General features: G+C 70.1%; 95 protein-coding genes, 1 tRNA gene and 2 pseudogenes (1 of these 98 running past the window's edge). 59 read left to right on the top strand and 39 right to left on the bottom strand.

The window, feature by feature from the left end:
* A protein-coding gene (locus AB0D57_RS13085; protein WP_362071012.1) for a caspase family protein crosses the window boundary here: on the top strand, positions 1–4918 show its 3' portion. 452 nt of this gene lie to the left of the window's left edge; the window shows 4918 of its 5370 coding nt (coding positions 453–5370); the start codon falls outside the window, past its left edge; it ends in the stop codon at positions 4916–4918.
* Complete coding sequence (locus AB0D57_RS13080; RefSeq protein WP_362071010.1) at positions 4915–5802, top strand: hypothetical protein; 888 nt, start codon at positions 4915–4917, stop codon at positions 5800–5802. The genes AB0D57_RS13085 and AB0D57_RS13080 overlap by 4 nt, the downstream gene beginning before the upstream one ends.
* A gap of 35 nt (positions 5803–5837) precedes the next feature.
* Here AB0D57_RS13080 and AB0D57_RS13075 read toward each other — a convergent pair.
* Positions 5838–5925, bottom strand: a tRNA-Leu gene (locus AB0D57_RS13075).
* 188 nt (positions 5926–6113) lie between these two features.
* Between AB0D57_RS13075 and AB0D57_RS13070 the strand changes: the two genes are divergently transcribed.
* The 3 genes from AB0D57_RS13070 to AB0D57_RS13060 all read left to right on the top strand — a co-directional run bounded on the left by AB0D57_RS13070 (position 6114) and on the right by AB0D57_RS13060 (position 8812).
* A complete protein-coding gene (locus AB0D57_RS13070) occupies positions 6114–7439 on the top strand; it encodes a M20/M25/M40 family metallo-hydrolase (RefSeq protein WP_362071008.1) in 1326 nt (441 codons plus the stop codon).
* A 146-nt stretch (positions 7440–7585) separates the two neighbouring features.
* Entirely contained in the window at positions 7586–7819 is a 234-nt protein-coding gene (gene chpH / locus AB0D57_RS13065; protein WP_362071006.1) for a chaplin ChpH, read from the top strand.
* 159 nt (positions 7820–7978) lie between these two features.
* Positions 7979–8812, top strand: coding sequence for a chaplin family protein (locus AB0D57_RS13060; protein WP_362071004.1), 834 nt, complete (start codon positions 7979–7981; stop codon positions 8810–8812).
* An 83-nt stretch (positions 8813–8895) separates the two neighbouring features.
* On the opposite strand, the gene AB0D57_RS13055 is transcribed toward AB0D57_RS13060, so the two are convergent.
* On the bottom strand, positions 8896–9084 hold the full coding sequence (locus AB0D57_RS13055) for a DUF5703 family protein (protein ID WP_362071002.1): 189 nt from the start codon (positions 9082–9084) through the stop codon (positions 8896–8898).
* Positions 9085–9131: 47 nt separating this feature from the next.
* Here AB0D57_RS13055 and AB0D57_RS13050 point away from each other — a divergent pair, with 47 nt between their 5' ends.
* Complete coding sequence (locus tag AB0D57_RS13050) at positions 9132–9851, top strand: hypothetical protein (RefSeq protein WP_362071000.1); 720 nt, start codon at positions 9132–9134, stop codon at positions 9849–9851.
* A gap of 72 nt (positions 9852–9923) precedes the next feature.
* On the opposite strand, the gene AB0D57_RS13045 is transcribed toward AB0D57_RS13050, so the two are convergent.
* Together AB0D57_RS13045 and AB0D57_RS13040 are read right to left on the bottom strand one after the other, a co-directional pair.
* Positions 9924–12278: a helix-hairpin-helix domain-containing protein gene (locus AB0D57_RS13045; RefSeq protein WP_362070998.1), complete on the bottom strand. Its 2355-nt coding sequence runs from the start codon at positions 12276–12278 to the stop codon at positions 9924–9926.
* Entirely contained in the window at positions 12275–13258 is a 984-nt protein-coding gene (locus AB0D57_RS13040) for an aldo/keto reductase (protein WP_362070996.1), read from the bottom strand. Before AB0D57_RS13040 ends, AB0D57_RS13045 begins: the two co-directional genes overlap by 4 nt.
* A gap of 151 nt (positions 13259–13409) precedes the next feature.
* Here AB0D57_RS13040 and AB0D57_RS13035 point away from each other — a divergent pair, with 151 nt between their 5' ends.
* Both AB0D57_RS13035 and AB0D57_RS13030 read left to right on the top strand, forming a co-directional pair.
* Entirely contained in the window at positions 13410–14465 is a 1056-nt protein-coding gene (locus AB0D57_RS13035; protein ID WP_362070994.1) for an LLM class F420-dependent oxidoreductase, read from the top strand.
* Between the two features lie 227 nt (positions 14466–14692).
* Entirely contained in the window at positions 14693–15481 is a 789-nt protein-coding gene (locus AB0D57_RS13030; RefSeq protein ID WP_362070992.1) for a ferritin-like domain-containing protein, read from the top strand.
* 44 nt (positions 15482–15525) lie between these two features.
* On the opposite strand, the gene corA is transcribed toward AB0D57_RS13030, so the two are convergent.
* Positions 15526–16524 carry a magnesium/cobalt transporter CorA gene (corA, locus tag AB0D57_RS13025; RefSeq protein ID WP_362070990.1) on the bottom strand — a complete coding sequence of 333 codons (999 nt, stop codon included), beginning with the start codon at positions 16522–16524 and terminating at the stop codon, positions 15526–15528.
* A 98-nt stretch (positions 16525–16622) separates the two neighbouring features.
* Here corA and AB0D57_RS13020 point away from each other — a divergent pair, with 98 nt between their 5' ends.
* The 4 genes from AB0D57_RS13020 (at position 16623) to mshC (ending at position 20194) form a co-directional block, all read left to right on the top strand.
* Positions 16623–17309 carry a histidine phosphatase family protein gene (locus AB0D57_RS13020; protein WP_362070988.1) on the top strand — a complete coding sequence of 229 codons (687 nt, stop codon included), beginning with the start codon at positions 16623–16625 and terminating at the stop codon, positions 17307–17309.
* A gap of 121 nt (positions 17310–17430) precedes the next feature.
* A complete protein-coding gene (locus tag AB0D57_RS13015; RefSeq protein ID WP_362070986.1) occupies positions 17431–18021 on the top strand; it encodes a DUF3090 domain-containing protein in 591 nt (196 codons plus the stop codon).
* Positions 17985–18803, top strand: a complete 819-nt coding sequence (locus AB0D57_RS13010; RefSeq protein ID WP_362070984.1) for an SCO1664 family protein — start codon at positions 17985–17987, stop codon at positions 18801–18803. Before AB0D57_RS13015 ends, AB0D57_RS13010 begins: the two co-directional genes overlap by 37 nt.
* Before the next feature lie 161 nt (positions 18804–18964).
* Positions 18965–20194 carry a cysteine--1-D-myo-inosityl 2-amino-2-deoxy-alpha-D-glucopyranoside ligase gene (gene mshC / locus AB0D57_RS13005; RefSeq protein WP_362070982.1) on the top strand — a complete coding sequence of 410 codons (1230 nt, stop codon included), beginning with the start codon at positions 18965–18967 and terminating at the stop codon, positions 20192–20194.
* A gap of 248 nt (positions 20195–20442) precedes the next feature.
* On the opposite strand, the gene AB0D57_RS13000 is transcribed toward mshC, so the two are convergent.
* The 8 genes from AB0D57_RS13000 to AB0D57_RS12965 form a co-directional block, all read right to left on the bottom strand.
* Positions 20443–21561, bottom strand: a complete 1119-nt coding sequence (locus AB0D57_RS13000) for a PAC2 family protein (RefSeq protein ID WP_362070979.1) — start codon at positions 21559–21561, stop codon at positions 20443–20445.
* A 158-nt stretch (positions 21562–21719) separates the two neighbouring features.
* The gene (locus tag AB0D57_RS12995) at positions 21720–22391 is read right to left on the bottom strand and encodes a FadR/GntR family transcriptional regulator (protein ID WP_362070977.1); all 672 of its coding nucleotides are present in this window, start codon (positions 22389–22391) and stop codon (positions 21720–21722) included.
* Positions 22392–22491: 100 nt separating this feature from the next.
* Entirely contained in the window at positions 22492–23793 is a 1302-nt protein-coding gene (locus AB0D57_RS12990; RefSeq protein WP_362070975.1) for an amidohydrolase, read from the bottom strand.
* Positions 23790–24551 carry a nucleoside phosphorylase gene (locus AB0D57_RS12985; RefSeq protein WP_362070973.1) on the bottom strand — a complete coding sequence of 254 codons (762 nt, stop codon included), beginning with the start codon at positions 24549–24551 and terminating at the stop codon, positions 23790–23792. Before AB0D57_RS12985 ends, AB0D57_RS12990 begins: the two co-directional genes overlap by 4 nt.
* Positions 24548–25414 carry an ABC transporter permease gene (locus tag AB0D57_RS12980; RefSeq protein WP_362071037.1) on the bottom strand — a complete coding sequence of 289 codons (867 nt, stop codon included), beginning with the start codon at positions 25412–25414 and terminating at the stop codon, positions 24548–24550. The genes AB0D57_RS12985 and AB0D57_RS12980 overlap by 4 nt, the downstream gene beginning before the upstream one ends.
* A complete protein-coding gene (locus AB0D57_RS12975; protein ID WP_362070971.1) occupies positions 25414–26499 on the bottom strand; it encodes an ABC transporter permease in 1086 nt (361 codons plus the stop codon). The genes AB0D57_RS12980 and AB0D57_RS12975 overlap by 1 nt, the downstream gene beginning before the upstream one ends.
* A gap of 1 nt (position 26500) precedes the next feature.
* A complete protein-coding gene (locus tag AB0D57_RS12970) occupies positions 26501–28093 on the bottom strand; it encodes an ABC transporter ATP-binding protein (RefSeq protein WP_362070969.1) in 1593 nt (530 codons plus the stop codon).
* The gene (locus AB0D57_RS12965) at positions 28074–29123 is read right to left on the bottom strand and encodes a BMP family ABC transporter substrate-binding protein (RefSeq protein ID WP_362070967.1); all 1050 of its coding nucleotides are present in this window, start codon (positions 29121–29123) and stop codon (positions 28074–28076) included. The genes AB0D57_RS12970 and AB0D57_RS12965 overlap by 20 nt, the downstream gene beginning before the upstream one ends.
* A gap of 289 nt (positions 29124–29412) precedes the next feature.
* On the opposite strand from AB0D57_RS12965, the gene mtnA reads away from it, so the two are divergent.
* A complete protein-coding gene (gene mtnA / locus AB0D57_RS12960) occupies positions 29413–30459 on the top strand; it encodes an S-methyl-5-thioribose-1-phosphate isomerase (RefSeq protein WP_362070965.1) in 1047 nt (348 codons plus the stop codon).
* Between the two features lie 113 nt (positions 30460–30572).
* Here mtnA and mtnB read toward each other — a convergent pair whose 3' ends face one another.
* From mtnB to AB0D57_RS12945, 3 genes are read right to left on the bottom strand one after another with little or no spacing between them, the layout of a single operon-like run.
* Positions 30573–31181 (bottom strand): methylthioribulose 1-phosphate dehydratase, encoded by a 609-nt coding sequence (mtnB, locus tag AB0D57_RS12955; RefSeq protein ID WP_362070963.1) that lies wholly within the window; start codon positions 31179–31181, stop codon positions 30573–30575.
* A complete protein-coding gene (gene mtnC, locus AB0D57_RS12950; protein WP_362070961.1) occupies positions 31178–31897 on the bottom strand; it encodes an acireductone synthase in 720 nt (239 codons plus the stop codon). Before mtnC ends, mtnB begins: the two co-directional genes overlap by 4 nt.
* Complete coding sequence (locus AB0D57_RS12945) at positions 31894–32499, bottom strand: cupin (RefSeq protein WP_362070959.1); 606 nt, start codon at positions 32497–32499, stop codon at positions 31894–31896. The genes mtnC and AB0D57_RS12945 overlap by 4 nt, the downstream gene beginning before the upstream one ends.
* 629 nt (positions 32500–33128) lie before the next feature.
* On the opposite strand from AB0D57_RS12945, the gene AB0D57_RS12940 reads away from it, so the two are divergent.
* The 4 genes from AB0D57_RS12940 (at position 33129) to mtnK (ending at position 38089) form a co-directional block, all read left to right on the top strand.
* Entirely contained in the window at positions 33129–34226 is a 1098-nt protein-coding gene (locus AB0D57_RS12940; protein ID WP_362070957.1) for a substrate-binding domain-containing protein, read from the top strand.
* On the top strand, positions 34213–35784 hold the full coding sequence (locus AB0D57_RS12935) for a sugar ABC transporter ATP-binding protein (RefSeq protein WP_362070955.1): 1572 nt from the start codon (positions 34213–34215) through the stop codon (positions 35782–35784). Before AB0D57_RS12940 ends, AB0D57_RS12935 begins: the two co-directional genes overlap by 14 nt.
* A 79-nt stretch (positions 35785–35863) precedes the next feature.
* A complete protein-coding gene (locus AB0D57_RS12930; protein ID WP_362070953.1) occupies positions 35864–36904 on the top strand; it encodes an ABC transporter permease in 1041 nt (346 codons plus the stop codon).
* A 15-nt stretch (positions 36905–36919) separates the two neighbouring features.
* A complete protein-coding gene (gene mtnK / locus AB0D57_RS12925) occupies positions 36920–38089 on the top strand; it encodes an S-methyl-5-thioribose kinase (protein ID WP_362070951.1) in 1170 nt (389 codons plus the stop codon).
* Between the two features lie 114 nt (positions 38090–38203).
* On the opposite strand, the gene AB0D57_RS12920 is transcribed toward mtnK, so the two are convergent.
* From AB0D57_RS12920 to AB0D57_RS12905, 4 genes are all read right to left on the bottom strand, one after another.
* Complete coding sequence (locus tag AB0D57_RS12920; protein ID WP_362070949.1) at positions 38204–39838, bottom strand: glycerol-3-phosphate dehydrogenase/oxidase; 1635 nt, start codon at positions 39836–39838, stop codon at positions 38204–38206.
* Positions 39839–39846: 8 nt separating this feature from the next.
* The gene (glpK, locus tag AB0D57_RS12915) at positions 39847–41385 is read right to left on the bottom strand and encodes a glycerol kinase GlpK (RefSeq protein WP_362070947.1); all 1539 of its coding nucleotides are present in this window, start codon (positions 41383–41385) and stop codon (positions 39847–39849) included.
* Positions 41386–41540: 155 nt separating this feature from the next.
* Entirely contained in the window at positions 41541–42329 is a 789-nt protein-coding gene (locus AB0D57_RS12910) for an MIP/aquaporin family protein (protein WP_362070945.1), read from the bottom strand.
* Between the two features lie 327 nt (positions 42330–42656).
* On the bottom strand, positions 42657–43421 hold the full coding sequence (locus tag AB0D57_RS12905; protein WP_362070943.1) for an IclR family transcriptional regulator: 765 nt from the start codon (positions 43419–43421) through the stop codon (positions 42657–42659).
* Between the two features lie 269 nt (positions 43422–43690).
* Here AB0D57_RS12905 and metH point away from each other — a divergent pair, with 269 nt between their 5' ends.
* The 4 genes from metH (at position 43691) to AB0D57_RS12885 (ending at position 51828) form a co-directional block, all read left to right on the top strand.
* Positions 43691–47218 carry a methionine synthase gene (gene metH, locus AB0D57_RS12900; RefSeq protein WP_362070941.1) on the top strand — a complete coding sequence of 1176 codons (3528 nt, stop codon included), beginning with the start codon at positions 43691–43693 and terminating at the stop codon, positions 47216–47218.
* 149 nt (positions 47219–47367) lie between these two features.
* Entirely contained in the window at positions 47368–48069 is a 702-nt protein-coding gene (locus AB0D57_RS12895; protein ID WP_362070939.1) for an HAD family phosphatase, read from the top strand.
* Positions 48070–48536: 467 nt separating this feature from the next.
* On the top strand, positions 48537–50141 hold the full coding sequence (locus tag AB0D57_RS12890) for an ABC transporter substrate-binding protein (protein ID WP_362070937.1): 1605 nt from the start codon (positions 48537–48539) through the stop codon (positions 50139–50141).
* Between the two features lie 103 nt (positions 50142–50244).
* Entirely contained in the window at positions 50245–51828 is a 1584-nt protein-coding gene (locus tag AB0D57_RS12885) for an ABC transporter substrate-binding protein (protein WP_362070935.1), read from the top strand.
* 101 nt (positions 51829–51929) lie between these two features.
* On the opposite strand, the gene AB0D57_RS12880 is transcribed toward AB0D57_RS12885, so the two are convergent.
* Positions 51930–52601, bottom strand: coding sequence for a response regulator transcription factor (locus AB0D57_RS12880; protein ID WP_362070933.1), 672 nt, complete (start codon positions 52599–52601; stop codon positions 51930–51932).
* A 71-nt stretch (positions 52602–52672) separates the two neighbouring features.
* Complete coding sequence (locus tag AB0D57_RS12875; RefSeq protein WP_362070931.1) at positions 52673–53680, bottom strand: PD-(D/E)XK nuclease family protein; 1008 nt, start codon at positions 53678–53680, stop codon at positions 52673–52675.
* 232 nt (positions 53681–53912) lie between these two features.
* On the opposite strand from AB0D57_RS12875, the gene AB0D57_RS12870 reads away from it, so the two are divergent.
* The 3 genes from AB0D57_RS12870 (at position 53913) to AB0D57_RS12860 (ending at position 57377) form a co-directional block, all read left to right on the top strand.
* On the top strand, positions 53913–55481 hold the full coding sequence (locus AB0D57_RS12870; RefSeq protein WP_362070929.1) for a site-2 protease family protein: 1569 nt from the start codon (positions 53913–53915) through the stop codon (positions 55479–55481).
* A 217-nt stretch (positions 55482–55698) separates the two neighbouring features.
* Positions 55699–56601: a tRNA (adenine-N1)-methyltransferase gene (locus AB0D57_RS12865; protein ID WP_362070927.1), complete on the top strand. Its 903-nt coding sequence runs from the start codon at positions 55699–55701 to the stop codon at positions 56599–56601.
* Between the two features lie 200 nt (positions 56602–56801).
* Positions 56802–57377 carry a hypothetical protein gene (locus tag AB0D57_RS12860; protein ID WP_362070925.1) on the top strand — a complete coding sequence of 192 codons (576 nt, stop codon included), beginning with the start codon at positions 56802–56804 and terminating at the stop codon, positions 57375–57377.
* A 48-nt stretch (positions 57378–57425) separates the two neighbouring features.
* On the opposite strand, the gene AB0D57_RS12855 is transcribed toward AB0D57_RS12860, so the two are convergent.
* A complete protein-coding gene (locus AB0D57_RS12855; protein WP_362070923.1) occupies positions 57426–57731 on the bottom strand; it encodes a ferredoxin in 306 nt (101 codons plus the stop codon).
* A gap of 253 nt (positions 57732–57984) precedes the next feature.
* Between AB0D57_RS12855 and arc the strand changes: the two genes are divergently transcribed.
* The 6 genes from arc (at position 57985) to prcA (ending at position 63986) form a co-directional block, all read left to right on the top strand.
* Positions 57985–59751 (top strand): proteasome ATPase, encoded by a 1767-nt coding sequence (arc, locus tag AB0D57_RS12850; protein ID WP_362070921.1) that lies wholly within the window; start codon positions 57985–57987, stop codon positions 59749–59751.
* A gap of 234 nt (positions 59752–59985) precedes the next feature.
* The gene (gene dop, locus AB0D57_RS12845; RefSeq protein WP_362070919.1) at positions 59986–61497 is read left to right on the top strand and encodes a depupylase/deamidase Dop; all 1512 of its coding nucleotides are present in this window, start codon (positions 59986–59988) and stop codon (positions 61495–61497) included.
* A 155-nt stretch (positions 61498–61652) separates the two neighbouring features.
* Entirely contained in the window at positions 61653–61871 is a 219-nt protein-coding gene (locus tag AB0D57_RS12840) for a ubiquitin-like protein Pup (protein WP_016325855.1), read from the top strand.
* A 256-nt stretch (positions 61872–62127) separates the two neighbouring features.
* Positions 62128–62385 carry an endonuclease VII domain-containing protein gene (locus tag AB0D57_RS12835; protein WP_362070916.1) on the top strand — a complete coding sequence of 86 codons (258 nt, stop codon included), beginning with the start codon at positions 62128–62130 and terminating at the stop codon, positions 62383–62385.
* The gene (gene prcB / locus AB0D57_RS12830; protein ID WP_362070914.1) at positions 62337–63182 is read left to right on the top strand and encodes a proteasome subunit beta; all 846 of its coding nucleotides are present in this window, start codon (positions 62337–62339) and stop codon (positions 63180–63182) included. Before AB0D57_RS12835 ends, prcB begins: the two co-directional genes overlap by 49 nt.
* 57 nt (positions 63183–63239) lie before the next feature.
* Positions 63240–63986: a proteasome subunit alpha gene (gene prcA / locus AB0D57_RS12825; protein ID WP_362070912.1), complete on the top strand. Its 747-nt coding sequence runs from the start codon at positions 63240–63242 to the stop codon at positions 63984–63986.
* A 94-nt stretch (positions 63987–64080) separates the two neighbouring features.
* On the opposite strand, the gene AB0D57_RS12820 is transcribed toward prcA, so the two are convergent.
* A complete protein-coding gene (locus AB0D57_RS12820) occupies positions 64081–65097 on the bottom strand; it encodes a LacI family DNA-binding transcriptional regulator (RefSeq protein WP_362070910.1) in 1017 nt (338 codons plus the stop codon).
* Between the two features lie 119 nt (positions 65098–65216).
* Here AB0D57_RS12820 and AB0D57_RS12815 point away from each other — a divergent pair, with 119 nt between their 5' ends.
* The 10 genes from AB0D57_RS12815 (at position 65217) to tatC (ending at position 73719) form a co-directional block, all read left to right on the top strand.
* Positions 65217–66476: an MFS transporter gene (locus tag AB0D57_RS12815; RefSeq protein WP_362070908.1), complete on the top strand. Its 1260-nt coding sequence runs from the start codon at positions 65217–65219 to the stop codon at positions 66474–66476.
* A 9-nt stretch (positions 66477–66485) separates the two neighbouring features.
* On the top strand, positions 66486–67847 hold the full coding sequence (gene pafA, locus AB0D57_RS12810) for a Pup--protein ligase (protein ID WP_059196529.1): 1362 nt from the start codon (positions 66486–66488) through the stop codon (positions 67845–67847).
* A 127-nt stretch (positions 67848–67974) separates the two neighbouring features.
* Positions 67975–68979 carry an FKBP-type peptidyl-prolyl cis-trans isomerase gene (locus tag AB0D57_RS12805; protein ID WP_362070905.1) on the top strand — a complete coding sequence of 335 codons (1005 nt, stop codon included), beginning with the start codon at positions 67975–67977 and terminating at the stop codon, positions 68977–68979.
* A gap of 69 nt (positions 68980–69048) precedes the next feature.
* Positions 69049–69420, top strand: coding sequence for an FKBP-type peptidyl-prolyl cis-trans isomerase (locus AB0D57_RS12800; protein ID WP_362070903.1), 372 nt, complete (start codon positions 69049–69051; stop codon positions 69418–69420).
* A gap of 192 nt (positions 69421–69612) precedes the next feature.
* A complete protein-coding gene (locus AB0D57_RS12795; protein ID WP_362070901.1) occupies positions 69613–70566 on the top strand; it encodes a WYL domain-containing protein in 954 nt (317 codons plus the stop codon).
* Positions 70567–70581: 15 nt separating this feature from the next.
* Positions 70582–71634, top strand: coding sequence for a WYL domain-containing protein (locus AB0D57_RS12790; protein WP_362070899.1), 1053 nt, complete (start codon positions 70582–70584; stop codon positions 71632–71634).
* A gap of 77 nt (positions 71635–71711) precedes the next feature.
* The gene (locus AB0D57_RS12785; RefSeq protein WP_362071036.1) at positions 71712–71972 is read left to right on the top strand and encodes a hypothetical protein; all 261 of its coding nucleotides are present in this window, start codon (positions 71712–71714) and stop codon (positions 71970–71972) included.
* Between the two features lie 10 nt (positions 71973–71982).
* On the top strand, positions 71983–72177 hold the full coding sequence (locus tag AB0D57_RS12780) for a hypothetical protein (RefSeq protein WP_362070897.1): 195 nt from the start codon (positions 71983–71985) through the stop codon (positions 72175–72177).
* Positions 72178–72436: 259 nt separating this feature from the next.
* Positions 72437–72721 carry a Sec-independent protein translocase subunit TatA gene (gene tatA / locus AB0D57_RS12775; protein ID WP_362070895.1) on the top strand — a complete coding sequence of 95 codons (285 nt, stop codon included), beginning with the start codon at positions 72437–72439 and terminating at the stop codon, positions 72719–72721.
* A gap of 47 nt (positions 72722–72768) precedes the next feature.
* Entirely contained in the window at positions 72769–73719 is a 951-nt protein-coding gene (gene tatC, locus AB0D57_RS12770) for a twin-arginine translocase subunit TatC (RefSeq protein WP_362070893.1), read from the top strand.
* A gap of 71 nt (positions 73720–73790) precedes the next feature.
* On the opposite strand, the gene AB0D57_RS12765 is transcribed toward tatC, so the two are convergent.
* Positions 73791–74282, bottom strand: a complete 492-nt coding sequence (locus AB0D57_RS12765) for a hypothetical protein (RefSeq protein WP_362070891.1) — start codon at positions 74280–74282, stop codon at positions 73791–73793.
* 195 nt (positions 74283–74477) lie between these two features.
* Here AB0D57_RS12765 and AB0D57_RS12760 point away from each other — a divergent pair, with 195 nt between their 5' ends.
* Complete coding sequence (locus AB0D57_RS12760) at positions 74478–77339, top strand: DEAD/DEAH box helicase (RefSeq protein ID WP_362070889.1); 2862 nt, start codon at positions 74478–74480, stop codon at positions 77337–77339.
* A 213-nt stretch (positions 77340–77552) separates the two neighbouring features.
* Here the strand turns inward: AB0D57_RS12760 and atzF are convergent, their stop codons facing one another.
* The 4 genes from atzF to AB0D57_RS12740 all read right to left on the bottom strand — a co-directional run bounded on the left by atzF (position 77553) and on the right by AB0D57_RS12740 (position 84270).
* Entirely contained in the window at positions 77553–79214 is a 1662-nt protein-coding gene (gene atzF, locus AB0D57_RS12755; protein ID WP_362070887.1) for an allophanate hydrolase, read from the bottom strand.
* 108 nt (positions 79215–79322) lie between these two features.
* On the bottom strand, positions 79323–82838 hold the full coding sequence (locus tag AB0D57_RS12750) for a 5-oxoprolinase/urea amidolyase family protein (RefSeq protein WP_362070885.1): 3516 nt from the start codon (positions 82836–82838) through the stop codon (positions 79323–79325).
* Positions 82835–83449, bottom strand: coding sequence for an urea amidolyase associated protein UAAP2 (locus tag AB0D57_RS12745; RefSeq protein ID WP_362070883.1), 615 nt, complete (start codon positions 83447–83449; stop codon positions 82835–82837). Before AB0D57_RS12745 ends, AB0D57_RS12750 begins: the two co-directional genes overlap by 4 nt.
* Positions 83446–84270: an urea amidolyase associated protein UAAP1 gene (locus AB0D57_RS12740; protein ID WP_362070881.1), complete on the bottom strand. Its 825-nt coding sequence runs from the start codon at positions 84268–84270 to the stop codon at positions 83446–83448. Before AB0D57_RS12740 ends, AB0D57_RS12745 begins: the two co-directional genes overlap by 4 nt.
* 242 nt (positions 84271–84512) lie before the next feature.
* On the opposite strand from AB0D57_RS12740, the gene AB0D57_RS12735 reads away from it, so the two are divergent.
* The 6 genes from AB0D57_RS12735 (at position 84513) to AB0D57_RS12710 (ending at position 90012) form a co-directional block, all read left to right on the top strand.
* Complete coding sequence (locus tag AB0D57_RS12735; protein WP_362070879.1) at positions 84513–85142, top strand: TetR/AcrR family transcriptional regulator; 630 nt, start codon at positions 84513–84515, stop codon at positions 85140–85142.
* Between the two features lie 293 nt (positions 85143–85435).
* A complete protein-coding gene (locus tag AB0D57_RS12730; protein ID WP_362070877.1) occupies positions 85436–87025 on the top strand; it encodes an ATP-binding protein in 1590 nt (529 codons plus the stop codon).
* Positions 87022–87429 carry a roadblock/LC7 domain-containing protein gene (locus tag AB0D57_RS12725; protein ID WP_362070875.1) on the top strand — a complete coding sequence of 136 codons (408 nt, stop codon included), beginning with the start codon at positions 87022–87024 and terminating at the stop codon, positions 87427–87429. The genes AB0D57_RS12730 and AB0D57_RS12725 overlap by 4 nt, the downstream gene beginning before the upstream one ends.
* On the top strand, positions 87426–87854 hold the full coding sequence (locus AB0D57_RS12720) for a DUF742 domain-containing protein (protein ID WP_362070873.1): 429 nt from the start codon (positions 87426–87428) through the stop codon (positions 87852–87854). The genes AB0D57_RS12725 and AB0D57_RS12720 overlap by 4 nt, the downstream gene beginning before the upstream one ends.
* Positions 87835–88455, top strand: a complete 621-nt coding sequence (locus tag AB0D57_RS12715; protein ID WP_362070871.1) for an ATP/GTP-binding protein — start codon at positions 87835–87837, stop codon at positions 88453–88455. The genes AB0D57_RS12720 and AB0D57_RS12715 overlap by 20 nt, the downstream gene beginning before the upstream one ends.
* A gap of 111 nt (positions 88456–88566) precedes the next feature.
* Positions 88567–90012 carry a cytochrome P450 gene (locus AB0D57_RS12710; RefSeq protein WP_362071035.1) on the top strand — a complete coding sequence of 482 codons (1446 nt, stop codon included), beginning with the start codon at positions 88567–88569 and terminating at the stop codon, positions 90010–90012.
* On the opposite strand, the gene AB0D57_RS12705 is transcribed toward AB0D57_RS12710, so the two are convergent.
* Both AB0D57_RS12705 and AB0D57_RS12700 read right to left on the bottom strand, forming a co-directional pair.
* Positions 90006–90947 (bottom strand): RluA family pseudouridine synthase, encoded by a 942-nt coding sequence (locus AB0D57_RS12705; RefSeq protein WP_362070869.1) that lies wholly within the window; start codon positions 90945–90947, stop codon positions 90006–90008. The genes AB0D57_RS12710 and AB0D57_RS12705 overlap by 7 nt on opposite strands.
* A 5-nt stretch (positions 90948–90952) precedes the next feature.
* Positions 90953–92494, bottom strand: a complete 1542-nt coding sequence (locus AB0D57_RS12700; RefSeq protein WP_362070867.1) for an amino acid permease — start codon at positions 92492–92494, stop codon at positions 90953–90955.
* Positions 92495–92810: 316 nt separating this feature from the next.
* On the opposite strand from AB0D57_RS12700, the pseudogene AB0D57_RS12695 reads away from it, so the two are divergent.
* Positions 92811–92987, top strand: a pseudogene (locus tag AB0D57_RS12695) (ABC transporter permease); the annotation flags it as partial.
* 204 nt (positions 92988–93191) lie between these two features.
* Here AB0D57_RS12695 and AB0D57_RS12690 read toward each other — a convergent pair.
* Positions 93192–94040, bottom strand: coding sequence for a siderophore-interacting protein (locus AB0D57_RS12690; protein WP_362070865.1), 849 nt, complete (start codon positions 94038–94040; stop codon positions 93192–93194).
* Positions 94041–94208: 168 nt separating this feature from the next.
* On the bottom strand, positions 94209–95141 hold the full coding sequence (locus AB0D57_RS12685) for a 5'-3' exonuclease (RefSeq protein ID WP_362071034.1): 933 nt from the start codon (positions 95139–95141) through the stop codon (positions 94209–94211).
* Between the two features lie 162 nt (positions 95142–95303).
* On the opposite strand from AB0D57_RS12685, the gene AB0D57_RS12680 reads away from it, so the two are divergent.
* The 5 genes from AB0D57_RS12680 to AB0D57_RS12660 all read left to right on the top strand — a co-directional run bounded on the left by AB0D57_RS12680 (position 95304) and on the right by AB0D57_RS12660 (position 101766).
* A complete protein-coding gene (locus AB0D57_RS12680) occupies positions 95304–96380 on the top strand; it encodes a glycine betaine/L-proline ABC transporter ATP-binding protein (RefSeq protein ID WP_362070863.1) in 1077 nt (358 codons plus the stop codon).
* Positions 96373–98982: an ABC transporter permease/substrate binding protein gene (locus tag AB0D57_RS12675; RefSeq protein ID WP_362070861.1), complete on the top strand. Its 2610-nt coding sequence runs from the start codon at positions 96373–96375 to the stop codon at positions 98980–98982. The genes AB0D57_RS12680 and AB0D57_RS12675 overlap by 8 nt, the downstream gene beginning before the upstream one ends.
* A gap of 179 nt (positions 98983–99161) precedes the next feature.
* Positions 99162–100136: a hypothetical protein gene (locus AB0D57_RS12670; RefSeq protein WP_362070859.1), complete on the top strand. Its 975-nt coding sequence runs from the start codon at positions 99162–99164 to the stop codon at positions 100134–100136.
* Positions 100137–100336: 200 nt separating this feature from the next.
* On the top strand, positions 100337–100918 hold the full coding sequence (locus AB0D57_RS12665) for an XRE family transcriptional regulator (protein WP_362070857.1): 582 nt from the start codon (positions 100337–100339) through the stop codon (positions 100916–100918).
* A gap of 122 nt (positions 100919–101040) precedes the next feature.
* Positions 101041–101766: a helical backbone metal receptor gene (locus tag AB0D57_RS12660; protein ID WP_362071032.1), complete on the top strand. Its 726-nt coding sequence runs from the start codon at positions 101041–101043 to the stop codon at positions 101764–101766.
* A 73-nt stretch (positions 101767–101839) separates the two neighbouring features.
* Here the strand turns inward: AB0D57_RS12660 and AB0D57_RS12655 are convergent.
* Positions 101840–102145, bottom strand: a pseudogene (locus AB0D57_RS12655) (aldo/keto reductase); the annotation flags it as partial.
* Between the two features lie 162 nt (positions 102146–102307).
* Positions 102308–103438: a TDT family transporter gene (locus tag AB0D57_RS12650; protein ID WP_362070855.1), complete on the bottom strand. Its 1131-nt coding sequence runs from the start codon at positions 103436–103438 to the stop codon at positions 102308–102310.
* A 127-nt stretch (positions 103439–103565) separates the two neighbouring features.
* Between AB0D57_RS12650 and AB0D57_RS12645 the strand changes: the two genes are divergently transcribed.
* Positions 103566–104594: a LysR family transcriptional regulator gene (locus tag AB0D57_RS12645; protein WP_362071030.1), complete on the top strand. Its 1029-nt coding sequence runs from the start codon at positions 103566–103568 to the stop codon at positions 104592–104594.
* A 190-nt stretch (positions 104595–104784) separates the two neighbouring features.
* Here AB0D57_RS12645 and AB0D57_RS12640 read toward each other — a convergent pair whose 3' ends face one another.
* On the bottom strand, positions 104785–105465 hold the full coding sequence (locus AB0D57_RS12640; RefSeq protein WP_362070853.1) for a gamma-glutamyl-gamma-aminobutyrate hydrolase family protein: 681 nt from the start codon (positions 105463–105465) through the stop codon (positions 104785–104787).
* A gap of 49 nt (positions 105466–105514) precedes the next feature.
* On the bottom strand, positions 105515–106273 hold the full coding sequence (locus AB0D57_RS12635; RefSeq protein ID WP_362070851.1) for an FCD domain-containing protein: 759 nt from the start codon (positions 106271–106273) through the stop codon (positions 105515–105517).
* Positions 106274–106350: 77 nt separating this feature from the next.
* On the opposite strand from AB0D57_RS12635, the gene AB0D57_RS12630 reads away from it, so the two are divergent.
* From AB0D57_RS12630 to AB0D57_RS12620, 3 genes are read left to right on the top strand one after another with little or no spacing between them, the layout of a single operon-like run.
* A complete protein-coding gene (locus tag AB0D57_RS12630; protein WP_362070849.1) occupies positions 106351–107712 on the top strand; it encodes a glutamine synthetase family protein in 1362 nt (453 codons plus the stop codon).
* 8 nt (positions 107713–107720) lie between these two features.
* On the top strand, positions 107721–109154 hold the full coding sequence (locus AB0D57_RS12625) for an aldehyde dehydrogenase family protein (protein ID WP_362070847.1): 1434 nt from the start codon (positions 107721–107723) through the stop codon (positions 109152–109154).
* Complete coding sequence (locus AB0D57_RS12620) at positions 109151–109951, top strand: 3-oxoacyl-ACP reductase (RefSeq protein ID WP_362070845.1); 801 nt, start codon at positions 109151–109153, stop codon at positions 109949–109951. Before AB0D57_RS12625 ends, AB0D57_RS12620 begins: the two co-directional genes overlap by 4 nt.
* A 99-nt stretch (positions 109952–110050) precedes the next feature.
* On the opposite strand, the gene AB0D57_RS12615 is transcribed toward AB0D57_RS12620, so the two are convergent.
* Together AB0D57_RS12615 and AB0D57_RS12610 are read right to left on the bottom strand one after the other, a co-directional pair.
* On the bottom strand, positions 110051–111253 hold the full coding sequence (locus tag AB0D57_RS12615; RefSeq protein ID WP_362070843.1) for an amino acid deaminase/aldolase: 1203 nt from the start codon (positions 111251–111253) through the stop codon (positions 110051–110053).
* Between the two features lie 830 nt (positions 111254–112083).
* Positions 112084–112812 carry a hypothetical protein gene (locus AB0D57_RS12610; protein ID WP_362070841.1) on the bottom strand — a complete coding sequence of 243 codons (729 nt, stop codon included), beginning with the start codon at positions 112810–112812 and terminating at the stop codon, positions 112084–112086.
* Here AB0D57_RS12610 and AB0D57_RS12605 point away from each other — a divergent pair.
* Together AB0D57_RS12605 and mycP are read left to right on the top strand one after the other, a co-directional pair.
* Entirely contained in the window at positions 112811–113773 is a 963-nt protein-coding gene (locus AB0D57_RS12605; protein WP_362070839.1) for a hypothetical protein, read from the top strand. The two genes, AB0D57_RS12610 and AB0D57_RS12605, sit on opposite strands and share 2 nt — an antisense overlap.
* The gene (gene mycP, locus AB0D57_RS12600; protein ID WP_362070837.1) at positions 113770–115047 is read left to right on the top strand and encodes a type VII secretion-associated serine protease mycosin; all 1278 of its coding nucleotides are present in this window, start codon (positions 113770–113772) and stop codon (positions 115045–115047) included. Before AB0D57_RS12605 ends, mycP begins: the two co-directional genes overlap by 4 nt.
* Positions 115048–115343: the final 296 nt, after the last annotated feature.

Genomic DNA, 115343 nt, shown 5'->3' with positions numbered 1-115343 from the left:
CGCGGGCCACGGCATGGTGGAAGGCCGTGACCGGCACTACCTGTTCTGCTGGGACAGCGATGAACGCGACCCGGCGGCCACCGCGCTGGCCAGCGAGGACGTCGTACGTGTCCTGGCCGCCGCGGGCTGCCGGAACCTCTTGCTGATCCTCGACGCGTGCTACGGAGGCGTGGGCACCGCCGATGCCGCCCGGTACGCGCTTCGGGCCGTCGCCCATCGTCTGGGCGACGGTTCGACGAGCGGCGGCATGTGGTTCCTGTCGTCGGCCCGAGCCAAGGACGAGGCCGAGGACGGCGCCTTCGTGGACGCTCTCGTATCGGCCGTCGAGACGGTGACCGCGCGCACCGGCCAGCGTCAGCGGTACCTGGACCTCACCGAACTGGTGGAACAGGTCAACACCACCCTCGCGCACACCGGTGCCGGAGGCCAGCGCGCCGAACTCGCCGCCGGACTGAGTACCGGCCTCGCGCCCTTCTTCGCCAACCACGGCTACCAACAGGACCTTCCGGCCGTCGGAACGGACCTCGAGACCCAACGGCTCGTCACCAAACGGGACCTCTACGACCACTTCGGACCCCGCTCCCGAGGTGTGGAGTTCGAGTCCGAGCAGGGCCTGTACTTCAGCGGACGTGACCGGCTGTTGCGGGAGCTCGTCGGCTGGCTCACGGCGGGGAGGGACGACGGGAAGGGACGGATCGTCACCGGCAGCCCCGGCTGCGGAAAGTCCGCTGTGCTCGGGCGGGTGGTGACCCTGTCCGACTCCGAGTACCGGCGCCATCTGGGAGTTGACGCCCTCGCCACGGACATGGTCGTGCCCGAGAACTGTGTCGACGCCGCCGTGCATGCCCGGCACAAGAGGCTCGAAGAGGTCGTCCAGCAGATAGCGAGTGTCCTCGGCCACGACGTCGAGGGGCCCGGCGACCTCTTGCGCGAGGTGAGCCGCCGTACCGCGGACGGTGAATCGGTCGTGATCGTGGTGGACGCGCTGGACGAGGCGGGCTCCGGTACGGCCGCGGACACCGGTGGCCGCGGCGAGCCCCGGCGCATCGCCCGGGAACTGCTGCGCCCGCTCTCCGACATCCCCGGTGTCCGTCTGCTCGTCGGCACCCGAAGAGAGCTGGTGAGCAGTCTGGGCAACGGAACCATGAAGGTCTTCGACCTGGACCGGGAAGAGTATCTGGGAAGCGACGACGTCGCCGGTTACGTCCGCAAGGTGCTGCTGGCGAAGAACGAACCGCATGTCCAGACCCCTTACCGGGCCCTGCCCGAGCTCGCCGAGGAAGTCGCCCGCGCGGTGGCGGCCCGCGCGGACCGGGTGTTCCTCGTGGCCCGGATGACCGCGCGGAGCCTGCGCGGGATGGAAACCCCCATCGATACCGGCGTCCCGGGTTGGCAGAACGGCCTGCCCAGCGAGATCGGTGAGGCTTTCGACGACTATCTGGCCCGCTTCGAGGCCGACGAGCCGCGGGTACGCAGACTGCTCGTCCCGCTGGCCTTCGCCGAGGGGCAGGGGCTGCCGCGCGGGTCCTTGTGGAGCCGCCTGGTGACAGCGATCTCCGGCGTCTCCTGCACCCAGGAGGACATCGACTGGCTGCTGTCGAAGGCGAGCGCCTATGTCGCCGAGGTGGTGGAGGACGACCGCTCCGTCTACCGCCTCTACCATCAGGCCCTCGCGGAGCATCTACGAGCCGACCCAGGGCTCTTTGCTCGCGACACCCAGCGCCGGATCGTCGACGCTCTGCGCGGCGCGGTCTCCTCCGCGTCGTCCTCCGCCGGGCCCGACTGGTTCGCCGCCCACTCCTACGTGAGGGCCCACCTGGCCACCCACGCGGCGGCGGCGGGGGTACTGAGCGAGCTCGTCCGTGATCCGGGGTTCCTGCTGGCGGCCGAACAGCTCGCCCTGCTGCAAGCGTTCTCCAACGCCCCGACGGGTACCACCGGAAGCATTCGCACCGCTTACGAACAGGTGGCCCACCTGCTGACCACGAGCAGACCGCTGGGAGAGCGTGCCGCCTACCTCCAACTCTCGGCCCGCCGATGCCAGTGCGGTGACCTGGCCACCCGAATCGACGAACTCGATCTGCTCCTGCCCTGGTCGGCACGCTGGGCCGTCTGGTCGCCCACCGGTGCGCACCGCCAGCTCATCGGCCACGAATCGGCGGTCACCGCCATTGCCGCGGGAGCACTGGACGGCCGGCCGATCGCCGTGACGGGGAGCTCCGACGGCACCGCCCGGGTCTGGGACCTCATCACTCATCGCCAGATCGGTCAGCCGCTGGAGGCCGGGCGAGAGGTCAAGTGCGTTGCCATGTGCGACCTCGGGGAGTACAGCCTCGCTCTGACCGGCGGTGACGACGGTTCCGTCTCGCTCTGGGACCTGTCGACGGGACGTCAGACGCGCCCGCCCCTGAGGGGACACACCAACGTCGTCCAGGCGGTGACCACATACGAACTCTCCGGCGAGATGCTCGCCGCCACGGCCAGCGCGGACGGCACCGTCAGGGTGTGGGAGCTGGCGTCAGGCCGTCAGCGGGGAGACACGATCACAGGGCACGGCGGTGGCGTCACCGGCGTCGTCTGCGCCGAACTCGGCGACCGTCCCGTGCTGATCACAGCCGGCGACGACAGCCGGGCCCGGATATGGGACCTGAGGACGTATGAGCCCGTGGGCGAGCTGATCGGCCACACCGGCGCAGTCACCGGGGTCGCGGTGGGCGAGGTCGGGGGGCGGGTGGTCGTGGCGACGGTGAGCCAGGACAGCACCGCCGGGCTGTGGGATCTGGCGACACGGCAGCAGATCGGCGAGCCCCTGCGGCTGGACGTGTACGGCGGCGGTGGCGGCGTGGCTCTGGGCCGGGTCGACGCGAACCCGGTCCTGGTCGTGAGCAAGGGTCCGGTGGCCGAGCTGTGGAATCCCGAGAGCCGGCGGCCCGTCGGTCAACCTCTGACCGGACACACCAACTGGGTTCTGGCGGTGGCGACGACCAGTGTGAACGGCCGACCCGTGGTCATCACCGGAGGAGCGGACGGTACCGCGCGCATCTGGGACCTGACCTCCGAACAGCCCCTCGCCGCACACAGCGGGACCGTGCGGACCGTGGCTCTGTCCGACTTGGGCGGCCGCACGGTGGCGGTGACCGGCAGCGACGATACGACCGCCCGGATCTGGGATCTGGATGCGGGGAGACAGGACGGATCGCCACTCGTGGGCCATCAAGGGCCTGTCTCAGCGGTGGCTTTCGTGAAGCTCCGTACGGGACCGGCGATCATCACGGCCGGGAACGACACCACGATCAGGGTGTGGGACTCCGTGACACGCCGACAACTCGGCGCCGTTCTGTCGGGCCACACCAACAGGGTGTCGACTCTCGCGCTGTGGTCCCATGAGGGGCGGGACGTACTCGTCACAGGGAGCCACGACGGCACCGTACGGCTGTGGGACCTGGATTCCCGGGAACAGGTCGGAGAGCCCTTGGTCGGGTACTACGGAGACATCCAGGGGCTGGCGACCGGACGCTGGGGCACCCGGCAGGTCGTCATCGCCACCGGCAGGCAGGGGGCTCACGCCTGGGATCTGGCGGAAAGGACGTCGGTCGCCGCGCTCGACCTGCATGACGAGGCGCTGCGCCCGGTTGCCGTGGGATGCGTGGGAGAGTCCGCGCTCGCACTCCTCGTACGCGGTGACGGCGCACTGCTCCTGCACGACCTCGGCTCCGCGGAACTGCCCGCGACCCCTTTCGCGGAGCCGAGGCACAGGGTGGTGTCTGCCACGTTCGGGCAGGTCCGGGGGCGGACCGTCGTCCTTGCGGCGGACACCAGAGGCGATGTGTTCCTGTTGTCCGTACCCGATGGCGAGAAGCTGGGACGGACCTTGCGGGGGCACAACGGCGCACCGCAGTGCCTGGCCGTGGGGGAGATCAATGGCGCGCCGACCGCTGTGACGTGCCGGGGGACGGAAGTGCGGCACTGGGATCTGACGACGGGTGAACAGGTGGGCGAGCCGCTGAGTGGGCACACCGTCTCCGTCAACGCGGCCGCGATCGCGCGTGTGGGTGGGCGGCCGACCGTGGCACTCGTGGGTGCCGACAACACCATCCGCATGCGCGACCTGGAAAGCGGGGACCCGGTCGGCTCGCATGTGACGGGTCACATGGGGGAGGTGCGGGACATCGCGTTGCTCGTCAAGGACGACCATCTGCTCGCGGTGACCGGGGGCGTCGATTACAGCGCCCGTCTCCATGACCTGACGACGGGCAGCGAGACGGCACGGCTGGTCGGTCACATGGACTGGGTACGCGGTGTGTGCACCGGCACGGTGCACGGGCGCAGTGTGGTGCTCTCCGCCAGTGACGACGAAATGGTCTATGTCTGGGACGTCGTCACTCGACAGCGTGTCGCGGAACTCAGCGGGCACAAGGGATACGTCTACTCGGCCGTGGTCGGTGACATCGACGGGCATCCCGTTGTTGTCACTGGGGGTGACGACGGCGCCCGGCTGTGGGACCTGGCCGCGGCAGAACAGCTCGGCCGCCCCATCGGACCGCTCGGCGGGTCCGTCAGCGCTGTGGCGCTCGGCGTCATGGGCGGCCGGACCGTCGTGCTCACCGGCGACTCGGACGGCGTGGTGGACATCTGGGATGCCTTGACCCACGAAAGAGTCGAGATGTCGGCCGCGATGTCGCACACCGCCCCGATCAGCAAGCTGGCCCTGGAACACCAGGTGGATGCCACCAGGCTGGTGGTGGGCAGCGAGGACGGCGCCGTACGGATGTGGAACCTGGACGCCGGAACACTCGTCGGAGAACTCCAGCTGGGGGCCGGCGTGAATGACGTGGCCCTTGGGCCGGACAGCTTCCTGTGCGTGGCCACCGACATGGGCGTCGTCGCCTTCACGCACGGCTGGGGCGGTGTCCTGTGAGTGCCATCGTCTTCGTCCATGGCATTGCCCAGCAGCTCCACGGGCCTGAGACCCTGCGGGCGGCATGGGCCCCGGCGCTGCGGGACGGCCTCCTGATCGCGGGCGCAAAGTCGGACGAGGCGGCGACGGCCTCCTCGGTCGCCTTCTACGGCGATCTGTTCCGCCGTCGCGGAGCACGCTCGCTCGGCGAACCGCCGCTGGACGCCGCCGACGTCGACGAGGGCCTCGAACGGGAACTGCTGCTGGCCTGGTGGGAGGAGGCGGCACGGACGGAGAGCGCGGTTCTGGGGCCCGACGAGCTCACGAGGCTGCGCACGCCTTCCGTCGTCCAGCGGGCGCTGCACGCGCTCAGCCATTCCGCCTTCTTCGCGGGGCTGGCCGAGAACATGCTGATCGGGGCTCTGCGGCAGGTGCGGCTGTACCTGACCGACGACGGCGTCCGGGCGGCCGTACGGGCGCGGGTGGAGAGCGCGGTGACCGACCGCACAAGGGTGGTCGTCGCCCACTCCCTGGGCTCCGTGGTCGCCTATGAAGCGCTGTGCGCACACCCGGAATGGCCGGTACACACCTTCGTCACCCTGGGATCACCGCTCGGCATCCCGAATCTGGTCTTCGACCGGCTGCTGCCCACGCCGACGAGTGACCGGGCCCACTGGCCGGGAGCCGTACGGAGCTGGTCGAACATCGCCGACCGAGGGGACGTGGTCGCCCTGGTCAAGCACCTGGCGCCGCGGTTCGGCGAGAGGCTGGTGGACCTGACGGTGCACAACGGGACCAAGGCGCATGATGTGCGCCCCTACCTGACGGCTGTGGAAACCGGGCAGGCGGTGCTCATGGGACTTCGGGGTGACCACGGGCCGCACGAACCTCCCGGTCGTCCTTGAAAAGCAGAAAACCCCACGAGAAGTGGGGTCTCAGCTGGTGTCCGAGGGGGGACTTGAACCCCCACGCCCGATAAAGGGCACTAGCACCTCAAGCTAGCGCGTCTGCCATTCCGCCACCCGGACAAGGTGTATGTCGTGCGGGGTTTCCCTCGCGGCGACAGAGGAAACATTACCAGGCTTTCGAGGGCCTCTGATCACACCCCGTCGCCGCGTGAACGGCGTGTGACGGGCCGGGTCCGGTCTTGGGGTGGGGCGGGGTCAGAGGGAGGATGAGGAAGGAACCACCAGCAGTGACAGTGGGAGGAAGCAGCGTGAGCGAATCGAACACGGCCAGGAGCGTCTCTGGCGAGGACGAGGTCGTGGACCTCTGTCGCGAGCTGATCCAGATCGACACCAGCAACTACGGGGACCACTCCGGGCCGGGTGAGCGCAAGGCTGCGGAGTACGTGGCCGAGAAGCTCGCCGAGGTGGGGCTCGAACCGCAGATCTTCGAGTCGCACCGTGGCCGAGCCTCCACGGTGGCCCGTATCGAGGGCGTGGACCGCTCGCGGCCCGCGCTGCTCATCCACGGCCACACGGACGTCGTACCGGCGAACGCGGCCGACTGGACCCACCACCCCTTCTCCGGCGAGATCGCGGACGGGATGGTGTGGGGCCGCGGCGCGGTCGACATGAAGGACATGGACGCCATGACGCTGGCGGTCGTACGGGACCGGCTGCGCAGCGGGCGCAAGCCGCCCCGTGACATCGTCCTCGCCTTCCTCGCGGACGAGGAGGCGGGCGGTACGTGGGGGGCGCGGCACCTGGTCGACAAGCACCCGGACCTCTTCGAGGGCGTCACGGAGGCGATCGGCGAGGTCGGCGGGTTCTCCTTCACGGTCAACGAGAAGCTGCGGCTGTATCTCGTCGAGACCGCCCAGAAGGGCATGCACTGGATGAAGCTGACCGTGGACGGCACCGCCGGTCACGGTTCGATGATCCACAAGGACAACGCGATCACCGAGCTGTCCGAGGCCGTCGGGCGGCTCGGGCGGCACAAGTTCCCGGTGCGTGTGACCAAGACGCTGCGGCACTTCCTCGACGAGCTGGGCGACGCCCTCGGCACCGAGCTCGACCCGGAGAACATGGACGAGACGCTCGCCAAGCTCGGCGGCATCGCCAAGCTCATCGGTGCCTCCCTGCAGAACACCGCCAATCCGACCCAGTTGGGCGCGGGTTACAAGGTCAATGTCATTCCGGGCCAGGCGACGGCGCATGTCGACGGCCGTTATCTGCCGGGGTACGAGGAGGAGTTCCTCGCCGACCTGGACCGGATTCTCGGCCCGAAGGTGAAGCGCGAGGACGTGCACGCCGACAAGGCGCTGGAGACCACCTTCGACGGCGCCCTCGTCGACGCCATGCAGACCGCGCTGTCCGCCGAGGATCCGATCGCCCGCGCCGTGCCGTACATGCTCTCGGCCGGCACCGACGCCAAGTCCTTCGCCGACCTCGGCATCCGCTGCTTCGGCTTCGCCCCGCTGAAGCTGCCGCCGGAGCTGGACTTCGCGGGCATGTTCCACGGCGTCGACGAGCGGGTGCCGGTCGATGCCCTGAAATTCGGCGTACGGGTTCTCGACCGTTTCATCGAGGCGTCATGACGTGTTGACGTCGGTATTCGCCCGCGCGTACGGAGATCACCCGGGAAGGGTGAATGCGACCATAAGCTCGTAGCTCTAACAGTTCCTCCTCGTTACAGCTGATGTGATCCGCTACTTGGGATCGCATTTGCCAACTAGGAGGAATAATGATCAAGAAGATCGTCGCTGCCGCTGCCGCCACTGGTGGTCTGGTTCTCGCGGGTGCGGGCCTGGCGGTCGCCGACTCGGGTGCCCAGGGTGCCGCGGTGCACTCCCCGGGCGTCGTCTCCGGCAACGTCGTCCAGGTGCCTGTTCACGTCCCGGTGAACGTCTGCGGCAACACGATCTCGGTGATCGGGCTGCTGAACCCCGCCTTCGGTAACACCTGCATCAACGACTGATGTTGTGCCTCACCCCATGAGGGTCTGAGTCGGTCGGCCCCGGAGTGCACGCCATGCGCTCCGGGGCCGACCGACTTTCGGCGCACGCGCCAGTCGGGTGCGTGCGCTTTCCGGACAGTCCAAGCCCAGGATTTCAGGGCTCAAGGCAGGGATACAGCTATGCGACAGGTCACCCGCAAGGGCCTGATGACCGTGGCGGCCGCGACCGGCGTACTCGCCGCGACCGGGGGCTACGCACACGCCGACTCGGGTGCGAACGGCTTCAGTTCGGACTCGCCCGGCGTGCTGTCGGGCAACACGGTGCAGGCGCCGGTGAACGCGCCGGTGAACGTCTGCGGCAACACCGTGAACGTCATCGGGGCGCTCAACCCGGCGATCGGCAACAAGTGCGTCAACCATGGCGGCGGCCGCTCCTCCGGGGGCGGATACGGCGGCGGACACGCCGGGGGTTCGCCGGGCGTCGGCTCCGGAAACCACGTACAGGTCCCGGTCGACGTGCCGGTCAACGTCTGCGGCAACAGCGTCAACGTGGCCGGGATCGGCAATCCGGCGACGGGCAACTCGTGCGGGAACGGTGCCGGTGGGTCGGGTGGGTCCGATGGGTCCGGTGGTGGTCACCCCGCCACTCCGCCCGGCGGCGGCCACCAGACGCCCCCTCCGGGCGGGCCGGGCAACCCCGGCCACCCCGGGCAGCCGGGCACCCCGGGTCACCCCGGGCAGCCGGGCAACCCGGGTACGCCGGGCAACGCTGGGCACCCGGGCAACCCCGGTACGCCGGGCAACCTCGGTACGCCGGGCAGCCTCGGCAACCCGGGCACGTTGCCCGCCTCGCGCGTCGACCACCCTGGGACGCAGTCCGTCAGCCAGCCCGTGAGTGCCGCGCAGCTCGCCGCCACCGGCAGTGAGCTGCCGCTCGGCCTGGTGATCCCGGCGGGCGCGGGCGCGCTGCTCGCGGGCGCCGTGCTCTACCGCCGGGCGCGGGCGGCGGCGTAAGCACGAGGCGTAAACGGGTACGGCAAGAGCGAACGGAGCGGGCCCCGCACTGGCGGGGCCCGCTCCGTTTCAGCCGCTTTCGCTCACCACGTGGCGCGCACCTGGCGGATGATCCGTCGGCGCAACCGCACCCTGCGGCTGCCGTCGGGGTGCAGGCTCAGGCGGTCCAACTCCCAGTGTCCGTACTCCGCATGGTCCGTCAGCAGGCGTGTCGTGTCCTTGCGGGAGACCCCGCGTGGCACGTACACGTCGACAAATTCGTATTCCGGCATCGCATCTATTGTGCGGGCACAGGCCCGGTACGGATAGCGTCTGCACTATGTCTGATGCTGTGCAGCCCACCGCTGCCGAGGTACGCGCCGCCGCCGAGGCTGTAAAGACCGCACTCGATCGCCACCTGGCCGCGGTCGAGCGCAGGTCGGGCGACGACGACCCGGCCGTCTACGAGGCGTTCAACGAGCTGGCCGCCGCGGCCGAGGAGTACGACGAGCTGCTCTACGACCGCTACGACGAGGTCACCCCCTTCGAGATCCCCGGTACCGACGACACCCTGCTGCCGTACACGGGCCCCGAGGAGCCGAACGCGCTGAGCGTGCTGATCCGCCGGGACTACGCGGTGGTGGAGCCGCAGCGACTGCTGGCGCAGGCCCAGCGGGTGGAGGCCGTGGAGGAGGACGGGGCCACCGCGGCCGCCGGCTTCGACGCGGCGGCCGGTACCGTCCACGGCGCGCTCGGCGTCCTGTTCGGCGAGTTCGAACCCGACGAGATCGCCTCCCGGCACAAGGAGTTCGGCCTGGAGGAAGGGGACTCCACGCTCTGGGTCACGGCCGCGGACGAACCGGCCGACCCCGGTGAGTGGCTGGAGAGCCCCTTCGAATCGATCGACCCGCAGCGCGTCGTCTGTCGTTTCGACGTGAGCGCGGTCTTCGACGAGGAGTCGGACGACGACGAGATCGAGGACGAGACCGAGGACGACCTCGGCCCGGACGGCGAACTGGACGAAGACGGCGATCTGGAGCCGTTGGACGCCGATCGCTGAGCGTGCGCTGCAGGGGGTGGCGGTCACCGGGGGTTCGGTGGCCGCCACCTCCGTGTGTACGGCGGTGGGGGATCAGCCCGCTGCCGGGACCTGCGCCTTGAGAAGGGCGGGCAGGCGCGTGGTGCGCGGCTTCTGGGGGACCTCGGCCACCGCCCGCTGCAGGGCCTGCTCCACCCCGTGCACCACGGACAGATGGCGCTCGGCGCGGCCGAAGGCCGTGTAGACCCATGGCCTGGTCAGGGCCCCCGCGGCGTCGCCGGGGAGCACCACGACCGCGGCGGGCCAGCGCAGCCCGACCGCCTGGTGCGCCGTGAGCGCCCAGCCGTGCCGCACGGACTGCTCCACCCGCTCCTTCGGTACGACCACGGCGGCGCCGGAGCACTCCAGGTGCAACCCGTCCGCGTCGGCCTTCACCACGTGGCCCGGCACCGTACGACCCGGCACGGGGCAGTACGCGATCCGGTCGCCGGGGTCGAAGCCGCCGAAGCGGCCGGGGCCGGGGTTGAGCCGCTCCTTGAGCGCGGTGTTCAGCGCGCGCGTGCCGACAGCGCCACCGTGCCCAGGAGTGATCACCTGTGTCTGCTCGGCCGGGATGCCGATCGCCCGCGGCACCGAGTCCACGACCAGCTGCACGGTGCGGTGCACCGCCTCACCGGCATCGCGCACCGGGACGATCACGACCTCCTTGCCGGGCGCCTCGACCTGCTGAAGCTCACCGATGCCGACCCCGGAGACCAGCTCGCCGATGGGCCCGGGGTCCGGCGTCCGCGAGGCCACCTGCGGGCAGACCCGCGCCGCGAGCAGATCCGCGAACACGCGTCCCGGGCCGGCCGACCACAGCACCCCGGGATCCCCGCTCAGCACCAGCCGCGAGCCGTCCGGGAGCGATTCGGCGAGCACGGCAGCCGTCTCGACGTCCAGCTGCGGCGCGTCCAGGACGACGAGGAGGTCCAGGTCGAGGGCGCCGTCCGGGTCCCGGCCAGGGCCCTCCGCGCCGGACAGGAGCCCCGCCACGGTGCAGACACCGGTGCCCGCCCCCTCTTCGGTGCGGTCCGGCAGGTCGTACCGGGCCATCTGCACCGTGAAGCGGTCGCGGCCGCCCGGAGTGTGCGCGGAGGCCCAGCCACGCAGGCCGAGACCGCGAGCGGCGTACAGCAGTGCCGCCGCTTCGGCCTGGGACGCGTCTCCGCCGGTGTGCAGGACCAGGCCCTGGCCCGCGACCGCGCGGATCAGCTCCGCCGCGGAGCGCGCGGCCGATGCGGCGGCCCGCTCCCAGTCGGCGGCCGAACCGTCATCCTTCGGCACGGAGTTCATCATCCGGGCCAGTCCGTCGGCGAGGCTCTCCTCGGCCAGGGCGTACCGCTCCAGGCCGACGAGGATGCGGACCGGGCGCTCCTCCTCGCCCTCCTCGGCGCTGTCCTGCGCGGGGGCCGCCGGGTCGAGCGCGTCCTGGAAGACCAGGGCCTCGCCCTCCGCGAGGGTGCTCTGCACGGCCGCGTCCGGGTCCGGCACCGCGCGCTGGGAGAGCGCGGCGGTGAGCGCCGGGGCGTCGAGGGCGGTGTGTCCGGCGACGGCCGCCTGCTCGAGGAGCCACACGGTCAGCGCCCGGCCGCGCCGCTCGTCGTCCGGGCCGCACTCCGCGCCGAGCAGCGCCCGGGCGAACCCGTCGGCCTGCTCGGGCCGCACCCCGGCGACCCGCAGCAACTGCCAAGGGTCCTCGCGCAGTTGCTCACCGGCGCCCTCGCCCAGGGCCGCGACGACCTGCGGCGCGAGCGCGTCGGGCGCGCCGCCCTCGGTCAGCACGCCGCGTACGCCCTCGACGGCTTCCGCCGCGACGGCCGACCCCGCGCCGCTCGACGCGGCTCCGCCCGGGACGGCGCCGCTCGACGCCGCTTCGCCCGGGACCGCCGGCATGGGCTGCGCGCGCCGCGCACGCTCCGGAGCTGCCGCGCGCGGCGCCGCCTCGGGCTCGCGGAATGCGCCGGCCACAGGTGCCACGGGCTTCTCGCCGCTCTCCACGGCCCGCACCGCCGCGAGCAGATCCGCGGCCTTCCCGCTGAGCTTGGCCCCGGCCGCGACCGGCCCCTGCTTCTCGGCCTTCCGCCGCTCGATCCGCTCCCGCTCCAGGCGCTGGGCCGCCAGTTCGGCCTCGGCCTCCGACAACTGAGCGGCGCCTGCCGTGCCGGCGTCGTCAGCCGTGCCGGCCGAGGCGGTGGTGTCCGTGTCGCCCTCGACCGTGGCTCCCTCGGCGTCCGCGGCCTCTCCGGTCGAGGCCATGGCCGATCCCTGGGGCCCCTCGGATCCCGCGGTCTCGGGCTTCGCCGCCGCGCCGCCCTCGGAGTCGCCCGCGTCGGCAACCTGCGGGACTCCGGCCGCGCCCGGCACCCCCGGCTCCGCTTCCTCCGTGGTCTCGGGCTCCGTGCTCACAGCGTGCTCCAGTCGTGATCGGGATAGTGGTGCACCGGTGCCGACACATCGTCGAGCGCCCGGCAGATCTCGTCAGGAAGACTAAGGGTCTCCACTGACAACGCGGCCGTGAGCTGCTGCGCGTTGCGCGCGCCGACGATCGGGGCGGCCACACCGGGCCGGTCGCGAACCCAGGCCAGCGCGACCTGCAGCGGCGTGACCGCGAGGCCGTCCGCCGCGGTCGTCACCGCGTCCACGATGCCGCTCGCCGCGTCGTCCAGGTACGGCGCGACGAAGGGCGCGAGGTGCTCCGAGCCGCCCCGGGAGTCGGACGGCGTCCCGCCGCGGTACTTGCCGGTGAGCACGCCCCGCCCGAGCGGGGAGGAGGGCAGCAGGCCGACACCCAGGTCGAGGGCGGCGGGGAGCACCTCCCGCTCCACACCGCGCTGGAGCAGGGAGTACTCCATCTGCGTACTGGCGAGCCGGGTCCGTGCCCCGGGCGCCGCGAGCTGCCAGGTCGCCGCCTTGGCGAGCTGCCAGCCGCAGAAGTTGGAGACCCCGGCATATCGCGCGCGACCGCTGCTGACCGCGAGGTCGAGCGCCTGGAGGGTCTCGTCCAGCGGGGTGGCCGGATCGAAGGCGTGGATGTGCCACAGGTCCACGTAGTCCGTGCCGAGGCGCTGGAGCGAGGCGTCGAGCGCCGACAGGAGGTGCCCGCGCGAGCCGTCGAACCGTCGGTCCGGGTCGGGCACGCTGCCCGCCTTGGTGGAGATGACCAGGTCGCGGCGCGGCACGAGCCCCTCTATGAGCTGACCGAGCAGATACTCGGCCTCCCCGTCCCCGTACACATCCGCGGTGTCGACGAGGTTCCCGCCCGCTTCCCAGAACACCTTCAACAGGTCCGCGGCGTCATGTTCGTCGGTATCCCGCCCCCACGTGAGGGTGCCGAGTCCGATCCGGGACACACGCAGGCCGGTACGGCCGAGATGCCTCTGCTCCATGGACGCCGAGATTACTGGCCAGAACTCGCCTCGTGGGGGCCCTGTGGACAACCGGGATCAGCCGAGGCCGAACCGGTCCCTGCCATGGCGCCCACCAGCGCGCTAGGGTTCCGGCACAAGGGACGTTACTGATCGGTAAGGGGAATCGGCCATGCAGCTCGGGATCAACCTCGGCTACTGGGGCGCGGGAATGGACGCGGACAATCTCGCCGTCGCCAAGGAGGCCGACCGACTGGGATACGCCGTCTGCTGGGCCGCCGAGGCCTACGGCTCCGACGCGGCCACCGTGCTCACCTGGGTTGCCGCCCAGACCGAGCGTATCGACGTCGGCTCGGCCATCTTCCAGATCCCGGCGCGCCAGCCCGCGATGACCGCGATGACCGCCGCGACCTTGGACTCGCTGTCGGGCGGCCGCTTCCGCCTCGGACTCGGTGTCTCCGGGCCGCAGGTCTCCGAGGGCTGGTACGGCGTCAAGTTCGACAAGCCGCTGGCCCGCACCCGCGAGTACGTCGAGATCGTACGGAAGGCCATGACGCGGGAGCGCCTCTCGTACGAGGGTGAGCACTGGACGCTGCCGCTGCCGGGCGGCCCGGGCAAGCCGCTGAAGCTGACCGTGCACCCGGAGCGTGAGCACATTCCGCTGTATGTCGCCGCGATCGGCCCCAAGAACCTGGAGCAGACCGGCGAGATCGCCGACGGCGCGCTGCTGATCTTCCCGTCGGCCGACCACATCGAGGACACCGCGATCAAGTACCTGCGCGCGGGCCGCGAGAAGGCGGGCAAGACGATGGAGGGCTTCGACGTGTGCCCGACGCTGCCGCTCGCCCTCGGCGACGACAAGGACGTGCCGGCGCTGGCCGACATGTTCCGGCCGTACACCGCGCTGTATGTCGGCGGCATGGGCAGCCGCAAGCAGAACTTCTACAACCAGCTCGCCCAGCGCATGGGATACGAGAAGGAGGCCGCCGAGATCCAGGACAAGTACCTGTCCGGTGACAAGGAGGGCGCGGCCGCCGCGATTCCGCACGCGCTGATCGACCAGACCACGCTGCTCGGCTCCGTGGACCGTATCGCCGACCGCATGAAGGCGTACGCGGCGGCCGGGGTCAACACACTCACGCTGGCGCCCGCGGGCTTCACGCTGGACGACCGGATCGCCTCGCTCCGGGCCGGTTGCGACGCGCTGGAGCGTGCTGGTTTGGCGTAACCGCGGCGGATCGCTTCGCGGAAGAATTCTGCGGCCGTGGTGGGGGCTCGGGGGGTCTTCCCCGCCACGGCCGTCACGGGGAACAACGCGCAAAAGCCCCCTCGGTTACGCGCTTGGACCTCCCTCGTCGTCGTTCGTTTGGCGGATTTGTCCGACACATCGGTTGCCGTGCTCCTGGCATCCCATTTGACTCGTTTTCTGCTGAACCCTGCAGAGAGGTGCGAGTGATGCTTTCGGCCAAGAGTCTGTTTCAGGAGATCCTCGACAACGACGAGTCGTTCCGGCTCTTCTGCTCCATCGCCGCCAGTGGGGAATCGCAGGGGGGCTGGGAGAACGCGCGCATCGCCGCACTCGTCCCACAGAGCGAACGCGAGCTGGCGCCGAAGATCGTCCGGCACGGCGCCGACGAGGACAAACACGGGCGGATCTTCAACGCCCTCATGAAGAAGCGCGGACTGCGCCCCGTCGAGGTCCCGGCCGACACCGACTACACGATGCTCCTGGAACGGCACGGCATCGGCCTCGCGCACGAGAAGCTCAAGGGCGACCAGCCGCTCACCGTGCAGGACATCGTCACGTATCTCGCCCACAGCAGGGTCACCGAACAGCGCGCCTCCGAGCAGATGGAGCTGCTGCGCAAGCACTTCGCCGACCACCCCGACCTCGGCCGCGCGGTGAAGATGATCTCCGAGGACGAGGGCAACCACCTCGCCTACTGCCACGAGGAACTGCTGCGCTTCGCGCGCGCCGGACACGGCCGTGCCATCCAGCGGACGCTGCGCGAGTGCGCACACGCCGAGATCCGCATCTACCGTGACGTCAGTCTCGCCGTGATGGCCCACATGGGACGCATCCTCGGCTGGCCGAGGACCAAGGCGGCCACGCTCGCCGCGGGCATCCACCTTGTCCACGCCTACGAGCGGGCGGTGGGCTGGCGCCGGATGGTCTCGCTGACGATGCCCGAGCGGCGCGACGCGCTGGGCGGGCCCGCGACGTCGGCGCCAGAGTTCGCGTGATCCGCGGCCGGGAGCCTCGGTGGCCACGCGCGCGTGCGGCGTGATTACAGCCAGCCGCGTCGCTTGAAGAGCCGGTACAGCAGGATCTCCAGCACGACCATCCCCAGCAGCACCGTCGGATACGACCACACCCAGTGCAGCTCCGGCATGTGGTCGAAGTTCATGCCGTAGATCCCCGCGATCAACGTGGGGACCGCGGCCATGGCCGCCCACGCGGAGATCTTCCGCATGTCGTCGTTCTGCCGCACGCTCATCTGTGCGAGATGCGCCGAGAGGATGTCCGAGACGAGGCGGTCCAGGCCCTCCACCGCCTCGTTCACGCGCGTCAGATGGTCATTGACGTCGCGGAAGAAGGGCTGCGCCTTCTCGGTCACGAACGGCACCCCTGCGCCGGCGCCACCCGGGTCCGAGAGCCGGCTCAACGGAACGGCCAGTGGAACCGTCGCCCGGCGGAACTCCAGGATCTGCCGCTTGAACGTGTAGATCCTGGACGCGGTGTGCCGCGTACCCCCGACGGTCGGTGAGAAGACCTCCGCCTCCAGCACCTCCAGGTCGGTCGCCAGCTCGGTGGCCACTTCCAGGTACTGGTCGACCGTGGCGTCGGCGATCGAGTAGAGGACCGTCGTCGGCCCGTGCCGGAGCTTCTCGGGATCGGCCTCCAGGCGGTGTCGCACGGGCGCGAGCGGCGAGCCCTGCCCGTGCCGGACGGTCACCACGAAGGCGTCGCCGATGAAGATCATGACCTCGCCGGTGGAGACCATGTCGCTGTCGGGCTCGTAGAAGACCGGTTTGAGGACCAGGAACAGCGAGTCGTCGAACACCTCCAGCTTGGGCCGCTGATGCGCCTTGAGGGCGTCCTCGACCGCGAGCGGGTGCAGCCCGAACTCCGCCGTGACCAGGTCGAACTCCTGCTCCGTCGGCTCGTGCAGCCCGATCCACACGAACGCGTCTCCCTCGGCGCGTGCCGTGTCCAGGGCGTCGGAGAGGTCCTCGGGACCCTCCGTCCGGCTCCCGTGGCGGTAGATGGCGCAGTCGACGATCACGGAGAGTATTCTCCCGCCGCCCGGCCCGTGCCGCACTCCGGCCGCCGTTGTCCACAGGCCCGGCCTGCTCCGCGCGGCGTCCCTTTACGCTGGGCCGCATGCCCACCCTGATTCTCGTACGACACGGACGTTCGACCGCCAACACCGCTGGGCTGCTCGCCGGCTGGACGCCCGGTGTCGCCCTCGACGAGCGCGGCGCCCAGCAGGCCGCGGCCCTGCCCGAGCGACTCGCCGCGCTGCCGATCTCCGAGGTCGTCACCAGCCCCCTGCAGCGCTGTCAGGAGACCGTGCAGCCGCTGCTCGACGCACGGCCCGAGCTGCGGGTGCACACCGACGAGCGCATCGGGGAGGCCCACTACGGCGACTGGTCGGGGCGCAAACTCGCCGAGCTGACGGACGAGCCGCTCATGGAGGTCGTACAGGCGCATCCCTCCACGGCCGCTTTCCCCGGCGGCGAGTCGATGCGGGCCATGCAGACACGGGCCGCCGAGGCGGTGCGCGAGTGGAACGCGCGCGTGGAGCGCGATCACGGCGGTGACGCCGTGTACCTCATGTGCTCGCACGGCGACATCATCAAGTCCCTCGTCGCGGACGCACTCGGACTTCACCTCGACCTCTTCCAGCGGATCTCTGTTGAACCGTGTTCGATCACCGCGATCCGTTACACACGACTGCGCCCCTTCCTCGTGCGCCTCGGGGACACCGGCGACTTCGCCTCCCTGGCGCCGCGCGAGGAGCCCCCGAGCGGCGACGCCCCGGTCGGGGGTGGTGCGGGCGCACCGTGATCGTCGGCCGCAGTAGGGTGAAGCGGTCGAAGCAGCACAGCAGTTGTCAGCAAGTTCTCAGCAGCCGATGCGGGCCGACGCGGTCAGCCGGTCCACATGCCGATTCCAATGGAGACAGGACGTGTCCCGTCAGGTGTTCCTCTACGACCCCCCGGACCGTTTCGTGGCCGGTACGGTCGGGTTGCCCGGGCGCCGTACCTTCTTCCTGCAGGCCTCCTCAGGCCCCCGGGTGACCAGCGTCGTCCTGGAGAAGACCCAGGTCGCCGCCCTCGCCGAGCGCATGGACGAGCTTCTCGACGAGGTCGTACGGCGGACCGGCGGCAATGCCCCCGTCCCTGCCATGGCCCCGACGGAGGTGTCCGACAACGCGCCCCTCGAGTCCCCCGTCGAGGAGGAGTTCCGGGTCGGCACCATGGCGCTGGCCTGGGACGGTGACGAACAGCGCATGATCGTCGAGGCGCAGGCCCTCGTGGAGCTCGACGCCGACTCCGAGGAGGACCTCGCGGAGGCCGAGGAAAGGTTGCTTCAGGACGAGGAGAACGGTCCGCCGATGCTCCGCGTCCGGCTCACCGGCGCGCAGGCCCGGGCCTTCGCCAAGCGCGCCCTCGACGTCGTCAACGCGGGCCGGCCGCCCTGCCCGCTGTGCAGCCTCCCGCTCGACCCGGAAGGACACGTATGCCCGCGCCAGAACGGATACCGCCGCGGAGCGTGACCACGGCCGAGCTGCTCGCCAAGGGCGAGCTGAAGGTGCGCGGACGGATCCGCGAAGCCTCGAACGCGGTGCTGTACTGCTCCGTGTCCTACGAGGGCCGGGACGCGTTCTGCGTCTACAAGCCGATCGCCGGTGAGCGGCCGCTGTGGGATTTCCCCGACGGCACCCTGGCGCAGCGCGAGGTCGCCGCGTACGCGGTCTCCGAGGCGACCGGATGGGGGCTCGTGCCGGCCACCGTGCTGCGGGACGGACCGTACGGCGAGGGCATGTGCCAACTCTGGATCGAGGCCTCCCCGGAGGCCGAGCTGCTCGCCCTGGTGGACCGCGAGGAGCCGGAGGAGGGCTGGAAGGCCATCGGCTTCGCGGAGGTCGGCGAGGGCGAGACGGCGCTGCTCGTGCACGCCGACGACGTCCGGCTGCGGCGGCTCGCGGTGCTCGACGCCGTGATCAACAACGCCGACCGCAAGGGCGGGCATCTGCTGCCCGCCGGTGAGGGACAGCTGTACGGGATCGACCACGGGGTCACCTTCAACGCCGAGAACAAGCTGCGCACGCTGTTGTGGGGCTGGGCGGGAGAGTCGCTGCCCCCGGAGGCGGTCGAGGTGCTCGCGTCCCTGCGGGACGGCCTGGCGCCGGGTGCGCCGCTCGCCACCCGCCTGGCCGAACTCATCACCGCCGCCGAGATCGACGCGACGCGCGCGCGTGTCGACGCGATGCTCACCTCGGGGAAGCATCCGGAGCCGAGCGGCGAGTGGCCGGCGATTCCCTGGCCGCCGGTGTGAGCAACGTCGCAGGCGGCACGCGCGCCCGCGGCCGCGGTCGCGTCCCTGGGCGCGCCCAGGACGGTGGATGCACACCGCATCGCGTGGCGCAAGAGCGCCTTCCCGGACATCTGGCCTGGTCCGGTTCGGATACGGAACTTCCCTCCGGTTAGGCTCATGACATGCATGCCTGGCCCGCTTCTGAGGTCCCCGCCCTGCCTGGTGAGGGCCGCGACCTCCGGATCCACGACACCGCGACCGGCGGCCTCGTCACACTCGACCCCGGTCCCGTCGCCCGTATCTACGTCTGCGGCATCACGCCGTACGACGCGACCCATATGGGTCACGCGGCGACCTACAACGCGTTCGACCTCGTTCAGCGCGTGTGGCTCGACACCAAGCGGCAGGTTCACTACGTCCAGAACGTGACCGACGTCGACGACCCGCTCCTGGAGCGGGCGGAGCGCGACGGCGTCGACTGGGTGGGACTCGCCGAGAAGGAGACCGCCCTCTTCCGTGAGGACATGACCGCGCTGCGGATGCTCCCGCCGCGGCACTACATAGGCGCCGTCGAGGCGATACCCGGGATCGTCCCGCTCGTCGAGCGGCTGCGGGACGCCGGGGCCGCGTACGAGCTCGAAGGGGATGTCTACTTCTCCGTCGAGGCCGACCCCAACTTCGGCAAGGTGTCCAACCTGGACGCCGCCGCGATGCGTCTGCTGTCCGCCGAGCGGGGCGGCGACCCGGACCGCCAGGGCAAGAAGAACCCGCTCGACCCGATGCTCTGGATGGCCGCCCGCGACGGTGAGCCGAGCTGGGACGGCGGTTCCCTGGGCCGCGGCCGACCCGGCTGGCACATCGAGTGCGTGGCCATCGCCCTCGACCACCTCGGGATGGGCTTCGACGTCCAGGGCGGCGGCTCCGACCTCGCCTTCCCGCACCACGAGATGGGCGCCTCCCACGCCCAGGTGCTGACCGGCGAGTTCCCGATGGCCAAGGCCTATGTGCACGCCGGCATGGTCGCGCTGCACGGCGAGAAGATGTCGAAGTCCAAGGGCAATCTCGTCTTCGTGTCCAAGCTCCGGCGCGACGGGGTCGACCCGGCCGCCATCCGGCTCGCGCTCCTCGCGCACCACTACCGGGCCGACTGGGAGTGGACGGACACCGTCCTCGAAGAGGCCCTCGCGCGACTGGAGAACTGGCGCTCGGCCGTGTCGCGGCCCGACGGCCCGTCCGCCGACGGGCTCGTCCAGGAGATCCGCGACGCCCTCGCGAACGACCTGGACGCGCCGACGGCGCTTGCCGCGGTCGACCGCTGGGCGGCGCTCGCACACGAGCGGGGCGGCACGGACGAGGGCGCCCCCGGCGTCGTGTCGCGCGCCGTGGACGCCCTGCTGGGTGTTGCCCTGTAGTAGTCGAACGTAGGTCCTTCGCAGGCCTTCCTAGGCCTTGGCAGGCCTTCATGGGCCCTTCGTACGCAAGGGGCGCCGCGCGGTCCCACCGCCCGGCGCCTCTTCGTTCGGAGCGTCGCTTGTTCACGACATCGCGAGCAGCTCCCTTCGGCGGGTGGGCATCTGACAGGGTCACAGCGACGGCTGAGGGGCGGTGCGCGTCGTGCGCACCGCCCCTCGATCGTCGTCAGTCTTCACCCGTCGGCGGCTCAGTCCTCCGAGGAGTCCTCGGGACCGCTGTCCTCGGCGTCGGTGTCCGGCTTGGCATCCGGCGCCGCGTCCGCACCGGTGTCCGGCGCCGCGTCCGCACCGGTGTCCGGTGCCGCATCCGGTCCGGTGTCCGGTGCCGTGCCCGTCTCGGGCCGCTGCGGCTTCGGCGGCCGGGTGCGACCGCCGGAGCCGCCGGGACCGCCCGGACCGTCGCGGAGGTACGAGGCGGAGTCCCCGCTCTCCGTGGCGTGGCCCCCGGCCTGCGTCGTCGGACCGCTGCCGTCCCGCCGCCGCAGATACCGCTCGAACTCGCGCGCGATCGCCTCGCCCGATGCCTCCGGCAGCTCCGCGGTGTCCCGGGCCTCCTCCAGCGACTGCACGTACTCGGCGACCTCGCTGTCCTCGGCGGCCAGCTGGTCCACGCCCAACTGCCAGGCCCGCGCGTCCTCGGGCAGCTCGCCCAGCGGAATGCGCAGGTCGATCAGGTCCTCCAGGCGGTTGAGGAGGGCCAGCGTCGCCTTCGGGTTCGGTGGCTGCGAGACATAGTGCGGTACGGCCGCCCACAGCGACACCGCCGGTACGCCGGCGTGCGTGCACGCCTCCTGGAGGATGCCGACGATGCCCGTGGGACCTTCGTACTTGGTCTCCTCCAGGTCCATGGTGCGGGCCAGGTCCGGATCGGACGTGACCCCGCTGACCGGCACCGGACGGGTGTGCGGGGTGTCACCGAGCAGCGCGCCCAGAATCACCACCAGCTCGACGCCCAGTTCGTGCGCGAAGCCGAGCAGCTCGTTGCAGAACGAGCGCCATCGCATCGACGGCTCGATCCCCCGGACCAGCACCAGGTCACGCGGCTTCTCGCCGCCGACCCGGACCACCGACAACCTTGTCGTCGGCCATGTGATCTTGCGGACACCGCCGTCCATCCACACGGTGGGGCGGTTCACCTGGAAGTCGTAGTAGTCCTCGGCGTCCAGCGCCGCGAACACCTCGCCCTTCCACTCCCTGTCCAAGTGCGCGACCGCGGTGGAGGCGGCGTCGCCGGCGTCGTTCCAGCCCTCGAACGCGGCCACCATGACCGGGTCGATCAGCTCGGGAACCCCCTCGAGCTCGATCACCCAGCGCCTCCTTCCGACGTGCCCCTTACGTACGCCCCAACCTTACGGCGTGCCGAGGGGGCCTCCGCAGCCCCCTTGCACGGGGGAGTGAACGGATCACTGCCCCGTTCGCCACCCCGAAACACCCCCCGGTCGTCCGAGCTGTCCTGGTCAATCGGTCACAAGGTGCTGCGCAGCCACTGCTCCACGCTCGCGATGTGGACGGTCGCCCACGAACGGGCCGCCTCCGCGTCCCGGTCCCGCAGGGCGGACAGGATCGCCCGGTGCTCGTGCAGGGTGCGGCTGACCGCGTCCTCCTGGGTCAGGCCGCGCCAGATGCGGGCCCGGGTCGTGGGTCCGGAGAGGCCGTCGAGCAGCGAGCACAGCACCGAGTTCCCGGAGCTCTGCACGATCCCGCGGTGGAACTCCAGGTCACAGGCGACGAGTTCCTCCACCGAGGGGGCGGAGCCCAGCGCGTCCAGCTGGGTGGTCAGTGCGTCGAGTCGCTGTTCGCTGATGCTCGCGGCGGCCATCGCCGTCGCCGCGGGTTCCAGGATCCGGCGCACCGCGAGGAATTCGAGCACGGTGTCGTCGCGGTGGAAGTCGACGACGAAGCTCAGTGCCTCCAGGAGGAGTTGGGGGTCCAGGCTGGTGACGTACGTGCCGTCGCCCTGCCGCACGTCCAGGATGCGGATCAGGGAGAGGGCACGTACCGCCTCCCGCAGGGAGTTGCGCGACAGCCCCAGATCGGCGGCGAGCTCGCTCTCCTTGGGAAGCCGGTCGCCGGGCCGCAGCGCGCCGGAGACGATCATGCCCTTGATCTTCTCGATCGCCTCGTCGGTAACTGCCATGGCGTACCTCCCTGTTCACCCCGAATGCCGCCCAGACATCCGATGTATCGGCCCATTATGTGGGGTGGGCGGACTGACGCATCCCCTGTCCACGGCCGGATCAGGCGAGAGCCTCCAGATCGGCGAGGGCGGCGGCCTCGTCGAGCGTCGTGAGCGTCCGGTCCCGCATCAGGATCCTGCCGTCGACGACCGTGTCCCGTACGTCCGCCGAGTGCGCGGCGTACGCGAGCGTGGACCACGGGTCGTGCACCGGCCGCAGATGCGGCGCGTTCAGGTCCAGCACGATCAGGTCGGCGCGCTTGCCCGGTTCCAGGGAGCCCAGGTGGTCTCCGAGGCCCAGCGCGCGGGCGCCCTCGACGGTGGCCATCCGGACGGCCTGTTCGGCGCCGACCGCGGTCGGGTCGCCGTCCGCCTTGTGGACCAGGGCCGCCTGCCGCACCGCCCCCAGCATGTCCAGCGTGTTGGAGCTGACCGCGCCGTCCGTGCCGAGCCCCACCGTCACGCCCGCGCTGAGCAGCCGCGGAACCGGCGCGATGCCGCAGCCGAGCTTCAGATTGGAGACCGGACAGTGCGCGACCGACGTCCCGGTGCGCGCCAGGGCCGCGATCTCGGGACCCGTCAGATCCACGGCGTGCGCGAGCAGCAGATCGGGGCCGAGCAGTCCGAGCGAGTCGAGCAGTTCCACCGGCCGCTTGCCGTGGCGGACCTCCACGGTGGCGACCTCGGTCGCGTTCTCCGCGGCGTGGATGTGCAGCAGTGCGCCGAACTCCCGTGCCAGCGCGGCGATTTCGAGGAGCTGCTGGGGTGCGAGCGTGTAGGTCGAGTGGGCGAAGAGAACGGGACGGGTGCCGGGCCGCGCCGACACACGATCGGCCAGGTCGCGGCGGGCCCACGCCATCCGGTCCTCGTAGGCGATGCCGTCCGCCGGGTCCGGTACGTCCATGAAGGTCGGCCCCGTGTGCAGCCGCCAGCCCGCCTCGCGCGCGACCCGCTCGGCCGCCTCGTGGTACCAGTACATGTCCAGCGCCGAGGTCACCCCCGCCCGTACGCTCTCGGCGATCGCGACCCGCATCCCCGCGGCGACGTTCTTCGGGGACAGCAGTTCGGCCTCCCAGCGCAGCACCCGCTCCAGGAAGCCCTGCAGCGTGACGTCGTCGGCGCGGCCGCGCAGCAAGGTCATCGCCAGGTGGGTGTGGGTGTTGACGAGGCCGGGCAGGACCAGACAGCCCGTCGCGTCGAGGGTCTCGGCGGCGTCGTACCGGGTGCGCAGCTCCTCGGCGGGCCCGACGTCCCGGATCGCGCCGTCGCGGACGGCGACCGCGCCGGACCGTACGAAGGTGCCCGCCTCGTCGACGGTGAGGACGTCTCCGCCGTGAACCAGCAGATCGGCGTGCTCAGTCACGAGACATCCTCCGCGTACTCCTCGGCCAGAATGCGCAGCGCCTCCAGCGACACCACCGCGCCGCGCTCCACACCCGCCGCGACGACCTCGCGGTGCGGGTCGTAGCCGCCGGTGCTCTCCTCGTCGACCAGCTCGTCCGCGTTCGCGCCGTCGATCACGAGCACGCCGCCCGCGACGAGGCCCCGCAGCGAGGCGGTGACCAGCAGAGCGGACAGCTCCATCTCGATCGCCGCGAGACCCGCGCCGTCGTAGGAGGTGAGCGCAATCAGTCCCGGCTGGAAGGCCGCCCGGGTCCAGACCAGTCCCCGGTGGTGCGGGGCGCCCGCAGCGCGGGCCGCGCGCTGGAGGGCGAACACGGCCTCGGGGGAGGAGACAGCCGGATACTCCGGCGGCAGCAGCTGCTGGGTCACGCCGTCGTCCCGTACGGCCGCCTCCGCGATGACGAGATCGCCGTCCCCGATGCCGGGGCGCATCGCGCCGGCCGTACCGAACCGCAGGAAGGCCGTGACGCCCGCGTCGGCCAGCTCCTGGAAGAGCAGGATCGCGCCCGGCGCGCCGACCCCGTGCGAGGCGACGGTGACCGGCAGGCCTTTCCAACTTCCGCTGAACACCCGGTATTCGCGGTGGTACGACACCTCCTCGGCGCCGTCGAGCAGCGCGGCGACGGCCGCGGCGCGCGCCGGGTCGCCGACCACCACGGCGGACGGCGGCAGGCCGGTGCGGGGTATTCGGGTGATGGGCAGCAGGTCCTGTGTCATGAGGTGACTCCAGCGGGGCGGGTACGGCGACGGCGGCGGGCCGTCGTCAGGAACAGGGCGCCGAGCGTGACGACGTACGGCGCGGCGTCGGTCGCCTGCTGCGGCAGGCCGAGGCCCTGCAGCCGGAAGCCCGCGGCCTCGGCGAGGCCGAAGAGCAGCGCGGCGAGCAGCACGCCGAGGGGCAGGGCACGGCCGAGCATCACGGCGACGACGGCGATCCAGCCACGGCCCGCCGTCATGTTCTCCGAGAACAACGTGACGTTACCGAGGGCGAGTTGGGCGCCGGCGAGTCCGCACAGCACACCCGAGACGAGCACGGCCGCGTACTGGTACTTGGCCGGGCTGACGCCGAGCGTGGCCGCGGCCCGGGGTGCCTCGCCGACCCCGCGCAGCCGCAGTCCCCACACGTGCCGCGAGAGCAGCAGCGCGGCGACGCCGACCGCAGCCCAGGCCAGATAGGCGAGCGGCGAGAAGCCGCCGACCAACGGCAGTCCGGCCAGTGACGGATCGTCAAAAGTGCCCTGCACGCCGAAGATCGTACGCAGCAGGAAGCTGGTCAGGCCCACGGCGAGGAGGTTCATCGCGATACCCAGAACCACCGCGTCCCCGCGCAGGGTGATGGCGCCGACGGCGAGGACGAGCGAGTACGCGGCGGCGGCGAGCGCGGCCGCGAGGACGCCGAGCCAGGGGCTGCCGGTGAACCAGCTCGTGGTCACGGCCGTGAAGCAGCCCATCAGCATCATGCCTTCGAGGCCGATGTTGAAGACGCCCGCGCGCTCGCACAGCGCGCCGCCGAGCGCGGCCAGCAGGATGGGAGTGAGCGCGCGCAGCGCGGACATGAGGAGATCGGAGTCGAAGAACATCAGACGGCCGCCGCCTTCTTCCTGAACCATCTGTGGGGAAAGCGCAGTCGGGCCGCGAGGAATACGATGACGATGGCCTGGAGCACCTGCGTCAGCTCGCGCGGCACCTCGGTCGTGCGCTCCATGGACAGCCCGCCGACCTGGAGCACGGCGAAGAAGAACGACGCCAGCACCGTGCCCAGCGGGGCCGCGGCCGCGAGCAGCGCGGCGGTCAACCCCGTCCAGGTGTAGCCGGGCGCGGTCAGCGCGCCGTCCACGAAGCGGTACGGAAAGCTCAGCACGCCGATCGCGCCGACGAGCCCGGCGAGCGCGCCCGAGGTCGCCATGAGCCGCAGCGTCAGCCCCTTGCGCTCGACGCCCGCGTACGCGGCGAAACGGGAGTTGAGGCCGGTCATCCGGATCTCGTACCCGATCGCCGTGCGCCGGTCGGTGAACCAGTACGCGGCCGCCGCGAGCGCGACCAGCAGCAGCCCGACCGTCACGGTCGAGGAGCCGAAGGCCGGCAGCGCGACCCCGTCCGGCAGTTGCCGTGTCTGGGGGAGGCTGGAGCCCGGCTCCTTGAGCGGATAGCGGGCCAGGTAGGAGGCGAGCGAGGACGCCGGATAGCTGAGGAGCAGGCTGCTCACCAGCAGCGGAACCCCGAAGTGGTTCTCGCACAGCGCGGCCAGGGCGGCGTACCCGGCGCCCGCCGCCATGCCCGCGAGCAGCGCGAGGACGACGGTGAGCGGTGCGGGACCCGGCGCGTACAGGCCGGTGACCACGGCGGCCATCCCGCCGAGCACCATCTGCCCGTCCCCGCCGAGGTTGATGAGCCCGGCCCGCAGGGGAATGGCCAGCGCGAGGGCGAGGCCCAGCACGCTGGTCGTGGTGGTCAGGGTCGAGCCGATGCCGTCGGCGCCGAGCGAGCCGCTGAGGACGGCGCCGTACGCGGTGACCGGATCGGCGCCCGTGCCGACCAGGAAGAGCGCGCCGATCAGGACCCCGGCGAGGACGGAGAAGGCGACGGGGGAGCGGAGGGCTCCGGTTGTTCGGACGAGCACAGTTGCTCGGGCCGTGGCAGGGCCCTTGATGTCTGTCTCGGGCATGTCAGTCTCCGACCTCCACCGACTCGTCCGACGTGTCCGCCGCGTCCGACGTGTCCGCCGCGTCCGACGTGTCCGGGGCCTCTTCGGGAGCCGAACCGCCCGCCATCGCGAGCCCCAACGCCTGTTCGTCGGCCTCGTCCTTCGTGTACGTGGCCGTGACCCGGCCCTCGTACATCACCAGCACCCGGTCCGCGAGCCCACGGATCTCGCTGAGTTCGGCCGAGACGAGCAGAACGGCGTGGCCCGCGTCGCGGTAGGCGACGAGCTCGTCATGGATCGTCTGGATCGCACCGATGTCGACACCGCGCGTCGGCTGCTCCACCAGCAACAAGGGTGCCTCGTGCGCGAGTTCACGGCCGATCAGCAGTTTCTGCAGATTGCCGCCGGAGAGCGCGGAGGCGGGCACCTCGGGCGTGGCCGCCTTGATGCCGAAGCGCTCGACGAGCCGCCGGGCGTGGGCGCGTACGGCCGCCGGTGGCAACAGCCCCCGGGCCGAGAGGGACGTACGGTGATGCCCCATCGCCAGGTTGTCCGCCACGGACGCGGCGGGCGCGGTGCCGACCGCGTGCCGGTCCTCGGGGACGTACGCGAGGCCCTGCGCGCGCCGTTCGGTCGCCGAGGCGTGCGTGATGTCGTGGCCGCGCAGCGCGACCCGCCCGGCCGTGACCGGCCGCAGCCCGGCCAGTGCCTCGATCAACTCGCTCTGGCCGTTGCCCGCGACGCCCGCGATGCCGACGATCTCGCCCGCGCGGACGGTGAGCCGGACATCCCGTACGGCGTCCGTGTCGAGGTCCGTCACATCCAGCACCACGTCACCGGGGGTGCCCGGGGCGTGTACGCGGTCCAGTTCGACCGCGCGGCCCGTCATCGCGGCGGCGATCTCGTCGGCGGTCGTGTCGGCGGTGCGCAGCCGGGCCACGACGCGTCCGTCCCGCAGCACCGTCACGTTGTCGCTGCCTTCGAGGACCTCGCGCAGCTTGTGCGTGACGAGGATCACCGTACGGCCCTGCGCGGTCAGCGACTTGAGCACCGCGAACAGGGCGTCGGCCTCGGCGGGCGTGAGCACCGCGGTCGGCTCGTCGAGGATGAGCGTACGGGCGCCGCGATGCAGCAGCTTCAGGATCTCCACCCGCTGGCGCAACCCGACCGGCAGGTCGCCGACCCGTGCGTCCGGGTCGACGGCGAGACCGTGCTCCACGGCGAGTTCGCGCACGCGGCGCCGGGCCGCCGCCCGGTCGACCAGACCGAAGCGGCGGGGTTCCGCGGCGTACACGACATTCTCGGCGACCGTCAGCGAGTCGAACAGCTTGAAACTCTGGTGCACCATGCCGAGCCCGGCGGCCATGGCGTCACCGGGGTCGCCGAAGGACACCTCGCGCCCGTCCACCCGGACGGTGCCGGAGTCGGGGCGCTCCATCCCGTACAGGACGGACATCAAGGTGGACTTTCCCGCGCCGTTCTCGCCCATGAGGGCGTGGATCTCGCCGCGGTGGACGGTCAGGTCGACGGCGTCGTTGGCGAGCGTGCCGGGGAATCGCTTGGTGATTCCCCGCAGCTCGACCGCGACGCCGGGATCAGCCGGCTGCGGGGTCATCGACCTTCAGCTCTCCGGACACGATCTGGTCGCGCAGCGCCTCGACCTTCTCCAGGACGTCCTTGTGGTCCGCGATGACGCACTTGGAGGTGTCGACGCCCGCCTCAAGGCCGGTCAGGCTGATGCCGCCCTCCTTCAGGCCGTACGAGACGGTCGTGCCCGCCTTGCCGTCGAGGACCTGCTTGATGCCCTCCTTCACGGCGACGTCCGTCCTCTTGATCACGTTGTCGACGACCGTGCCGGGCGCCGAGACGCACTGGTTGACGTCGACGCCGTAGGCGTACGCGCCCTTGGCCTTGGCCGCCTCGAAGACGCCGTAGTTGCCGGCCGCGGCCGCCGCCATGATCTGGTCGTAGCCCTTGGAGAGGAGCGAGTTCGCCTGCTCCTTGGCGCGGGCCGAGTCGTCGAACGGGGACTGGCCGCCGACGAAACGGGTGGAGGTCTCCGTCTTGGCGGCGACCTTCTTGGCGCCGGCCGCGAACGGGTCGCTGTAGCGCCGGAACTGGGGCGTGTCGAGGACGTCCACCGCGCCGACCTTGCCGCTCTCGCTGAGCAGCCCGGCCTCGGCGCCCGCGAGGAACACGCCCTCGTGCTCGCGGAAGACCGCGCAACTGACGTTCTTGTACGTCTTCGTCGTGCACGCGTCGATCATCAGGAACTGCTGGCCGGTGTGTGCCTCGGCCTGCTGCGCGACCAGGTCGGCGAACTCGAAGCCGACCAGCACGATGACATCCGGCTCGGCGTCCACCGCGGCCTGCACGTTCTGCTGCATGGAGGCGGTGTCCGAGGACTCGTAGACCTTCTGCGTTCCGTCGTGCGACGTGGCCGCGGCCTTCACCCCGTCGACCGCGAGCTTCAGGAACTCGTTCTGACCCACGGCGTCCGGCGTGACGAGGGTGAAGGACTCGCCACTGTCCTTGGCGCTGTCGGAAGTGTCGTTCTTCGCGGCGGCGTTGCAGCCGGTGACCGCGGTGACGAGTAGCGCGGTGGCCGCGGCGAACTGCAGGGTACGGCGGTGTCTGCGGTGCATCGGGGGACCTTCCGGATACGGCAAGGCGCGCTCCGACGGGAGCACGTGAGGGTGAGTGGTGGGCGCTGAGGGGGACGGGTCAGCGTCGACAGCCGTCGCTTGCGCACCGGCCGTGGTCGAGGAAGCGGCGTTTCGTGAGCAGCACACGTCCTCCTTCGCGTAGGCCTGGGGGCTGCGGGTGCTGGACTGTAACACCGGTTTCCGGACAGGTGTACGGCTGTCTCGAACTGTGGTTCCCACAGGTCATGTACGGTGTCGGACACCTTCGGAACATCAGGAGTGTCCCGCTATGTCCCAGGAACTGCGCGCCGTCGACTGGACCGGAAACAGCCTCGCGCTCATCGACCAGACCGTGCTTCCGCACCGCACCGAGACATGTGAAATCCGTGACGTGGACGCTCTGGTGGACGCGATCCAGCGGCTCGTGGTGCGCGGCGCTCCGGCGATCGGGGCGGCCGGGGCGTACGGCGTCGCGCTCGCGCTGCTGCAGGGCGAGCGGGAGGGCTGGGACCGCTCGGAGGTGCGCGCCGCGGTCGCCCGCATCCGCTCGGCACGCCCCACCGCGGTGAATCTCATGGTGTGCGTGGACCGGGTGATGACCCGCTTCGACGAGGGCCTCGACGCGGTCCTCGCCGAGGCCGCGGCTGTCCAGCGCGAGGACGTCGAGGCGAACCGCGCGATGGGGGTGTACGGCGCGGACTGGCTGCTCAAGCGCGTCGACGCCGGCCGGCCGCTGCGCATCCTGACGCACTGCAACACCGGCGCGCTCGCCACCGCGGGCTGGGGCACCGCGCTCGGCGTCATCCGCGAACTGCACGCGCGCGGCCTCGTGGAGGTCGTGTACGCCGACGAGACGCGCCCCCTGCTCCAGGGCTCCCGGCTCACCGCCTGGGAACTCGTCCAGGAGGGCATCGCGCACTACGTCCAGGCCGACGGGGCCGCCGCCGGCACCATCCTGCGCGGCGAGGTCGACGCGGCGATCGTCGGCGCCGACCGCATCGCCGCGAACGGTGACACGGCCAACAAGGTCGGCACCGTGGGCGTCGCGCTGGCCTGCGCGGACGCGGGTATCCCGTTCCTGGTGGCCGCCCCCACGACCACGGTCGATCTGTCGACGGCTTCGGGCGCCGACATCCACATCGAACTCCGGGGCGAGGACGAGGTGTTGGAGTGGTCAGGCGTACGGACGGCTCCGGCGGAGTCCCGGGGGCACAATCCGGCGTTCGATGTCACGCCGGGGCGGCTGGTGACGGGGTTGGTCACGGAGCGCGGGGTACTGGAGGTGTCGGCCGGGGAGTTGCCGGGGGAGCACCTGAGCCGACAGAAGAGCGCTTGAGCTGAGGGCGGAGCGCTTGAGCTGACGGCGGAGCGCCTGGGCTGACGGCACGCGAAAGCCGCGGTCCCGAATCGTCATCGGGCCGCGGCTTTTCGCTGTGCTGAGCGCCCGGTTCAGCGTTGCGTCAGTTCCAACTCCAGCAGCCACTCCACCACTTCGGTGTGATGCCGCGCCTGGCGGGGATCCGCGCCCCACACATACAGCCCGTGCCCGGCGACCACCACGGCCGGCATCCGCGGATCGCGGGCCGCCTCGAGGCGGTCACCCAGCACCTTCATGTCCTGGCTGTTGGTGATGACGGGGAGGGTGACCTCGACGTCGTGGGCGGGCTGGCCGACGCCCTTGAGCATCTCCAGGTCCCTGAAGACGATGCCGCCGGGCTCGCGGCGGCCCATGGCCACGGAAGCGACGGTGTGGACGTGGACGACCGCGCCCGCACCCGTGAGCGCGGCCACACGCGCGTGCAACTCGGCCTCCGCGGACGGCTTGCCGCCCGACACCGCGGCGCCCGAGCCGTCCACCAACACCACATCGGCGGGTGTCAGTTCACCCTTGTCGTGGCCGCTCGCGGTGACCGCGAGGCGGAGCGGCTCACGGGACACCACCACCGACAGGTTTCCCGACGTGCCGCGCATCCAGCCGAAGGAGGCGAAGCGGGCCGACTCGGCGGCCAGGACCGCGCCCGCCTCCTCCAGGTCCAGTGCTGAGGTCTCGACGGTCATGCGGTGCTCCTTGCGATGGTGATCTCGTCGAACGTCCCCGCCTGCGGGTGATCGCCGACGCCCTGCTCGTAGTACGGCTCCCCGGGGCGACGTACGCCCACGGCCTGCCAGCCCGCCGCGCGCGCGGCGTCCAGCTCGCCCGGCCGGTCGGAGAGGAAGAGGATGCGGCCGGGGGCGACGCCCAGGGCGGCCGCGATGGTCGCGTACGACTGAGGCTCCTGCTTGGGGCCCGCGTTCTCCGTGTCGTACAACCCCTCGATGAGCGCCAGCAGATCGCCCTCGGGGCTGGACCGGAACCACGCGCGCTGCGCGGCCACCGAGCCGGACGAGTACACGTGCAGGCGGACGCCTGCCGCGTGCCAGCGGCGCAGCGCCGGGAGCACGTCGTCGTAGAAGTGCGAGACGAGGTCGCCGCGTGCGAAGCCCTCGGACCAGATGAGGCCCTGGAGGGTCTTGAGGGGGGTCGCCTTGCGGTCTTCGTCGAGCCACTCGCCCAGGGCCTTCTCGACGCGTACGGCGTCGGCGTCCGGCTCCCCGATCAGCTCGCGCACCTGCGCGACGGCCCGCGCCACCTCCGGATCACCGCTCCGCTCGGAGAGCAGTGCTCCGAAACGAGAGCGGGAGTACGGGTAGAGCACGTCCACGACGAACCCCGTGGCGCTCGTGGTGCCCTCGATGTCCAGCACCACGGAGTCGATGTCGAAGACGGAACTCATGCTTCGGAACCCGCCCGGTCCGCCGCGTACCCCGCGTCGATCGTGTCGAAGTCCGGGAACCGGTCCGCGATCCGGTCACCGGTGAAGCTCCCGATCCAGCCGTCCTCCTCGTGGAAGAACCGGATCGCGGTGAACGACGGCGCCGTGCCCATGTCGAACCAGTGCGTGGTGCCGCGCGGCACGCCCAGCAGGTCGCCCTTCTCGCACAGCACGGCGTGCACCTCGCCGCCCACGTGGAGGTAGAAGATCCCGGAGCCGGAGACGAAGAAGCGGACCTCGTCATCGTCGTCGTGGGTGTGCTCCTGGAGGAACTTCTGCCGCGCGGCCTTCGCCTTCACCGGGTACTCGGGGTCGTCGCTCGGGTGCAGCCCGAGGACGTCGACCGTGGTGAAGCCCTCCTCGGCGTTCAGCTTGTCGATCTCAGGGCCGTACGCGGCGAACACCGTGTCGCTGTCGGCGTCCGCGGGCACGTCCTCGCGAATCGGCCACTGCTCGTAGCGCACACCGATCGGCGCCAGCGCGGCGGCGATCTCGGCGGGGTCGGAGGTGCGGCGCACCACAGTCAGGGGGCCGGACTCGGGCCAGGTCGTCAGCAGGGTCATGGGAGCAACTCCAGGAACTGGAAGGGATGTCCGGATGCTGGACGGGCGCCCGGACGGGGAGTGGGGAGGGACGGAGGCGGGAACGAGGACGGCGGGCGCGGCATGCCCGGGCGCGGCGCGCGAGGGGCAAAAGCCGACGGGGGTACGGGGATCCGGCCGGATTCCGGTGGGAAACCCCTGGTCAGCCGCGACACCCCGCGCCGGTACAGCGTCGCCTCGCTGTCGCGCACGGTGTCGTCATCAGAGCCTCACTGTCCCGGGTCGGGTGCCGGTTCCGAGATGGTAACTCCCGGCGGACGGTCGGCCGAGTGTGACGTAGTTGTTGTCTCAAGTGCTGAGAAAGTGGGTCCTACGCTTTGACGCATGGCTGGAAACGTTCAGATCATCTGCCTATGAAGACGCTGCTGCTCGTGCGGCGGCTGTACGTGGACTTGCTCCGGTCGACCACAGCCCGCTGTCGCTGACCTGCCCCCGGAGTGCCGAGTCGACCGAGCCCGAAGCGGCACGTCGGCCCAGCCAGAGGGGCTCCCGCCCGCTGTGCGGTGGTGGCGCGTCTGTCTGCCCTGCTCCGGGTCAAGCATTCCCTTTCCTTCATCCCCTGCGTACCGCCCTGCATTTGGAGCCCCGTCATGTCCCGTAGCCGTCTGCCTCTTGCCGCGTTGTCGCTGGCCTCCGTCTCCGCCCTCTTCCTCGCGGGCTGCTCGCAGTCCTCGAACGCCTCGGAGAGCACAGGTGACCAGGCCGCGTCGGCGTCCGCCGCCACCGGCAAGAAGCCCGCGCCGTTCAGCAAGGGCACGGTCAAGGTGGCCCTGGTGCGGCAGAGCGGCGCCGGTGACTACTTCGAGCAGTGGGGCAACGGCGCCAAGGCGCAGGCCAAGGCCCTCGGTATCGACCTGACGGTGTACGACGCCCAGGCTGACAACGCCAAGCAGGCCACCGACCTGTCCTCGGCGATCAACTCCGGCACACAGGCGATCATTGTCGACCACGGCTTTCCGGCCACCATCCAGCCGGAGATCGACAAAGCGGTGAAGAAGGGCATCAAGGTCGTCGTCTACGACGTCGAGCAGACCAACAAGTCGGCCGTCAGCACCAAGCAGGACGACGCCAGCATGGCCCAGGCCGTCCTCGACGTGATGGCGAAGGAGCTCGGCAAGAACGCCAAGGTCGGCTACGTCAACGTGGCCGGCTACGCCGCCCTCGACAAGCGGGACTCGGTCTGGAAGTCCACGGTCGAAGCCAACGGCTGGAAGCAGCAGTTCAAGGTCGGCAAGGTGACCGACTCGACGGCCACCGACAACGTTCCCCTGGTCTCCGCCGCGCTCACCCAGAACTCCGACGTGACCGGCGTCTTCGCCCCCTACGACGAACTGGCCAAGGGCACCGTCCTCGCCGTCCAGAACAAGAAGCTCCAGGACAAGGTGAAGGTCTTCGGCGCGGACGTCTCCAACGCCGACATCCAGAACATGACCGCCACCGGCAGCCCTTGGGTCGCCACGGCGGGCACCGACCCGTCCGCGGTCGGCGCCGCCGTGGTCCGCACCGCCGCCCTGGAGTTGGCCGGTCAGCTGAACAAGACCTCGGTCGAGTTCCCCGCCGTCGCCATCACCCAGGACTTCCTGCGCGAGAAGAAGATCGAGAACATGGACCAGCTGCGCGAGGCGCTCCCCGCGCTGAACCTGTCCAAGGTGAGCACCGCGGACTGGATCCCCAATGTCGCCCACTGATCCGATCTCGCCCAGCGAACCGATCTCGCCCACCGAACCGGTGTCGGCCACCGAACCGGCAGTGCGCCTCCGCGAGGTCAGCATGGCCTTCGGCGGCAAGACCGTCCTGGAGTCCGTCTCCCTGGACATCGCCCCGGGCAGCGTCGTCGCGCTGCTCGGAGCGAACGGCGCCGGCAAGTCCACGCTGATCAAGATCCTGTCGGGTGTCCACACGGATCACGGCGGGGAAGTGAGCGTGAACGGCGCCCCCGCCGCGCTCCACTCTCCGCTCGCCGCCCGCCAGTTGGGCATCCAGACCGTGCACCAGCGCATCGGCGAGGGCATCGTCCCCGGCCTCACGGTCGCCGAGAACCTGGTCTTCGAGGAGCTGGCGCAGACCCGCGGCAACCCGTTCCTCAGCGGGCGTCGACAGTTGGCCCGCGCCCGCGAGATCCAGTCCGCCCTGGACCTCGGCTGGAGCGACACCGTGCTCAAGCGCGACGTCACCGAACTCGGCATCTCCGACCGGCAGCTGCTGATCCTGGCCCGCGCCCTCGCGACCCGCCCCCGCCTGCTCATCCTCGACGAGCCGACCTCCGCGCTCTCCGCCGCCGAGGCGGAGCGCCTCTTCGCGCTCGTCGAGCGGATGCGGTCCGAGGGCATCGCCGTGCTGTACGTCTCCCACCGCCTCGGCGAGATCGACGCGCTCGCCGACCGGCTGGTCGTCCTGCGAGACGGCCGTCTCACCGGGGACCAGACCAAGCCCTTCGACTGGGACAGCGCCCTGCGCGCCATGCTCGCCCAGGCGCAGGAGGCGACCACCGCGCGCCCCCAGCGGGCCGCCGACCAGGGCGAGATCGTCCTCTCCCTGCGCGGTGTCCCCCTCCTCGACGGCCACACCCCGCAGAACCTCGACCTCCGTACGGGCGAGGTCACCGGTGTCGTGGGCCTGCTCGGCGCGGGCAAGACCGAGCTGGCCCGCGGCCTCTTCGGCGCCGAACCCTTCACCGGGGGAGCCGTCGAGCTGGACGGCAAGCCGTACCAGCCCCGCCGCCCCGCCGACGCGATCCGTCGCGGCGTCCACCTCGTCCCCGAGGACCGGCACGCGGACGCCCTGGTCCCCGGCTGGTCGGTGGCCCAGAACATCTCGCTGCCGTTCCTGAAATCGCTGTCCACGGCGGGACTGGTGAACCGGACCAAGGAGGAAGCCCTCGGCCGCGACACCATCGAGCAGCTCGGTGTCGTCGCCCGCGACGAGCGCAGCACCGTCGAGGAGCTGTCCGGCGGCAACCAGCAAAAAGTCGTCGTCGGCCGCTGGCTCGCCGAGAACCCGCGCGTCCTCATCCTGGACGAGCCGTTCCGAGGCGTGGACATCGGCGCCCGCCGCGACATCGGCCGCCGCGCCCGCGCACTGGCCGCCGACGGATCCGCCGTCCTCGTCCTGTCCGCCGACGTCGACGAGATCCTGGAGATCGCCGACCGGGTCGTCGTCCTGGCCGCGGGCGAGATCCGCCTCGACGCGTACGGGGAAGACGCCGAGCGCGACCGCGTCATCCAGACCATCTCGGCGTCCGTCTGATGCCGTACCCGTCCGTCGGCCTGATGCCGCACCTACCCGGCGGCGCACACCCGATGCCGGTCACACCAGGAAGTACGCCATGACCACCACCCAGAGCACGCCCGTGAAGGCGGCGACCCCGTCCTCGCCCGCCCTCGGCCCGCGCGTGCAGAACGCCGTCATCAAGTACGGCTTCATCTTCGTCACCGTCACGCTCTTCGCGTACTTCGGAATCAGCGAGCCGTCCTTCCGCGACTCGGCGACGCTCCTCGACACCCTCCGCTACGTCTCCGTCGCCGCCATCCTCGGCCTCGGCGTCACGCTCACCATGGCCGTCGGCGGCATGGACATGTCTGTCGGCGCGGTCGCCGGCCTCGGCGTCACGGTCGCCGCGAAGACGATGGTCACGTACAACCAGGTCGGCACGGTCGCGATCCTCGCCGTCATCGCGGCGGGCGCGCTCGTGGGCCTTCTCAACGCCCTCCTGATCGTCGTCCTCAAGATCCCGGACATGCTGGCCACGCTCGGCACCCTGTTCGTGATCCAGGGCACCAAACTGGTCCTGGTCGACGGGCAGTCCATCACCCCCGGCATGACCCAGTCCGACGGCACCACCGCGCCCGGCAAGTTCACCGACGGCTTCCTGCGCATCGACCGCGGCACCGTCCTCGGCATCCCCATCTCGGTCCTGATCTTCGGCGCGCTGACGGTGATCGCCTGGGTGTTCCTGGCCCGCACCCGCTGGGGCCGTGTGCTGTACGCGATCGGCGCCAACCCGGAGGCCGCACGCCTGGCCGGCATCCGCGTCGGCGCGTACCGGGCCCTCGCGTACGTCCTGTCCGGCGTCCTCGCCTCCATCGGCGGCCTGATCCTCGCCTCCCGCATCGGCCAGGGAGACGTATCCGCCGGTACCTCCCAGCTCCTCGAGGCCGTCGCGGTGGCGCTGGTCGGCACCTCGGTCCTCGGCCGGGGCCGCCCGAACGTCTGGGGCACGGCCCTGGGCGCCGTCCTGATCGGCATCATCACCACCGGCCTGACCATCAAGGGCCTGCCCTACTACACCCAGGACGTCGTCGAGGGCGCGGTCCTCATCCTCGCCCTGGTCTTCAGCTTCACCCTGTCCAAGCGCCGCACCGCATAAGGGAGTACCGACCCGATGGGCTACCGCATCCTGGAGACCGAGGACATCGCCGGCTACCTGCGCGAGCGCGGCCACTGGGGCGCCGACGAACCCCACGTCCGCGAGGTCTCCGACGGCAACATGAACCGCGTCTTCCTCGCCACCTCCACCGACGGCACCCGGGGCCTCGCCGTCAAACAGGCCCTGCCCTGGGTGCGCGTCGCGGGCCCCTCCTGGCCGATGAGCCCCGAGCGCGCCGACGCGGAGGCCCGCGCCTACGAGCAGGTCACCAAGGTCGCCCCCGACAAGATCCCGGCGATCCACGGCTACGACTCGGACAACTACGCCCTCGTCATGGAGGACATGTCCGACCTTCAGGTGCTGCGCACGGTCCTCAACGACGGCGCCGCGTACGGCCCGGACACCTCCCGCCGCATCGGTGAGTTCGTCGCCCAGCTCTCCTTCGCCACCAGCGACTTCGGCATGCCGTCCGCCGACCGCAAGGCGTTGATCGCGGCCTCCGTCAGCCCCGAGTTGTGCAAGATCACCGAAGACGTCGTCCTCTCCGAGCCGTACCTCGCGCACGAGCACAACCACTGGCACCCGGGCCTCGACGACCTCGCCGCGGCCTTCCGCTCCGACCCGCGGCTGCGCACCGAGGTCGCCGAGCTGCGTCACCTCTTCATGACCAGTGCGCAAGCCCTCCTGCACGGCGATCTGCACACCGGCAGTGTCATGGTGGGCGCCCGCGAAGGCGCCCCGGTGGTACGGGTTTTCGACCCCGAGTTCTCGTTCGTCGGCCCGATCGGCTTCGACCTCGGCCTGTACTGGGCCAACACCCTCGTCTCTCAGGCCCGCGCGAGCGCCCTCGGCGCCGAGGGCGACCACGGCGACCAACTCCGGCTGTCCTGGGACGCGTTCAGGGCGGAGTTCCGCCGCCTGTGGCCGACCCGGGTCGACGCCTTCTTCGACGACGCCTACCTCGACCGCTTCCTGGACCGCGTCTGGACCGAGTCCCTGGGCTTCGCCGGCGCGGAGATCGTCCGCCGCGTCATCGGCTTCGCCCACCTCACCGACCTGACCACCCTGCCCGACCCGGTCCCAGCCTCCCGCCGCGCCCTGCTGCTCGGGCGTGAACTCATCATCAGGCGTGCCGAGTTCACCGGCCCCGAGGACGTCCGCGCCGCGGTCCGGTCCCTGGCCTGACAGAACCCCGGCGGCGTACGGGATCCGAGGCCCGTACGCCGCCGGTCCCGGCGTACAAAGGCAAGAGGGGCGGCTCCTCCCGTGGGAGCCGCCCCTCAAGCCCGCTCGGACCGCCTACTTCTCGTCGAGCAGGTCCTGCACCTTGGCGCGTATCTCGTCCGTGGCCAGGCCGCGGATCGTCAGCGTCGTACGGCGGCGCAGCACGTCGTCCGCGGTCTCGGCCCACTCGTTGTCGCGGGCGTAGACGACCTGCGCCCAGATCTCCGGGGCGTCCGGATGGACGCGCTCGGCGAGTTCCGGGTTGTCGTTGGCCAGGCGCGCGACGTCGAAGGCCAGCGAACCGTAGTGCGTCGCCAGGTGCTTGGCGGTGTCGGCGCCCATGCGCGGACCGGGCGCCGGACCGTCGACAAGGAGGCGGTGCGCGACGGCGCGCGGGTTGGCCACACCCGGCAGCGGCAGCTTCTTCGGCAGCTCCGAGATCGGCTCGAAGTCCTCGCCCAGCGGGTGGCCAGGCAGCGACTCCAGCTTCTTCATGACCGTACGGCCGATGTGCCGGAAGGTGGTCCACTTGCCGCCCGAGACCGACAGCATCCCGCCGCGGCCTTCCGTGACGACCGTCTCGCGCTTGGCCTTCGCGGTGTCACCCGGGCCACCGGGCAGCACGCGAAGACCGGCGAAGGAGTACGTGATCAGGTCACGGGACAGCTGCTGGTCGCGGATGGAGAACGCGGCCTCGTCCAGGATCTGGGATATGTCCTTCTCGTTGACCGCGACGTCCGCCGGGTCGCCCTCGTACTCCTCGTCGGTCGTGCCGAGCAGCAGCATGTCCTCCCAGGGGAGGGCGAAGGTGATCCGGTACTTGTCGATCGGGGTCGCGAGCGCGGCCTTCCAGGGGGAGGTGCGCTTGAGGACCAGGTGCGCGCCCTTGGACAGACGGATGGACGGCGCCGCGTTCGGGTCCTCCAGCTTGCGCAGGTGGTCGACCCACGGGCCGGTGGCGTTGAGGACGAGGCGCGCGTCGACGCCGAACTCCGCGCCGTTCGTCCGGTCCCTGAGGTCGGCTCCGGTGACCCGGCCCCTGGTGAAGCGCAGGCCCGTCACCTCGGCGTGGTTGAGGACGACGGCACCCGACTCGACGGCCGCGCGGACCGTCATCAGCGCCATCCGCGCGTCGTTCATCTGGTCGTCGCCGTACACGGCCACGGCCTTGAGGTTCTCGGTGCGCAGCTCGGGGACGTCCCGCGCCGCCTTCGACGGCGAGAGCAGGTGGCCGACGCCGTCGCCGAACGCCGACAGCGCGGAGTAGGCGAAGACGCCCGCCCCGAGCTTTGCCGCGCCGTGCGGCCCGCCCTTGTACACGGGGAGGTAGAAGGTGAGCGGGTTCGCCAGGTGGGGGGCCACCTGACGGGAGACCGCACGGCGCTCGAAGTGGTTCTCCGCCACCAGCTTCACCGCGCCGGTCTGCAGATAGCGCAGACCGCCGTGGAGCAGCTTGGAGGAGGCGGAGGAGGTGGCGCCGGCGAAGTCGCCGGCGTCGACCAGGGCCACCCTGAGGCCGGACTGCGCGGCGTGCCAGGCGGTGGAGATGCCCAGGATGCCGCCGCCGATCACGAGAAGGTCGTACGTCGCCTTGGAAAGCTGCTCCCGGGTCTCGGCGCGGCTCACTGCCTTGAAATTGAACGCAGCGGAGCCGGAGGCCGGGTGCGTACCGAGGGCAGGCACGGTCTGCAGGGTGGACTCACTGGTCATGCGGATTCTTACTCCTCGTCCTCGAGCCAGCCCATGGTCCGCTCGACGGCCTTGAGCCAGCTCTTGTACTCACGGTCGCGCTCGTCCGCGGCCATGTTGGGGGTCCATTCGGCGGCCCGGCGCCAGTTGGCGCGCAGGTCCTCGGTGTTGGTCCAGAAGCCGACGGCGAGACCGGCGGCGTAGGCGGCGCCGAGGCAGGTGGTCTCGGCGACCATCGGGCGCACCACGGGGGCGTCCAGGACGTCGGCCAGGGTCTGCATCAGCAGGTTGTTGGAGGTCATGCCGCCGTCGACCTTGAGGGCCGTGAGCTCGACGCCGGAGTCCTTGGTCATGGCGTCGCTGATCTCACGGGTCTGCCAGGCGGTGGCCTCGAGCACGGCGCGCGCGATGTGCGCCTTCGTGACGTACCGGGTCAAGCCGGCGATCACGCCACGGGCGTCCGGACGCCAGTACGGGGCGAACAGACCGGAGAAGGCCGGCACGAAGTAGGCGCCGCCGTTGTCCTCGACCGACGACGCGAGCGTCTCGATCTCGGCGGCGGACTTGATCAGGCCCATCTGGTCGCGCATCCACTGCACCAGCGCGCCGGTGACGGCGATGGAGCCTTCGAGGGCGTAGACCGGCTTCTGGTCGCCGATCCGGTAGCCCACGGTGGTCAGCAGTCCGCTGTACGAGTTGATGACCTTGTCACCGGTGTTCATCAGCATGAACGTGCCGGTGCCGTAGGTGGACTTGGCCTCGCCCTCGGAGAAACAGGTCTGGCCGAACAGGGCCGCCTGCTGGTCGCCCAGCGCGGAGGCGACCGGGATGCCGCCGAGCAGCTCGCCGAGCGGACCGCCGGTGACCTCGCCGTACACCTCGGCGGAGGAGCGGATCTCGGGCAGCATCGCCAGCGGGACGCCGATGGATTCGGCGATCTTGGGGTCCCACTGCAGGGTGTGCAGGTTCATCAGCATGGTGCGGGAGGCGTTGGTGACATCGGTGACGTGGTGGCCGCCGTTCGCACCGCCCGTGAGGTTCCAGATGACCCAGGTGTCCATGGTGCCGAAGAGGATGTCGCCGGCCTCGGCGCGCTCGCGCAGGCCCTCGACGTTGTCGAGCAGCCAGCGGGCCTTGGGGCCGGCGAAGTACGACGCGAGCGGCAGGCCGGTCTCGCGGCGGAAGCGGTCCTGGCCGACGTTGCGGCCGAGCTCCCTGCAGAGGGCGTCGGTGCGGGTGTCCTGCCAGACGATGGCGTTGTGGACGGGCTCACCGGTGTTCTTGTCCCACAGCAGCGTGGTCTCACGCTGGTTGGTGATGCCGATGGCCTTGATGTCTTCGCGGGTGATGCCGGCCTTGTCGATGGCCCCGGCCACGACCTCCTGGACATTGGTCCAGATCTCGGCCGCGTTGTGCTCGACCCAGCCCGGCTTCGGGAAGATCTGCTCGTGTTCCTTCTGGTCGACGGCGACGATACGGCCGTCGCGGTCGAAGACGATGCAGCGGGACGAGGTGGTGCCCTGGTCGATGGCGGCGATGAAGGGGCCGGCGGTGTGTGCGTCGGTCACGGTGTGCTCCTGAAGGTTCCGTACGAAAGAGGCTGGCTTACGGCGTATTGCTTACGGCTCGGAAAACCTTGCGGTTCAAGGAACTCCAGGGCGTCTGGGCGCGGGGCCCGGGCGCCTCGGAAGCTCTGAGCGAAGAGGCTCTGAGCGAAGAGGCTCTAAGCAAAAGCGACGCTGTAGAGGCCTGCGGCGAGCGCGCCGCCGATCAGCGGACCGACGACCGGGACCCAGGAGTAGCTCCAGTCGGAACCGCCCTTGTTGGGCAGGGGGAGCAGGGCGTGCACGATACGCGGACCGAGGTCACGGGCCGGGTTGATCGCGTAGCCGGTCGGGCCACCGAGGGAGAGACCGATGGCGACAACCACGAGCGCGGTGATCAGGGCGCCCAGGGGGCCGAGACCGTTGCCGCCGTCGTTCAGGCCCTGCGTCATGACCGCGATCACCAGCACGAAGGTGCCGATGATCTCCGTGGCGAGGTTCTGCACCACGTTCCGGATCTCGGGACCGGTGGAGAAGATGCCGAGCACGGGGCCCGCGCCCTTCTCTCCCGCCTCGACGGACTTGGTGACCTCGCTTTCGGGGCCGCCGACGATCTCGGGATCGGTGAGGTGCGCCTGGAACTGTCCGTAGTACGCGACCCAGACCAGCGTGGCACCGATCATGGCGCCCAGCAGCTGACCGCCCCAGTACACCGGCAGGTCGTCCCAGCCGCCGTTCTCGATGGTCAGGGCCAGCGTCACGGCCGGGTTCAGGTGCGCGCCGGACAGTGGCGCGGAAGTGTAGACCGCCGTCAGAACGGCGAAGCCCCACCCGAAGGCGATGGCGAGCCAGCCGGCGTTACGGGCCTTCGAGGCCTTCAGTGTGACGGCGGCGCAGACGCCGCCACCCAGCAGGATGAGTATGGCGGTACCTATGGTCTCGCCGATGAAGATGTCGGAGCTGGACACCCGCGACTCCTTTGTCCTTCGTCCAGGGGAAGCAGAACCCCGGGTCCCTCCGGTGGTTCGTGCTCTCATTTCGTGCTCTCGTGGAGAGAGCAATACGGCCCATGGCGTCGTCACACTCTAGCGCGTATTGCCGGTAGGTGTTCGACAATGCCGACCGATGGACGGGAGTCTTGTCTCCGTGTTACCGGCGCGTCAAGAGCTCTGTTATCGAAAACTCGATCGTTATTGATCGCTGCGAGTTATCGATCTTCGGCCTGGGTGCGCACGCCAGAAGGCCGGTACGTCGACGACGTACCGGCCTTCCGTGCGTGCGGCTGTCTATGGAGGTCAGAACCGCCCGGCGCCCAGGTCCCGCGACACCGCGCGGGCGCAGTCGCGCACCGCCGCGATCAGCTCGGGACGCAGCTCGCCGTTCACACAGACCCGCTCCACGGCCCCGGTGATGCCCACCGCCCCGACCGGCATGCGCCGCCGGTTGTGGATGGGCGCGGCGACCGAGGCGACGCCCGTCCAGGTCTCCTCGACATCGGCGGCGTACCCCCGCGCGCGGGTCAGATCGAGGACCTCCTCGAACTGCTCCTGCTCGCTGATCGTCCGGACCGTGAACGGCTTGCGCTCGGCCTCCAGGACCTCACTGTGCGCCACCGGGTCGTACGCCGACAGGACCTTGCCCAGCGCCGTGGAGTGCAGCGGCTGCATGGCCCCGACCTCCAGCACCTGACGGCTGTCGTCCGGCCGGAACACGTGGTGCACGATCAGCACCCCCTGTTGGTGCAGCACGCCCAGATAGACGCTCTCACCGCTGGAGCGGGCCAGGTCGTCGGTCCACACCAGGGCGCGCGCCCGCAGCTCGTGCACGTCGAGATAGGTGGTCCCGAGCCGCAGCAGCTCGGCACCGAGCTGATAGCGCCCGGAGGCCGCGTCCTGCTCGACAAAACCCTCCTGCTGAAGGGTGCGCAATATGCCGTGGGCCGTACCCTTGGCCAGGCCCAGCGAGGAGGCGATGTCCGACAGGCCGAGCTGTCGCTCGCCGCCCGCGAGCAGCCGCAGCATCGCCGCCGCCCGTTCGAGCGACTGGATGTTCCGTGCCATCGCCGTGCTGCCTCCGTCCCCTTCGACCGACGGCGTGCGCACTCGCTACCACCGTTCGGCAATGTCGAACACTACCGTTCGTTGCCGAACTCCCGCTAATGGGCCGTCGCAACATACTCCGTCTGTCTTTGCGCCTCTGTAGCACGCGCCACACACGTCCGTCCCGTGGACGCCCCTGACCCTCCGCGGAGCTCCGGGCTAGGCTGACGGCGTGCGTCTTCCATGGGAGGCGCAAAGCCGACAGCCGTCGCACTCCAGGGAGCACCTTCATGGCCTCGTTGCCGAACCCGTCCCTTTCGTCCGAGCTTGCCGAGAACCGGACCCGTATCGACGCCCTCCGCGACGCTCTGGCCAACCGCGTCGTGGTGGCCGACGGAGCGATGGGCACCATGCTCCAGGCGCAGGACCCGACGCTGGAGGACTTCGAGAATCTCGAGGGCTGCAACGAGATTCTGAACGTCACCCGCCCCGACATCGTCCGCTCCGTCCACGAGGAGTACTTCTCCGTGGGCGTCGACTGCGTCGAGACCAACACCTTCGGCTCGAACCACTCGGCGGCGAGCGAGTACGAGATCGCCGACCGGATCTTCGAGCTGTCGGAGTCGGGCGCCCGGATCGCCCGCGAGGTCGCCGACGAGTTCGGCGCCAAGGACGGCCGCCAGCGCTGGGTCCTCGGCTCGATCGGCCCGGGCACCAAGCTGCCGTCGCTCGGCCACATCGGCTACGACGTCCTGCGCGACGGCTACCAGCAGAACGCCGAGGGCCTGATCGCCGGCGGCGCGGACGCCCTGATCGTGGAGACCACGCAGGACCTGCTGCAGACCAAGGCGAGTCTGATCGGCGCGCGCCGCGCGATGGAGGCGCTCGGCCTGGACATGCCGCTGATCTGCTCGCTCGCCTTCGAGACCACGGGCGTGATGCTGCTCGGCTCGGAGATCGGCGCGGCGCTGACCGCGCTGGAGCCGCTCGGTATCGATCTGATCGGCCTGAACTGCTCGACCGGCCCGGCGGAGATGAGCGAGCACCTGCGCTATCTGGCCCGCCACTCGCGTACGCCGCTGATGTGCATGCCGAACGCGGGCCTGCCGATCCTGACCAAGGACGGCGCGTACTTCCCGCTGACCCCGCCCGAGATGGCCGACGCGCAGGAGACCTTCGTACGGGACTACGGTCTCTCGCTGGTCGGCGGCTGCTGCGGCTCGACGCCCGAGCATCTGCGCCAGGTGGTCGAGCGTGTCCGCGACGTCGCGCCCGCCCCGCGCACCCCGCAGCCCGAGCCGGGCGCCGCCTCCCTCTACCAGACGGTCCCGTTCCGTCAGGACACGGCGTACATGGCGATCGGTGAGCGGACGAACGCCAACGGGTCGAAGAAGTTCCGGGAGGCGATGCTGGAGGGCCGCTGGGACGACTGTGTGGAGATGGCCCGCGACCAGATCCGCGAGGGCGCGCACATGCTCGACCTGTGCGTGGACTACGTCGGCCGCGACGGTGTGGCGGACATGGAGGAGCTGGCCGGTCGTTTCGCCACCGCCTCCACGCTGCCGATCGTGCTGGACTCCACCGAGGTCGACGTGATCAGGGCCGGGCTGGAGAAGCTCGGCGGGCGTGCGGTCATCAACTCCGTCAACTACGAGGACGGCGACGGGCCCGAGTCGCGGTTCGCGAAGGTCACGAGGCTGGCGCAGGAGCACGGGGCGGCGCTGATCGCGCTGACCATCGACGAGGAGGGCCAGGCCCGCACGCCGGAGCACAAGGTCGCCATCGCCGAACGGCTGATCGAGGACCTGACCGGGAACTGGGGCATCCACGAGTCGGACATCCTCATCGACACCCTGACCTTCACCATCTGCACGGGCCAGGAGGAGTCCCGCAAGGACGGCATCGCCACCATCGAGGCGATCCGCGAGCTCAAGCGCCGCCACCCGGACGTCCAGACCACGCTGGGTCTGTCGAACATCTCCTTCGGCCTCAACCCGGCCGCCCGGATCCTGCTCAACTCGGTCTTCCTCGACGAGTGTGTGAAGGCGGGCCTGGACTCGGCGATCGTGCACGCCTCGAAGATTCTGCCGATCGCGCGCTTCAACGAGGAGGAGGTCACCACCGCACTCGACCTCATCTACGACCGGCGTGCGGAGGGCTATGACCCGCTGCAGAAGCTGATGGCGCTGTTCGAGGGCGCGACGACGAAGTCGCTGAAGGCGGGCAAGGCGGAGGAGCTGGCGGCGCTGCCGCTGGATGAGCGGCTCAAGCGGCGGATCATCGACGGGGAGAAGAACGGCCTGGAGCAGGACCTGGCCGACGCCCTGGAGGAGCGTCCGGCGCTGGACATCGTCAACGAGACGCTGCTGGACGGCATGAAGGTGGTCGGCGAGCTGTTCGGATCGGGTCAGATGCAGCTGCCGTTCGTGCTGCAGTCGGCCGAGGTGATGAAGACCGCGGTGGCCTATCTGGAGCCGCACATGGAGAAGTCCGACGCGGAGGGCAAGGGCACGATCGTGCTGGCCACGGTGCGCGGGGATGTCCACGACATCGGCAAGAACCTCGTCGACATCATCCTGTCGAACAACGGCTACAACGTCGTCAACCTCGGTATCAAGCAGCCCGTTTCGGCGATCCTGGAGGCGGCCGCGGAGCACCGGGCGGACGTCATCGGCATGTCCGGGCTGCTGGTCAAGTCCACGGTGATCATGAAGGAGAACCTCGAGGAGCTCAACCAGCGCGGTCTGTCGGCCGATTACCCCGTCATCCTCGGTGGCGCCGCGCTCACCCGCGCCTATGTGGAGCAGGACCTGTACGAGATCTACCAGGGCGAAGTCCGCTACGCCCGGGACGCGTTCGAGGGTCTGCGTCTGATGGATGCGCTGATCGGGGTCAAGCGGGGTGTGCCGGGGGCGGTGCTGCCGGAGCTGAAGCAGCGCCGGGTGCGGGCCGCCGCCCCGACCGTGGTGGAGGAGCGCCCGGAGGAGGGGCATGTCCGCTCGGACGTGGCCGTCGACAACCCGGTACCCACCCCGCCGTTCTGGGGCACCCGCGTCATCAAGGGGATCCCGCTCAAGGAGTACGCGTCCTGGCTGGACGAGGGCGCGCTGTTCAAGGGGCAGTGGGGGCTGAAGCAGGCCCGCGCCGGGGACGGGCCGACGTATGAGGAACTCGTGGAGAGCGAGGGCCGCCCGCGGCTGCGGGGGCTGCTGGACAAGCTGCAGACGGACAACCTGCTCGAGGCGGCGGTGGTCTACGGCTACTTCCCGTGTGTGTCCAAGGACGACGACCTGATCATCCTGGACGAGCAGGGCAACGAGCGCACTCGTTTCACCTTCCCGCGTCAGCGTCGCGGGCGTCGGCTGTGTCTGGCCGACTTCTTCCGCCCGGAGGAGTCCGGCGAGCGGGACGTGGTCGGACTGCAGGTGGTCACGGTCGGCTCGCGGATCGGTGAGGAGACGGCCCAGCTGTTCGAGTCGAACTCCTACCGCGACTACCTCGAACTGCACGGTCTGTCCGTGCAGTTGGCCGAAGCCCTCGCCGAATACTGGCACGCCCGTGTCCGTTCGGAACTCGGCTTCGCCGCTGAGGACCCGGCGGCCGTCGAGGACATGTTCGACCTCAAGTACCGTGGCGCCCGCTTCTCCCTCGGCTACGGCGCCTGCCCCGACCTCGAGGACCGGGCCAAGATCGCCGAGCTCCTCGAGCCCGAGCGCATCGGCGTCCAGCTCTCCGAGGAGTTCCAGCTGCACCCCGAGCAGTCCACGGACGCCATCGTGATCCACCACCCCGAGGCGAAGTACTTCAACGCCCGTTAGCCTGTTTAGTCCCACTTGAGCTGCCCTGGATGTATCGACAGGCACTTTCGCAACGGGAGACGTACACTGGTTGGTCCACCGCAGGCCGGTTGTTCCTCTGTTCCCAGAGGGGTAACCGGCCTGATCGTCCCTCAAGGAGGTGTGCCCGGATGACCAGTACGGTCCCCGCGCTCAATACCCGTACGGCCGAAGGCTCTGCTCTGCAGGCCGTGCTCCTCGACATGGACGGCACCCTGGTGGACACCGAGGGCTTCTGGTGGGATGTCGAGGTCGAGGTCTTCAAGACACTCGGGCACACCCTTGACGACTCCTGGCGCCATGTGGTGGTCGGCGGCCCCATGACCCGCAGCGCCGGCTTCCTGATCGAGGTCACCGGGGCCGACATCACCCTGGCAGAGCTCACAGTGCTGCTCAACGACGGCTTCGAGGACCGTATCGGGCACGCGCTGCCGCTGATGCCGGGGGCGGCCAGACTCCTCGCCGAGCTCGCGGCGCACGAGATCCCCACCGCCCTGGTCTCCGCCTCGCACCGACGCATCATCGACCGCATCCTGGCCTCGCTCGGACCCCAGTACTTCGCGCTGACCGTCGCGGGCGACGAGGTGGAGCGCACGAAGCCGTTCCCCGACCCGTATCTGCTCGCGGCCGCCGGACTGGGCGCGGATCCGGCCAGGTGCGCCGTCATCGAGGACACCACCACAGGTGTCACCGCCGCCGAGGCCGCGGGCTGCCGCGTGGTGGCCGTGCCCTCGGTCGCGCCGATCGCCCCCGCGGCCCGGCGCACGGTCGTGACCTCGCTCGAAGACGTCGACCTGCCTTTTCTGCGCGGCCTGATGACGGAAATGCGCTAGGCGTTCACCCAGCGTGCATAACCGAATGCGCGGATATCGGCGAGAGGGCGAGCCGGGTAACCAAGAGAAGGCAACCCCGGGTAACCCCGACAAGGCCGCCCCGGAATTCGATCCCTGCCGACTGGCTGAATTCCGGTACTCGCCCACCGAGTTGAGAGTGTGACGTTCAACACTCCAGGGAGGGTCGACATCGGGCTCGAATTGTGCCGCCACCCCCCTTTCGGGGGTGGTTGACGTGCCCTTGTGTCCCGATTGATGGAATGCTGCACGAATCCTTCCGCTGTCGGGTTATCGGTGCGTCCGCGTCCGGTTTCGCAGCGTGATGGGAACTCAACTCCGGTCTCTGCGGGCCGTCCTGGTGGCGCGGACTAATCTCGTCACGAGACCCTCGCCATAATCCCGTGACTCGCTTGCACCACCCTTGCATGGCGCGCACACGGACACGACAGCTCTGGAGAAACTCGAGCATGAACCGTAAGACTTTGGTGCTGCCGGCCGTGGTCGGCCTGCTCGCCCCGGTGCTCGCCGCGTGTGGCGGATCCGACAGCGGGGGCAACAGTGGCGATGCGATCGTCGTCGGCACCACGGACCGGTTCACCGCGTCGAAGGAAGCCCCGGCTCCGCTCGACCCGGCGTACGCCTACGACGTCGGCACCTGGAACATCCTGCGCCAGACCGTGCAGACGCTGTTGGTCCAGCCCCGCGGCGACGGCGAGCCCGAGCCCGAGGCGGCCGAGAGCTGCGGTTTCACCGACTCCGGCAACGAGCGCTACGCCTGCCAGCTGCGCGACGGGCTGAAGTTCGCGAACGGTGACCCGATCACCGCAAAGGACGTGAAGTTCTCGATCGACCGAGCGATGTCGCTCAAGGCCGACAGCGGGGTGTTCGCGCTGCTGTCCACCGTCGACACCGTCGAGACGCAGGGCGACAGCGAGGTGATCTTCCACCTCAAGACCGCGGACGCCACCTTCCCGTTCAAGCTGTCGACCCCGGTCGCCGCCATCGTGAACCCCAAGGATTACGAGAAGGGCAAGCTGCGCGACGGTTTCCAGATCGACGGCTCCGGCCCGTACACCGTGGAGACCGAGGTCAAGGACGACGAGGCCGTCAAGTTGGTCTTCACCAAGAACCCCAACTACAAGGGCACTCTGGAGGTGAAGAACTCCAAGGTCGAGATGCGTTCCTTCGAGAGCGCCGACGCCATGGGCAAGGCCCTGAAGGACGACGACATCGACCTGATGACCCGTGCGATGACGCCGGCGCAGATCAAGGAGCTCGGCGGCGCCTCCGCGGACAGCAACATCGACCTGGTCGAGATGCCCGGCCTGGAGATCCGCTTCCTGGGATTCAACACCGACGACCCGTCGGTGAAGAACAAGGCCGTCCGTCAGGCCATGGCTCAGATCATCAACCGTGGTGAGCTCGTCTCCGAGGTGTACGGCTCCGCGGCCGAGCCCCTCTACTCGGTCGTCCCGGCGACCATCACCGGTCACTCCAACTCGTTCTTCAACGAGTACGGCGACCCGAGCGTCGCCAAGGCCACGACGACGCTGAGCGCGGCCAACATCACCACGCCGGTGAAGCTCACGCTGCACTACACGACCGACCACTACGGCTCGGCCACCAAGGACGAGTTCGAGCTGCTGAAGAAGCAGCTCAACGCCAGCGGCCTGTTCGACGTCGACGTCAAGGGCCAGCCCTGGGATGTCTTCCGCCCCGCCGAGCAGAAGGGTGAGTACGAGGTCTACGGCATGGGCTGGTTCCCCGACTTCCCGGACGCCGACAACTACGTGGCGCCGTTCCTCGACAAGGACAACACCCTCGGCTCCCCGTACGTGAACGCCACGATCCGTGGCACCCTGCTCCCGGAGTCCCGTCGTGAGGCCGACCGCCTCACCGCGTCGAAGAGCCTCACCGACATCCAGGACATCGTCGCCAGCGACGTGCCGTTGCTGCCGCTGTGGCAGGGCAAGCAGTACATCGCCACCCGGGACGACATCACCGGTGCCGAGTGGGCGCTCAACTCCTCCTCGACCCTCCAGTTGTGGGAGCTCGGCCGCGGCGTGAGCTGAGCGGCCCTCTCTTGGCGCCGGGCCACGAGGACCCGGCGCCCGTGAGATTCGCGGCGCCCGAGAGATCGGGCGCCACTGAGAACCAATGACAAGGCACTTGCTCATGAACATGCGCAACCAGTGGCCGGCTGTTTCCGTCGTGACGGGGCTGGCCGCCGGTTTGCTCACCGGATGCGGCTCGGAAACGGGTGGCTCCGGGAGCGCCGGCTCCTCCGTGGTGATCGGGATGTCCGACGACGTGCTGGCCACCGACCCGGCGTCCGGCTACGACCCGGGGTCCTGGCTGCTGTTCAACAACGTCTTCCAGTCGCTGCTGAGCTTCCCCAACGGCGGTACGGAGCCGGAGCCGGAGGCTGCCGAGGAGTGCGCGTTCTCGGACACCGAGACCAAGGTCTACAAGTGCACGCTCAAGGACGGCCTGAAGTTCAGCAACGGTGACGCGCTCACCTCGAAGGATGTGAAGTACTCCTTCGACCGCATGCTGAACATCGACGACGCCGCAGGCCCGGCCGTCATGTTCCCCATGATCGACACGGTGGAGACCCCGGACGCCGAGACGGTCGTCTTCAACCTCAAGTACGCCGACGCCACCTTCCCGAGCAAGATCGCCTCCGGCGCCGGCTCGATCGTGGACCACGAGCAGTACTCCTCGAACGGACTGCGCAAGGACAACCAGGCCGTCGGCTCGGGCCCGTACAAGCTGGACTCCTTCACCGACGACAGGGCCGTCTTCTCCGTCAATACGAGCTACAAGGGCACCGCCACCGTGAAGAACTCCGGCGTCACGCTGGAGTTCTTCCACGGCAACCAGTCCGCCCTGAAGAAGGCGCTGCTGAACAGCGAGGTCGACGTCGCCTACCGAGGTCTCGCCGCCGACGACATCGCGGACATCGACAACGACACCTCCACCGGCAAGGGCGTCGACATCGTCGAGGGCACCGGCGCGGAGGTCCAGCACCTGGTCTTCAACATGGACGACCCGGTCACCGGCCGGCTCGGGGTACGCAAGGCCATCGCCTATCTGCTCGACCGCGAGGCCCTGGTCAACAAGGTCTACCAGGACACGGCGACACCCCTCTACTCGATCATCCCGGCCGGTATCACGGGCCACAACACGGCCTTCTTCGACGCCTACGGCGCCCGCCCCTCGAAGGCGAAGGCCGCGGCCGCGCTCCAGGCCGAGGGCATCGCCGACAAGGTGAAGCTCACGCTCTGGTCGACGCCGTCGCGCTACGGACCCGCCACCGACCAGGAGTTCAAGGCGATCGCCCAGCAGCTCAATGCGAGCGGGCTGTTCGACGCGACCGTCAAGTCCGTCGCCTTCGACCAGTACGAGAAGGACATCGCCGAGGGCAAGTACGGCGTCTACGTGAAGGGCTGGGTGCCCGACTATCCGGACCCCGACAACTTCACGGCCCCCTTCTTCGGCGAGGGCAACGTGCTGGGCAACAACTTCACCAACAGCACGATCACCGGTCAGATCGTCCCGGAGACGGCCGCCCGGGCCGACCGCGCCTCGACCGAATCCGAATACGGCAAGCTCCAGGACATCGTGGCCGAGCAGGTCCCGGTCCTCCCGATCTGGCAGGCCAAGCAGTACGCGATCGTGCGGGACAACGTCTACGGCCTCGAGTACTGCCTCGACGCCTCGACGGTGTTCCGGTTCTGGGAGATCAGCAAGGACTGATTCCGGCACGATGAACGCCGAGGGCGCCCCTTCCTGGAAGGGGCGCCCTCGGCGTTCATCGTGCTTCGTGCTGTGGGTGTCACGTCGTGGTCCTGCGGGCCTCACTGCGCCCCGGGGCGCACCAGTCCGCTCTCGTACGCGTACACCGCGGCCTGCACCCGGTCGCGCAGCCCCAGCTTGGTGAGGACGTGCCCCACATGCGTCTTGACCGTGGTCTCGCTGACGAAGAGATCGGCGGCGATCTCCGCGTTCGACAGGCCCCGCGCCACCAGCTTCAGCACCTCGACCTCGCGCTCCGTGAGGGTGTGCAGCGTGTTGGGCAAAGGCTCGTCACCGGACGGCAGGTGCCCCGCGTACTTGTCCAGAAGCCGACGCGTGATACTCGGCGCGAGCATCGCCTCACCCGCCGCGACCACGCGGATCGCCTGTACCAGCTCATTGGCCGGCGCGTCCTTGAGCAGGAAGCCGCTGGCACCCGCGCGCAACGCCTCCACCACGTACTCGTCGAGGTCGAAGGTCGTCAGCACGAGCACCTTCGCCGGGCCGTCCCGCCCGGGCCCGGTGATCTGCCGGGTCGCTTCCACCCCGTCCATCCGGGGCATACGGATGTCCATCAGAACGACATCGGGTTGCAGGGCACGTACCTGATCGAGTGCCTGGAGACCGTCACCGGCCTCGCCGACGACCGCAAGGTCCTGCTCCGCTTCCAGGATCATCCGGAAGCCGGTACGCAGCAGCGGCTGGTCGTCGACCAGTAGGACGCGGATGGCCACGTAAGTCTCCTTCGCTAGTCCGGCCCCATTCTGCCCTGCGCGGTCCGGCCCGACTCGGGCACCCTGACCCGCTACGGCTGTGCCGTAGCGGGGGCGCCCCCCGGACCCCCGGCCGAAGAGGGGCTCGCCTTGCGCACCGGCAGCGGATAGGGCGGGGGAGTGCCGCCGAATTCCGGACATACCGCCTGGTGGTCGCACCAGCCGCACAGCTTGGTGGGCCTCGGTCGCCAGTCACCCGTCTCGGTGGCCTGCCCGATCGCCTCCCACAGCGCGAGCAGCTTGCGCTCGACCCGCTCCAGATCCGCGACCACCGGGTCGTACGTCAGCACGTCGCCGCTGCCGAGATAGACGAGCTGGAGCCGACGCGGGACCACCTGCTTCAGCCGCCACACCACCAGGGCGTAGAACTTCATCTGGAACAAGGCACCTTCGGCGTACTCCGGCCGCGGCGCCTTTCCCGTCTTGTAGTCGACGATCCGGACCTCGCCCGTCGGCGCCACATCGACGCGGTCGATGATCCCGCGCAGCTTCAGCCCGGAATCGAGCCGCGCCTCGACGAACAGCTCGCGCTCCGCCGGCTCCAGCCGGGTCGGATCCTCCAGCGTGAACCAGCGCTCGACCAGCCGCTCGGCCTCGCCCAGCCAGCGCGCCAGCCGCTCACCCTCGGGGTCGTCGGCGAACAGCTCCACGACCTCCGGCCTGGACTCGCGCAGCCGATCCCACTGGCCGGGGATCAGGGACTTGGCGCGCGGAGCCGTCCGCTCCGTCGCCGGGGTGTCGAAGAGCCGCTCCAGCACCGCGTGCACCAGCGTGCCCCGGGTCGCCGCCTCGCTCGGCTTCTCCGGGAGCTTGTCGATCACCCGGAACCGGTAGAGCAGCGGGCACTGCATGAAGTCGGAGGCGCGCGAGGGCGACAGCGACGCCGGCGGCACCGCCGCGACGGCCCCGACGGTCTCGGCCGCCCCGGCCCGCTCGGTCGCGCCGGCCGAATCGGACAGCTCGGTCGACCCGGCCGAATCGGACCGTACGACGGCGCTGTCGGTGCCGGTCTCCGAGACGCCCTCAGTGCTGGTTTCCATGACGACAAACCCTACGGCGTGCCACTGACAGTACTGCGCCATTCCGGGGGATATCCCCCGCCCCCACCGCCGGGAAAGAGCGAAACCGGTCGCGACCCGGCGGCTCGGGCGACGGCGCGGAAAACAGAGGGGGTGCCGGGGCGGAACGCGCCGCGACGGCCGCATACCATCGACCACAGACCCTCCTGCTCCGCATGGTCGGGAGCGGGGACGCTTCGAACGAGGGGACATCGTGGACGAGAGCGGCGGGAGCGGGCAGCCGCGGTCCGGCACCGACGAAGCGACCGAGCGCCACGGGGAGCCACAGGTCCCCCCGACCTCGGCCGCGGACACCAAGCGCCCCGGACCCGAGCGGGACGAGCACCCCGCCGGGCCGACGCCCACCGAACCGGGCGAACCCGACTCCGCCCCCGCCTCCGACGCGACCAGCGCGCCCACAGACACCACGGGCGAGGCCGAGACACACGGCGGTTCCCCGGACGAGGCCCGGAAACACCCCGGCCCCTCGACCGACAGCACCCCCGAACCCGTACCGACGCCTCCCCCGGCGGACCGGCCGACCCCCGTCGACCCCGCCCCGTACCCCCGCACCCTCGCCCAGTCCGGCACCCGCCCCGGCAAGGGGCAGCCCCCGCGGCGCGGCCGGGAACCCGGCGGCGGCCTGCTGATGGGGCGACCGTTCGGCGTGCCCGTCTACGTGGCCCCCAGCTGGTTCCTCGTGGCAGCCCTGATCACCTGGGTGTTCGGCGGCCAGATCGACCGCGTACTGCCCGAACTCGGCGCCCTGCGCTACCTCGTCTCCCTCTTCTTCGCGGTCGCCTTCTACGCCTCCGTCCTGGTCCACGAACTGGCCCACACGGTCGCCGCCCTGCGCTTCAAACTGCCGGTACGCCGGATCCAGCTGCAGTTCTTCGGCGGGGTCTCGGAGATCGAGAAGGAGTCGGACACCCCCGGCCGGGAGTTCGTCCTGGCCTTCGTCGGCCCCTTGCTCTCCCTCGTCCTCTCCGGCGTCTTCTACCTCGCCATGCAGGCCGTCGAGCCCGGCACGGTCCCCGGCGTCCTCCTGGCCGGCCTGATGATCTCCAACCTGATCGTGGCCGCCTTCAACCTGCTTCCCGGCCTGCCCCTCGACGGCGGCCGCATGCTCCGCGCCGTCGTCTGGAAGATCACCGGCAAACCGATGAGCGGCACCATCGCCGCCGCCTGGGTCGGCCGCGCCCTCGCCGTCTCCGTACTGATCGGACTGCCCCTGCTCACCCAGTCCGGAGCACTCGGCGAAACCCAGGACACCATGGGCGGCATGGACACCGTCACCGACGCCCTGCTCGCCGCGATCCTCGCCGCGATCATCTGGACCGGTGCCGGCAACAGCCTCCGCATGGCCCGACTGCGCGAACACCTGCCCGAACTGCGGGCCCGCGCACTCACCCGGCGCGCGGTCCCCGTCGAGACCAACACCCCGCTCTCCGAGGCCCTGCGCCGCGCCAACGACGCCGGCGCCCGCGCCCTCGTCGTCGTCGACGCCCACGGCGAACCCCTCTCCCTCGTCCGCGAGGCCGCCATCGTCGGCGTACCGGAGCACCGCCGCCCCTGGGTCGCGGTCAGCGGCCTCGCCCAGGACCTCACCGACGGCATGCGCGTCTCCGCAGAACTTGCCGGCGAAGACCTCCTCGACGCCCTCCGCGCCGCCCCCGCCACCGAATACCTGGTGGTGGAGGACTCCGGCGAGATCTACGGAGTCCTGTCGGCGGCAGACGTGGAGCGAGCGTTCGTGAAAGCAATGGCCAGGCACCCCTCTTAAAGGGCTCGGTTCGCCTCCGGGGCGCTACAGCCGGTGTCGAGAGCACGACCGTGCTCAGCCCTCCTTCGTCGGGCCTCCGCGCTCCCCCAAGCTCTCGGCTTCGCTCGAGCAGGGGGGACCCCCATGCGCTCTCGACACCGGCGCGCCCCTTCGGCTCACTCGCCAAGGCACCGTACGCATGGTCCGCGCCCGCTTCCAGGACCGGTAGGCTGGTCACATGTCCGAACCGACCGGTGCCGCCCGCAGGCGCGGGCCCTTCAAGGTCGGGGACCAGGTTCAGCTGACCGACCCCAAGGGCCGCCACTACACGTTCACGCTCGAGGCCGGGAAGAATTTCCACACCCACAAGGGTTCCTTCCCCCACGACGAGCTGATCGGTGCTCCCGAGGGCAGCGTCGTCCGCACCACGGGGAACGTCGCCTATCTCGCGCTGCGCCCCCTGCTCCCCGACTACGTCCTGTCCATGCCCCGCGGCGCCGCCGTGGTCTACCCCAAGGACGCGGGGCAGATCCTGGCCTTCGCCGACATCTTCCCCGGCGCACGCGTCGTCGAAGCGGGCGTCGGCTCCGGCTCGCTCAGCAGCTTCCTGCTCCGCGCCATCGGCGACCAGGGCATGCTGCACTCCTACGAGCGCCGCGAGGACTTCGCCGAGATCGCCCAGCAGAACGTGGAGCGCTACTTCGGCGGACCGCACCCCGCCTGGCAGCTCACCGTCGGCGACCTCCAGGACAACCTGAGCGACACCGACGTCGACCGCGTCATCCTCGACATGCTCGCCCCCTGGGAATGCCTGGAAGCCGTCTCCAAGGCACTCGTCCCCGGCGGCATCGTCTGCTGCTACGTGGCGACCACCACCCAGCTCGCCCGGACCGTCGAGTCCATCCGAGAGATCGGCTGCTTCAACGAGCCGAGCGCCTGGGAGTCGATGATCCGCAACTGGCACATCGAGGGTCTGGCGGTCCGCCCCGACCACCGGATGATCGGCCACACCGGCTTCCTCCTCACCGCCCGCCGCCTCGCGGACGGCGTCGAGCCGCCCATGCGCCGCCGCCGCCCCGCCAAGGGCGCCTACGGCGAGGACTACGCGGGCCCGAACGCCGACGGCGGCACAGGCCGCTGACCTGACCCGCGGCACCCGCCGTCGAGGTACCCAACGCACCACCGCTGTGGCCGAGTTCCCGGAACCCTCCCGGAACTCGGCCACAGCGCTTTTCCGTTGACACACCACCAGAAGTCCGGACCCCGCCGTTCCGCCCCGCTGTGACGTGTGGCACCATGCTGGCCACCCCACCGCCACAGCCCTCCCAGGAGACGCTCCTAGTGCAGCAATCCGTCGTCCCGGAACTGGCACACACGCACACCCGCCCCATCCACTGGCTCGCCACGGCCACCGCCCTGGCCGCGGTCGTCGCCCTCTCCTCGGTCCTGCAACCCGGATCGGCGACCGCCGCCCAGTCAGGCCCCGAGGCGAAGCCCGCCCCAGCCACGACAACGCCCCCGGACCCCACCGGCGTCACGTTCCCGATCGAATGCGGGCCGACCGAGGCCATCGTCCAGAAGAAGGCCTCCGGAGACCTCGACGGCGACGGCAACCCGGAGACGGTGGCCGTGGTCCGCTGCGACGCCGGTTCGGGCACCCCACCCAACGGCGTCTACGTCCTCACCCAGGCCTCCGGCGCGAAGAAACCGCGCGTCGTGGCCACCCTCGTCGACCCCAAGGACCGCCTCACCGTCACGGACTTCACGGTACGTGACGGCGCCGTCACGGCGACCCTGCTCGGCTACTCCTCGTCCGACGTACCGAGTTGCTGTCCGGACGTGAAGGACCACGCCAAGTGGCAGTGGAAGAACGACGCGTTCATCCGCTCGACACCGTCCGGCGCCCAGAGCGTATGAGAAGCATGTGAGAAAAGAGACAAGTCATCACGCGGAGTGCCCGAAAGGTCACTCCGCGTCGGGGCCGTAGACCTCGACGCTGTCCGAAACCCGACGTACATGGATGCAGTCACCCGGGCACTCCTTCGCGGAGTCGGCGACATCGCGCAGAAGCGTCAGCGGTACGGGCGTTGTCGCACCCGGGGCCTGAAGCAACTCGTCATCGGGGCTCTTCACGTAGGCCAGACCGTCGATGTCCAGCTCGAAGACTTCCGGCGCGTACTGGGCGCAGATCCCGTCACCGGTACAGAGATCCTGGTCAATCCAGACCTCGAGCGCCTCGCCGTCGGTTCCGGCCTCCTGCTGCACGGTCATTTCTCCTGCCATTTCCTGCGTCGAGCGATCCGAGGACTGGGGAATCGGGCCAGCTCTGACGGGTGTTGAACACTTCGACCCTACCTCCGCCCGCTTCCCAATCATGTTCGGTGGGTATTCCCCTGGCGTGAGGGAGAGCGCAAGGGTGAAGATCGGACACACCCCTACAGTCTTTGTGATCTAGGGGTTTCAATCGACACCCACCCAGGTAGGGTCTGGAAGCGTCCAGCTCCCCTTGGAGGAGGTGAGGACCGTGGCAGCCCACGACGACGACATGAACCGCGGCATCCGCCCGGGACGAGGGTCCGATGACCCTGCCGGGCAGGTTGCCTACCTTGAGCAGGAGATCGCCGTCCTGCGACGCAAGCTCGCCGACTCTCCGCGGCACACGAGGATTCTCGAAGAGCGGATCGTCGAGCTGCAGACCAACCTGGCAGGCGTGTCCGCACAGAACGAGCGGCTCGCCAACACGCTCCGTGAGGCCCGCGACCAGATCGTGGCCCTCAAGGAAGAAGTCGACCGGCTCGCACAGCCGCCGGCAGGCTTCGGTGTCTTCCTCGTGGCGAACGAGGACGGCACGGCCGACATCTTCACCGGGGGCCGCAAGCTCCGGGTGAACGTCAGCCCCAGCGTCGAGCTCGAAGAGCTCAGGCGCGGCCAGGAAGTGATGCTCAACGAAGCCCTCAACGTGGTCGAAGCCATGGAGTACGAGAGCGTCGGCGACATCGTCACCCTCAAGGAAATCCTCGAGGACGGCGAACGCGCCCTCGTGCAGGGGCACACCGACGAGGAACGGGTGGTACGGCTCGCCGAGCCGCTGCTGGACGTCATCATCCGCCCCGGCGACGCCCTGCTTCTCGAACCCCGTTCCGGCTATGTCTACGAAGTTGTCCCGAAGAGCGAGGTCGAGGAGCTCGTCCTCGAAGAGGTCCCGGACATCGGCTACGAGCAGATCGGCGGCCTGGGAAACCAGATCGAACTGATCCGCGACGCGGTCGAGCTCCCCTACCTCTACCCCGACCTCTTCAAGGAGCACGAACTGCGGCCGCCCAAGGGTGTCCTGCTGTACGGGCCCCCCGGATGCGGAAAGACGCTCATCGCCAAGGCCGTCGCCAACTCGCTGGCCAAGAAGGTCGCCGAAGTCACCGGCCAAGCCACCGGCAAGAGCTTCTTCCTCAACATCAAGGGCCCCGAGCTCCTCAACAAGTACGTCGGCGAGACCGAGCGGCAGATCCGCCTCGTCTTCCAGCGTGCTCGTGAGAAGGCCAGCGAGGGCACCCCCGTCATCGTCTTCTTCGACGAGATGGAATCCCTCTTCCGCACCCGTGGATCAGGCGTCAGCTCGGACGTGGAGAACACCATCGTCCCCCAGCTGCTCGCCGAGATCGACGGCGTGGAAGGCCTGGAGAACGTGGTCGTGATCGGCGCCTCCAACCGCGAGGACATGATCGACCCCGCGATCCTGCGTCCCGGACGCCTCGATGTGAAGATCAAGATCGAGCGCCCGGACGCCGAGGCCGCCAAGGACATCTTCGCCAAGTACCTCACCCAACGCCTCCCGCTCCACTCCGACGACCTCGGAGAACACGGCGGGGACCGCGCGGCCACCGTCCACGGCATGATCCAGACCGCCGTGGAACAGATGTACGCCGAGTCCGAGGAAAACCGCTTCCTCGAGGTCACCTATGCCAACGGCGACAAGGAAGTCCTCTACTTCAAGGACTTCAACTCCGGCGCCATGATCGAAAACATCGTGGGCCGCGCCAAGAAGGCAGCCATCAAGGCCTTCCTCGAACAGAACCAGAAGGGCCTAAGGGTCTCCCACCTCCTCCAGGCATGCGTGGATGAGTTCAAGGAGAACGAGGACCTGCCCAACACCACCAACCCGGACGACTGGGCCCGGATCTCCGGAAAGAAGGGCGAACGGATCGTTTACATCCGTACGCTCGTCACCGGAAAGCAGGGCGCGGACACCGGACGCTCCATCGACACGGTGGCGAACACCGGTCAGTACCTGTAAAAGACGGGGCGGCTGCGGGTGCCCACCACGGGTGCCCGCAGCCGACTGTTTTCCGCGTCACAGCTGGAGCAGAGCAATGACGCAAATGATCTCCCCACCAGCGCAAAGGCGTTCTAGGCTCTTTCGTACCGCCGAGTCGCGCGTTGCGGGGACGGGCACCGCACACGCACCGGAGCACCAGCGGTACTTGAGCAGCGTCCCCGACCGAGGGCGCCGCCGGGCAAGGAGGGCCGCATGACCGTACGGCGAGTAATGGGCATCGAGACGGAGTACGGGATCTCCGTCCCCGGCCACCCCAACGCCAATGCCATGCTCACCTCGTCCCAGATCGTCAACGCCTACGCGGCGGCGATGCACCGGGCGCGCCGCGCCCGCTGGGACTTCGAGGAGGAGAACCCGCTGCGGGACGCGCGAGGTTTCGACCTCGCACGCGAGGCCGCCGACTCCAGCCAGCTCACCGACGAGGACATCGGCCTCGCCAATGTCATCCTCACCAACGGCGCACGGCTGTACGTGGACCACGCACACCCCGAGTACAGCGCCCCCGAAGTCACCAACCCGCTGGACGCCGTCCTGTGGGACAAGGCCGGCGAGCGCATCATGGCGGAGGCCGCGGAACGCGCGGCGCAGCTCCCCGGCGCCCAGCCGATCCACCTCTACAAGAACAACACCGACAACAAGGGCGCCTCCTACGGCACGCACGAGAACTACCTGATGAAGCGGGAGACCCCCTTCTCGGACATCGTGCGCCACCTCACGCCGTTCTTCGTGTCCCGTCAGGTCGTCACCGGAGCGGGCCGCGTCGGTATCGGCCAGGACGGCCACGAACACGGCTTCCAGCTCAGCCAGCGCGCCGACTACTTCGAGGTCGAGGTGGGTCTCGAGACCACCCTGAAGCGCCCCATCATCAACACGCGTGACGAGCCGCACGCGGACGCCGAGAAGTACCGCCGCCTGCACGTGATCATCGGCGACGCGAACCTGTCGGAGATCTCGACCTACCTGAAGCTGGGCACCACGGCTCTGGTCCTGTCCATGATCGAGGACGGCTTCATTGCCGTGGATCTCGCCGTCGACCAGCCCGTGCGCACCCTCCATCAGGTCTCGCACGACCCCACCTTGAAGCGACTTGTCACGCTCCGTAGTGGTCGCACGCTCACCGCGGTCCAGCTTCAGATGGAGTACTTCGAGCTGTCGCGCAAATATGTGGAGGAGCGCTTCGGGGCCGACGCGGACGACCAGACCAAGGACGTCCTGCTCCGCTGGGAGGACACCCTCAACCGCCTCGAGAACGACCCGATGAGCCTCTCGGGCGAGCTCGACTGGGTCGCCAAGCGGGAGCTCATGGAGGGCTACCGCCGCCGCGACAGCCTCGACTGGGACGCCGCCCGGCTGCACCTGGTCGACCTCCAGTACGCCGACGTGCGTGCCGAGAAGGGCCTCTACAACCGTCTCGCGGCGCGCGGCAAGATGAAGCGGCTCCTGGACGAGCAGGACGTCGAGCGAGCCCGCACGAAGCCGCCGGAGGACACGCGTGCGTACTTCCGTGGCCGCTGTCTCGAACAGTACGCGGACGACGTCGCGGCGGCCTCCTGGGACTCGGTGATCTTCGATCTGCCGGGCCGGGACTCGCTCCAGCGCGTCCCAACCCTCGAGCCGCTTCGCGGAACGCGTAATCACGTCAAGGAGCTCCTCGACCGCTGCCGCACCGCAGAAGACCTGGTCAGGGTCCTGTCGGGCAACTGAACGGCCCCGCGAGCCCACAGGGTCGATCGGGGTGGAAAGACGCGACGTCCGGGAATCATCGAGGTGGCTCCCGGACGTTGTAGCAACAGCGGGGCCGATGTCGGACCCTGCTTGTAGGGTCTGATCAAGAACGTCGAACCGAGCGGGGTGAGGGTATGGCGACCAAGGACACCGGCGGCGGACAGCAGAAGGCGACGCGCTCCACCGAGGAGGTCGAGGAGCAGGCGCAAGACGCACAGGCTTCGGAAGACCTCAAGGAGCGCCAGGAGAAGCTGAGCGACGACGTGGACTCCGTGCTGGACGAGATCGACGATGTCCTCGAGGAGAATGCAGAGGATTTCGTTCGCTCATTCGTTCAAAAGGGTGGACAGTAAAGGTCGAGGTCCACTTTTACCTTCGAAGTGAAGGTGTGGGGTGGGTGAGTGATCGAGCCGGGGCAGCTGAAGCGCTGTGTGCGGTGCGGCGAGAGCAAGCCGCACGCAGCCTTCTTCCGTAAGCGGACGAACCTCGATGTGTTGCAACGCGGGGGCTCCGCCCCAAGGTGAATGTGCCCGAAGGGCACAAACGCTGTCCGGGATGCGGTGAAGTGAAGCCGCACAGCGTCGGCGGCGCCTGTGGCGCAAGTACGGCATGACCGAAGCCGAACGTGACGAGATGATCGCCTCTCAAGAGGGGCTCTGTGCGATCTGCTGGAAAGCCCCGGCAGTCCAGGTGGATCACTGCCACGAGACGGGTAGGGTCCGTGGCGTACTGTGCTTCAACTGCAATTCCGGCCTCGGCCTGTTGAGGGACGACCCCGAAGCTGCGTACCGAGCTGCCGACTACCTGGAAGGAAACGCGTGGAAGCCAACACTCGTAGCACCGGGCGTCTACCGGCTGCCTTCCTGACGCCTGGGTCGTCGTCCTTCATGGACTTCCTGGCCGACCATCAGCCGGAGATGCTCCCGGGCAAGCGGCAGCTGCCGCCCGTCCAGGGCGTGATCGAGGCCCCGCACGGCACGACCATCGTCGCCGTCACGTTCCCCGGCGGCGTGGTCCTCGCCGGTGACCGGCGGGCCACCATGGGCAATGTCATCGCGCAGCGGGACATCGAGAAGGTGTTCCCGACGGACGAGTACTCGGCCGTCGGTATCGCCGGCACCGCCGGTCTCGCCGTCGAGATGGTGAAGCTGTTCCAGCTGGAGCTGGAGCACTTCGAGAAGGTCGAGGGCACCACGCTCTCCCTGGAGGGCAAGGCCAACCGACTCTCCACGATGATCCGTTCAAACCTCGGCATGGCCATGCAGGGCCTCGCCGTCGTCCCCCTCTTCGCGGGCTACGACGTGGACCGCGAGAAGGGCCGCATCTTCTCCTACGACGTCACCGGCGGCCGCTCCGAGGAGCACGGCTACGCCGCCACCGGCTCCGGATCGCTCTTCGCGCGCAGCGCCATGAAGAAGCTCTACGACAAGGACCTGACCGAGGAGCAGGCCACGACGCTCGTCATCCAGGCCCTGTACGACGCGGCCGACGACGACTCGGCGACCGGTGGTCCCGATGTCGCCCGCCGGATCTATCCGATCGTCACCGTGATCACTGATGAGGGATTCCGTCGTCTCACCGACGACGAGTCCTCCGAGATCGCCCGCTCGGTCCTGGAGCGGCGCATGGAGCAGCCCGACGGCCCGCGGGCCGCGCTGCTCTGAGCTCGGCTCTTTTATCAAGGTGACCCAGTGACTTCGACGGAAAGGGATGGATAACCGGTGTCGACGCCGTTCTATGTTTCACCCCAGCAGGCCATGGCGGACCGGGCGGAGTACGCCCGTAAGGGCATCGCTCGCGGTCGCAGCCTCGTCGTGCTGCAGTACGCCGACGGCATCGTGTTCGTCGGCGAGAACCCGTCCCGCGCGCTGCACAAGTTCAGCGAAATCTATGACCGGATCGGCTTCGCGGCTGCCGGTAAGTACAACGAGTACGAGAATTTGCGGATCGGTGGAGTGCGGTATGCCGATCTGCGTGGTTACACCTATGACCGTGATGACGTGACCGCCCGTGGTCTCGCCAATGTGTACGCCCAGACGCTGGGTACGATTTTTTCCTCCGCGGCCGAGAAGCCGTACGAGGTGGAGTTGGTCGTCGCCGAGGTGGGGGAGACCCCCGAGGGCGATCAGATCTATCGGCTTCCGCATGACGGTTCGATCGTGGATGAGCACGGTTCGGTCGCGGTCGGCGGTAATGCGGAGCAGATCAGCACCTATCTGGATCAGCGCCACGAGGACGGCATGAGCCTCGCCGAAGCGCTCAAGCTGGCCGTGCAGTCCCTGTCCCGTGAGCCGAACGGCGGCGAGCGGGAGATTCCCGCGGAGCGTCTGGAGGTCGCCATCCTGGACCGGACGCGTCCGCAGCAGCGTAAGTTCAAGCGGATCGTCGGCCGTCAGCTCGCTCGTCTGCTGGAGGCGGACGGTGCGTCGACCGCCACGGAGGCCGAGGACGCCGAAGACGAGGAGTGACCCTCGTTTTCACCTCGCCTCACCCCGCCCATCGCGTGCCCCGGCCTGTATCGGCCGGGGCTCGCGGCGTTTCCGGGGGTCTGTGGGGCTGTGGTCACGGCTCTCTCGGTGCCGCTGTGGAGCCTCGTACGACGAGCTGGACCGGGATGTCGCCTGCGGGGGGTGTGCGGCCGTCCAGGACGGCCAGGAGGGCTTCCATGCCGCGTTCGCCGAAGAGTTCGGCGTCGAGGCGGACGGTGGTGAGCTCGGGGTCGATGGCGCGGGCCAGGGCCAGGTCGTCGAGACCGGTGATCGAGATGTCGTCGGGGATGCGCAGGCCCAGGCGGCGGGCCGCCTTGTAGGCGCCGGCGGCGAGTTTGTCGTCGTCGCAGACGAGTGCGGTGGGGCGGGGGCCGGGGGCGGCGAGGGCGGTTGCCGCGGCGGTGAGGGCGTCGTCGATGGTGATCGGGGCGCGGGTGGTGCGCAGCTCTGTGCCGGGGACCTGGCTGAGGCGTGCGGCGAGTTCTCGGGCGCGTACCTCGAACGTCCAGGAGGGGATGTCCGCGGCCAGGTGGAGGAAGCGGCGGTGTCCCAGGGCCAGCAGGTGGTCGGCCACCTGTCGGGCGCCGTCGGCGATGTCGAGGTTGACCGTGGCGGCGCCGAGGCTGCCTTCCGGATCGCTGTCGAGCATCACGAGGGGCAGTTGGTCGCCGCGGATGGCGGTGAGGGCGTCGGCGGCCATGGAGGAGGCGATGACGCCGTCCAGTGCGGCTCGTGCGGAGCCGAAGGGGTCGCGGGCGGGGCCGATGCCTTCGGGGGAGGGGTAGAGGACGACGCCGAAGCCATGTGTGGAGGCGACGCGGGCCGCGCCGGTGTAGACGCCGGCGAAGAACTCGGTGGTGAGGGCGGGGACGACCAGGAGGACGGTGCGGGTGCGGCCCAGGCGCAGGTTGCGGGCGGCGAGGTTCGGGCGGTAGCCGAGCTCCTGGGCGGCTTCGCGGACGCGTTCGGCCGTGGTCTCGGAGACCCGGCCGCGCCACTTCTCGCCCAGGACGAGGGAGACGGCGGCCTGGGAGACCCCGGCGGCCCGGGCGACGTCACGGCTTGTGGGGCGGGTGCTACCTCGTGCCACCGTGGGCCTGCTCCTTCGTCTGGACTCGCGGACTGGGCACATGGTACGTATGACGCGGGACGTTATACGTAAAACCTGAGGCTGGGCCGTCTCGGGCACTCGGCGCAGAAGGTGGCGGCATGGTTGCGGGATACCTGGAGATCCTCAGGGCGAAGCACGCCGCTCGGCTGCTCGCCGGCACCCTCATAGGGCGATTGCCGAACGCGACCGCCGCCATCGCCGTGGTGCTCTTCATTCGCGCGGAGGGTGGCACGTACAGCCTGGCCGGTGCGCTCGCCGCCGTGTACGGGGTGGCCAATGCCGTGGGGCAGCCGCTGCTCGGCCGTCTCGTGGACCTCTACGGGCAGCCGCGCGTCCAGCTCCCCGCCGCCCTGGTCTCCGCCCTCGGCATGGCGGTCTTCGCCTGCTCGGGCACGGACCCGCTGCCGTTGGCGTATGCCTCCATGGCCGTCGCCGGGCTCTTCACGCCACCCCTGGAGGGTGGCCTGCGCGCCCTGTGGCCCGCTGTCCTGCGCGGGGAGGGGCAGGTGCACACGGCGTACGCGATGGACGCGGTGGCGCAGGAAGTGATGTTCACCGTGGGGCCGTTGCTCGTGACGTTGTGCGTGGCGCTCTGGTCGGCCCAGGCCGCGCTGCTGGTCCTGAACGTCATCGGTCTCCTGGGCGCCCTCTGGGTGGTCGTCTCGCCGCCCTCGCGCGCGTGGCGCTCGGCACCGCGCGAGGCGCACTGGCTCGGCGCGTTGCGCTCCCCGGGGCTGCTGGCCCTGTTGGGCGCGTTCCTGTTTGTCGGTATCGCGCTCGGGTCCATCACCGTCGCCGGAGTGTCGTACGCCGACGGTCACGGCGGGGACGCGGTGTACGGCTGGCTGATGGCGGCGCTGGGGCTCGGCGCCCTTGTCGGCGGCACCGCGTACGGGGCGCGGCAGTGGACGGACGCCCCGGAGCGGCGGCTGCGCCTGCTCGTGGCGCTTCTGGCGGTGTGTTATCTCCCGCTTCTGCTGATGCCGGGCGCGGTCGCCATGACGGCGCTGTCGGCGCTCGCCGGGGTCTTCCTGGCGCCGTGCATCGCCTGCGCTTTCATCATTGTGGACCGGCATGCGCCGAGGGGCACGGTCACCGAGGCGTTCTCCTGGCTTGTGACGACGTTCACCGTGGGCGCGTCCGTGGGAACGGGCCTGACGGGCCCGGTCGTCGAGTGGGGTGGGGCGGTGTGGGGGTTCGCCGTACCGGGTGCCGCGGGGGCCGCAGCGCTGGTGGTTCTGCTGGCCACGGGGCGGGTCCTCGCAGCTACCGGGGAGGGTGCGGTGGTTGCGGTCTCATCGGAAAATGATCCAAACCGTGCTGTCGAACCCCGTTTCAGCTCGGGGGATCGGGCGTAATGTTCAGTCATGGACCGCCGCATTTTCGGGCTGGAGAACGAGTACGGCGTCACGTGTACGTTCAGGGGACAGCGCCGCCTGTCTCCCGACGAGGTGGCGCGGTACCTCTTCCGCCGTGTCGTGTCATGGGGCCGCAGCAGCAATGTCTTTCTGCGGAACGGTGCCCGCCTCTATCTCGACGTGGGATCACATCCGGAATACGCGACACCCGAATGTGACAACGTGACGGAGCTCGTCACCCACGACAAGGCCGGCGAGCGCATTCTCGAAGGACTCCTGGTGGACGCCGAACGACGCCTGCACGAGGAAGGAATCGCGGGCGACGTCTACCTGTTCAAGAACAACACGGACTCTGCGGGCAACTCCTACGGGTGTCACGAGAACTATCTGGTGGCCCGGCACGGGGAGTTCTCCCGACTCGCGGACATCCTCATTCCGTTCCTCGTCACGAGGCAGCTGCTGTGCGGGGCGGGCAAGGTGCTACAGACTCCGCGCGGCGCCGTGTACTGCGTCAGCCAGCGTGCCGAGCACATCTGGGAGGGCGTCAGTTCCGCGACGACGCGCTCCCGGCCCATCATCAACACGCGCGACGAACCGCACGCCGACGCCGAGCGTTACCGCCGGCTGCATGTCATCGTCGGCGATTCGAACATGTCCGAGACGACCATGTTGCTCAAGGTCGGCGCCACCGATCTGGTGCTGCGCATGATCGAGGCGGGCACGGTGATGCGTGACCTCACCCTGGAGAACCCGATCCGGGCGATCCGCGAGGTCAGCCACGACATCACGGGCCGTCGCAAGGTGCGGCTGGCCAGTGGCCGGGAGGCCTCCGCGCTGGAAGTGCAGCGTGAGTACTACGAGAAGGCTGTGGACTTCTGCGAGCGTCGCGGCATCCGCACCGGTACCGTCGAGCAGGTGCTCGAGTTGTGGGGTCGTACCCTCGACGCGATCGAGGCCGAGGACCTCGACCGGATCGGCACCGAGATCGACTGGGTGATGAAGTACAAGCTCATCGAGCGGTACCGAGCCAAGCACAATATGACGATGTCGCACCCGCGGGTCGCGCAGATAGACCTCGCGTACCACGACATTCACCGTCGTCGGGGCCTGTACTACCTGTTGGAGAGGAAGGGTCAAGCCGCCCGGATCTGCAACGACTTGAAGATCTTCGAGGGCAAGTCCGTGCCGCCGCAGACCACTCGGGCGCGGCTGCGTGGCGACTTCATCCGGCGTGCTCAGGAGCAGCGTCGTGATTTCACCGTCGACTGGGTTCATCTCAAGCTGAATGACCAGGCACAGCGCACCGTGTTGTGCAAGGACCCGTTCCGTTCCGTCGACGACCGGGTGGAGAAGCTGATCGCCGGAATGTGAGTTCACGCGTCCGGTGGGTTCCGGAACGCAACGCGGGGCGTCGTACGTTTCTCGTACGGCGCCCTTCTCACGTCGTAGAGTTGCGCGCACGCCATCAAACAAGATCAATCGATACGAGGCCCCCACCGTGCGCCGACGCTCCCTCCTTATCGCCGTTCCCGCTGGACTGGTCACACTCGCCGGATGCGGTGACGACAAGTCGGGCAAGGCCGAGTCCAGCAGCAGCCCGTCGGCCTCGGCCGCGGCCTCCGCCTCGTCGGCCCCACCGCCGAAGATCGTCGACGGTCCGCTGCCGGCCATCACCGCCGGGACGAAGTTCGACGAGAAGCCGACGGTGGCCAAGGGCAGCGGCGACCCGTCGAAGGATCTGGCGGTCAAGACGGTCATCGCGGGCGGCGGCAGGACGGTCGCGGAGAACGACTACATCCAGGCCAACTACCTGGGTCAGATCTGGTCCTCCGGGAAGGTCTTCGACAACTCCTACGACCGGAAGACGCCGCTGGTCATCCAGCTCGCCAAGGGCGGCATCATCGACGGCTGGCGCTATGCGCTGGTGGGCAAGAAGGTCGACAGCCGGGTCCAGATGGCCGTTCCGCCGACCTGGGGTTACGGCACGTCGGGCAATGCGCAGGCGGGCATCAAGGGCACCGACACGCTGGTGTTCGTCGTCGACATCCAGAACACCTTCAACGCGAAGAGCTCCGCCAAGGGCAACACCGTCGCGCAGGACGACGCGGACCTCCCGAAGGTCGGCACCAACACCGATGGCGAGGCCCCCTCGATCGAGGTACCGAAGACGGAGGCTCCGACGAAGCTCGTGGCGACCTATGTCATCGAGGGTGACGGTGACGAGGTCGCGGCGGACAGCAGCGTCCTGGTGCAGTACAAGGGCGTGCTCTGGGACGGTGGCAAGGATTTCGACTCGACGTACAGCAGGGACGCGCTGACGTCGTTCTCGCTCCAGCAGGTCGTCAAGGGCTGGGCGCAGGGTCTGACCGGGAAGAAGGTCGGCAGCCGCGTCCTCATCGTGATCCCGCCGTCCCTCGGTTATGGCGACAGCCCGCCGAGTGGCAGTGACATCAAGAAGGACTCCACGCTGGTCTTCTCGGTCGACATCCTGGCGAAGATGTAAGCGCTACGGGGATGTGAGACTGTCGGTGTTGCCTAAAGGCCTTTACGCGAACAAGCAGGAGCTAGAGACGTGAGCATCGAGAAGCCCGAGATCGACTTCCCGGGCGGCGAGCCCCCGGCGGACCTCGAGATCAAGGACATCTGGGAGGGCGACGGCGCGGTTGCCAAGGCCGGCGACTTCGTCAAGGTCCACTACGTGGGCGTGGCCTTCTCCACCGGCGAGGAGTTCGACGCCTCCTGGAACCGTGGCACCCCGCTGGAGTTCCAGCTCGGCGTCGGCCAGGTCATCAGCGGCTGGGACAAGGGCGTGCAGGGCATGAAGGTCGGCGGCCGTCGCCAGCTGATCATCCCGGCGCACCTCGCGTACGGCGACCGTGGTGCCGGTGGCCGGATCGGGCCCGGCGAGACGCTGATCTTCGTCTGCGACCTGGTCGCGGTCTGATCATCACGTAGATCGGATGTCGGTCCGACTTCGGTCCGACTTCGGTCCGATCTTCGTCCGCAGTGTGATCGGGGTCCGACTGGACCTGATCATCTGGGGCCCATGCCTGTTCGGGCGTGGGCCCTCGGCTTTTGCCACGACACTCCGGAGCGGTACGGTCATCGGTCGGGAGCACCATAGGGAAGGGCGTCGATGGCCATTGCCAAGGCCGAGCGGTTGATGAACCTTGCGCTGTGTCTGCTGGGGACACGGCGGCCGCTCAGCAAGCGCGAGCTGCGCGAGTCCATCGAGGCCTATCTGGAAGCAGGCTCGGACGACTCCTTCAACCGGATGTTCGAGCGCGACAAGGACGATCTGCGCGAACTCGGCCTGGTCATCGAGACGGTCGAGAACCTGGACGGCGAGGTCGGCTATCTCGCCCGCCGTGACAGCAACCGGCTGCCGCCCATCACCCTCGACGCCGAGGAGGCCGCCGCCCTCGGCCTCGCCGCGAAGGTCTGGCAGCAGGCCCGCCTCGCGGGTGCGGCGAGCGGCGCCCTGCAGAAACTGCGCGCCGCGGGCATGCCCGAGGACGTGGACCCGTACGAGGCCCATGGCGCCCTGGAACCGCACATTCCCGTGCACGAGGCGGCTTTCGAGCCGCTGATGCTCGCCTGCCGCGACCGCCGCCCCGTCGTCTTCGACTACCGGAAGGCGACGGCCGCGAGCCCCGAGACCCGCCATGTCGAGCCGTGGGCGCTGGAGTGCTGGCGCGGCCACTGGTATCTCGCGGGCTGGGACCGCGACCGCGGCGCCGAGCGTGTCTTCAGGCTCTCGCGGATCACCGGCAAGGTCCGGGCTCGCGCGGGGCGGTACACGGCCGAGGTGCCCGACGTGGTCACGGTGCGTGAGACGGTCGCGGGCTGGGCGGGGGAGATCGCCGACCGCTCCGCGCGGATCCGGCTGCGTACCGGCTCGGGCTACCCGCTGCGGGCCAAGGCCGTCTCCGTACGGGAACTGGGTGACGGCTGGGACGAGTTGGAGATTCCGTACGGGCATGGTCTGGACGCCTGGCTGGTCGAGTTCGGGCCCGACGTGGTGGTCCTGGAGCCCGCAGAGCTGCGGGCCGATGTCGTGGACCGGCTGCGCGCCGTGGCCAAGGGCTGAGGGGGACGTAGGAGAGTGGCAGGAAAACCGGCCAGGCCCACGAACGCGATCGACCAGACACGGCGGATGCTGTCCCTGGTGACCTATCTGCGCGAACGCCCCGGCGCGCGCGTCGGGGATGTCGCGCGTGCTTTCGGGATCACCGAGGACGAGCTGATCTCCGACCTCGATGTGCTGCCGCTGTGCGGGACCAGCTTCCGCGGCGGCGACCTCCTCGACATCGACACCGACGGCGACCGAATCTGGTGGCACAACCCGGCTGCCTTGGCGGCAGAAGCAGCCGAGCCGCTGCGCATCGCCGCCGACGAGGCGACCGCGCTGCTGGTGGCCGCCCGTGCGGTGTCCACGCTGCCCGGGCTGCGCGAGGGCGACCGGCAGGCGCTGCTGCGCGCCACCGCCAAGGTGGAGGCCGCCTCGGGCGAGGCGGCGGGTGCCAGCTCGCGTCTTTCGGTGACCTTCGAGTCCGAGGGTGGGGTCTTCGCGGACGTCGACCGGGCGATCTCCGAGCGACGTCGGCTGTGGATCCGCTACTACTCGCCCTCGCGGGACGAGCTCAGCGAGCGCGAGATCGACCCGATCCGCCTGGTCAGCGTCGGACACACCTACGTGGAGGCCTGGTGCCGCCGCTCCGAGGCGCGCCGCACCTTCCGGCTCGACCGGGTCGCCGAGATCCGCATCCTCGACGAGCCGTCCGCGCCGCCCGAGGTCGAGCTCCGGGATCTCTCCGAGGGCCTGGTGCAGCCCGCGGCGGAGGATCCCGAGGTGGTCGTCGAGGTCGGCCCGGGCGGGCGCTGGGTGGCGGAGTACTACCCGCACGACAGTGCGGATGAGCTTGCGGACGGTGGGCTGCGTATCACCTTGCGGACTCCCGACCCAGCGTCGCTGCGACGGCTGGCGCTGCGGCTGGGGCGTGACGGACGGATCGTGTCGCCGCAGGATCTGGCGGACAGCGCCCGTCGGGCGGCCCGCGAGGCGCTGGCTGCCTACGACGGGCCCCAGTCGGTGGGCGACGACCTGCCCCAGGGAGTTCAGGACGGACCGTACGACAGGCGGGAGCAGGGGCTTTGACCACGTCGGCGATGTCTGGTGCGGCGGAGAGGACTGGGGTGTCGGAGCGCGCGGGGGCGTCGTCGGGGGCGCCGGAGATGACGGCCGTGACCGCGTTCGCCGGGATGAGAAGGGTGGTCGACGTGATGTTCAAGGCCGGCTGCCCCGACTGCCGGACCGACTTCGAGCTCACGGCGAGTGCCCTGCGACTGGCCATCGGCGCGTCGAGCCGCACCACCTTCTACTCCTTCACCTGCCCCGAGTGCGGCTCGGCCGTCCGCAAACCCGCGGGTGAGCGCATCGTCGAACTTCTCACCGGGGGCGGGGTGCGGACCTTGCGCCTGCACTCGACCGTCTAGGGTCGGCGTCATGTTCTGGCCGATGTTCGCGATCGCTGTGGGTTTCCTGGGAATCGCCGTCCTCGGCGTGCTCGCCGTCCGTGTATTTATGGAAGCGGAGCGTCTGGGCAGGCAGGTGACGGATTCCGCACGCCGTATCAACAGGGCGGCCGACGACCTGGAGCGGGCGGCCGTCGGGGCCGCGCGTTCTGTGGACTCCCTGTGACCTTTCCCGGATCCCGGTATGAGTCCTTCCAGGGTTGCGCAATGAGTCACTCGAGCCTGTCAACATCCCGGTTGGGGCAGGTACGCTTCTGATCGCGGTCCGCAGAACGAGGCGCGGGCCGCAAACCGGGAGTACGCACAGGGATTGTCCCGCGTTCACCCCTGAGCGTTACGATCGCTGTCAACACGACGATCGGACACATGTCCGACCGATCGGACAGTACCCCGCCCCAGCCGCCTCGGTGAGAAGGTAAAGAATTATGTTCGGAAGGCTCGGAGCTCCCGAGATCATTCTCATCCTCGTCGTCATCATCCTGCTGTTCGGCGCGAAGAAGCTTCCGGACATGGCGCGCTCGCTGGGCAAGTCCGCGCGCATCCTCAAGAGCGAGGCCAAGGCGATGAAGTCGGAGGGCCAGGACCCGGCCCCAGCCGGCCCGCCGCAGGCCGACGAGCAGACCCCGGCTCAGCGCACCATCCAGGCCGCGCCCGGCGATGTGACCAGTTCCCGCCCGGTCACCGAGCCGACGGACACGACCAAGCGCTGACGCAGGGCCGGAGGCTTCCGGCTCGCCGCACGAGATGAGGACGTGGGTTGCCGAAGTCTGCCCGCATGAACGAGAGGGATCCCGAGGGGCGGATGCCCCTCGTAGATCACCTGCGCGAGTTGCGCAATCGCCTGGTGAAGAGCCTGCTGGCGATCGTCGTCACGACCGTCATCGCCGCCTTGTTTTACAAAGACATCATCCAGTTCTTCACGGACCCCATCCTCCAGGCGGTGGGGTGCCAGTACAGCTTCGCCGAGCTGCAAGACCCCGCCACTGACACGACCCAGTGCGCGCGCATCGTGCAGAACGGTCTGCTCAGCCCCTTCACGCTCGCGCTCACCGTGTCGCTTGCGTCCGGCGTCGTGCTCGCCACCCCGGTGTGGCTCTATCAGCTCTGGGCCTTCGTGGCGCCGGGTCTGCACCGCAACGAGAAGAAGTACAGCCTCGGCTTCGTGGCGGCGGGATTCCCCCTGTTCCTCATGGGGGCCTTCTTCGCTTACTGGTCGCTGCCCAAGATGGCGTCGGTGATGCTGGAGTTCTCCATCATCGGCAGCGACAACCAGCTCCCTCTCGACGATCTCCTGCAGTTGATCATGCGGATGATCCTTGTCTTCGGTCTCTCCTTCGAGTTGCCGCTGCTCCTCGTGATGCTGAACTTCGGCGGTGTCCTCTCGGGCAAGAAGATGGCCGGCTGGTGGCGAGGCATGATCCTGGGCATCACGGCGTTCGCCGCGATCGCCACACCCAGCACGGACCCCATTTCCATGCTGGCGCTGGCGGGTCCCATCTGGATCATGTACTTCGGAGCGTCGGGCATCGCCCTTGTCAACGATCGGCGCCGTGCCCGCCGTGACGCCAAGGGACCGGCGGACGACGAGGCGTCGGAACTGGACCTCACGCCCGAGGACATCGGCGAGGTCGAGACCGTGTCGGCAGGCCTGGCGGTGCCCGAGCAGGCGGGCCCGGACCGGGTCAACGGTTATGACGACGTGACCTGACGGGCATGACCAGAGGGGCCGGCTGAAACAGCCGGCCCCTCACGTCTACCGGCATCCCGTGGAAGGCGGCATCACACCGACGGTGAGCCGCCGAGCGCCCAGGTCTTGTCCCCATCGCCATCGAGGTCGATGTTGTAGGTGACCGTGCCGTCCGCTGTCCAGCCGCCGTCGGCGGTGCTGGTGTACGTGTCCGTGGTGTGGTAGTTGTCGCCGGAGGAGCTGTAGTTCATGGCCCCGGAGTAGTCGACGGTCTTGGTCGCCTTGTCGGCGTCGTCGTGCTCCAGTCTCACCTGGACGTTGAACTTCTCCATTCCGCCCGTCTGTAGCCCCCCGTCCCCCCAGGACACGTAGGCCCGGGCCTTGTAGTCGTTGCCGTCCTTGTACACGCACAGCTTTATCGACACGTCGTAGTTCTGACCGACGGTGTCGAATTCCTTGTTCTGTGACGCGCTGCAGGCGGCGTCTGTGGCCGCCGACGCCGTTCCGGGCATGGCGATGAGTCCGCCCAAGGCGAGGGCGGTGGCAGCGGCACCAGTGATCGTGCGCATCAGACGAGGTTTCATGTCAGTTCCTTACCTGTGGAGTACCTAAGTGCACCACGTGTTCGATCGAATACATGGCGCGATCGTGATCTTCTGGTGCGCGTTACCGGCGTGTCAAGAGAATGTGAAGCCAAGTTCTCCCGGTGTTCGCGTCTTGTTCGTTTCACTTCGTCGGCCCGGCCTGGACCGGGGCCGTGGTCTGCCACGGACCGGATATTGATCGTCCTGTTGTCAGTGGCTCCCGGTAGTCTCGAAAGCACGATGACAGAGGACCTCTCACCGGCCGAGCGGTACGCGGCAGCTCGTAAGCGTGCTGTCGAGCAGGCCACCGCGCTCGCGTCCTTCCGCGAGATGTACGACTTCGGCCTCGACCCCTTCCAGATCGAGGCCTGCCAGGCCCTCGAGGCGGGCAAGGGTGTGCTCGTGGCCGCGCCCACCGGCTCGGGTAAGACGATCGTCGGCGAGTTCGCCGTCCACCTCGCCCTCCAGCAGGGCAAGAAGTGCTTCTACACGACGCCGATCAAGGCGCTCTCGAACCAGAAGTACGCCGATCTGTGCCGCCGTTACGGCGCGGACAAGGTCGGCCTGCTCACAGGCGACAACAGCGTCAACTCCGAGGCTCCGGTGGTCGTCATGACCACCGAGGTGCTGCGCAACATGCTGTATGCGGGGTCACAGACCCTCCTCGGCCTCGGACATGTGGTCATGGACGAGGTGCACTACCTCTCCGACCGCTTCCGCGGCGCTGTCTGGGAGGAAGTGATCATTCACCTCCCCGAGTCGGTGACGCTGGTGTCACTCTCGGCGACCGTGTCGAACGCGGAGGAGTTCGGCGACTGGCTGGACACCGTGCGCGGCGACACCGAGGTGATCGTCTCCGAGCACCGGCCCGTCCCGCTGTTCCAACATGTGCTGGCCGGGCGCCGGATGTACGACCTCTTCGAGGAGGGGGAGGGCAACAAGAAGGCCGTCAACCCCGACCTCACGCGCCTGGCGCGCATGGAGGCGAGCCGTCCCTCGCTCCAGGACCGCAGACGGGGCCGTGCGATGCGCGAGGCCGACCGCGAGCGCGAGCGCAGACAGCGCTCGCGGGTGTGGACGCCCGGCCGGCCCGAGGTCATCGAGCGGCTGGACGCCGAGGGCCTGCTGCCCGCCATCACCTTCATCTTCAGCCGCGCCGCCTGCGAGGCCGCCGTCCAGCAGTGCCTGTACGCGGGCCTCAGGCTGAACGACGACGAGGCGCGCGCGAAGGTCCGCGAACTCGTCGAGGAGCGCACGGCCTCCATCCCGAGCGAGGACCTGCACGTCCTGGGCTACTACGAATGGCTGGAGGGCCTGGAGCGCGGCATCGCGGCCCACCACGCGGGCATGCTGCCCACGTTCAAGGAGGTCGTCGAGGAGCTGTTCGTACGCGGTCTGGTCAAGGCCGTGTTCGCGACCGAGACCCTCGCGCTGGGCATCAACATGCCCGCCCGCTCGGTGGTGTTGGAGAAGCTCGTCAAGTGGAACGGCGAGCAGCACGCCGACATCACGCCCGGCGAGTACACCCAGCTGACCGGCCGGGCGGGGCGCCGCGGCATCGATGTCGAGGGCCACGCGGTCGTGCTGTGGCAGCGCGGATTCAGCCCCGACCACCTGGCGGGACTGGCCGGAACCCGCACCTACCCACTGCGCTCCAGCTTCAAGCCGTCGTACAACATGGCGGTGAACCTGGTCGAGCAGTTCGGCCGACACCGCTCGCGCGAGCTGCTGGAGACGTCCTTCGCACAGTTCCAGGCCGACAAGTCGGTCGTCGGGATCTCCCGGCAGGTGCAGCGCAACGAGGAGGGTCTCGAGGGCTACAAGGAGTCCATGACCTGCCACCTCGGGAACTTCGAGGAGTACGCGCGACTGCGCCGCGAGCTCAAGGACCGCGAGACGGAGCTGGCCAAGCAGGGCGCGGCGCAGCGGCGTGCGGAGGCGGCGGTCGCGCTGGAGAAGCTCAAGCCCGGTGACATCATCCATGTCCCGACCGGCAAGTTCGCCGGCCTGGCGCTGGTGCTGGACCCGGGCCTGCCCGCCGGCCGGTCGAACGGCCATCGGGGCTTCGAGTACCACGACGGCCCGCGCCCCTTGGTGCTCACCGCCGAGCGGCAGGTGAAGCGGCTGGCCTCGATGGACTTCCCGGTGCCGGTGGAGCCGCTGGAACGGATGCGCATCCCGAAGTCCTTCAACCCGCGCTCGCCGCAGTCCCGTCGTGACCTCGCCTCCGCCCTGCGCACCAAAGCCGGGCACATAGTCCCCGACCGGCTGCGCAAGCGGCGCTCCGAAGCGGCCGACGACCGCGAGATCGCCCGGCTGCGCACAGCGATCCGCGCGCATCCCTGCCACGGGTGCAACGACCGTGAGGATCACGCCCGTTGGGCCGAGCGCTATCACCGGCTGCGGCGCGACACGGCGCAGTTGGAGCACCGTATCGAGGGCCGGACGAACACCATCGCCCGTACCTTCGACCGGATCGTCGCCCTTCTCACCGAGCTGGACTATCTGCGCGGCGACGAGGCCACCGAGCACGGCAGGCGGCTCGCCCGGCTGTACGGCGAACTGGACCTGCTCGCCAGTGAATGCCTGCGCGCCGGTGTCTGGGACGGACTCTCCCCGGCCGAACTGGCCGCCTGCGTCTCGGCGTTGGTGTACGAGTCCCGGGTCGGCGACGACGCGATGGCGCCGAAGCTGCCGTCGGGCAAGGCCAAGGCGGCGCTGGGCGAGATGGTCCGCATCTGGGGCCGCCTCGACGCCCTGGAGGAGGACTTCCGGATCACCCAGACCGAGGGTGTCGGCCAGCGCGAGCCGGACCTCGGCTTCGCCTGGGCGGCTCACGAGTGGGCTTCGGGCAAGGGGCTCGACGAGGTGCTGCGCGAGGCGGAGATGCCCGCCGGTGACTTCGTCCGCTGGTGCAAGCAGGTCATCGACGTACTGGGCCAGATCGCCGCCGCGGCACCCGTCTCCGGCGGCGAGGGCTCGACGGTCGCGAAGAACGCGCGCAAGGCGGTCGACGGGTTGCGGCGAGGTGTCGTCGCCTACTCGTCGGTGGGCTGAGCCGACGGGTCGCCCCGGTTCCTCGCCTGCGCCGCCTCCCACTCCGGGGGCGGCGCAGGCGAGGCGTCGTTCGGGACGAGGGCGGTGAGCGGCTTGGTCGTGCGGCTGCCTCGCGGGGCGGTGAGAGTCCTGGTCGTGCGGCTGCCTCGCGGGTGCGGCGACGCGGCTCACGGGGGTGGCTGAGGCGACGGCTGTACGCCGGGGATCGCGTGCTCAGGTGCGCGAGCGCAGGTAGCCGCGCCATCCGCCGTACTCCGTGATGTCCTCGGCCCCTTCGAGCGCGCCGGGCTCGCACAGGAAGCCGGCCACGTGCGTGCCGTCGGCCAGCTCGACCCGGCCCAACGCCATCGGCCGGGGCAACGCGTCGAGCAGGCGCCCGAGGCCTTCGGCGGGCAGCCGCCACACCTCGGCCTCGATCGCGGCGCCGCCCTCGCCCACATGGACGAGGCCCGGCTTGGGCGGCGTGGTGGAGAGTGCGTGCAGGTGGTACGCGGCTGCCGTCGTGGTCGTACGCTCCAACTCTGCGCCCAGGGAGAGGAGCTGGGGGTTCAGTGGCTGGCCGGACAGGTGGGCGCCGACCACGGCGATACGCAGCCACGGCTGGAGCAGCGCGGCGATGCGGGCGAGGCGCTCGTCGGTGAATGCCGGGCCGATCAGCATCACGCCGAAGGGCAGTCCGTCCACCGTTGCCGCGGGGGCGGCGACCGCGGCCAGGTCGAAGAGGTTCGTGGAGTTGGTGAAGCGGCCCAGCCGGGCGTTGGCGCCCAGCGGGTCGGCGGCGACCTCGGCCAGCGTGGGATGACCGGGCGCGGTCGGCAGCAGCAGGGCGTCGGCATCGCCGAGTTGGGTGAGCGCCCGGGCGCGCAGCTCGGCCAGCCGGTCCTGGTCGGCATAGAGCTGGTGTGCCGGGATGTCCCGGGCGCGGGTGATGATCCCGGCGACGGTCGGATCGAGACCGGCACCGCCCTCTGCGATCAACTTGTCGACAAAGCTCCCCACGGCGGTGTAGCGCTCGGCGACGAACGCGCCCTCGTAGAGCATCGCGGCCGCCTCGGTGAACGGGGTGAGGTCGATGGTGCGCACCTCGGCCCCTGCCGTGACGAGCTGGTCGACGGCGGCCTCGTACGCCTGCGCCCAGCCCTCGTCCAGTTCGCCGAGCTGCGCCGTCGGCGGGATGGCGACACGCCAGGGGCCGGGGGCCCGCTGGGGGAGTGCGGGGAGCTCCCGGCCGGACGGCGACGCCATGTACGTGAGGGCCCGCTCGGCCTCCGGGAGCGTCCGGGCGAAGACGCTCACGCAGTCGAGCGAGGCGCAGGCCGGGACGACGCCGGTCGTCGGAACCAGGCCGCGGGTCGGCTTCAGGCCGACGATGCCGTTGAAGGCGGCGGGGACGCGGCCCGAGCCGGCCGTGTCCGTGCCGAGGGCGAAGTCGACGATGCCCAGGGCGACGGCCACGGCCGATCCGGAGCTGGAACCGCCGCTGATCCTGGCCAGGTCCAGGGCGCCCCGCACGGCGCCGTGGGGGGAACGGGTGCCGACCAGGCCCGTGGCGAACTGGTCCAGGTTCGTGGTGCCGAGGATCAGCGCGCCGGCGGCGCGCAAGCGGGCGACGACGGGGGCGTCGGCCTCCGGGGCGTAGGCGTAGGCCGGGCAGCCGGCGGTGGTCTGCAGTCCGGCCACATCGATGTTGCCCTTCGCGGCGAAGAGCTTGCCGGCGAGGGGGAGACGTTCGCCTGCGGCGAGGCGGGCGTCGATGGCCTCGGCCTCTGTCTCGACCTCCGCCTGGGGGCGCAGGTCGATCCAGATCTCGGGGCGGGCCACGGCGTCGATGCGGGCGTAAGCCGATCGGACCCGGGTGAGAGTGGGGGACGACATCGGTGCTCCTTGCCTGGGGTGGGCTGTCGACTGCGGGCCGGTGGTCTGTCTGCGCTCACCCGTTCCGCCCTGCGGAACGCCTGCCCACAGACAGACCACCGGTGTGTTTCAACTCGCCGGTGCCAAAACCAGCAACGCCGTGCCCGCCTCCACCTGGGCGCCCGGCTTGGTGAGGATCTCCGCCACCACTCCGTCCATCGGGGCGGGCACCCGGGACTCCATCTTCATGGCCTCCAGGGCCAGCAGCGGCTGGCCGGTGGTGACCCGGTCGCCCGCGCGGACGTTCAGCTGCCAGACGGACGCGGCGAACTCGGCCTCGATCAGACGGCCGCCCGCCGGGACGGTCACCTCGACGGGGGCCGCCGCGGGCGCGGACACGGCGTCCGCCCGGGCGAACTCGCCCGCCGCCTCCCAGGCATCCCGCTCCGCGGCGAACGCGGTGCCCTGCCGGGCCCGGAACTCCGCGATGGAGTCGGCGTCGGCGGCGAGGAAACCCTCGTACTCGGCCAGTGAGAACACGCCCTCCTCGATCCGGGGCACGAACCGCCCCGAGACGATGTCGGCGCGCAGATCGAGGAGTTCGTCGGGCTCGACGGCGTACCACTTGATGCGGTCGAAGAAGCGCAGCAGCCAGGGCGAGCCCGGCTCGAACGCGCCGCGCTGCTGCCAGCCCGACCACACCTGGGTCGTACGGCCCACGAACTGGTAGCCGCCGGGGCCCTCCATCCCGTAAATGCAGAGGTATGCCCCGCCGATGCCCACCGAGTTCTCGGCCGTCCAGGTGCGCGCCGGGTTGTACTTGGTGGTGACCAGGCGGTGCCGCGGGTCCAGGGGGGTCGCCACCGGCGCACCCAAGTAGACGTCGCCCAGGCCGAGTACGAGGTACTCCGCGTCGAACACCGTGCGGTACACGTCGTCCACCGAATCCAGGCCGTTGACGCGGCGGATGAACTCGATGTTCCACGGGCACCAGGGCGCGTCGTCGCGGACGCCCGCCATGTAGCGGGCGATCGCCTCCCGGGTGGCGGGGTCGTCCCAGGACAGGGGGAGGTGCACCGTGCGGGAGGGGACGACCAGTTGGTCGCTCGGCGGCAGCATCCGTGTGATCTCCCGTACCGTCGCGAGGAGTTCGCGCTGCGGCAGTCGGTGCGGGTCGGTCTGGATCTGGAGGGAGCGGATGCCCGGAGTGAGGTCCGTGACGCCGTCGAGATCCGCCTCGGCCACCGCCTCCATCAGCGCGTGGACGCGCATCCGCAGGGCCAAGTCCAGTTGCATGGGGCCGAATTCGACCAGCAGGTTGTCGTCGCCGCTGCGGCGGTACGTCACATCGCCGTCCCGCGCGAGCACCCCGCCGTCCACGATCGCGGCCCGCGCCGAGCCGTCCTCGGCGAGCGGCGCGAAGCGCACCGTGTCACCGGGACGGAACTGGCCGAGCTTCCAGCGCTCCGTGCTGACGACCGTCGCCGGGCAGACGAAGCCACCCAGCGAGGGACCGTCCGGGCCGAGCAGCACCGGCATGTCACCCGTGTAGTCCACGGCGCCGACCGAGTAGGGCGTGTCGTGGATGTTGGACGGGTGCAGGCCCGCCTCACCGCCGTCGGTGCGCGCCCAGCGGGGCTTCGGCCCGACCAGCCGTACGCCCGTGCGCGCCGAGTTGAAGTGGACCTTCCAGTCGGCGGCGTAGAAGTCGTGGATGTCGTCCTCGGTGAAGAACTCCGGCGCGGCATGCGGGCCTTCGAGCGCGCCCACCTGCCAGGCGGAGCCGAAGACCGGACGGTCCCCGGGCGCCACCGGGCCGCCCGAGTCGATGACGGACCCGCCGTGCAGCACGTCACCCGTCCGCAGCGCCCGCCCGCCGTGCCCACCGAACCGGCCCAGCGTGAAGGTGGACGCGCTTCCCAGGAACGCCGGCACGTCCAGGCCCCCGCCCGCGAACAGGACGTACGTGCGCAGGCCGTGTTCGGCGGGGGCGCCGACCTCCAGCAGCGCACCCGCGGGCACGGTCACCGGCTCCCACTGCGCGAGGGCCGCGCCGTCCACGGTGACCGGTGCCGGAGCGCCCGTGACGCAGACCGTCGTGGCGTGGCTGAAGCGCAGGGTCGGGCCCTGAAGCGTGCACTCCAGGCCCGGTGCGCCCTCATGGTTGCCGAGCGCCCGGTTGCCGAGCCGGAAGGACAGGTCGTCCATCGGGCCGCACGGCGGCACACCCACCTGCCAGTAGCCGGTGCGCCCCGGCCAGTCCTGCACGGTGGTGAGCGTTCCGCCGGAGACGACCTCGACGCGCGCGGTGGGGTCGGTGACGCCCGCGAGCGTGGCCGTCGAGTGCGCCGCCCGCTGGAAGGAGCGGTCGGCGAGCGCCGCCCGCACCAGCCCCAGATTCGTCTCGATGCCGTCCACCCGGGTGCGGGCCAGCGCCTCGTCGAGGCGTTCCAGGGCGTGCGCCCGGTCCGATCCGTACGCGATGACCTTCGCGAGCATCGGGTCGTACGACGTGGTCACCTCGGTGCCCGTCTCCACCCAGCCGTCCACGCGGACGCCGCCGGGGAACTCGACCCGGGTCAACAGGCCCGCGCTCGGCCGGTGTTCGCGCGAGGGGTCCTCCGCGTACAGGCGGGCCTCGACGGCATGACCGCGGGGCGCACCCGGGTCCCGTACGACCACCGACTCGCCGCGCGCGAGCCGCAGCATCCAGGCGACGAGGTCGACCCCGTAGATCTCCTCGGTGACCGGATGTTCCACCTGGAGGCGGGTGTTGACCTCCAGGAAGTACGCCTCCTCGCGCGCGGCGTCGTAGACGAACTCGACCGTACCGGCCGAGCGGTAGTCCACCGAGACGCACAAGTCATGTGCCGCCATGGTGAGTTGCTCGCGCACATGGGGCGGCAGCCCCGGAGCCGGGGCCTCTTCCAGGACCTTCTGGTTGCGGCGCTGGAGTGAGCAGTCGCGGTCCCCGAAGGTGACCACGCGGCCCAGGCCGTCGCCGAAGACCTGCACCTCCACATGGCGGGCGTTTTCGACCAGCCGCTCCAGGAAGACCCCGGCCGAGGAGAAGGAGGCCGCGGCGACGCGCTGCACGCGCTCCCAGGCCTCGGTCAGTTCGTCGGCCGATCGACATGCCGACATACCGATGCCACCGCCGCCGCCGGTGGCCTTCAGCATCACGGGATAGCCGATGAGGGCGGCTGCTTCCCGGGCGTCCGGAAGAGCGGCTAGCAGCCCGGTGCCCGGGGCCAGCGGTACCCCGGCCGCTTCGGCGGCCGCCCGCGCCGTGTGCTTCGCCCCGAACAGCTCCAGCTGCTCCGGCGTCGGACCCACGAACACGATCCCGGCGTCCTCGCAGCGCCGTGCGAACGCCGCGTCCTCGGAGAGGAAGCCGTACCCGGGGTGGATCGCCCCGGCCCCGGTGTCCTTGGCCGCCTTCAGGACCAGGTCGGCGTCGAGGTAGGACTCCTTGGCGGGCGCGGGGCCGAGGCGTACGGCCTCGTCGGCGAGCCGCACGTGCGGCGCGGAGCGGTCGGGGTCGGAGTACACGGCGACCGTGCGCAGCCCGAGTTCGCGGGCCGTGCGGATGATCCGTACCGCGATCTCGCCCCGGTTGGCGACCAGCAGCGTGTCGAAGCTCATGCGGGGGCCCCGATGCTCATCTCCACGGCCGTGGGCTCGAAGCCGTTGCAAGGGTTGTTGATCTGCGGGCAGTTGGACACCAGCACGATCACCTCGCGCTCGGCGCGCAGCGTCAGCTTCAGCCCCGGGGCCGAGATGCCGTCGACGATGCCGAGGGTGCCGTCCTTCTCGACCGGCACGTTCATGTACCAGTTGATGTTCGAGACGACATCGCGCTTGCCGAGGCCGTACTTGGCGCCCTCTGCGAGGAAGTTGTCCACGCAGGCGTGCTGGGACCAGGTGTGATGGCCGTACCGGAGGGTGTTCGACTCCTTGGAGCAGGCGCCGCCGACCGTGTCGTGGCGGCCCACCGCGTCCTCGATCACGGTCATCAGCGGGGTGTGCTCGTTGGACATGAGCACGCTTCCGGTGGTGAGGAAGAGGTTGCCCTGCGCCTGGATCGTGTCGGGGGCGCTGTAGCGGACGGCGGTGTCGTGGGCGTCGTACGCCAGGAAGTCGACGGCCTGGTTGCCGTGCAGGTCGGTGATGGTGAGTGTCTCTCCTGCGCGGACGACGGCGGACCAGGCGGCCCGGGCCGGCACGACGGTCCTTTGTGTGGTCGCCTCGGTCATGCGATCCCCCTCGCGGCAAGGAATTCGGCGGTGTTCAGGAAGGCGCGGCGGCCCTCGGGCGTGGCCTCCCACAGCGGGTCGCCCGGCGCGGTCGCCGCCGCACGCCACGCGAGGACCTCCAGCGGAGTGCTGACGTACTCCGCACGGGGGTCGGCCGGGTGCGGCACGTTCGCGATCAGCACGGTGACGTCCTGCTCGGCGCGCAGGGTCACGCTGCCGCCGGGCCCCGCCGAACCGGTGAAGTCCAACGAGCCGTCTTCGCGTACCTCTACGCCCTGGAAGAAGGAGAGCGATGGCGGCAGATCGCGCGGCTGAAGGCCGTTCTTGGCGGCTGCCAGCTTGAACAGCTCGCGCCCGGCGGGGGAGGCGGACTGCGGCGTCCCGTCGCCGTAGCGCGCCGTGTTGCGTACGAGCGTGGAGGTGCCGCACAGCGCGTCGTGCCGTCCGGAGGTGTCGGCGAGCACGGAGGCGAGCACGCGGCCCTGGTCGGAGAGGAGCAGCTGCCCCTCGCCCAGGTAGGCGTTCCACTGGACCTTGACCGTGTCCGCCACGTTCAGGCGCTCCCACGGGCGGTCGGCGACGTACAGCAGAAGGTGCGCGCAGGCGTCGCCGGTGCGGTCGGTCAGCCGGAGTTCCGTGCCGCGGGCCAGCACCTTGTGCGTGTAGTTGCCGCCCGCCACTGTCTCCGCCCACACCAGGTGGCCCGCCTCGCAGGGCGGCGCGGGCCAGTCGCTCGCGGGGACGACGGGCATGGCCTCGGCGCGGGTGCCCTCCTGGGAGCGGGCGTGGTCCCGTGCTCCGTATGTGGTTGCTGTCGCCATCGCGGGTCCTCCGGCTCCTGGGTGATTTCTGTCGCGTGACAGAAATTAGGAGCGGGGCGGTTCGGTGCGGTGTCTCTTGCGTTGCCGCGGCGTTACGGATCCCTCACCGTGGTTGCTCCCGGTTCGTGGCTGCGGGCCGTCCGTGGCTGTTCGCGCCCGCGCGGCGGAGCCGCACACGTCACGGCCCCGCGCCCCTTCGGGGCGCCGATCCGTACCGGCGTTCATGTGCGAGGATCGAACGTATGGGAACCGGCGGTGGTGGGCGACGGGTCGGGCGGCCGCGGGTTGCGCAGCGGCCGGACAGTGGTCTGTCGCCGCGGGACGAACTGCTGGACGCCGCCGCGGAGTTGTTCACGACGCGCGGCTACGCGGCCACCACCACCCGCGCCGTCGCCGAGCGGGCGGGCATGCGACAGGCGTCCATGTACCACTACGTCTCCGGCAAGGAGGAGCTGCTCGCCGAGCTCCTGGAGTCCACGGTCACGCCCTCGCTGACCCTCGCCCGGCAACTCCTCGCGGACGACGCGGCCCCGCCCGTGGACCGGCTGTGGGAACTGTGCCGCACCGACGTGGAGCTGCTCTGCGGGGGCCCGCACAACCTCGGCGGGTTGTATCTGCTGCCCGAGGTGCGCACCGAACGCTTCGCCGGCTTCCATGCCGTACGGGCCGAACTCAAGGACACCTACCGGCAGTTGCTCGCCGCGACGGAAGCGGGTGGAGCGCTCGCCAAGAGGGAGCTCGATCTGCGGACTGATCTGTTGTTCGGTCTCATCGAAGGAGTGATTCTCGTGCATCGCTCCGACCCGGAGCGGCCCGTGTCCGCGTTCGCCGAAGCCACCGCCGACGCGGCGCTGCGGATCGCCGGAATCTGACATGCCGCCCGGTGAGGGCGTGTTTTTCGCATACCCGTCCGCGATTACGCACCGTGTGTGAATGGATTCCGAGCGTGCAAATGGGGCCGAGCGTACTCCTGCCCCAAGGGCGATTTCAGGTGCTTGCCGAATATGACACGGCGTTGATCCGGTCGGACTAAGCTCGCCCGCAGCGCACCGAGTTGAGATGTATTCGTGCGCTTGTTCCCAAAAGTTCCGAAGATTCAGTTTGACCATGCAGTTTCCCCCACAAACTCCCCCACCCCCCAGCCGATTTGTCTCAGAGGGCATACATGGTGAGTGTTCAATCGCCTCCCGGTGGCCGTGAACTTCCCTACGCGCGTGTGCTGTTGCCACCCGCCATACTGATGGCCGCGGTGACCGGGGCCGCCGTCGCCGTGGTGACGGCCCCGGCCCGGGCCGCCGTCGGCTGGTGCGGCGGCATCGCGACGCTGCTGGTGATCGCCGTCGCGGGCGAAGCCGTGCGCCGTGGTCGCATCGCCCGTGACCTGCGCGCCGAGCTCGCCCGCCGGACCGAGCACCTCGAACAGCGCATCGCCGCCCACGACCAGGAGTTCGTGCGCTTCCGTACGGACGTCCTGCCCACCGGGCTCCGCCGCATGAACCGCGGCACGAACGCCGGGGATGTGGCCCGCACCTTCGGCGGTGACCACCCGGGCGAGCACGACATCCCCCAGTCGCAGCGGGACCTGCTGCGCTTCGTGCTCCAGATCATCGACGACGAGCAGTTGCTGCGCGACTCCGCCGCGCGCTCCTTCGTCAACATCGGCCGGCGTGTCCAGGCGCTCATCCACCAGCAGTACAACGAACTCCGTGAGATGGAGGAGGACCACGGGCGCAACCCCGAGGTCTTCGACGACCTGCTGCGTATCGACCACGGCACCGCGCTGATCGGCCGCCTCGCCGACTCCATCGCCGTGCTCGGCGGCGGTCGCCCGGGACGCAACTGGCCCGAGCCCGTCTCGCTGTTCAGCACCATGCGCGGCTCGATGTCCCGGATCCTCGAGTACCGCCGCATCGAGCTGCACTCGATGCCCGACGTCGCCATCAACGGCATCCACGTCGAACCGGTCATCCACGCCGTCGCCGAACTCCTCGACAACGCGACGCGCTATTCGCCGCCGACCACCAAGGTGCATCTCACCGCGGTCGTCGTGCAGACCGGTGTCGCCATCGAGATCGAGGACTCCGGCGTCAGCTTCAGCGACGAGGCCCGCCAAAAGATGGAGGAGCTGCTTCGCAGGGCCGGGGAAGGCGTCGACGTCAACGTCCTCGGCGAGGCCCCCCGGCTGGGGATGGCCGTCGTCGGACGGCTCTCGAAGACGTACGACATGAAGATCTCGCTCAGGCAGTCCGCGTACGGCGGTGTCCGCGCCGTCGTCGTCGTGCCGAGCAACATGCTCACCAAGGACCCGGCCGTCGGTATCGCCCACGGCATCGGCGTGAACTCCCTGTCGATCCCGGACACGGACGGAGTCGAGGGGCCCAACCGCAAGCCGAAGAAGCGCCGCCCGACCACCGGACCCCGGATCCCCGGCTCGCACGACGGCATCGGCGACGACGACGTCCCCGTGGTCACCGAGTGGACGGCCAACGGTCTGCCGCAGCGCCGCAGCAGGGTCAAGGTCCCGCTCAGCCAGCGGATCGCGGAGGCCAGGGCCGCCGAGGCGGCGGCCGAGGCAGCGGCAGCCGCGGCGCCCGTCTGGGCCCCCGAGCCCGCCCCCAAGGAGGAGCAGCCCCCACCGGGGATGTGGGTCGAGGCGTTCATGGCAGGACTCAAGGGCGACCCGGACCCGAACGCATTCACCACGAAGCATCAGCCGGCCGCTGCTGAGGCCGATGACGAGGGGGACCTCAAGTGATCCAGCAGATCGGCAACTTCGACTGGATGCTCAAAGATCTCGCCGACGGTGTACCGGGCATCGAGCAGATCGTGGTGCTCTCCGCCGACGGACTGCGCATCGCCCGCTACGGCGGTGACCCGGACGCCGCCGACCGTGTCGCCGCGGCCTGCGCGGGACTGCAGAGCCTGGCCGGAGCCGTCGCCGGCGAGATCCGCCGCGGCGGCGGCGCGATGCGCATGGTCATCATCGAGATCGACACCGGCTACTTCTACCTGATGTCCGCGGGAGCCAACGCCTATCTCGCGGTGCTCGCCAACCTGGCCGCCGAGCCCGGACTGATGAGCAACCGCATGCGCGACCTCGTCGCCCGGATCGGCGCCCATCTGACCAGCCCGCCGCGGCGCAACGGGCAGACCGTATGACTCCTCCGCAACGCCGACGGCGCTCCCCCAAGGAAGAGCCACCCCCCGAGCTCCCCCAGGAGCAGCCGCCCCAAGAGGCCGACGAACAAGTCCCCAAGAGCCCCGGGCGCTTGTACCTGCTCACCGGCGGGGGCGACAACGGCGAGCGCGCCGAGATCGACCTGGTCACCTTAATCGTGGCGCGCGCCGACTCGCCGTCGCCCACCACCCAGCCGGAGCAGTCGGCGCTGCTCCGGCTCTGCAAGGCCCCTCTGTCCGTGGCCGAGCTCTCGGCCTACCTCAATCTGCCGTTCAGCGTGGTGACCGTCCTGCTCACCGAGCTGCTGGCGGCCGAACTGGTACAGGCGCGCGCCCCGATCGTCCGCTCGGCGCTCCCCGACCGTTCCCTCCTCGAAGCGGTGATGCATGGACTTCAAAAGCTCTGACACGATCCCGGGCCCTCGCGTCGAGGACCATCTGCCGCACACGGCGACGGCCGCCGTGAAGATCGTGATCGTGGGCGGTTTCGGAGTCGGCAAGACGACCATGGTGGGCTCGGTCAGCGAGATCAAGCCGCTGACCACCGAGGAGACCATGACGCAGGCCGGCATCGGCGTCGACGACAACTACGGCTCGGAATCCAAGACGGCCACCACCGTCGCCATGGACTTCGGCCGCATCAGCATCACCGAACAGCTGGTGCTCTACCTCTTCGGCACCCCCGGCCAGGAACGCTTCTGGTTCCTGTGGAACGGCCTCTTCGAGGGCGCGCTCGGCGCGGTCGTCCTGATCGACACCCGCCGACTGGAGGTCAGCTTCGACGTGATCGGCCGCCTGGAGGAACGCGGTGTGCCGTTCGTCATCGCCATAAACGACTTCCCGGACGCTCCCGGCTACCCGATCGAGGACCTGCGCACCGCGCTCGACCTGTCCGAAGAGATCCCGATCGTGAAGTGCGACGCCCGCCGCCGCGCCTCCAGCCGGGACGTCCTGATGACGCTCATGCACTTCCTGCACTCGCTGGCGATCACCTCGCCGCGCACCTGATCCCGTAGCCCCCAAGCCCGCCATGCCCCGCACGCCAACCCCCAAGACACCGGATCCACTTCAGCTTCGGAGCGATTCACCGTGACGTCTGAATCCCACTTCCCGGCCGGTATGGACGGCCTTGCGCTCGACCCGCCGCCCGGCTGCCCCGCCCACGGCCTCGGTTCCGACGGACTGCACCGGCTCCACGGCCCCGAGGCCGAGGACCTGGGAGCCCTGTACGAGAAACTCCGCGAAGAGCACGGTCCGGTCGCCCCCGTGCTGCTCCACAACGACGTGCCGATCTGGGTGGTGCTCGGCCACAGCGAGAACCTGCACATGGTGAGCAACCCCACCCACTTCTCCCGGGACAGCCGGCTGTGGACCGCCGTCCAGGACGGCACAGCCGGCCCCGACCACCCGCTCGCGCCGCACATCGCCTGGCAGCCCATCTGCTCCCACGCCGAGGGCGACGAACATCTGCGGCTGCGCGGCGCGGTCATCGGCGCCATGTCGACCATCAACCACCGCACCATCCGGCGGAACATCAACCGCGCGACCCAGATCCTCGTCAACCGGTTCTGCGAGAAGGGCCGGGCCGAGCTGGTCAGCCAGTTCACCGAGCACCTTCCGATGGCCGTGATGTGCGAGATCCTCGGCATGCCCGACGAGTACGACGAGCGTCTGGTGCAGGCCGCCCGTGACCTGCTCAAAGGCACCGAGACCGCGATCGCCAGCAACGAGTACGTCATGAACATCCTGATCCGGCACACCGCCCGCCGCCGGATCCAGACCGAAGGGGACTTCACCAGCCACCTGATCAACCACCCGGCCGGGCTCACCGACGACGAGGTCGCCCAGCATCTGCGCCTGGTGCTGCTCGCCGCGTACGAGGCCACGGCCAACCTCCTCGCCAACGTGCTGCGTGTGGTCCTCATCGACCCGCGCTTCCGCACCCGGTTGAACGGCGGGCAGATGACGGTCCCCGAGGCGGTCGAACAGTCCCTGTGGGACGAGCCGCCGTTCAGCGCCGTCCTCGGCTACTTCGCCAAGCAGGACACGGAGTTGGGCGGCCGGCGCATTCGCCGGGGCGACGGTCTGATCCTCGGCATCGCGCCGGGCAACATCGACCCCCGGGTACGCCCCGATCTCAAGGCCGGCATGATGGGCAACCGCTCCCACCTCGCCTTCGGCGGCGGGCCCCACGAGTGCCCGGGCCAGGACATCGGCCGCGCCATCGCCGATGTCGGCGTCGAGGCGCTGCTGCTGCGCCTGCCCGACGTCGAACTGGACTGTGACAAGGACGAGTTGCGCTGGCGGTCGTCGATGGCGTCGCGACATCTGGTGGAGCTTCCGGTGTACTTCGAGCCGAGGCCGCCGCAGGAGGTCCATGAGGTACCCAGCATCCAAGCCGTCCCGCCGCAGCGGACGAACCGGCAGGTCCCGGTGGAACAACCGACGGCGCCCGCCCCGCAACCCGCCCAGTATCCCGCGCCGCCCCAACCGACGCCGGCACCGGAACCCGTACGCCGACTCGGCGCCTGGCAGCGCTTCCTGCTCTGGTGGCGGGGTTACTGAGCCCAGTCGTCGTACGACGTCCAGGCCCGCAGCACCCGTTCGCTGACGAACCGATGTGCGCGCCCCGTCACCGGATCGGTGAACTCCAGCGTCCGCGCCAGCAGTTGGAGCGGCCGCCGGAAGTCACCGGCCGGGACGGGGCCGGTCACCACCGGGTAGAGCGGATCGCCGAGGATGGGCACGCCCAACGCGTTCATGTGCACGCGGAGTTGGTGCGTCTGCCCGGTGCTGGGCGTCAGACGGTAGCGCCCCATGCCGTCGCGATGCTCGCTCAACTCGACCCGGCTGACGGCGTTCGGCTCGCCCGCCACCTCCCGCGCGGCCATCACCCCCCGCTCCTTCACGATCCGGCTGCGGAGGGTGCGCGGCAGGTCGAGCCCCGCGTCGTACGGGGCCACCGCCTCGTATTCCTTCCCGACCAGTTTGTCGCGGAACAGGCTCTGGTAGGCGCCGCGCTCCTCGGGCCGCACGGTGAACAGAATGAGGCCCGCGGTGAGGCGGTCGAGGCGGTGCGCGGCGCCGAGCGTCGGCAGGTCCAGCTCCCGCCGCAGCCGGGCCAGCGCGGTCTCGGCGACATGGCTGCCGCGCGGGGTGGTGGCGAGGAAGTGCGGCTTGTCGGCGACGACGATGTGCTCGTCGCGGTACACCACGTCGAGCTCGAACGGCACCCGCTCCTCGTCGGGCAGCTCCCGGTGGAACCACACGAACATCCCCGGCACATACGCCGCGTCGACCGTCAGCGGCCGCCCGTCCTCCCCGACGATCAGTCCGTCGCCGATCATCCCGTCGATCACCCCGGGCCCCGCCGCGAGCCGCTCCACCAGATGCTCCCGCACGGTGGCCCACTCCCCGCTCTGCGGCAGCTTGATCCGCACGGGGTCCACCCCGTCGCGCTGCGGCAGGGGAGAGGGCGGGATCCGGGGCTTGCGTCTCATCACGATCAAGCGTACGAGGCAGGAACCTCAGCCGAGTGCACGCGTGGTGCGCGCAGCAGCCGGTACGCAGCTCCGATCCCCACCGTGACCAGCAAGAACAACACCGTGAACCACTGGAAGTACCAGTGCCCGCCCGTCGGGTCGTACACCGCGGCGCGCGGCCAGGCGAGGTTGACGGTCATGAACAGGCCGTAGAGGAGGGCGATCGCGTTGACGGGGACGCCCCAGCGGCCCAGGGAGAAGAGCGGGGCGCCCGTCTCGTCGGTGCCGTCGGCCGCGAACTCTCCGCGCAGCCGGCGTATCAGCAGCGGCCCGGTCACCATCGCGTAGGCCAGGTACAGCATCACGATGCAGGTGGTGCCGATCGCCAGAAAGGCATCCGGGGAGGCGAAGTTGAGGAGCAGAAGGGCGGCGGCGAGGACGCCGACGACCAGGGCGGGGGCGCTGGGCATGCCGGTGCGCGGGTTGACCTTGGCGAGGCGGCGGGAGAAGGGGAGTTGGCCGTCGCGGGCCATCGAGAAGAGCATCCGGCAGGCGGACGTCTGGATCGCCAGGGTCGCCACCGCGATGGCCACCACCACATCGGCGAGCAGCGCGCGACCGACGCCGTCGCCGAGGCTGCTGGTCAGCACGTAGCTCAGGCCGTCGACGCCCAGGCGCCCGTCCGTCAGGCTGGGCGCGGCCAGCAGTCCGCCGAGGACGATCAGCCCGCCGAGCAGGCCGGCGGCACCGAGCGCGCTGAGGATCGTACGGGGCGCGGTACGGCGTGGGTTGTGGGTCTCCTCGCTCATCTCGCCCGCGCTGTCGAAGCCGATCATCACGTACGCCGCCATGAAGGAGCCCACCATCAGCGCCCCGAAGAGGCCGGTGCTGCCCTCGCCGGCATGGAAGGTGATGCCGGGTGAGCGCTCGGAGTGGGTCAGCAGGAGCACGATGATCAGGACGGCGCCGATGATCTCGGCGGTCACGCCGACCCGGTTGATCACGGACATCACGCGGTTGTCGACGATGTTCACCAGCGTGGTCAGGGCGAGCAGGATGACGCCGAGGACGGCGGCGTTGGCCGCGCCGTCGGGGGTGGTGGGCGCCGGGTCGCTGCCCACCAGCTGGAAGCCGGACCAGATCGCCGGCAGCACCATCTGCAGTGCGAGCGCGGCCGCCGCGACGACCACGATCTGCCCGATCACCATGATCCAGCCGGCGAACCATCCGAAGGACGGGGTCGACAGGCGCGTCGACCACTGGTAGATCGCGCCCGAGATCGGATAGCGCGCGGCCAGCTCCGCGAAGCACGCGGCGACCAGCAACTGGCCCACCAGCACGGCGGGCCAGGTCCAGAAGAAGACCGGGCCGCCGAACGCGTACCCGAAGGCGAAGAACTGGAAGACGGTCGTCAGCACGGAGATGAAGGAGAACCCGGCGGCGAACGAGGCATACCGGCCGAGGCTGCGGTGCAGCTCCTGGCGGTAGCCGAACTCGGTCAGTGAGCCGTCGCCGGGGGACTGCGGCGGATCGGGGCGTACGTCGGAGGGGGCGGTGGTCGTCACGGTGGCACCTGCCTTCGGCGCAGGGAGCGGATTCCTGGCGGATGGGTCCGGCCGGATGAATTCCTGTCGGGTGACAGAAATTAGGGAGACCCTGTTTCGCTCGCGTGACGCGACCGTGTCCGCGCCGGGCCTAACTCCTCACGCCCTTGTCGGCCATGGCGAATCGGGGCTCACGATTGCGGAGCGCATCAGTGATGCGCAGGGGAGCGAATGCAGGGCTTCTTGCCTGCTCCGAGGCTGAGGGGCGCGCAGTGGATCGCCGGCTGGTCATGGACGCGGCGCTCTACAAGCTGCGCAAGGGGATCCACACAGGACGCGGAACATCGCCGACTTCGACCCGTTCGACTGGGCGATGGTGGCGGGCCGTTCGGCGATGTCCGAGAATCCCGGCTGGGGTGCTGTGCTCACTCGCTCGGGCGGGTTGCTCGCGCTGGCGGTGGCGGCGGTGTGGCTGTCGAGCCGTACCTTCAGATCGCATCAACGGTCCGTGTGACGCGGCGGGTCGGGAGGTGTGACCGGGCGGGTCGGGGGACGTGACCGGTGGGTCAGGAGACGCGACCGAGCGGTTCGGGAGGCGTGATCCGGTGGGGCAGGAGACGCGACCGAGCGGGTCAGGTGTGTGATCGGGTGGTCGGGAGGCGTGATCGAGCGGGTAGGGAGGCGTGACCCGGTGGGTCGGGACACGTCACCCGGTAGGTCAGGAGGCGGCCGGTGCGGTGGCCTCCTGCTCCGCCTCCACCTGCGCGTTCCACTCCCGCTTGGTCGCCTGCCAGCCGTCCTCGTTGTGCCCGAGGCGCCAGTAGCCGGAGATCGACAGATCCTCGCGCGAGATGTCGCGCTCCACCCGCAGCAGGTGGCGCAGTTCCTTCACGAAGCCCGCCTCGCCGTGCACGAACGCGTGTACCCGGCCCGCCGGGAACTCGAGGGCGCGTACGGCCTCCACCAGGGCCTCGCCGAGGGGCCGGTCCCCGCGGTGCAGCCAGACGACATCCACGTCGCAGTCGACCTTCTGCTCCTCCTCGGGTCCGGAGACCTCCACGAAGGCGTGGGCCACGGCATCGTCCGGCAGCGCCTCCAGGGCGGCGGCGATCGCGGGCAGCGCGCTCTCGTCCCCGGCGAGCAGATGCCAGTCGGCGCTCACGTCGGGCGCGTACGCGCCACCAGGACCCATGAACCGCACCAGCTCGCCCGGCTGGACGCGCGCCGCCCACGGACCGGCGAGGCCCTCGTCGCCGTGCACCACGAAGTCGAGCGTCAGCTCGCGCTGCTCGGGGTCCCACGCGCGCACGGTGTACGTCCGGGTCACGGGCCACTGCTCGCGCGGAAACTCCGCACGGATCCGCTCCATGTCGAACGGCTCGGGGTAGGTGACGCCTTCCGGACCGAACAGCAGCTTGACGTAATGGTCGGTGCTGGTGCCCGCGGTGAACGCTGCGAGGCCCTCGCCGCCTAGGACCACGCGCTGCATGTGCGGCGTCAACCGCTCGGTCCGCACGACCCGCGCGGAGTGGGGCTTCCTGGGCCTGCGTGCCGGACGCTCTGCCATGACGGCCTCCCTGTTCCTGTGCTTAGGCTTACCTAAGTTAGCACTCATCTCCCATTTAACGCCTCGGTCGTGAGAAGTCGATGAACGCTGCGTCGGGGTCGCCGCGCATTCGCCCAGGCTGCGCCTTCCTCGTGGCGAGAATCACACTCTCCCAATCGAGAATGCCGCTCATCGCTCCTTGAGTGTCGTGAGCAGCCGCTGCAGCGACCCGCCCAGGCCCCAGCGCGCGGCGAGTTCGTCCAGCGCGGCCGGGTCGCGCGGCGCGTGGGGCAGTGCGGTGTCGACGTCCGGCAGAGGGACGTCACCGGCGACCCGCACGACCGTCGGCGCCACGGCGACGTACGGCCGCGACTCGTCGAGCCGCTTGCGCTGCGAGGGCGTCAGCCTGGCCTTCGGATCGTCGACCGCGGCCATGATTCCGGCCAGGTCGCCGAACTCGTCGAGCAGCTTGGCCGCCGTCTTCTCGCCGATCCCCGGCACGCCCGGCAGGCCGTCGCTCGGGTCGCCGCGCAGCAGCGCCAGATCCACATACCCCGAGCCGTCGACGCCGTACTTCTCGCGCAGCCATGCCTCGTCGGTGAGCTGGAGCGTGCCGACGCCCTTGAGGGGGTACAGGACGCGGATTCCCCGCTTGTCGTCGACGAGCTGATACAGGTCGCGGTCGCCGGTGACGATGTCGACGGGGCCGGTGGCGCGGCCGGTGAACGTGCCGATCACATCGTCCGCCTCGTACCCCTCGACCCCCACGCGTGCGATGCCCAGCGCGTCGAGGACGTCCTCGATGACGGGCACCTGCGGGGAGAGCTTGTCCGGCACCTCCTCCTGGTCCGGGCCGACCTCGGTCTCCACGGCGACGCGATGCGCCTTGTACGAGGGGATCAGGTCGACCCGCCACTGCGGGCGCCAGTCCGCGTCCATGCAGGCGACCAGGTCGTCCGGGCGGTGGTCCTTGACCAGGCGGTCGATGAATTCGAGCAGCCCGCGCACGGCGTTCACGGGCGTGCCGTCCGGGGCGCGCACCGAGTCGGGGACTCCGAAGTAGGCCCGGAAGTACAGGGAGGCGGTGTCGAGCAGCATCAGGCGTCTGGTCACGCCTCGCATCATGCCGTACGGCACTGACAGTGACCTGGACCACTCCTGCGTTTGCTGCGCGTAAGCGAGGGCAGGCGCGCATCGAAGAGAAGCCGGTTGTGATTTCAACCGTTCTTTGGCGGTTTTTCAGCCGTACTTCAGAGTTCTTCAACATTTCGACGAGAGGCACCCGTGTCATCCAGGCTTGAGGCCGAGCATTTGTACAAGGTGTTCGGCAGACGACCCGACGAGTCGGTGGAGCGGCTCCGCCAAGGAGCCGACCGTGAGGAACTGCGCGCCGACGGCACCACCGCCGCGGTGATCGACGCGTCCTTCACGGTGGAGCCGGGCCAGATCTTCGTCGTCATGGGCCTGTCCGGGTCCGGCAAGTCCACACTGCTTCGCATGCTCAACGGACTGCTGGAGCCGACCGGGGGCCATGTGCGCTTCGACGGTCAGGACCTGACGAAGCTCAGCCCCCGCGAGCTGCGCGAGGTGCGGGCGAAGAAGATCAGCATGGTCTTCCAGCACTTCGCGCTGTTCCCGCACCGCAGCGTCCTGGAGAACGCCGCGTACGGCCTGGAGGTCCAGGGCGTTCCGAGCGCCGAGCGCAAGAAGCGCGCCACCACGGCCCTCGAACTCGCCGGCCTCGCGGGCTGGGAGAAGTCCTGGCCCGACGAGCTGTCCGGCGGTATGCAGCAGCGTGTGGGCCTGGCCCGCGCGCTCGCCACCGACGCTGATCTGCTGCTGATGGACGAGTCGTTCAGCGCGCTCGACCCGCTGATCCGCCGGGACATGCAGGACCAGCTCATCGAACTCCAGAAGAAGCTGAAGAAGACCATCGTCTTCATCACCCACGACCTCAACGAGGCCATGCGCCTGGGCGACCGCATCGCCGTCATGCGCGACGGCCGCATCGTCCAGATCGGCACCGCCGAGGACATCCTCGTGCGTCCCGCGGACGACTACGTCGCCTCCTTCACCCAGGACGTAGACCGCTCCCGGGTGCTGACCGCGGGCGCCCTCATGGACACCTCGGTCACGGGCGAGGCCACCGTCTGCAGCTGCGAGACCGCGACCCTCGAGACGCCGTTCGCGGAACTGTGCGCGATCAGCGCCCGTCTCTCGCACCGCGTCTCGGTCGTGGACGAGGCGAACAGAGTCATCGGTGTGGTGCCGCGGCAGCGGCTGGTCGGCTTCCTCGGCGACGAGACGGCCGGCCCCGCGCCCTGCGACAACCCGGATGGGAAGGTGACCGCCCGTGCCTAGGATTCCCTTCGGTGACTGGGTCAACGACGCCGTCGACTGGCTGCTCAACCACATGGCGTGGCTCTTCGACTTCTTCAAGACCGTGTTCGACGGCGCCTACGACGGCATCAACGCCGTCCTCCAGGCCCCGCAGCCGCTCCTCCTCGCGGGCATCTTCGCCGTGATCGCGTTCTGGCTGCGCGGCACGTCCGCCGGTGTCCTCACCTTCGTGGGATTCGCCTTCATCGACTCCCTCGAACTGTGGGAGGACGCGATGGTGACCCTCTCCCTCGTCCTCGTGGCGACGCTCATCGCGCTCGTCATCTCGGTGCCCGTGGGCATCTGGGCGGCGCGCTCCGACCGGGTCAGCAGCGTCGTCCGCCCGGTGCTGGACTTCATGCAGACGCTGCCCGCGATGATCTACCTCATCCCGGCGATCCTGTTCTTCGGCACCGGCGCCCCCGCGGGCATGGTCGCCACCCTGATCTTCGCGCTGGCACCCGGCGTCCGCATGACCGAGTTGGGCATCCGCCAGGTCGACAAGGAACTGGTCGAGGCCGCCGACGCGTTCGGCACCACGCCCCGTGACACCCTGCTGCGCATCCAGCTGCCGCTGGCCCTGCCCAGCGTCATGGCGGGCGTCAACCAGGTCATCATGCTGGGCCTGTCCATGGCCGCCATCGCCGGCATGGTCGGCACCGGTGGCCTCGGCGGCGACGTGAACCAGGCCATCGGCCAGCTGAACGTCGGCCTCGGCTCCGAGGCGGGCGTCGCCATCGTCATCCTGGCGATCTACCTGGACCGCATGACCAGCGCCCTGGGCACCCAGGTCTCGCCGCTCGGCCGCCGCGCCGCCGCAAGGCTGCGCGCCGCGCAGGGTCTGAAGATCTGGTCCTACCGCCCCCGCTCGGCCGTGGCCGTGGTCGGCGTCGTCGTGCTCGCGCTGGTCGCGGGCGGCATGGGGATCTTCGGTGGTACGGACGCGACGTCCACTGCTGCCGACGGCAAGAACGTCGGCCAGGGCAAGAAGATCAGCATCGGCTACATCCCGTGGGACGAGGGCGTCGCCTCCACCTTCCTCTGGAAGGAGATCCTCGAGCAGCGCGGCTACGAGGTCGAGACGAAGCAGCTCGACGCGGGCCCGTTGTACACCTCCCTCGCCCAGGGCGACATCGACTTCGAGACGGACTCCTGGCTGCCGACCACCCACGAGCAGTACTGGAAGAAGTACGGCAAGGACCTGGACGACCTGGGTTCCTGGTACGGCCCGACGTCCCTGGAGCTGAGCGTCCCCTCGTACATGAAGGGCGTCGATTCCCTGGAGGACCTCAAGGGCAGGGCGAGTGAGTTCGGCGGCAAGATCACCGGCATCGAGTCCAGCGCCGGAATGATGAGCCTGCTCAAGAGCAAGGTGCTCAAGGAGTACGGGCTCGACAAGGAGTACAAGGTCGTCGACAGCTCCACGCCCGCGATGCTGGCCGAGCTGAAGCGCGCGTACGCCAAGAAGGAGCCCGTCGTCGTCACGCTGTGGTCGCCGCACTGGGCGTACAGCGACTACGACCTGAAGAAGCTCAAGGACCCGAAGGGCGCCTGGGGTTCGGGCGACGGCGTGCACACGCTCTCCCGCAAGGGCTTCGCCCAGGACGACCCGGTCGTCGGCGAGTGGCTCAAGAACTTCAAGATGACCGAGGAGCAGCTCACCGGCCTCGAGTCGGAGATCAACAAGGCCGGCCAGGGCAAGCAGCAGGACGCCGTGCGCGCCTGGCTGAAGAAGAACCCCGACGTCGTCGACACGCTCGCCCCGGTCAAGAGCGCCTCGGCCAGTGCCGAGACCAAGCGCGCGCTCGATGTCGCCTGGTTCCCCTGGGACGAGGACGTCGCCGTCACCTACCTGTGGAAGGACGTCCTGGCCCGGCGCGGCTACACGATGAACCTGAAGCAGATGGACGTCGGCCCCGTGTACACGGGACTGGCCTCCGGCGACCTCGATCTCAACTTCGACGCCTGGCTGCCGTACGCCCAGTCGAACTACTGGGACCAGCACAAGAACGACCTGAGAGACCTCGGCACCTGGTACGAGCCGACCTCGCTGGAGATCGCCGTCCCGTCGTACGTGAAGGACGTCAAGTCCCTCGCGGACCTCAAGGGCAAGGGCAGCACCTTCGGCGGGAAGATCATCGGCATCGAGCCGGGCACCGGCGAGATGAACCTGCTCAAGACGAAGGTGCTCCCCGGCTACGGCCTGGACAAGGAGTACAAGGTCGTCGACGGCTCCACGCCCGCGATGCTGGCCGAGCTGAAGCGCGCGTACGCCAAGAAGGAGCCCGTCGCCGTTGTCCTGTGGTCCCCGCACTGGGCCTACAGCGAGTACGAGCTCACCAAGCTCGCCGACGACAAGAAGCTGTTCGGTGAGGGCAACACGATCCGGACCATCTCCAGCAAGGCGTTTCCCGAGCAGTACCCGCAGCTCACGAAGTGGATCAAGAACTTCAAGATGAGTGAGGACGAACTCGGCAGCCTGGAGAGCGAGATCAAGCAGCGCGGCCAGGGCCATGAGGAAGCTGCCGTCGCGGCGTGGCTGAAGGAGCACCCGGGTGTGGTGGAGCGGATGACCCCGCAGTAGTCGGGTGGGCGTTCGATGACTCCGCGGTAGTCCGGCGGGCGTTCGTCGAGAGGTGGTCCTCGCACAGGTCCCGTGTCCCACGGGCCGTGTGGCGAAGGCCACCTCTCGCGGCGTTCCCGGAGCCCGCGAGTGGTCCGTACGCTCGGCTCTCTCCTCCCGTTCGTTCCTGTGAGACACCCGTGCGTCCCTTGCTTCGGCTCGGCCCCTTGGCCGCCCTCCTCGTGGTGGCGATGTTCGCCGTCGTGCTGTCGGACGCGAGCGCGCGGCCCGCGTCCGTGGCCACCGGGCGGCTCGCCGCACTCGCCGGGGATGTGCGCGCGGCCGACGGATACGCATACGACCTGCGGGACGACTCCGGCCGCACCATGGACACCGCGCAGATCACCCAGGTGCCGGACGGCACCTATCTCGCCGTCTACCACACCACCCTCGCCGACGGCCGCTTCCACGCCGCGATCGCCGACTCCACGGATCTGCGCCGCTGGACCCGGCGCCACGACTTCGGCGCGGGCACCAGCCAGCCCACGCTCGCCGCCGACGACGGGGGCGGCTATGTCCTCGCGTACGAAAAGGATCCGGACAACCACATCGCCGTACGCGGCTACCGGGATCTCGACGCCCTGCTGGCCGGAAAAACCGCCCACGCGTACGACGCGCCCCGCACCCTCTCGCGCTGCGCCGAGGGCACGCCGGACATCACCTCCGTGCACGACGGCACGATCGAACTCACCGGCCACTACCGGGCGGGTTGTGACACCGACCGTGAACTCCGCGCCACCCTCAAGGACTTCACGACCTGGCACGTCACGCCTGACCGGCGGCTGGACCGCGCCTTGGCGGCCTGGGGGACGCGCGGCAACATGGGCGACCGCTCGACCCTCGAACTCGAGGGCAGACGACTAATTCTGACGGAGGGTCAGCAGTGGCGCGGAGACTTCGGGAGCTGGCGGATGTACGCCTACGATCCGATGACCGGACGGGCCGACCGGCTGGCCGTGCGCACCCACGGCGGCAGCCGCGCCCTCGCCAACCCGTCGGCGACCCTGCTCACCGACCCGGACGGTCATCCGGCCCTGCTGGTCAGCCTTTTCGTCCCACGGGAGGGGGCGGCGCCGGGGGAGTCGGGACAACTCGTCTATTGGCGCGAATTGTGACCCCCGGCGTCCTTCGATGTGACAGCGATGTGACGGGTGCATGAAACGGTTTGGCGAACATGCGTAGGGTGCAAACAACTCATCAGGAGTTACGGGCCGACGTACTGGGCGACGTACTGGGCGACGTACCGGCCGACCTGCTGGGCGCAAGCAGTGGACCGAAGCGGTAGACCGACTACACGTGGGAGGGAGCCGGAGCGATGGGCGACCACAAAGAACAGCCCCTTCGGGTGGGCGCGGCCGTCCGGCGGCGGCGCCGGGCACTGGAGCTCACCCTCGCCGTCGTGGCCGAGCGCAGCGGTCTGTCGGTCCCCTTCCTCAGCCAGGTCGAGAACGAGCGGGCCCGGCCCAGCCGGAGCTCCCTGGAGCGAGTCGCCGACGCCCTGGGCACCACCGCCGGCGAACTGCTCGCCGCGGCAGACCCCGCGTGCAGCGTCGACGTCGTGCGCGCCGAGGCCGGCGCCGAGTTCACCCCCGAGTCCCGTGTGCGCCCCCTGGTGCGCGGTCACCACCAGCTGCACGCCACGGAGTTCACCGGTGACCATGAAGAGGGCCGCGAACTTCAGCACCGCAACGACAAGTTGATGTACGTCGCCGACGGCGCCGTCGAGGTCGAGGCGGAGGGTCGCGCTCACCGGCTGGGGCGCGGCGACACGCTGTACCTCACGGGCGGAGTGCGCCACCGGTGGCGGGCCACCGTGCCGGACACCAGGGTCGTCGTGGTCGAGGTCGCCGACCACATCGAGGCGGTGGAGGACCGCAACACCTTCGGCAAGCGCTGACGCTTCCGCGGGCCCGTGCGGGGGACACCCGCAGTGGGTACCGCTGCCATACTGACGCGATGGCCGGTACCTCCCGCTATGCCTTCGGTAACGCCTCCGAACACATCGGATCAGGGGCTGCCCTGCGTGTCGTGTCGCTCGTGCCCTCGCTCACCGAGGCCGTGGCCCGCACCGTCCCCGGCGCTCTGGTCGGCGCGACCGACTGGTGCAGCCATCCGCCCGACCTCGACGTCGTACGGATCGGCGGCACCAAGAATCCCGACGTCGACCGGATCGTACGGCTCGCCCCCGACCTGGTGATCGCCAACGAGGAGGAGAACCGCGAACCCGATCTGACCGCCCTGCGCACGGCGGGCCTCGAGGTCCTGGTCACGGAGGTGCGGGAGGTTCCGGGAGCCTTCCGCGAGCTGGCCCGGGTGCTGAGCGCGTGCGGGGCGCGGACGCGGCCGCGCTGGCTCGACGAGGCGGAGACGGCATGGGAGCGGCTGCCCGCTCCGGACCGCCGTACGACCGCGATCGTGCCGATCTGGCGGCGCCCCTGGATGGTCCTCGGCCGGGACACCTTCGCCGGTGACGTCCTGGCGCGGCTGGGCGTCGACAACGTGTACGCCCAGCACGCCGACCGCTACCCCCGTATCCCCCTGCCCGAACTCAGGGCGGCGGCCCCCGACCTCGTGGTCCTGCCCGACGAGCCGTACCGCTTCACGGCGGACGACGGCCCCGAGGCGTTCGAGGGCGTGCCCTGCGCGCTCGTCGACGGACGTCGGCTCACGTGGTACGGGCCGTCGTTGGCGCGGGCGCCCCAGGTGCTCGGTGAGGCGCTGCGACCAGGGCCTGCGGAAGCTTAATGTCGACCATGAGTGGAGGGGGCGCCGTGTTGCATCACCTGAGCTACCCAAGCTGAGGTTCTGGCATCTAGCCTGTGCCGGGAATGGGCGCGATGTCGTCGCCTTGCGCGAGCAGCCACGCGAGCGCAACCTGAGCGGGGGGCGCGCCGAGCTGCTTGGCGACGTCGTCCACCTGCTCCACGATCCGGATGTTCGCCTCCAGGTTGTCCCCCTCGAAGCGCGGGTTGGACCGGCGCCAGTCGTCGGCGTCGAGCTGGTCGAGCGAGCGGATCGTGCCGGTGAGGAAGCCGCGGCCGAGCGGCGAGTAGGGCACGAAGCCGATGCCGAGTTCGCGCAGGGTGGGGAACACTTCGGCCTCGGGGTCGCGCGTCCACAGCGAGTTACTCGGTCTGGATGGCGGCGAGGCGCGCCGTCACCTCCTCGAGCTGGCGCCCTGATTCGGGGCGGAAGCCGGCGGCAGGGTGCCGGGCGGTCGAGCGGACACTGGCTGAGGTTCCACCGACGCCTGGCCTGGAACTGCCCGTCCATAGCGGAGTTACATCTATCTAGGTGTTGCGAGCAGTTCGCCGCTGACGACACCGTGAGCCGTACGGACGGCGGCCACGGACCAGGCGCCGACGAGGAGCGCGTAGAGCAGGACCGCGAGCCAGTCGAACGCGACGAGCCCGGTGTGCCGGGCCAGCCCCTCGGCGCCGGTGACGCAGGTCCCCACCGGGAAGGTGAACGACCACCAGGTCATCGCGAAGCCCATGCCCCGGCGGTGGGCCCGCACCACCAGCGCGGCGGCGAGCCCCAGCCACAGCAGCGCGAAGCCCATCACGGGGACGCCGTAAAGGACGGCGAAGACGCCGAAACCCTGGTCGTACGGGGCGGGCAGGACCCCCGGCGCGAAGTCCGCGAACTTGCCGACGGCGGTCGTGGACTGGCCGAGCGGGCCGAGCACCAGGAACAGGGTCGGGGTGAGGACGAGCGGCAGCGGGCCTGCGGTGATGAGCCGGGCGAAGATCATCGGCAGCATCACGAAGGTGGCCAGCAGACTGAGCCCGAACATCGCGACGCACGCGAGAAGAAGGGTCTCCCGGGGCTGACCCGGAGGGAGATGGGGGACGAGGAGGGGCCCGAGGGCGGCGGAGACCATCGGCGCGACGAGGGGGAGCAGCCAGACGGGGGTGGCCTGGTCCGGCTCGATGCGATGCCGGACGACCATCAGGTACGGGACGGCCACGGCGGCGACGAGACCGACGGCCGTACCGGCGGTGAACAGAACGGCGTCCAGGACGACAGCCGGGTGTGTGCCGATCCAGTCCCGGCCGACGACGAGGGTGGCGCCGCCCACGGCCAGCAGGGCCATGGCGAGGCAGCCGTAGAAGGGGGCCATGGCCGGGTCGAGGAGGTGGGCGCGGGCCTGGTCGCGGTGGTGCGTCCAGTGCAGGGTCCGGGCGCAGAGCAGTGCGATGAGCAGGGCCAGTGAGAGCGCCCACATGGCGGTGCATACGGTGCGCAGGCCCGGGACGTCTCCGGGCAGCCCGGCGCCCGCCGTGGCCATGATCGCGGTGCCCATCGCCGAGGCGTACCAGTTCGGACCGAGGTGGCGGACGGCGGCGGCGCGCGGATGCCGGGCTTCCGCGGTGGGGAGCGGTAGCGGTAGGCGGGGCTCGGCTGCGGTGACCATGTCCCCACGGTCGTGCCGGGGCGGGCTCCCCACCAGGGAGTATGGAGCTATGGGGGCATAAGCTGGGTTTATGGGTACTGGGACTGAGGGGTCGATAGGGGGCGGGGCGGGCGAGCCCGGCGGGGGTATGGCGGGCGGGCCGGCCGGGAGCAGGGCGGGGCAAGGAGACGGCGCCAGGGCCGGGCAAGGAAACGGTGGCAAGGCCGGGGAAGCGAACGGTGGCAGGACCGGGGAAGCGAACGGCGGCAAGGTCGGGGAATCGGCCGGGATCGCGCACCGCGTGCCTGATCTCGGGGCGCTGGAGTTGTTGCTCGCGGTGGCGCGGCTGGGGAGTCTCGGGCGGGCGGCGCGGGAACTGGGGATCACTCAGCCCGCCGCCAGCAGCCGGATCCGCTCCATGGAGAGGCAGTTGGGCGTGGCCCTCGTCGACCGCTCACCACGAGGTTCGCGGCTCACGGACGCCGGGGCGCTTGTCACGGACTGGGCGCGGCGGGTCGTGGAGGCGGCCGAGGCGTTCGACGTGGGTGCGCAGGCGCTGCGGGACCGCCGTGACTCGCGCCTTCGCGTCGCGGCCAGCATGACGATCGCCGAGTATCTGCTGCCGGGCTGGCTGATCGCGTTGCGCACGCAGCGCCCGGACACGGCGGTGTCGCTCCTCGCGGGGAATTCGACGGTTGTCGCGGAACGTCTTCTCGCCGGTGAGGCGGACCTCGGCTTCGTGGAGGGGCTGTCCGTCCCGGCCTGTCTCGACTCGGCGGTCATCGCGCACGACCGGCTGATCGTGGTGACGGCGCCGGCGCATCCGTGGGCCCGTCGCCGGGCGCCTCTCGACGGGGCGGAGCTCGCGTCGACCCCGTTGATCCTCCGGGAGGAGGGCTCGGGCACGCGTCAGGTTCTCGACGCGGCGTTGGGCGGGCTTGCCCGCCCTCTGATCGAGCTCTCCTCGACTACGGCGGTCAAGGCGGCCGCGGTCAGCGGGGCGGGGCCCGCCGTCCTGAGCGAGCTGGCCCTCGGCGAGGAACTGTCGGCGCATCGGCTGGTGAACATCCCGCTCTCCGGAGTCCAGCTCCGCCGGGACCTCCGGGCGGTCTGGCCCACGGGACACCGGCCGACAGGTCCGGCACGGGACCTGCTGTCGCTGACCCGGGGGGTATAGGGCCGGCGCGGGTTGTCTCGCCCCCGCCGCCCCTACCCGTCCCGTCCCGTTCCTGGGGGCTCCGCCCCCAGACCCCCGTTCGGCCTGGGCGGCCTCGTCCTCAAACGCCGGACGGGCTGAGATGCCTGGCGGAGCCCCCAGGGATGGGACGGGCAGGGGCGGCGGGGGCGAAGGAACCCCACGGGCAGGCTCACGATGCGGCTCGCACCAAGGCTCCCATGACGCGCTCGTCCTCCCCCATCTCCGGATGCCACTGCACCCCCAACACCCAGCCGGGACGCGGCAGTTCGATCGCCTCGACCGTCCCGTCCGACGCGTGCGCGCAAGCCACCAGCCCCTCCCCGAGTCGCTCCACCGCCTGATGGTGATACGTCGGCACGGCGCACGACTCCGGCGCGATCTCCGCGTACAGACTGCCCGGCACGGGCGTCACCTCGTGGCGCCCGACGACCCCGACGTCCTTCACATGTCCGTCGAGGTGCTGGATGAGCGTGCCGCCCAGGGCGACGTTCAGAAGCTGCATGCCCCGGCAGATGCCGAGGAGCGGGGTACCGGAAGCCAACGCGGCCTGGATCAGGGCCAGTTCCCAGGCGTCGCGCTCGGGCGCGGGCGGCCCCGTACGCGGCGAGCGCTCGGCGCCGTAGCGGGCGGGGTCGACGTCCGGGCCGCCCGCGACGACGACCGCGTCGAGCCGCGCGACGGCCGCGGCCGCCTGTGCCGGCTCGTCCGGCGGCAGCATCGCGGCGAGCCCGCCCGCCCGCTGCACGAGCCTCGGGTAACCGGCCGGCAGCAGCGCCGCCTCCAGCTCCCACACGCCCCAGCGCGCCCGGGACTCCAGATACGTACTCACACCGATCAGCGGTCTGCCCACGCCGCCCCCTTCTTTCCAATGGAGTGGAAGTAAACCTTTGATGGTGGCATCAGGCCAAGAACCCTCGCAGCAGCGCCGCCGTCCCCGCGCAGTGCTCCCGCATCATCTCCCGCGCCCCGTCCGCGTCGCCGTCCAGCACCGCCTCGACCAGCGCGGTGTGCTGGCGCTGGGAATGCTCCAGGTTCCGTACCAAAAGGGGGATGCAGTCCAGCAGGTCGTTGACGGACGCGCGGACGGCCGCGTACTGGGCCGTCAGCGACGGGGAGCCGCACAGTTCCGCGAGGGTGAGGTGGAGCATCGTGTCCAGGCGGCGGTAGTCGGCCAGTGGCGCGTCGTGGGTGCGCGCGAGCGCCTCGCGCAGCCGGTCGGCCTGGCCCTCGTCGAGGCCGTGCGCGGCGCACAGTCCGGCCGCGCCCACCTCCAGCACCTCGCGGAAGCGCAGCACGTCCTCGATGTCGACCTCGGCGACCCGGCGCCGCAGCTCGTGCTCGCCGGGTGCGTCGGCCCGCGGCAGCACGAACGTTCCGCCGTACCGGCCCCGCCGCGACTCGACCAGGCCCTGGTCCTGAAGCACCTTCAGTACCTCGCGCAACGTCACCCGGCTGATCCCCAGCCGCTCCGCCAGCTCCCGCTCGGCGGGCAGCCGCTCGCCGCCGGGCACCAGGCCGAGCCGGACGACCTGGAGGATCTGCTCCAGCGCCTCCTCGAAACCGTTGCCCGCCCGCACCGGCCGCAGTATCGGCGTCAGCCGGTCCTGCGGACCTGCCAGGCCGTTGTCAGGGCCCGTGTCAGGACCCGCCTGTGTCATCAGGTCGTGCCCCCTTCCCAAGCAATGGTTCTCGGCAATACCTTATGGCTCTCGGCTGACCCAAGGAGGCTTTTCCGGTGGCAGACCGCACACCCCCACTCGCCGTCGAGGAACTGCACGCCCTCGTTGCGGGCGGCGAGATCGACACGGTCGTCCTGGCTTTCCCTGACATGCAGGGGCGGCTCCAGGGCAAGCGGTTCGCCGCGCGCTTCTTCCTCGACGAGGTCTTGGAGCACGGTACGGAGGGCTGCAACTACCTCCTGGCCGTCGACGCCGAGATGAACCCGGTCGACGGGTACGACATGTCCTCCTGGGACCGGGGCTACGGCGACTTTGCCATGCATCCGGATCTCAGCACCCTGCGGCGCGTCCCCTGGAACGAGGGCACCGCCCTGCTCATCGCCGACCTCGCCTGGAACGACGGCTCCCCGGTCGTGGCCGCGCCCCGCCAGATCCTGCGCGGCCAACTCGACCGCCTCGCCGAACTCGGCTTCACCGCCCAGGTCGGCACCGAGCTCGAATTCATCGTCTTCAAGGACACTTACGAGCAGGCGTGGGACGCGCACTACCGAGGCCTCACCCCGGCCAATCAGTACAACATCGACTACTCGGTCCTCGGCACCGGCCGCATCGAGCCGCTGCTGCGCCGCATCCGCAATGAGATGCAGGCCGCGGGGCTGGTCGTCGAGTCCGCCAAGGGCGAGTGCAACCCCGGCCAGCACGAGATCGCCTTCAAGTACGACGAGGCCCTCGTCACCTGCGACCAGCACGCCATCTACAAGACCGGCGCCAAGGAGATCGCCTCCCAGGAGGGCGTCTCGCTCACCTTCATGGCGAAGTACAACGAGCGCGAGGGCAACTCCTGTCACATCCACCTCTCGCTCGCGGACGCGGACGGCACCAACGTCATGGCCGACGGCCACGACATGTCCCCGGTCATGCGGCACTTCCTCGCCGGGCAGCTGGCCGCGCTGAGGGACTTCTCGCTCCTCTACGCGCCCAACATCAACTCGTACAAGCGCTTCCAGCTCGGCTCCTTCGCGCCGACCGCCGTCGCCTGGGGGTACGACAACCGCACCTGCGCCCTCCGGGTCGTCGGCCATGGTCGCTCGATGCGCTTCGAGAACCGGCTGCCCGGCGGTGACGTCAACCCGCACCTGGCCGTCGCCGGGCTCGTCGCGGCCGGCCTGTACGGCATCGAGCAGAAGCTGGAGCTGCCGGAGCCGTGCGCGGGGAACGCGTACGCCGCCGCCGACTACGCGCACGTGCCCACCACCCTGCGCGAGGCGGCCGAGCTCTGGGAGAACAGCCCCATCGCCAAGGCCGCCTTCGGCGACGAGGTGGTCGCGCACTACCGCAACATGGCGCGCGTCGAGCTGGACGCCTTCGACGCCGCGGTGACCGACTGGGAGCTGCGCCGCTCCTTCGAACGCATGTGAGGCCTCACTTGTCGCAACTGCACGAGCAGTCCGAGCAGTCCGAGCACTACGAGCATGACGGACTGGACGTCCTCGATCCGACGACGGAAGAAGTCGTCGCCACCGTCCCCGGCGCCGGAGCGCAGGACGTCGACGCCGCCGTCCAGCGGGCGAGCCGCGCCCAGCGGGCCTGGGCCGCCGCCGCGCCGACCGACCGTGCCCGGCTGCTGCGCCGCTTCGCGACCGTCGTCGACGACCACATCGAGGAGCTGGCCCGGCTCGAAGTCCGCGAGGCCGGCCACACCATCGGCAACGCCCGCTGGGAGGCGGGCAACGTCCGTGACCTCCTCGACTACGCGGCCGGGGGAGTGGAGCGGCTCACCGGCCGCCAGATCCCGGTGCCGGGCGGTCTCGACGTCACGATCCTGGAGCCGCTGGGCGTCGTCGGCGTCATCGCGCCCTGGAACTTCCCGATGCCCATCGCGGCCTGGGGCACCGCCCCCGCGCTCGCCGCCGGCAACGCGGTGATCCTCAAGCCCGCCGAGACGACACCCCTGACAGCTCTGCGACTGGCCGAACTCGCCCTGGAGGCGGGCCTTCCGGAGCACCTCTTCCAGGTGCTGCCGGGTGCGGGGCCCGTGGCGGGCAACGCGCTGGTCGAGCACCCAGGCGTAGCGAAGATCGTCTTCACTGGGTCGACGGCTGTGGGCAAACAGGTGTGGGCGAAGGGTTCGGCCCTGCTCAAACGCGTCACCCTCGAACTCGGCGGCAAGAGCCCCAACATCGTCTTCGCCGATGCCGACATCGAGGCCGCCGCGGCCGCCGCCCCCATGTCCTTCCTCGACAACTCCGGCCAGGACTGCTGCGCCCGCACCCGCATCCTCGTCCAGCGTTCCGCCTACGACCGCTTCCTCGAACTCCTCGCCCCGGCGATCGAGTCCGTCGTCGTCGGCGACCCGTCCGACGAGCAGACCCAGATGGGCCCTCTGATCTCCCGGGCGCAGCTGGACCGCGTACGGTCGTACGTCGACGGCGCCGGCGACTCCGACGCCGAAGCGCCCGGCATCCGCGGCAAGGCACCCGAGGGCCCCGGCTTCTGGTTCCCGCCCACCGTCCTGACCGACATCGACCCCCGCGCACGCGTGGCCGTCGAGGAGGTCTTCGGGCCGGTCGCCGTCGTCCTGCCCTTCGAGGACGAGGCGGACGCGATCCGGCTCGCCAACGCCACCGAGTACGGCCTGTCCGGCTCCATCTGGACCCGAGACATCGGCCGGGCGCTGCGCGTCTCGGGGGCCGTCCGCGCCGGGAACCTCTCCGTCAACTCGCACTCCAGCGTCCGCTACTGGACCCCCTTCGGCGGCTACAAGCAGTCGGGGATCGGCCGCGAACTCGGCCCGGACGCCCTCACCGCCTTCACCGAAACCAAAAACGTCTTCATCAGCACGGAGGGCCCCGCACAGTGACCGAAGCGACCGAAGCGACCGAACAGAACATCTGCCGCCGGCTGGTCGGCCGCACCGCCGTCATCACCGGCGCCGGCAGCGGCATCGGCCTCGCCACCGCGCGCCGGCTCGCCTCCGAGGGCGCCCACGTCGTCTGCGGCGACGTCGACGAGCAGCGCGGCAAGGCGGCCGCCGAGGAGGTCGGCGGGACCTTCGTGAAGGTCGACGTCACCGACCCCGAGCAGGTCGAGGCGCTCTTCAGGACGGCGTACGACACCTACGGCTCCGTCGACATCGCCTTCAACAACGCGGGCATCTCACCACCCGACGACGACTCCATCCTGGAGACCGGCCTGGAGGCCTGGAAGCGCGTCCAGGAGGTCAACCTCACCTCCGTCTACCTGTGCTGCAAGGCCGCGATCCCCTACATGCGGCGCCAGGGCAAGGGCTCCATCATCAACACGGCCTCCTTCGTGGCGCGCATGGGAGCCGCCACGTCTCAGATCTCGTACACGGCCTCCAAGGGCGGCGTCCTCGCCATGTCACGTGAACTGGGCGTGCAGTTCGCGAGGGAGGGCATCCGCGTCAACGCGCTCTGCCCCGGCCCGGTGAACACCCCCCTCCTCCAGGAGCTGTTCGCCAAGGACCCGGAGCGGGCTGCCCGCCGTCTCGTTCACATCCCGGTCGGGCGATTCGCGGAGGCGGACGAGATCGCCGCGGCGGTCGCGTTCCTCGCCAGCGACGACTCCTCCTTCGTGAACGCCACCGACTTCCTGGTGGACGGCGGCATCTCGGGCGCGTACGTCACGCCTCTGTAGACCACGGGGGCCTACGACTGTTCAAGCGGCCCCGGAGTGTGCCGGCACGGCCGGGTCATCTCCCGCACGGTCACGGCGACCCCGGGGTCTCCCCTCGGATCAGAGGAACGTGTGGCCTTCCCCGCGGTACGTCGGGACGGTCGCCGTCACCGTGTCGCCCGCCACGAGGTGCAGCGCGTCGAACCGCTCGCACAGCTCACCGGCCTTGGCGTGCCGGAACCACACCTTGTCGCCGATGAGCAGGTCGTCGGCGGGGGAGCCGAGCAGCGGCGTCTGCACCTCGCCGGCGCCCTCCTGGGGGTCGTATCTCAGCCCCTCCGGGAGATGGGGAACGGGCAGCCGGTCGGGGCCCGCAGCGCCGGACGCCGGGTATCCGGCGCCGAGGACCGTGACGACGCCGACGCCCGGCCGACGGACGACGGGGTGGGCGAAGAGCGCGGCGGGACGCCCGCTGAACGACGTGTAGTTGTCGAAGAGACGCGGAACGTACAGCCCGGACCCCGCCGCGATCTCGGTGACCGCGTCCTCGGCGGCCGTGTGCTGCACGCTGCCGGTGCCGCCGCCGTTGACGAACTCGAGGTCCGGCTCCACAGCTCGCACGGCGCGCACGACCTCGGCACGCCGCTGGGCGAGCTCCTTGCGCGCGGTGGCCTGCATGAGCCGGACGGCACGCGACCGGAAGGGCCGGCCCGCGACGGAGTCGCCGACGCCCGCGATGTGCCCCTCGTACGCCATGATCCCCACGAGCTTGAACCCGGGCCGGCGGACGACGGCGCGGGCCAAGTCGGCGACCTGGGAGGGCGAGTGCAGCGGCGAGCGCAGGGCCCCGACCCGGACCCGCCCGCCGAGCAGCTTGAGGGAGGTGTCCAACTCCAAACAGACCCGCACGACCTCGGTGCCGCCGTCGCGTGCCTCGTCGATGAGGCGGAGCTGGGCCGGGTCGTCGACCATGACGGTCACGGCGGCCGCGAGCTTGGGATCGCCGGCCAGTTCGGCGAAGGCCGCGCGGTCCGCCGACGGATAGGCGAGGAGTACGTCGTCGAACCCGGACCGCGCCAGCCACAGGGACTCGGCGAGCGTGAAGGACATGATGCCCGCGAAGCCGTCCCGGGCCAGGACGCGTTCGAGCAGGGCGCGGCAGCGCACGGACTTGCTGGCGACCCGGATCGGCTTTCCAGCGGCCCTGCGGACCAGGTCGTCCGCGTTCGCGTCGAAGGCCTCCAGGTCCACGATCGCGAGAGGAGCGTCGAGGTGAGCGGTGGCCCGGTCGTAGCGGGCCCGGTCTGCGGCGCGGGCAGTCATGACCGAAGCCTGCCAGACTCGATTACCGCAGGGTAGGGGGACGTTCCGGGCAGATGCCCCGGGGTCCTGGACCGATGCCCTCCCGGCCCACGTCAACCCGTAGAGTGACGCGCACGCAGGGAGGAACGACCTTGCCCGGGCTCAGTGCCCGGGATGACGGTCCACCGGTGCGGGTATGCGTGCCCGTGACGGGCGAACCGACGGGGAGGTTCCTTCCGCGCGCGTGAAACGTCTCGGTACGAACTCCGGGACGGGTCGGTTGCCCGGGTACGAGGAAACGGGGGGTGCATGAGCACGGAAGCGCGCCGCGCCTCCATTCCGCCACGCCCGGCAACACCCCCGCACCCGGAACAGCCGCCCGTGACACGAGAGTTCGCCGAGTCCGGAGGATCTCCTGTACGGGAAACGGCCACCCCACCACGGCCCGAGGGATCCCCTGCGCGGGAGCCGGATACGAGGGATGAGACCACGCCGTCCCGCCAGGCGCCCGTGTCGCGGCCGGGTGACCCCGCGCGGGGGGATGCGATACCACCTCGCCCGGTGAATCGGCCGTGGCCCGAGGGATCCTCACCGAGGGGAGGGATTCCGCCGACCCGCTCGGCGTCCGCGTCGCGGCCGGGCGGCCCCGCGGTACCGCTTCGCCCGGCGGCTCCACCCCGGACCGGGGGATCCTCGGTCGACCGGGACACCGTGCTGCCCCGGCCGGAGCAGTCCCCGATGCGCGGCGACGCCGTGCCGCCCCGCCCTACACACCCGCCGTCGGGCAGCGCTCGACCGCCCCGCTCGACGGAGCCGCCCGCGGACGGTGAGCCCTGGTGGTCGCTGGCCCGTCACCAGGACATGCCCTCGGCCACCCCGCAGCCCGCGTCCCCCCGTCGTTCGGAACCGTCCGCGACGGGCGAGCCCTGGTCGCTGCCCGGTCCCATGCCCTCGGCCGCCGCCCCGCAGCCTGCCCCACCCCGCCCGACAGCGCCGCCCGCCATGGGAGACGCCCCCGCTTCGCGCACCCCCCACCGCGGGCAGCCGCCTTCCGCGGGCGACGCGATGCCGCCGCTCTCCGGCACCTCCGCCGACGCGGTGCCGCGTTCCGGTGCTGATGCGCGTGGGTCGTCGTCGTCCGGTACGGCGGTCGCGGGAGCGCGCTCGCGCGGCGACTCGGAGCGGTCCGACAGGTCGGTGCCGTCCGGCACCGCCGCCCACGCCGTACCGCGCCCGGCAGGCGCGTCCCCTGGGCCGTTGTCGTCGGGCGCCTCGGACGATGCCGCGCCCGGCTCGGCCTCCGGTTCCCGTGCGCCGCGGCCCTTCCGGTTTGCGAGCGACCCGAAGTCGTCCTCCGCGGCGGCGGGTTCCGGGCCCTCGGCCGCTGCGACGCCTTCAGCGGCGCCGGCGGACGCTCCGGCCTCTCCGCGCGCCTCCGCCCCGCAGCCGGACACGGCCCCGCCCCGCGAGGAAACGCACCCGCCCCTGCCCGGACGGCGTCCCACCCCCGAGACGCTGCCCCCGCCCGCGGCCTCCGCCCGTTTTCCCGACACCCCGCCGTCCGGCTGGCGGCCCGGCATGCCGCACACCATCCCGGGGCGGAACGCCGCACCCGAAGAGGGGATCACGGAGACGACCACGCGACTGCGGCCCATCCCCGCGGAGGTCCCCGCAAAACCGCCCACGTCCGCAGGCCCGCTCCCCGGCGCGGGGCGCCCTTTCGTCACGTTCGCGCGGCCCGAGGTGTATGACGAGGACACCGCACGCCTGCGACCCGTGGGCGCACGTACCCGTCCCCGGGTGGTCGCGGTCGTGGCCTGTGTCGTCCTGGGACTCGGACTCATCGGCGGTGCGGCGACCGGGAGTTGGCTGACCGGGGACAGCGCGGGCGCGGACGGTGCGCGCGGCGCGTTCACGGCGGCCGGGAGCCTGTGGCACAGCGTGCCCGTGGATCAGCTTTTCCCGCCCACCGTGCAGGGCCAGGGCGCGGGGCCGGGCGGCGCCGACCGGACGTGGACCCGTATCGCCGTCGCCCCCGACAGCGGCTGCGCGAACGCCTTCGACCCGCTCCTGCGCAAGGCCCTCGCGCCGGTCGGCTGCCTGCGGCTGCTGCGTGCCACCTACACGGACGCGACCCGCAGCCATGTCACCACCGTCGGCCTGCTGTTCACCAAGGCGGACGCGGCGGCCATGACGTCCCTGAAGACCCGTTTCCAGCAGGAGGGCCTCGAGCGGCGGACCGATCTGATGCCCCGCCCGTACGCCGTCGAGAACACCGTCGCCGCCGGCTTCGGCAACGCCCAGCGCGCCTCCTGGACGGTGTCCGTCCTCACCGACGCCCCCGTCGTCGTCTACGCCGTCTCCGGCTTCGCCGACGCCCGCGCCGTCACCGACCCGCAGCCCGCCGAGGACGCCATGGAGTCCGGTGCGACCACGGCCCCGGCCCAGGCCGGCCTTGGCCACGAGGCACAGGGCCTCGCCGACCGCATCGAGCGAAGCCTCCGCAAGACCGTCGTCTCGGCCACGGAGAAGCCGTCATGAGCCACGGACCGGGACAAGGCCTCGGCCCCCACGGAAAGAGCCTCGGGGCCCACAAGGCCGGAAAGGGCCTCGGCGCCCGCAGGACCGGACACCGCCCCCGCACGCGCAGGGCCGGACTCCTCAGTGTGCTGCTGGCCGCTTCCCTCGCCCTGCTCCCGTCCACCGACGCGCACGCCGACGACATACGCGCCAAACAGTGGGCCCTCGACGCGATGCACACCCAGCAGGCCTGGCGCACGACAAAGGGCGAGGGCATCACCGTCGCCGTCCTCGACACGGGCGTCGACGACCAGCACCCGGATCTGGCAGGCAACGTCCTGACCGGCAAGGACCTGGTCGGCTTCGGAGCCGTCCGAGGCGACCGCGCCTGGGCCCGGCACGGCACCGCCATGGCGGGGATCATCGCCGGCCACGGACACGGCCTCGGCAACGGCGACGGCGTCATGGGCATCGCCCCCGAGGCGAAGATCCTCCCCGTCCGCGTCATCCTCGAAGACGGCGACTCCGCCCGTACGAAGGCACGCAACACCCGCGGCAACGCCCTCGCCGAGGGCATCCGCTGGGCCGCCGACCAGGGCGCCGACGTCATCAACCTCTCCCTCGGCGACGACTCCAAGTCCGCCCATCCCGAGCCCGCCGAGGACGCCGCCGTCCAGTACGCCCTGAAGAAGGGCGCGGTGGTCGTCGCCTCGGCCGGCAATGGCGGCGAGAAGGGCGACCACATCTCGTACCCCGCGGCCTACCCGGGCGTGATCGCGGCGACGGCCGTCGACCGCTACGGCACCCGCGCCTCGTTCTCCACCCGCCGCTGGTACGCCACCGTCAGCGCCCCCGGCGTCGACGTCGTCATCGCCGACCCGGACGACAAGTACTACGAGGGCTGGGGCACCAGCGCCGCCTCCGCGTTCGTCTCCGGCGCGGTCGCGCTCATCAAGGCGGCCCACCCGGGCCTGTCCCCGGCGCAGATCAAGAAGCTCCTGGAGGACACGGCCCGCGACGCCCCCAGCGGTGGCCGCGACGACTCCCGCGGCTACGGCTTCGTCGATCCCGCGGCCGCCATCGAGGCGGGCGGCCGGCTCGCGCCGGAGGACCCGCAGTCGGCCGCGTACGACCGGAAGTACTTCGGATCAGGCCCCGACGCCGCCGAGCAGGACGACTCTCCGTCCGGCTGGCTCGGCCCTGTCGCGGGCGGCTTCGGCGTCGTCCTGCTGGCCGCGGCCGTCGTCCTGTGGCGGGGCCGCAGAGGACCGCGCCGGTACGACGACAGCCTCTAGAGCTAGGGCCTGTCGTTTGGATCACGCCGCGGACGCGGGGTCCGGCACGCGCGTCTGCGGCGTTGTCGTCGGTTGCCGATGCTCCGCATCGACGCCCTCCTCCGCCTTGCAGCCTCACGCACCAGACCCCGCTCACCGGCGCCGACAAGGCATCGTCGATTCCCCGCGACCTGATCCAAACGACAGGCCTTAGGGCCTGTTCGGCGGATCAGGTCGCAGACGCGGGGTCTGGTGCGCCCATCTGCGGCGTTGTCGTCGGTTGCCGACTCCCCCAAGTTCTCGGCTTCGCTCGAACA

The sequence above is a fragment of the Streptomyces sp. NPDC048275 genome (assembly GCF_040652275.1).
GTDB lineage: Bacteria > Actinomycetota > Actinomycetes > Streptomycetales > Streptomycetaceae > Streptomyces.
The sequence above is the reverse complement of the archived record's forward strand: the minus strand, read 5'-3'. Positions and strand labels throughout refer to the sequence as shown.

Coding starts and splice junctions, on each gene's coding strand:
- AB0D57_RS12720 (WP_362070873.1), top strand. CDS start 87,426: ATGACTCCTCCGCAACGCCGACGGCGCTCCCCCAAGGAAGAGCCACCC.
- AB0D57_RS13010 (WP_362070984.1), top strand. CDS start 17,985: ATGCCCGCGCCAGAACGGATACCGCCGCGGAGCGTGACCACGGCCGAG.
- AB0D57_RS12930 (WP_362070953.1), top strand. CDS start 35,864: ATGACCACCACCCAGAGCACGCCCGTGAAGGCGGCGACCCCGTCCTCG.
- AB0D57_RS12970 (WP_362070969.1), bottom strand. CDS start 28,093: ATGACCCCGCAGCCGGCTGATCCCGGCGTCGCGGTCGAGCTGCGGGGA.
- AB0D57_RS13050 (WP_362071000.1), top strand. CDS start 9,132: ATGTCTGATGCTGTGCAGCCCACCGCTGCCGAGGTACGCGCCGCCGCC.
- mycP (WP_362070837.1), top strand. CDS start 113,770: ATGAGCCACGGACCGGGACAAGGCCTCGGCCCCCACGGAAAGAGCCTC.
- AB0D57_RS12945 (WP_362070959.1), bottom strand. CDS start 32,499: ATGACCCTGCTGACGACCTGGCCCGAGTCCGGCCCCCTGACTGTGGTG.
- AB0D57_RS13055 (WP_362071002.1), bottom strand. CDS start 9,084: ATGCCGGAATACGAATTTGTCGACGTGTACGTGCCACGCGGGGTCTCC.
- AB0D57_RS12650 (WP_362070855.1), bottom strand. CDS start 103,438: ATGGTCACCGCAGCCGAGCCCCGCCTACCGCTACCGCTCCCCACCGCG.
- AB0D57_RS12985 (WP_362070973.1), bottom strand. CDS start 24,551: ATGACACAGGACCTGCTGCCCATCACCCGAATACCCCGCACCGGCCTG.
- AB0D57_RS12740 (WP_362070881.1), bottom strand. CDS start 84,270: ATGGCGACAGCAACCACATACGGAGCACGGGACCACGCCCGCTCCCAG.
- AB0D57_RS12940 (WP_362070957.1), top strand. CDS start 33,129: ATGTCCCGTAGCCGTCTGCCTCTTGCCGCGTTGTCGCTGGCCTCCGTC.
- AB0D57_RS12715 (WP_362070871.1), top strand. CDS start 87,835: ATGGACTTCAAAAGCTCTGACACGATCCCGGGCCCTCGCGTCGAGGAC.
- tatA (WP_362070895.1), top strand. CDS start 72,437: ATGTTCGGAAGGCTCGGAGCTCCCGAGATCATTCTCATCCTCGTCGTC.
- AB0D57_RS13030 (WP_362070992.1), top strand. CDS start 14,693: ATGCTTTCGGCCAAGAGTCTGTTTCAGGAGATCCTCGACAACGACGAG.
- AB0D57_RS12745 (WP_362070883.1), bottom strand. CDS start 83,449: ATGACCGAGGCGACCACACAAAGGACCGTCGTGCCGGCCCGGGCCGCC.
- AB0D57_RS12705 (WP_362070869.1), bottom strand. CDS start 90,947: ATGAGACGCAAGCCCCGGATCCCGCCCTCTCCCCTGCCGCAGCGCGAC.
- AB0D57_RS12980 (WP_362071037.1), bottom strand. CDS start 25,414: ATGTTCTTCGACTCCGATCTCCTCATGTCCGCGCTGCGCGCGCTCACT.
- AB0D57_RS13035 (WP_362070994.1), top strand. CDS start 13,410: ATGCAGCTCGGGATCAACCTCGGCTACTGGGGCGCGGGAATGGACGCG.
- AB0D57_RS12615 (WP_362070843.1), bottom strand. CDS start 111,253: ATGACTGCCCGCGCCGCAGACCGGGCCCGCTACGACCGGGCCACCGCT.
- AB0D57_RS12635 (WP_362070851.1), bottom strand. CDS start 106,273: ATGACACAGGCGGGTCCTGACACGGGCCCTGACAACGGCCTGGCAGGT.
- mtnB (WP_362070963.1), bottom strand. CDS start 31,181: ATGACCGTCGAGACCTCAGCACTGGACCTGGAGGAGGCGGGCGCGGTC.
- mtnC (WP_362070961.1), bottom strand. CDS start 31,897: ATGAGTTCCGTCTTCGACATCGACTCCGTGGTGCTGGACATCGAGGGC.
- AB0D57_RS12750 (WP_362070885.1), bottom strand. CDS start 82,838: ATGAGCTTCGACACGCTGCTGGTCGCCAACCGGGGCGAGATCGCGGTA.
- AB0D57_RS12895 (WP_362070939.1), top strand. CDS start 47,368: ATGACCAGTACGGTCCCCGCGCTCAATACCCGTACGGCCGAAGGCTCT.
- AB0D57_RS12685 (WP_362071034.1), bottom strand. CDS start 95,141: ATGCGAGGCGTGACCAGACGCCTGATGCTGCTCGACACCGCCTCCCTG.
- AB0D57_RS12965 (WP_362070967.1), bottom strand. CDS start 29,123: ATGCACCGCAGACACCGCCGTACCCTGCAGTTCGCCGCGGCCACCGCG.
- AB0D57_RS12665 (WP_362070857.1), top strand. CDS start 100,337: ATGGGCGACCACAAAGAACAGCCCCTTCGGGTGGGCGCGGCCGTCCGG.
- AB0D57_RS12795 (WP_362070901.1), top strand. CDS start 69,613: ATGGCCATTGCCAAGGCCGAGCGGTTGATGAACCTTGCGCTGTGTCTG.
- AB0D57_RS12905 (WP_362070943.1), bottom strand. CDS start 43,421: ATGGCACGGAACATCCAGTCGCTCGAACGGGCGGCGGCGATGCTGCGG.
- AB0D57_RS12835 (WP_362070916.1), top strand. CDS start 62,128: ATGACCGAAGCCGAACGTGACGAGATGATCGCCTCTCAAGAGGGGCTC.
- AB0D57_RS12875 (WP_362070931.1), bottom strand. CDS start 53,680: ATGGAAACCAGCACTGAGGGCGTCTCGGAGACCGGCACCGACAGCGCC.
- AB0D57_RS12610 (WP_362070841.1), bottom strand. CDS start 112,812: ATGCCGGGCCGCCAGCCGGACGGCGGGGTGTCGGGAAAACGGGCGGAG.
- AB0D57_RS12785 (WP_362071036.1), top strand. CDS start 71,712: ATGACGGCCGTGACCGCGTTCGCCGGGATGAGAAGGGTGGTCGACGTG.
- AB0D57_RS12885 (WP_362070935.1), top strand. CDS start 50,245: ATGAACATGCGCAACCAGTGGCCGGCTGTTTCCGTCGTGACGGGGCTG.
- AB0D57_RS12690 (WP_362070865.1), bottom strand. CDS start 94,040: ATGGCAGAGCGTCCGGCACGCAGGCCCAGGAAGCCCCACTCCGCGCGG.
- AB0D57_RS12855 (WP_362070923.1), bottom strand. CDS start 57,731: ATGACCGTGCAGCAGGAGGCCGGAACCGACGGCGAGGCGCTCGAGGTC.
- atzF (WP_362070887.1), bottom strand. CDS start 79,214: ATGTCGTCCCCCACTCTCACCCGGGTCCGATCGGCTTACGCCCGCATC.
- AB0D57_RS12710 (WP_362071035.1), top strand. CDS start 88,567: ATGGACGGCCTTGCGCTCGACCCGCCGCCCGGCTGCCCCGCCCACGGC.
- AB0D57_RS12935 (WP_362070955.1), top strand. CDS start 34,213: ATGTCGCCCACTGATCCGATCTCGCCCAGCGAACCGATCTCGCCCACC.
- metH (WP_362070941.1), top strand. CDS start 43,691: ATGGCCTCGTTGCCGAACCCGTCCCTTTCGTCCGAGCTTGCCGAGAAC.
- AB0D57_RS12840 (WP_016325855.1), top strand. CDS start 61,653: ATGGCGACCAAGGACACCGGCGGCGGACAGCAGAAGGCGACGCGCTCC.
- AB0D57_RS12995 (WP_362070977.1), bottom strand. CDS start 22,391: ATGGCAGTTACCGACGAGGCGATCGAGAAGATCAAGGGCATGATCGTC.
- AB0D57_RS12865 (WP_362070927.1), top strand. CDS start 55,699: ATGTCCGAACCGACCGGTGCCGCCCGCAGGCGCGGGCCCTTCAAGGTC.
- AB0D57_RS13040 (WP_362070996.1), bottom strand. CDS start 13,258: ATGGAGCAGAGGCATCTCGGCCGTACCGGCCTGCGTGTGTCCCGGATC.
- AB0D57_RS13060 (WP_362071004.1), top strand. CDS start 7,979: ATGCGACAGGTCACCCGCAAGGGCCTGATGACCGTGGCGGCCGCGACC.
- AB0D57_RS12780 (WP_362070897.1), top strand. CDS start 71,983: ATGTTCTGGCCGATGTTCGCGATCGCTGTGGGTTTCCTGGGAATCGCC.
- mtnA (WP_362070965.1), top strand. CDS start 29,413: ATGTCCCAGGAACTGCGCGCCGTCGACTGGACCGGAAACAGCCTCGCG.
- AB0D57_RS12815 (WP_362070908.1), top strand. CDS start 65,217: ATGGTTGCGGGATACCTGGAGATCCTCAGGGCGAAGCACGCCGCTCGG.
- AB0D57_RS12735 (WP_362070879.1), top strand. CDS start 84,513: ATGGGAACCGGCGGTGGTGGGCGACGGGTCGGGCGGCCGCGGGTTGCG.
- mshC (WP_362070982.1), top strand. CDS start 18,965: ATGCATGCCTGGCCCGCTTCTGAGGTCCCCGCCCTGCCTGGTGAGGGC.
- AB0D57_RS12765 (WP_362070891.1), bottom strand. CDS start 74,282: ATGAAACCTCGTCTGATGCGCACGATCACTGGTGCCGCTGCCACCGCC.
- AB0D57_RS12920 (WP_362070949.1), bottom strand. CDS start 39,838: ATGACCAGTGAGTCCACCCTGCAGACCGTGCCTGCCCTCGGTACGCAC.
- pafA (WP_059196529.1), top strand. CDS start 66,486: ATGGACCGCCGCATTTTCGGGCTGGAGAACGAGTACGGCGTCACGTGT.
- AB0D57_RS12605 (WP_362070839.1), top strand. CDS start 112,811: ATGCCGCACACCATCCCGGGGCGGAACGCCGCACCCGAAGAGGGGATC.
- dop (WP_362070919.1), top strand. CDS start 59,986: ATGACCGTACGGCGAGTAATGGGCATCGAGACGGAGTACGGGATCTCC.
- AB0D57_RS13020 (WP_362070988.1), top strand. CDS start 16,623: ATGCCCACCCTGATTCTCGTACGACACGGACGTTCGACCGCCAACACC.
- chpH (WP_362071006.1), top strand. CDS start 7,586: ATGATCAAGAAGATCGTCGCTGCCGCTGCCGCCACTGGTGGTCTGGTT.
- AB0D57_RS12730 (WP_362070877.1), top strand. CDS start 85,436: ATGGTGAGTGTTCAATCGCCTCCCGGTGGCCGTGAACTTCCCTACGCG.
- AB0D57_RS12645 (WP_362071030.1), top strand. CDS start 103,566: ATGGCGGGCGGGCCGGCCGGGAGCAGGGCGGGGCAAGGAGACGGCGCC.
- AB0D57_RS12975 (WP_362070971.1), bottom strand. CDS start 26,499: ATGCCCGAGACAGACATCAAGGGCCCTGCCACGGCCCGAGCAACTGTG.
- AB0D57_RS12890 (WP_362070937.1), top strand. CDS start 48,537: ATGAACCGTAAGACTTTGGTGCTGCCGGCCGTGGTCGGCCTGCTCGCC.
- mtnK (WP_362070951.1), top strand. CDS start 36,920: ATGGGCTACCGCATCCTGGAGACCGAGGACATCGCCGGCTACCTGCGC.